General features: G+C 68.1%; 111 protein-coding genes (1 of these 111 running past the window's edge). 50 read left to right on the forward strand and 61 right to left on the reverse strand.

Going from position 1 to position 111,284, the window contains the following annotated elements; translation table 11 throughout:
- The 5 genes from MOX02_RS01645 to MOX02_RS01665 form a co-directional block, all read right to left on the reverse strand.
- On the reverse strand, positions 1-924 hold a 924-nt coding region (locus MOX02_RS01645; protein WP_507762755.1), incomplete at its 3' end, for a type I secretion system permease/ATPase.
- A gap of 270 nt (positions 925-1,194) precedes the next feature.
- Positions 1,195-2,382 (reverse strand): glycosyltransferase, encoded by a 1,188-nt coding sequence (locus MOX02_RS01650; RefSeq protein WP_147023989.1) that lies wholly within the window; start codon positions 2,380-2,382, stop codon positions 1,195-1,197.
- Between the two features lie 9 nt (positions 2,383-2,391).
- Positions 2,392-2,898 carry a class I SAM-dependent methyltransferase gene (locus MOX02_RS01655; protein WP_210250364.1) on the reverse strand — a complete coding sequence of 169 codons (507 nt, stop codon included), beginning with the start codon at positions 2,896-2,898 and terminating at the stop codon, positions 2,392-2,394.
- Between the two features lie 322 nt (positions 2,899-3,220).
- Complete coding sequence (locus tag MOX02_RS01660) at positions 3,221-4,906, reverse strand: DUF4214 domain-containing protein (RefSeq protein ID WP_147023991.1); 1,686 nt, start codon at positions 4,904-4,906, stop codon at positions 3,221-3,223.
- Positions 4,907-4,943: 37 nt separating this feature from the next.
- Entirely contained in the window at positions 4,944-5,810 is an 867-nt protein-coding gene (locus tag MOX02_RS01665; RefSeq protein ID WP_147023992.1) for a hypothetical protein, read from the reverse strand.
- A gap of 344 nt (positions 5,811-6,154) precedes the next feature.
- Here MOX02_RS01665 and MOX02_RS01670 point away from each other — a divergent pair, with 344 nt between their 5' ends.
- Positions 6,155-6,850 carry a SapC family protein gene (locus MOX02_RS01670; protein WP_170267616.1) on the forward strand — a complete coding sequence of 232 codons (696 nt, stop codon included), beginning with the start codon at positions 6,155-6,157 and terminating at the stop codon, positions 6,848-6,850.
- Entirely contained in the window at positions 6,847-7,635 is a 789-nt protein-coding gene (locus MOX02_RS01675; RefSeq protein ID WP_147023994.1) for a SapC family protein, read from the forward strand. Before MOX02_RS01670 ends, MOX02_RS01675 begins: the two co-directional genes overlap by 4 nt.
- Before the next feature lie 704 nt (positions 7,636-8,339).
- Here MOX02_RS01675 and MOX02_RS01680 read toward each other — a convergent pair.
- Positions 8,340-8,594, reverse strand: a complete 255-nt coding sequence (locus MOX02_RS01680; RefSeq protein WP_147023995.1) for a hypothetical protein — start codon at positions 8,592-8,594, stop codon at positions 8,340-8,342.
- 175 nt (positions 8,595-8,769) lie between these two features.
- Here MOX02_RS01680 and MOX02_RS32625 point away from each other — a divergent pair, with 175 nt between their 5' ends.
- Positions 8,770-8,901, forward strand: coding sequence for a hypothetical protein (locus tag MOX02_RS32625; RefSeq protein WP_280525304.1), 132 nt, complete (start codon positions 8,770-8,772; stop codon positions 8,899-8,901).
- 312 nt (positions 8,902-9,213) lie between these two features.
- A complete protein-coding gene (locus MOX02_RS01685) occupies positions 9,214-10,524 on the forward strand; it encodes a polyhydroxyalkanoate depolymerase (protein WP_147023996.1) in 1,311 nt (436 codons plus the stop codon).
- Positions 10,525-10,591: 67 nt separating this feature from the next.
- Here MOX02_RS01685 and MOX02_RS01690 read toward each other — a convergent pair whose 3' ends face one another.
- The 5 genes from MOX02_RS01690 to MOX02_RS01710 all read right to left on the reverse strand — a co-directional run bounded on the left by MOX02_RS01690 (position 10,592) and on the right by MOX02_RS01710 (position 14,120).
- Positions 10,592-11,368, reverse strand: coding sequence for an OmpH/Skp family outer membrane protein (locus tag MOX02_RS01690; RefSeq protein WP_238178969.1), 777 nt, complete (start codon positions 11,366-11,368; stop codon positions 10,592-10,594).
- A 382-nt stretch (positions 11,369-11,750) separates the two neighbouring features.
- Positions 11,751-12,011, reverse strand: coding sequence for a hypothetical protein (locus MOX02_RS01695; protein WP_147023998.1), 261 nt, complete (start codon positions 12,009-12,011; stop codon positions 11,751-11,753).
- Between the two features lie 816 nt (positions 12,012-12,827).
- The gene (locus MOX02_RS01700; protein ID WP_147023999.1) at positions 12,828-13,367 is read right to left on the reverse strand and encodes a hypothetical protein; all 540 of its coding nucleotides are present in this window, start codon (positions 13,365-13,367) and stop codon (positions 12,828-12,830) included.
- 171 nt (positions 13,368-13,538) lie between these two features.
- On the reverse strand, positions 13,539-13,829 hold the full coding sequence (locus MOX02_RS01705; RefSeq protein WP_147024000.1) for a DUF6894 family protein: 291 nt from the start codon (positions 13,827-13,829) through the stop codon (positions 13,539-13,541).
- Between the two features lie 111 nt (positions 13,830-13,940).
- The gene (locus MOX02_RS01710; protein ID WP_238178968.1) at positions 13,941-14,120 is read right to left on the reverse strand and encodes a hypothetical protein; all 180 of its coding nucleotides are present in this window, start codon (positions 14,118-14,120) and stop codon (positions 13,941-13,943) included.
- 206 nt (positions 14,121-14,326) lie between these two features.
- Between MOX02_RS01710 and MOX02_RS01715 the strand changes: the two genes are divergently transcribed.
- The 5 genes from MOX02_RS01715 (at position 14,327) to MOX02_RS32890 (ending at position 18,400) form a co-directional block, all read left to right on the forward strand.
- Positions 14,327-14,506 (forward strand): hypothetical protein, encoded by a 180-nt coding sequence (locus MOX02_RS01715; protein ID WP_147024002.1) that lies wholly within the window; start codon positions 14,327-14,329, stop codon positions 14,504-14,506.
- Between the two features lie 1,338 nt (positions 14,507-15,844).
- Positions 15,845-16,063 (forward strand): hypothetical protein, encoded by a 219-nt coding sequence (locus MOX02_RS01720; protein ID WP_147024003.1) that lies wholly within the window; start codon positions 15,845-15,847, stop codon positions 16,061-16,063.
- Positions 16,064-16,462: 399 nt separating this feature from the next.
- Complete coding sequence (locus tag MOX02_RS30930; protein WP_170267619.1) at positions 16,463-16,621, forward strand: hypothetical protein; 159 nt, start codon at positions 16,463-16,465, stop codon at positions 16,619-16,621.
- A 996-nt stretch (positions 16,622-17,617) separates the two neighbouring features.
- On the forward strand, positions 17,618-17,938 hold the full coding sequence (locus tag MOX02_RS01725) for a DUF4267 domain-containing protein (RefSeq protein ID WP_238178971.1): 321 nt from the start codon (positions 17,618-17,620) through the stop codon (positions 17,936-17,938).
- 225 nt (positions 17,939-18,163) lie between these two features.
- On the forward strand, positions 18,164-18,400 hold the full coding sequence (locus MOX02_RS32890; protein WP_373866704.1) for a DUF6894 family protein: 237 nt from the start codon (positions 18,164-18,166) through the stop codon (positions 18,398-18,400).
- Between the two features lie 112 nt (positions 18,401-18,512).
- Here MOX02_RS32890 and MOX02_RS01730 read toward each other — a convergent pair whose 3' ends face one another.
- The 5 genes from MOX02_RS01730 to MOX02_RS01745 form a co-directional block, all read right to left on the reverse strand.
- The gene (locus MOX02_RS01730; RefSeq protein WP_147024004.1) at positions 18,513-18,734 is read right to left on the reverse strand and encodes a hypothetical protein; all 222 of its coding nucleotides are present in this window, start codon (positions 18,732-18,734) and stop codon (positions 18,513-18,515) included.
- A gap of 470 nt (positions 18,735-19,204) precedes the next feature.
- Positions 19,205-20,203 (reverse strand): alpha/beta fold hydrolase, encoded by a 999-nt coding sequence (locus MOX02_RS01735; RefSeq protein ID WP_147024005.1) that lies wholly within the window; start codon positions 20,201-20,203, stop codon positions 19,205-19,207.
- A 382-nt stretch (positions 20,204-20,585) separates the two neighbouring features.
- Entirely contained in the window at positions 20,586-20,717 is a 132-nt protein-coding gene (locus MOX02_RS32630) for a hypothetical protein (protein ID WP_280525305.1), read from the reverse strand.
- Between the two features lie 113 nt (positions 20,718-20,830).
- Positions 20,831-21,553, reverse strand: coding sequence for an acetoacetate decarboxylase family protein (locus tag MOX02_RS01740; RefSeq protein ID WP_147024006.1), 723 nt, complete (start codon positions 21,551-21,553; stop codon positions 20,831-20,833).
- Between the two features lie 335 nt (positions 21,554-21,888).
- Positions 21,889-22,143: a DUF6489 family protein gene (locus MOX02_RS01745; RefSeq protein ID WP_147024007.1), complete on the reverse strand. Its 255-nt coding sequence runs from the start codon at positions 22,141-22,143 to the stop codon at positions 21,889-21,891.
- 342 nt (positions 22,144-22,485) lie between these two features.
- Here MOX02_RS01745 and MOX02_RS01750 point away from each other — a divergent pair, with 342 nt between their 5' ends.
- From MOX02_RS01750 to MOX02_RS01770, 5 genes are all read left to right on the forward strand, one after another.
- Positions 22,486-22,842, forward strand: a complete 357-nt coding sequence (locus tag MOX02_RS01750) for a PilZ domain-containing protein (protein WP_147024008.1) — start codon at positions 22,486-22,488, stop codon at positions 22,840-22,842.
- A 148-nt stretch (positions 22,843-22,990) separates the two neighbouring features.
- Positions 22,991-23,242, forward strand: a complete 252-nt coding sequence (locus MOX02_RS01755; RefSeq protein WP_147024009.1) for a pilus assembly protein PilZ — start codon at positions 22,991-22,993, stop codon at positions 23,240-23,242.
- A 60-nt stretch (positions 23,243-23,302) separates the two neighbouring features.
- The gene (locus MOX02_RS01760; RefSeq protein ID WP_147024010.1) at positions 23,303-23,551 is read left to right on the forward strand and encodes a PilZ domain-containing protein; all 249 of its coding nucleotides are present in this window, start codon (positions 23,303-23,305) and stop codon (positions 23,549-23,551) included.
- 79 nt (positions 23,552-23,630) lie between these two features.
- The gene (locus tag MOX02_RS01765) at positions 23,631-23,939 is read left to right on the forward strand and encodes a hypothetical protein (protein WP_238178966.1); all 309 of its coding nucleotides are present in this window, start codon (positions 23,631-23,633) and stop codon (positions 23,937-23,939) included.
- A gap of 1,009 nt (positions 23,940-24,948) precedes the next feature.
- The gene (locus MOX02_RS01770; RefSeq protein WP_147024011.1) at positions 24,949-25,197 is read left to right on the forward strand and encodes a hypothetical protein; all 249 of its coding nucleotides are present in this window, start codon (positions 24,949-24,951) and stop codon (positions 25,195-25,197) included.
- Positions 25,198-25,572: 375 nt separating this feature from the next.
- On the opposite strand, the gene MOX02_RS01775 is transcribed toward MOX02_RS01770, so the two are convergent.
- Both MOX02_RS01775 and MOX02_RS01780 read right to left on the reverse strand, forming a co-directional pair.
- Complete coding sequence (locus MOX02_RS01775; protein WP_147024012.1) at positions 25,573-26,949, reverse strand: DUF4214 domain-containing protein; 1,377 nt, start codon at positions 26,947-26,949, stop codon at positions 25,573-25,575.
- Positions 26,950-27,821: 872 nt separating this feature from the next.
- Entirely contained in the window at positions 27,822-28,295 is a 474-nt protein-coding gene (locus MOX02_RS01780; protein ID WP_170267627.1) for a Ros/MucR family transcriptional regulator, read from the reverse strand.
- A gap of 398 nt (positions 28,296-28,693) precedes the next feature.
- On the opposite strand from MOX02_RS01780, the gene MOX02_RS01785 reads away from it, so the two are divergent.
- From MOX02_RS01785 to MOX02_RS01795, 3 genes are read left to right on the forward strand one after another with little or no spacing between them, the layout of a single operon-like run.
- Positions 28,694-29,137: a hypothetical protein gene (locus tag MOX02_RS01785; protein WP_147024013.1), complete on the forward strand. Its 444-nt coding sequence runs from the start codon at positions 28,694-28,696 to the stop codon at positions 29,135-29,137.
- Between the two features lie 8 nt (positions 29,138-29,145).
- A complete protein-coding gene (locus MOX02_RS01790) occupies positions 29,146-29,541 on the forward strand; it encodes a phage holin family protein (protein WP_147024014.1) in 396 nt (131 codons plus the stop codon).
- Entirely contained in the window at positions 29,538-30,911 is a 1,374-nt protein-coding gene (locus MOX02_RS01795; protein ID WP_147024015.1) for a DUF3618 domain-containing protein, read from the forward strand. The genes MOX02_RS01790 and MOX02_RS01795 overlap by 4 nt, the downstream gene beginning before the upstream one ends.
- A 112-nt stretch (positions 30,912-31,023) precedes the next feature.
- Here MOX02_RS01795 and MOX02_RS01800 read toward each other — a convergent pair whose 3' ends face one another.
- Positions 31,024-31,572 (reverse strand): formaldehyde-activating enzyme, encoded by a 549-nt coding sequence (locus MOX02_RS01800; RefSeq protein ID WP_147024016.1) that lies wholly within the window; start codon positions 31,570-31,572, stop codon positions 31,024-31,026.
- A gap of 564 nt (positions 31,573-32,136) precedes the next feature.
- On the opposite strand from MOX02_RS01800, the gene MOX02_RS01805 reads away from it, so the two are divergent.
- Together MOX02_RS01805 and MOX02_RS01810 are read left to right on the forward strand one after the other, a co-directional pair.
- On the forward strand, positions 32,137-33,027 hold the full coding sequence (locus MOX02_RS01805) for a DUF4214 domain-containing protein (RefSeq protein ID WP_147024017.1): 891 nt from the start codon (positions 32,137-32,139) through the stop codon (positions 33,025-33,027).
- Positions 33,028-33,737: 710 nt separating this feature from the next.
- Complete coding sequence (locus MOX02_RS01810) at positions 33,738-34,832, forward strand: calcium-binding protein (RefSeq protein WP_147024018.1); 1,095 nt, start codon at positions 33,738-33,740, stop codon at positions 34,830-34,832.
- Between the two features lie 824 nt (positions 34,833-35,656).
- On the opposite strand, the gene MOX02_RS01815 is transcribed toward MOX02_RS01810, so the two are convergent.
- The 7 genes from MOX02_RS01815 to MOX02_RS01845 form a co-directional block, all read right to left on the reverse strand.
- Positions 35,657-36,079, reverse strand: coding sequence for a YciI family protein (locus MOX02_RS01815; protein WP_147024188.1), 423 nt, complete (start codon positions 36,077-36,079; stop codon positions 35,657-35,659).
- A gap of 506 nt (positions 36,080-36,585) precedes the next feature.
- Positions 36,586-36,933, reverse strand: coding sequence for a GYD domain-containing protein (locus MOX02_RS01820; RefSeq protein ID WP_147024019.1), 348 nt, complete (start codon positions 36,931-36,933; stop codon positions 36,586-36,588).
- Positions 36,934-37,101: 168 nt separating this feature from the next.
- Positions 37,102-37,350 (reverse strand): hypothetical protein, encoded by a 249-nt coding sequence (locus MOX02_RS01825; protein ID WP_147024020.1) that lies wholly within the window; start codon positions 37,348-37,350, stop codon positions 37,102-37,104.
- Positions 37,351-38,017: 667 nt separating this feature from the next.
- Entirely contained in the window at positions 38,018-38,323 is a 306-nt protein-coding gene (locus tag MOX02_RS01830) for a hypothetical protein (RefSeq protein WP_147024021.1), read from the reverse strand.
- A 215-nt stretch (positions 38,324-38,538) separates the two neighbouring features.
- Positions 38,539-38,883 carry a DUF6894 family protein gene (locus MOX02_RS01835; RefSeq protein WP_147024022.1) on the reverse strand — a complete coding sequence of 115 codons (345 nt, stop codon included), beginning with the start codon at positions 38,881-38,883 and terminating at the stop codon, positions 38,539-38,541.
- A 282-nt stretch (positions 38,884-39,165) separates the two neighbouring features.
- Positions 39,166-39,420 (reverse strand): hypothetical protein, encoded by a 255-nt coding sequence (locus MOX02_RS01840; protein ID WP_238178965.1) that lies wholly within the window; start codon positions 39,418-39,420, stop codon positions 39,166-39,168.
- A gap of 355 nt (positions 39,421-39,775) precedes the next feature.
- Entirely contained in the window at positions 39,776-40,144 is a 369-nt protein-coding gene (locus MOX02_RS01845) for an SPW repeat protein (RefSeq protein ID WP_147024024.1), read from the reverse strand.
- 386 nt (positions 40,145-40,530) lie between these two features.
- On the opposite strand from MOX02_RS01845, the gene MOX02_RS01850 reads away from it, so the two are divergent.
- The 3 genes from MOX02_RS01850 to MOX02_RS01860 are packed head-to-tail and all read left to right on the forward strand — an operon-like array spanning position 40,531 to position 44,591.
- Positions 40,531-41,865 (forward strand): cytochrome c, encoded by a 1,335-nt coding sequence (locus tag MOX02_RS01850; protein WP_147024025.1) that lies wholly within the window; start codon positions 40,531-40,533, stop codon positions 41,863-41,865.
- A 9-nt stretch (positions 41,866-41,874) separates the two neighbouring features.
- Positions 41,875-42,360 carry a (2Fe-2S)-binding protein gene (locus MOX02_RS01855; protein ID WP_147024026.1) on the forward strand — a complete coding sequence of 162 codons (486 nt, stop codon included), beginning with the start codon at positions 41,875-41,877 and terminating at the stop codon, positions 42,358-42,360.
- Entirely contained in the window at positions 42,357-44,591 is a 2,235-nt protein-coding gene (locus tag MOX02_RS01860) for a xanthine dehydrogenase family protein molybdopterin-binding subunit (protein WP_147024027.1), read from the forward strand. Before MOX02_RS01855 ends, MOX02_RS01860 begins: the two co-directional genes overlap by 4 nt.
- Before the next feature lie 221 nt (positions 44,592-44,812).
- On the opposite strand, the gene MOX02_RS01865 is transcribed toward MOX02_RS01860, so the two are convergent.
- From MOX02_RS01865 to MOX02_RS01880, 4 genes are all read right to left on the reverse strand, one after another.
- Positions 44,813-46,807, reverse strand: coding sequence for a glycosyltransferase family 2 protein (locus MOX02_RS01865; RefSeq protein WP_147024028.1), 1,995 nt, complete (start codon positions 46,805-46,807; stop codon positions 44,813-44,815).
- A 50-nt stretch (positions 46,808-46,857) separates the two neighbouring features.
- Positions 46,858-48,303, reverse strand: coding sequence for a DUF6212 domain-containing protein (locus MOX02_RS01870; RefSeq protein ID WP_147024029.1), 1,446 nt, complete (start codon positions 48,301-48,303; stop codon positions 46,858-46,860).
- 467 nt (positions 48,304-48,770) lie between these two features.
- Positions 48,771-49,427, reverse strand: coding sequence for a ParA family protein (locus tag MOX02_RS01875; RefSeq protein ID WP_147024030.1), 657 nt, complete (start codon positions 49,425-49,427; stop codon positions 48,771-48,773).
- 244 nt (positions 49,428-49,671) lie between these two features.
- Positions 49,672-50,091, reverse strand: a complete 420-nt coding sequence (locus tag MOX02_RS01880; RefSeq protein WP_147024031.1) for a hypothetical protein — start codon at positions 50,089-50,091, stop codon at positions 49,672-49,674.
- A gap of 400 nt (positions 50,092-50,491) precedes the next feature.
- Between MOX02_RS01880 and MOX02_RS01885 the strand changes: the two genes are divergently transcribed.
- The 3 genes from MOX02_RS01885 (at position 50,492) to MOX02_RS01895 (ending at position 55,158) form a co-directional block, all read left to right on the forward strand.
- The gene (locus MOX02_RS01885) at positions 50,492-53,038 is read left to right on the forward strand and encodes a DUF4214 domain-containing protein (RefSeq protein WP_147024032.1); all 2,547 of its coding nucleotides are present in this window, start codon (positions 50,492-50,494) and stop codon (positions 53,036-53,038) included.
- A gap of 116 nt (positions 53,039-53,154) precedes the next feature.
- Positions 53,155-53,808, forward strand: a complete 654-nt coding sequence (locus MOX02_RS01890; protein WP_147024033.1) for an ABC transporter ATP-binding protein — start codon at positions 53,155-53,157, stop codon at positions 53,806-53,808.
- A 105-nt stretch (positions 53,809-53,913) separates the two neighbouring features.
- Entirely contained in the window at positions 53,914-55,158 is a 1,245-nt protein-coding gene (locus tag MOX02_RS01895; RefSeq protein WP_147024034.1) for a KpsE/RkpR family capsule polysaccharide export protein, read from the forward strand.
- 43 nt (positions 55,159-55,201) lie between these two features.
- Here the strand turns inward: MOX02_RS01895 and MOX02_RS01900 are convergent, their stop codons facing one another.
- Positions 55,202-55,924 (reverse strand): hypothetical protein, encoded by a 723-nt coding sequence (locus MOX02_RS01900; protein WP_238179623.1) that lies wholly within the window; start codon positions 55,922-55,924, stop codon positions 55,202-55,204.
- A gap of 24 nt (positions 55,925-55,948) precedes the next feature.
- Positions 55,949-56,278 carry a hypothetical protein gene (locus tag MOX02_RS01905; RefSeq protein WP_147024035.1) on the reverse strand — a complete coding sequence of 110 codons (330 nt, stop codon included), beginning with the start codon at positions 56,276-56,278 and terminating at the stop codon, positions 55,949-55,951.
- A gap of 167 nt (positions 56,279-56,445) precedes the next feature.
- Between MOX02_RS01905 and flhA the strand changes: the two genes are divergently transcribed.
- On the forward strand, positions 56,446-58,584 hold the full coding sequence (gene flhA / locus MOX02_RS01910) for a flagellar biosynthesis protein FlhA (protein WP_147024036.1): 2,139 nt from the start codon (positions 56,446-56,448) through the stop codon (positions 58,582-58,584).
- 6 nt (positions 58,585-58,590) lie between these two features.
- Here the strand turns inward: flhA and MOX02_RS01915 are convergent, their stop codons facing one another.
- The 5 genes from MOX02_RS01915 to fliI all read right to left on the reverse strand — a co-directional run bounded on the left by MOX02_RS01915 (position 58,591) and on the right by fliI (position 62,653).
- Positions 58,591-59,025, reverse strand: coding sequence for a hypothetical protein (locus MOX02_RS01915; protein ID WP_147024037.1), 435 nt, complete (start codon positions 59,023-59,025; stop codon positions 58,591-58,593).
- Entirely contained in the window at positions 59,022-59,588 is a 567-nt protein-coding gene (locus MOX02_RS01920) for a hypothetical protein (RefSeq protein WP_147024038.1), read from the reverse strand. The genes MOX02_RS01915 and MOX02_RS01920 overlap by 4 nt, the downstream gene beginning before the upstream one ends.
- 16 nt (positions 59,589-59,604) lie before the next feature.
- The gene (locus MOX02_RS01925) at positions 59,605-60,660 is read right to left on the reverse strand and encodes a lysylphosphatidylglycerol synthase domain-containing protein (RefSeq protein ID WP_147024039.1); all 1,056 of its coding nucleotides are present in this window, start codon (positions 60,658-60,660) and stop codon (positions 59,605-59,607) included.
- A gap of 169 nt (positions 60,661-60,829) precedes the next feature.
- A complete protein-coding gene (gene fliJ, locus MOX02_RS01930; RefSeq protein WP_147024040.1) occupies positions 60,830-61,237 on the reverse strand; it encodes a flagellar export protein FliJ in 408 nt (135 codons plus the stop codon).
- A gap of 57 nt (positions 61,238-61,294) precedes the next feature.
- Positions 61,295-62,653 (reverse strand): flagellar protein export ATPase FliI, encoded by a 1,359-nt coding sequence (fliI, locus tag MOX02_RS01935; RefSeq protein WP_238179625.1) that lies wholly within the window; start codon positions 62,651-62,653, stop codon positions 61,295-61,297.
- 420 nt (positions 62,654-63,073) lie between these two features.
- On the opposite strand from fliI, the gene ctrA reads away from it, so the two are divergent.
- Complete coding sequence (gene ctrA, locus MOX02_RS01940; RefSeq protein WP_109896440.1) at positions 63,074-63,775, forward strand: response regulator transcription factor CtrA; 702 nt, start codon at positions 63,074-63,076, stop codon at positions 63,773-63,775.
- Between the two features lie 81 nt (positions 63,776-63,856).
- On the opposite strand, the gene MOX02_RS01945 is transcribed toward ctrA, so the two are convergent.
- The 7 genes from MOX02_RS01945 to chpT form a co-directional block, all read right to left on the reverse strand.
- Complete coding sequence (locus MOX02_RS01945; protein ID WP_147024041.1) at positions 63,857-64,918, reverse strand: SDR family oxidoreductase; 1,062 nt, start codon at positions 64,916-64,918, stop codon at positions 63,857-63,859.
- A gap of 109 nt (positions 64,919-65,027) precedes the next feature.
- On the reverse strand, positions 65,028-65,894 hold the full coding sequence (locus tag MOX02_RS01950) for a CheR family methyltransferase (protein WP_147024042.1): 867 nt from the start codon (positions 65,892-65,894) through the stop codon (positions 65,028-65,030).
- Positions 65,891-67,060: a protein-glutamate methylesterase/protein-glutamine glutaminase gene (locus MOX02_RS01955; RefSeq protein WP_147024043.1), complete on the reverse strand. Its 1,170-nt coding sequence runs from the start codon at positions 67,058-67,060 to the stop codon at positions 65,891-65,893. Before MOX02_RS01955 ends, MOX02_RS01950 begins: the two co-directional genes overlap by 4 nt.
- A 98-nt stretch (positions 67,061-67,158) precedes the next feature.
- Positions 67,159-67,539 (reverse strand): response regulator, encoded by a 381-nt coding sequence (locus MOX02_RS01960; RefSeq protein WP_147024044.1) that lies wholly within the window; start codon positions 67,537-67,539, stop codon positions 67,159-67,161.
- A gap of 26 nt (positions 67,540-67,565) precedes the next feature.
- Positions 67,566-68,051 carry a chemotaxis protein CheW gene (locus MOX02_RS01965; RefSeq protein ID WP_170267629.1) on the reverse strand — a complete coding sequence of 162 codons (486 nt, stop codon included), beginning with the start codon at positions 68,049-68,051 and terminating at the stop codon, positions 67,566-67,568.
- A 25-nt stretch (positions 68,052-68,076) separates the two neighbouring features.
- A complete protein-coding gene (locus MOX02_RS01970; protein ID WP_147024046.1) occupies positions 68,077-70,761 on the reverse strand; it encodes a hybrid sensor histidine kinase/response regulator in 2,685 nt (894 codons plus the stop codon).
- Between the two features lie 356 nt (positions 70,762-71,117).
- Entirely contained in the window at positions 71,118-71,852 is a 735-nt protein-coding gene (gene chpT / locus MOX02_RS01975) for a histidine phosphotransferase ChpT (RefSeq protein ID WP_147024047.1), read from the reverse strand.
- Between the two features lie 160 nt (positions 71,853-72,012).
- On the opposite strand from chpT, the gene MOX02_RS01980 reads away from it, so the two are divergent.
- Positions 72,013-72,876, forward strand: coding sequence for a 3'(2'),5'-bisphosphate nucleotidase CysQ family protein (locus MOX02_RS01980; protein ID WP_147024048.1), 864 nt, complete (start codon positions 72,013-72,015; stop codon positions 72,874-72,876).
- Here MOX02_RS01980 and MOX02_RS01985 read toward each other — a convergent pair.
- Entirely contained in the window at positions 72,854-73,357 is a 504-nt protein-coding gene (locus MOX02_RS01985; RefSeq protein WP_170267621.1) for a YHS domain-containing (seleno)protein, read from the reverse strand. The genes MOX02_RS01980 and MOX02_RS01985 overlap by 23 nt on opposite strands.
- A gap of 233 nt (positions 73,358-73,590) precedes the next feature.
- Here MOX02_RS01985 and MOX02_RS01990 point away from each other — a divergent pair, with 233 nt between their 5' ends.
- The 5 genes from MOX02_RS01990 (at position 73,591) to lysA (ending at position 77,356) form a co-directional block, all read left to right on the forward strand.
- Positions 73,591-74,205, forward strand: coding sequence for a DUF1134 domain-containing protein (locus tag MOX02_RS01990; RefSeq protein WP_147024049.1), 615 nt, complete (start codon positions 73,591-73,593; stop codon positions 74,203-74,205).
- Positions 74,206-74,347: 142 nt separating this feature from the next.
- A complete protein-coding gene (locus MOX02_RS01995) occupies positions 74,348-75,121 on the forward strand; it encodes a hypothetical protein (protein WP_147024050.1) in 774 nt (257 codons plus the stop codon).
- A 136-nt stretch (positions 75,122-75,257) separates the two neighbouring features.
- Positions 75,258-75,539 (forward strand): 3',5'-cyclic-nucleotide phosphodiesterase, encoded by a 282-nt coding sequence (locus MOX02_RS02000; RefSeq protein WP_147024051.1) that lies wholly within the window; start codon positions 75,258-75,260, stop codon positions 75,537-75,539.
- Between the two features lie 118 nt (positions 75,540-75,657).
- The gene (gene lptM / locus MOX02_RS02005; protein WP_147024191.1) at positions 75,658-76,005 is read left to right on the forward strand and encodes an LPS translocon maturation chaperone LptM; all 348 of its coding nucleotides are present in this window, start codon (positions 75,658-75,660) and stop codon (positions 76,003-76,005) included.
- An 82-nt stretch (positions 76,006-76,087) separates the two neighbouring features.
- Positions 76,088-77,356 (forward strand): diaminopimelate decarboxylase, encoded by a 1,269-nt coding sequence (lysA, locus tag MOX02_RS02010; RefSeq protein WP_147024052.1) that lies wholly within the window; start codon positions 76,088-76,090, stop codon positions 77,354-77,356.
- A gap of 147 nt (positions 77,357-77,503) precedes the next feature.
- On the opposite strand, the gene MOX02_RS02015 is transcribed toward lysA, so the two are convergent.
- Together MOX02_RS02015 and MOX02_RS02020 are read right to left on the reverse strand one after the other, a co-directional pair.
- Entirely contained in the window at positions 77,504-78,553 is a 1,050-nt protein-coding gene (locus MOX02_RS02015) for a threonine aldolase family protein (RefSeq protein WP_147024053.1), read from the reverse strand.
- Positions 78,554-78,627: 74 nt separating this feature from the next.
- Positions 78,628-78,879 (reverse strand): hypothetical protein, encoded by a 252-nt coding sequence (locus tag MOX02_RS02020; protein WP_147024054.1) that lies wholly within the window; start codon positions 78,877-78,879, stop codon positions 78,628-78,630.
- A gap of 261 nt (positions 78,880-79,140) precedes the next feature.
- Between MOX02_RS02020 and MOX02_RS02025 the strand changes: the two genes are divergently transcribed.
- The 7 genes from MOX02_RS02025 (at position 79,141) to MOX02_RS02055 (ending at position 86,515) form a co-directional block, all read left to right on the forward strand.
- A complete protein-coding gene (locus MOX02_RS02025) occupies positions 79,141-81,759 on the forward strand; it encodes a TIGR02302 family protein (RefSeq protein ID WP_147024055.1) in 2,619 nt (872 codons plus the stop codon).
- Between the two features lie 78 nt (positions 81,760-81,837).
- On the forward strand, positions 81,838-82,023 hold the full coding sequence (locus MOX02_RS02030) for a twin transmembrane helix small protein (RefSeq protein ID WP_147024056.1): 186 nt from the start codon (positions 81,838-81,840) through the stop codon (positions 82,021-82,023).
- Between the two features lie 154 nt (positions 82,024-82,177).
- Positions 82,178-82,816 (forward strand): acyloxyacyl hydrolase, encoded by a 639-nt coding sequence (locus tag MOX02_RS02035; protein ID WP_147024057.1) that lies wholly within the window; start codon positions 82,178-82,180, stop codon positions 82,814-82,816.
- A 34-nt stretch (positions 82,817-82,850) separates the two neighbouring features.
- Positions 82,851-83,423, forward strand: a complete 573-nt coding sequence (locus MOX02_RS02040) for a cob(I)yrinic acid a,c-diamide adenosyltransferase (protein WP_147024058.1) — start codon at positions 82,851-82,853, stop codon at positions 83,421-83,423.
- Between the two features lie 217 nt (positions 83,424-83,640).
- Positions 83,641-84,390: an electron transfer flavoprotein subunit beta/FixA family protein gene (locus MOX02_RS02045; protein WP_147024059.1), complete on the forward strand. Its 750-nt coding sequence runs from the start codon at positions 83,641-83,643 to the stop codon at positions 84,388-84,390.
- A gap of 99 nt (positions 84,391-84,489) precedes the next feature.
- Positions 84,490-85,437, forward strand: coding sequence for an electron transfer flavoprotein subunit alpha/FixB family protein (locus MOX02_RS02050; protein ID WP_147024060.1), 948 nt, complete (start codon positions 84,490-84,492; stop codon positions 85,435-85,437).
- 196 nt (positions 85,438-85,633) lie between these two features.
- Positions 85,634-86,515 (forward strand): 3-hydroxybutyryl-CoA dehydrogenase, encoded by an 882-nt coding sequence (locus MOX02_RS02055; RefSeq protein ID WP_147024061.1) that lies wholly within the window; start codon positions 85,634-85,636, stop codon positions 86,513-86,515.
- A gap of 30 nt (positions 86,516-86,545) precedes the next feature.
- Here MOX02_RS02055 and MOX02_RS02060 read toward each other — a convergent pair whose 3' ends face one another.
- The 5 genes from MOX02_RS02060 to MOX02_RS02080 all read right to left on the reverse strand — a co-directional run bounded on the left by MOX02_RS02060 (position 86,546) and on the right by MOX02_RS02080 (position 90,092).
- On the reverse strand, positions 86,546-86,848 hold the full coding sequence (locus MOX02_RS02060) for a hypothetical protein (RefSeq protein ID WP_147024062.1): 303 nt from the start codon (positions 86,846-86,848) through the stop codon (positions 86,546-86,548).
- A 132-nt stretch (positions 86,849-86,980) separates the two neighbouring features.
- Positions 86,981-87,997 (reverse strand): NAD(P)H-quinone oxidoreductase, encoded by a 1,017-nt coding sequence (locus MOX02_RS02065; protein ID WP_147024063.1) that lies wholly within the window; start codon positions 87,995-87,997, stop codon positions 86,981-86,983.
- Positions 87,998-88,125: 128 nt separating this feature from the next.
- Positions 88,126-88,767: a uracil phosphoribosyltransferase gene (gene upp, locus MOX02_RS02070; protein ID WP_147024064.1), complete on the reverse strand. Its 642-nt coding sequence runs from the start codon at positions 88,765-88,767 to the stop codon at positions 88,126-88,128.
- Between the two features lie 120 nt (positions 88,768-88,887).
- Positions 88,888-89,352 (reverse strand): DUF2852 domain-containing protein, encoded by a 465-nt coding sequence (locus MOX02_RS02075; protein ID WP_147024065.1) that lies wholly within the window; start codon positions 89,350-89,352, stop codon positions 88,888-88,890.
- 113 nt (positions 89,353-89,465) lie between these two features.
- A complete protein-coding gene (locus MOX02_RS02080) occupies positions 89,466-90,092 on the reverse strand; it encodes a TetR/AcrR family transcriptional regulator (RefSeq protein ID WP_147024066.1) in 627 nt (208 codons plus the stop codon).
- A gap of 251 nt (positions 90,093-90,343) precedes the next feature.
- On the opposite strand from MOX02_RS02080, the gene MOX02_RS02085 reads away from it, so the two are divergent.
- Positions 90,344-90,646 (forward strand): hypothetical protein, encoded by a 303-nt coding sequence (locus MOX02_RS02085; protein WP_147024067.1) that lies wholly within the window; start codon positions 90,344-90,346, stop codon positions 90,644-90,646.
- A 244-nt stretch (positions 90,647-90,890) separates the two neighbouring features.
- On the opposite strand, the gene MOX02_RS02090 is transcribed toward MOX02_RS02085, so the two are convergent.
- On the reverse strand, positions 90,891-92,111 hold the full coding sequence (locus MOX02_RS02090) for a phosphopentomutase (RefSeq protein WP_147024068.1): 1,221 nt from the start codon (positions 92,109-92,111) through the stop codon (positions 90,891-90,893).
- Positions 92,112-92,121: 10 nt separating this feature from the next.
- Complete coding sequence (locus tag MOX02_RS02095) at positions 92,122-93,750, reverse strand: ABC transporter ATP-binding protein (protein ID WP_147024069.1); 1,629 nt, start codon at positions 93,748-93,750, stop codon at positions 92,122-92,124.
- 149 nt (positions 93,751-93,899) lie between these two features.
- On the opposite strand from MOX02_RS02095, the gene MOX02_RS02100 reads away from it, so the two are divergent.
- Both MOX02_RS02100 and MOX02_RS02105 read left to right on the forward strand, forming a co-directional pair.
- Positions 93,900-94,859 (forward strand): lytic transglycosylase domain-containing protein, encoded by a 960-nt coding sequence (locus tag MOX02_RS02100; protein ID WP_147024070.1) that lies wholly within the window; start codon positions 93,900-93,902, stop codon positions 94,857-94,859.
- A gap of 98 nt (positions 94,860-94,957) precedes the next feature.
- The gene (locus tag MOX02_RS02105) at positions 94,958-95,866 is read left to right on the forward strand and encodes an alpha/beta hydrolase (protein ID WP_147024071.1); all 909 of its coding nucleotides are present in this window, start codon (positions 94,958-94,960) and stop codon (positions 95,864-95,866) included.
- Positions 95,867-95,878: 12 nt separating this feature from the next.
- Here MOX02_RS02105 and MOX02_RS02110 read toward each other — a convergent pair whose 3' ends face one another.
- Positions 95,879-96,637 carry a Crp/Fnr family transcriptional regulator gene (locus MOX02_RS02110; protein WP_147024072.1) on the reverse strand — a complete coding sequence of 253 codons (759 nt, stop codon included), beginning with the start codon at positions 96,635-96,637 and terminating at the stop codon, positions 95,879-95,881.
- A 152-nt stretch (positions 96,638-96,789) separates the two neighbouring features.
- Between MOX02_RS02110 and MOX02_RS02115 the strand changes: the two genes are divergently transcribed.
- Together MOX02_RS02115 and MOX02_RS02120 are read left to right on the forward strand one after the other, a co-directional pair.
- The gene (locus MOX02_RS02115; RefSeq protein ID WP_147024073.1) at positions 96,790-97,215 is read left to right on the forward strand and encodes a DUF6894 family protein; all 426 of its coding nucleotides are present in this window, start codon (positions 96,790-96,792) and stop codon (positions 97,213-97,215) included.
- A 137-nt stretch (positions 97,216-97,352) separates the two neighbouring features.
- Positions 97,353-98,678, forward strand: coding sequence for an O-antigen ligase family protein (locus MOX02_RS02120; RefSeq protein WP_238179666.1), 1,326 nt, complete (start codon positions 97,353-97,355; stop codon positions 98,676-98,678).
- A 6-nt stretch (positions 98,679-98,684) separates the two neighbouring features.
- Here MOX02_RS02120 and MOX02_RS02125 read toward each other — a convergent pair whose 3' ends face one another.
- Together MOX02_RS02125 and MOX02_RS02130 are read right to left on the reverse strand one after the other, a co-directional pair.
- Positions 98,685-100,445 carry a pyrroloquinoline quinone-dependent dehydrogenase gene (locus tag MOX02_RS02125; protein WP_373866705.1) on the reverse strand — a complete coding sequence of 587 codons (1,761 nt, stop codon included), beginning with the start codon at positions 100,443-100,445 and terminating at the stop codon, positions 98,685-98,687.
- Positions 100,442-100,969: an ankyrin repeat domain-containing protein gene (locus tag MOX02_RS02130; RefSeq protein ID WP_147024074.1), complete on the reverse strand. Its 528-nt coding sequence runs from the start codon at positions 100,967-100,969 to the stop codon at positions 100,442-100,444. The genes MOX02_RS02125 and MOX02_RS02130 overlap by 4 nt, the downstream gene beginning before the upstream one ends.
- 383 nt (positions 100,970-101,352) lie before the next feature.
- On the opposite strand from MOX02_RS02130, the gene uvrB reads away from it, so the two are divergent.
- The 3 genes from uvrB (at position 101,353) to MOX02_RS02145 (ending at position 105,381) form a co-directional block, all read left to right on the forward strand.
- The gene (gene uvrB / locus MOX02_RS02135; protein WP_147024075.1) at positions 101,353-104,055 is read left to right on the forward strand and encodes an excinuclease ABC subunit UvrB; all 2,703 of its coding nucleotides are present in this window, start codon (positions 101,353-101,355) and stop codon (positions 104,053-104,055) included.
- Between the two features lie 93 nt (positions 104,056-104,148).
- Complete coding sequence (locus tag MOX02_RS02140) at positions 104,149-104,511, forward strand: hypothetical protein (RefSeq protein WP_147024076.1); 363 nt, start codon at positions 104,149-104,151, stop codon at positions 104,509-104,511.
- Between the two features lie 96 nt (positions 104,512-104,607).
- The gene (locus MOX02_RS02145; RefSeq protein ID WP_147024077.1) at positions 104,608-105,381 is read left to right on the forward strand and encodes a YidB family protein; all 774 of its coding nucleotides are present in this window, start codon (positions 104,608-104,610) and stop codon (positions 105,379-105,381) included.
- 63 nt (positions 105,382-105,444) lie between these two features.
- On the opposite strand, the gene fabF is transcribed toward MOX02_RS02145, so the two are convergent.
- The 4 genes from fabF to fabD all read right to left on the reverse strand — a co-directional run bounded on the left by fabF (position 105,445) and on the right by fabD (position 109,037).
- Positions 105,445-106,704, reverse strand: coding sequence for a beta-ketoacyl-ACP synthase II (fabF, locus tag MOX02_RS02150; RefSeq protein ID WP_147024078.1), 1,260 nt, complete (start codon positions 106,702-106,704; stop codon positions 105,445-105,447).
- Positions 106,705-106,783: 79 nt separating this feature from the next.
- Positions 106,784-107,020: an acyl carrier protein gene (locus tag MOX02_RS02155; protein ID WP_018044468.1), complete on the reverse strand. Its 237-nt coding sequence runs from the start codon at positions 107,018-107,020 to the stop codon at positions 106,784-106,786.
- Positions 107,021-107,318: 298 nt separating this feature from the next.
- Entirely contained in the window at positions 107,319-108,059 is a 741-nt protein-coding gene (fabG, locus tag MOX02_RS02160; RefSeq protein ID WP_147024079.1) for a 3-oxoacyl-[acyl-carrier-protein] reductase, read from the reverse strand.
- A gap of 39 nt (positions 108,060-108,098) precedes the next feature.
- Positions 108,099-109,037, reverse strand: a complete 939-nt coding sequence (gene fabD / locus MOX02_RS02165) for an ACP S-malonyltransferase (protein ID WP_147024080.1) — start codon at positions 109,035-109,037, stop codon at positions 108,099-108,101.
- A gap of 188 nt (positions 109,038-109,225) precedes the next feature.
- Here fabD and rpoZ point away from each other — a divergent pair, with 188 nt between their 5' ends.
- Positions 109,226-109,639, forward strand: a complete 414-nt coding sequence (gene rpoZ, locus MOX02_RS02170) for a DNA-directed RNA polymerase subunit omega (RefSeq protein WP_109890881.1) — start codon at positions 109,226-109,228, stop codon at positions 109,637-109,639.
- A 203-nt stretch (positions 109,640-109,842) separates the two neighbouring features.
- Positions 109,843-111,284: the 5' portion of a RelA/SpoT family protein gene (locus tag MOX02_RS02175; RefSeq protein ID WP_147024081.1), read on the forward strand. The gene runs 799 nt beyond the window's last position; the window shows 1,442 of its 2,241 coding nt (coding positions 1-1,442); its start codon is at positions 109,843-109,845; the stop codon falls past the right edge of the window.

Below are 111,284 nucleotides of genomic sequence, written 5' to 3' on the forward strand. Positions count from 1 at the left end.
CCGTGCTCGCAAAAACGAGGGCCACTGGTTCGCGGCGGATTGGACAACCCCGACACATGCCCCACCAATGAACATCACAGCAAACATGGCACCGGGGGAGACGTGGCCGCCAATGGCGAGATAGCAGCCCAGTGCGACCAGACCGAACGAGGTGAACGACTGCCAAAATTTGAGAAGAAGTGAGATGCCTTTGGAAAGATGGGCGGCCGCTAGCTGCCACGCAGCCGCGTGTTGGTGAGTTCCGAGCCAGCGCTCGCGAAATCCCGACACCATCGCCATCACGTGCAAGGTCTCAGCCTCGCGCGTGGCTGTCGCCAGAAGCTTCTGACTCTGCTCCGCGAAGATGCCGGCCTGCTTTAAGTTCGCGCGATTGAAAACCTCGTTCAACGCCGCAAGCAACAGCACGACAACAACAGATGCGAGAAGCGCCAAACCAAGCCAGACATGCATGACAAAGGCGACCAGCACGTAGATGGGGATCCATGGGAGATCGAGGATCTGTGCTAGTCCCTGGCCTGAGAGAAATGTCCGTACGGCTTCGAGATCGCGGAAGGCGCCCATTGTATCATACCGCCTCGTCTGGAGCGTCTCGGAATAGACGAGGTCGTAGAGCGGCGCAGAGACTTCCTCGTTCAGGGCGATCCCCATCTTCCGCAAAACGGACGCGCGCAGAGCAACGAGCGCCGCGGCAAGTACCATCCCGAGCAAGAAGATCGCTGTTAGCCCAATCAGAGTGTTCGCACTCCTTGTCGACAGCACTCGATTGAAAATCTCCATCGAGTAGATCACAGTCGAGAAGCTCAGAAGATTGATCACGAGGCTGAGCACACACAGGTGCATGACACCAGGCCGGATCAGCCGAATGCCGCGGTCGAGCGGAGTCTCCGCGTCGGTGTCGCGCGCCCGTCTCGCCTGCCCCCCCATCGCCCCGACTCTCCTACCCCGCCTTCAACGGGCAGCGATCTCTGCCAACGATGCCGCGCGCGCGGCTGTGCCACCGCTCGGAAGAGCCGACCTAGAGACGACCGGACACGCTCGTCGGTCGCACTCCTGCCGCATCGCAACGCAGTCGGCTAGACCAGTTGTTTGCGGCATCATCAAGGAGCCACCACAGCTCAACGTTAAGCTTACCTCCGCGCGAAGCCCCAGTGTTCGTCCCCAGTACGGCGGAGCAGTCACACACGCCGGCATGCATCATACCGACATCAACAGTCGCTCCCACGCAGCACGTCCATGGTGGCGCGCGAGCTGATGGTCGTGAAAAGCCTCACCGGCGCGTCTCCCAAGGCTTGCTCGTGTTTTAGAGTTCCGAAGCAGGCTTGAAACGCGCGTTGCCAGAGCGCGCGGATCAAAGAAATCTACGACCGCAGCACACTCGTCTGCGAAATAGTCACGCACCGGCGCCGTATCCGATACCACCATCGCTTTACCGGCACCCATAGTCTCAAGAGCCGACCACGACAAAACGAACGGATACGTCAGATACACGTGCACGTCGGAGTGTCGCAGCACGTCGAGGTAGCGTCGGCGGTCAATCGACCCGAGAAACCGCACGCGCGCCTCATCGATCGAACTGTCGAGTTCCTCCAGCAACACGGATTTCCAGGTACGTCCGTCGGAGGGAGGCGCGCCATATCCGCCTCGATCAGAACCAATCACGGAAACTTGGATCGAGGGATCTGCCCGAAGCAAGCGGGGAAGAGCCCGCATGAAGGTGTGGAAGCCACGGTGCGGCTCGAGGTGCCGCGCCACGAAACTAACGGATGGCCCTCCGGACGCAGCGCGGTCGGTTCCCCTGTTTTCAGCGGGCGGGACCTCCACACCCTCATGGAAGACCTCGATCTTCGCATGCAGCATCGCCGGGAAGGTGGACTTCTGCCACGGCGTCGGCGCCACGCACACGTCGGCATCCTCAAGGCTTGCCAGCGTGATGGCATTGCGCGCCCGCATCCGGTGGAGCACCTCCGGAGGCGCTGGCGGGAATTCTGGGTCAAAGTTCACCTCTCCCCCCGAACGCAGGTAATAGTACTCGCAGTAGCAAACGAGCTTCGCGCGCGGGAACAGATCCTTCAGGTAGAGGGCCTCGCCCCAGCCGGGATGCGCCACGATGATGTCGGGCACAAACCCATCATAACTGAGTGCCCGCGCCGCGGCCGCTGCCCCCGCCGCCAGCGTCGCCTTCGAGGCCAGATCATCGATGACAATGTCGCCCGTTTGCGCGACCGGTACAGGCGAATACTGCCTGTAACGCAACCCCTTTCGCGCGTACGCATTCATCCCGATGCCGGCGAGCTCGACGTCATCTCGCCGCTCAAGCGCCTCCAGCACAGCGATCAGCTGCGAGGGAAAGGACTGGTGAACGAGGAGAACCCGCAGAGCCATTCAGCAGCATCACGGCTTGGCTGCAACAGCCTCGCCGAGCAGGGTAGCAGGCGGCTGCGACTCCGGCATCAAGGCGAGCGCCCACAGGTCGAAATGCGATCCCTTCTGCATGACCGCGCGCTCAAACCCCGCTTCGACGAGCAAGCGCCCCAAACGATTCGCTGTGAACGCGGTCTTGTGCGCCATGAAGGCGTTGCCCGCCTTCAGCGATGGGCGATGACCGAACAGCATGTCGACCGCGGTGATCGGTCCCGCGGGCGAAACGTAGGCGACCTCGTCGATCTTTCCCTGCACCACGAGCTCAGCGACCGCCTCGATATCTGGCGTGGTGATAAGGGCAAAGCCCGTCGGCTTCAGCACCCGCCGGAACTCAGCCAGCGCCTTCGGCACCTCATGATCGTACAGGTGCTCGACGTTGTGCGATGACCAGATCGCCTCGACGCTCCCTTCGCGGAACACGGATAGATCGGTGATCGTCCCCACGATGTCGGGCTTTACGCGTGAATCGAGATCCATGCGGAGCTCGCGCCAAGTCCCGTCCCGGAAAACGGGGTGAAGCTTCTCGGACGCGTACACGCCGCAGCCGACGTGGAGCACCGTCCGCACCTGCGTCGATCTCTCGGCCGCGTCTGCCTGCAAGGGGGCGCCCATCGCTCGCTACCGTCTCCACCCCTTCGCATCGCGTTCCGACTTCGAAGGGGCGCTTCGTTCAGGCGGTAGCCGACCTTAATGACGAAATAAGGCCGGCCTCTTCGTCGAGATAACTGCCAAGCCGTAACCGGAATGGAAAAGGCCGGGCTCAAGAGCCCGGCCTCTCCGTCTCGTTCGATAAGCTCGCTTAATGACCCGTGTGGTCGATGAGCTTGATCGAGTCGGCCGTCTTGTCGGCGCCCTCGCCTGACGAGGCGAGCTGGAGCACGAAGTCCTCGCGGGACATGCCGGCGTTGAGCTCCTTGGTCCAGTACACGTGACCGGCCTGATCGGCGTCGCGGCCGAACAGGTTCTGGTAGATCTGGTCGACGAAGGCAGGGTTCTCCAGCTTGCCAGCACCTTGCTGGAACTCGGGGCTCTGCATGAAGGCGTGCGCGATGTCCTCCATGCTCTGGCCGGAGGCATGCTGCTGCCACCAGTACTGAAGGCCGCTGGCATCGGCGTCGCGCGCCATGACCGCCTCGTACATCCGGCCGATGACGGCCTCATCAGCCGTGTGCGCCGTGATGAGAACGCCGTCCGTGAACTTGATGAAGTCCGAGTTCTCGATTGTGGTGGCGGTGCCCGAGTTCGCGTGGAACACCAGCACGCGACCACCGTCGACCACCGTCGAGAAGTCGGCCTTGCTCAGACCGAAGTTCACGGTGTCGAAGGCCGAACCGCCGGCGACCGTCTGCGAGCCGTCGGCCAGATTGATGTCGGCGTAGACGGGGCTGCTCTCGGTGGGAGCGCGCTCCGACACGAGCGTCGTCTGCGCCGTCGCGCCAGCGCCCTCGGCCGTCGAGGTCAGGCCGAGCAGCAGGTCCGCCCGGGACATCCCGCCGGTGGCCAACTCGTTCGACCAGTAGGCCAGACCACCCGCATCGGCCGTGCGACCGAACAGGTTCTGGTACACGGCATTGACGAACTGCTCGTTGGTGACCGTGGAGCCCAGGCCGTGCGAGCCCGCTTCCGGCGCACCCAGGAACTGCTCGCCGATCTGCTCGAGGCTCAGCTTGCCCGAGTTGTACTGGTCCCACCAGTAGTAGAGACCGTTCGCGTCGGCGGTCCGGTCCATCACCGCGACGTACATGCGGCTGATGATGGCCTCGTCGACCGTGGACGCGTTCACGATCGTCGAGCCGTCGGTGAGCTTGATGACGTCGACGTTCGTCAGGGTCGAGGTCTCATTGCCGTTCTTGAGAACGATGTTGCCATCGGCATCACGCGAGACGTTGTAGCCCGAGCTGGTCAGCGTGACGGTGTTGTCACCGCTGCCGAGGTTGAGCTTGTACGAGCCCGCTCCGAGCGTCAGGGTGTCATCGCCGCTGCCGGCATTGACGGTAGCGTGCTGCGTCTGGGTCAGGTCACCGGAAACACCGGCGTTGCCCGCGACGATATTCAGATCGCCCGTGCCAGCGACGATGGTCGAGCCACCGGCGCTCGTCAGCGAGAGATTGGCATCGCCCGAGCCCGCCACGACGGTCGTCGGACCGGCGCCGTTGAAGGTGAGGTTGGCCTGGCCGCTGTCGAGCGACACGAACTGGCTCTCGACCTTGCCGGTGACTGTGCCCGAGCCGGAAATGTTGAGGACCGGGGCCTTACCGGCACCCGTCACGTTGCCGCCCTGGCTGGCGTCGACGTTGGCCACCTCAACCGTGGGGTCGACCGTCGTACCGGGTGTCACGTTCTGGATGTCGATGTTGTTCGGATCGCTCGTATTCGGCCGCGTCTTGAGCAGCTGCTCGAGCGCGTTCTTCAAGCCCTCAGCCTGAGGGTTCTTGATGATGTTCTCTTTGACCTGCTCTACCGGCCGCGAATACGGATCAGCCACCTTAACCCCCTACAATCAATAAGTTATGTTCGTGATTTCAGATGGACGCCGAGGATCGCGGCGCCCGGAAGATACGGGCCGGCTTGCGCGGCGCCGGCTCAGGCCGAGTGCTGGCGCTCACACGCGCCGAAGAGCGCGGCGCCTTGACCTTGACCTCGGAAAGCTGGAGCCGAAGACCGACGAGATGCTCGCGGCCCGTCGGCCCCTTCAGATCAACCGGCGCCAGCGCCGGCCCGAAATGCGACCCGTCGCTGAAGACCGCCTCGACGATCAGCGCGTAGGCATCGGCGTCCTCGCCGATCAGCTTGAAGGTGACGCCGTTGATGGCGCGGGCCTGCATGCGGGTGCCGACGAACTCGCCCGCGACCACGTCCGGGAGGCGTCCGAGCCCGAGAAGCGCGCAGCCGTACGAGAGGTCGACGTTGGCGGGGCGGCGCGGCCACTGCACCGAGAAGCCCTCGATACGCGCCGAGCTGTCCGGGTCACCGAGCCAGTCACCGCCGGAGACGAAGAGATCGCCCTTGCGCTCGACATGCCCCGCGATGCGCAGCGGAATGACCCGATCTCCGGCGTCGGACGCGGCAGAGCCGCCACTCGCCTGAGGAGCCGCCAGAGCAAGCCTCGAATTCGAACGACCAGCACTCGGCGCGCTCTGATCCAGTCGATCGAGCTGCAGCGTCACGGCTTCCGGGTGATCCGCACCCTCACCGATGGTGGTGATCAGAACAGTCGCGTCGCGCTCGACCGAGATGACGCAGAGATCACCGGGCTGACGCAGAACACCGGCCGCAACGCCCGGGTTAGAGAGCATGCGAACATCGTCGGCCCGATCCGGATCGACGGTCAGGACCACACGAGGCGCGACACCACGGATGGCCGTTGCTACATAGCGCAGCGCAAACATGCCGCGAGCGACATCCATCGCTCGCACGGACACTTGCCCGCGCGTCGTGCCGACGCTGTTCACTGGAGGAAACCCCTCACGCCCGGCCGGTTTTTACCGGCACTTAACTGTGCCTTCTTAAGCCATGGCTCGCTGCGGCGCGTCAAGACAATTTGAACCAAATCGTACGCGAAAAGTGCTGAGTCTCCGCCCTACGGAGCGTTAACCTTACGCTGTAACCAGAACGCCACACCTGATTTCGGTCACACTGTGGCAAATGTCTGGCTTAGTATTCTTCCCTCGACACTGAGCAGGAAGCCCGTATGTATCGATCGCTAAGAGCCCTCAAGCAGGGCTCGGACGAGATGATCTTCGATCTTCGAGATTATGAAGGTCTCGAGGAGATCCTTTTTTCACCCACTGTAGCCGTCGAGGCGAAGTCGCTCGCGCGCCACTTCCCGTTGGTCTGGCGCCGCATCGAGGACAAGTTCGAGTTCGTCGCACTTTTGTCGTTGTCGCCTCTCGTTGTGGGCGCCAATCACTTGCTTGCGCCCGGTCTGACGCGCCCACTTCTGATGGAGGCCTACCCCTTCGCCATCAGTGTGGCGGCCGGCGAGGATGGACAGAGCGCCGTCCTGATCGAGGCGGCCGTCCCGAAGCAGGAGCGTCAAGGGACCGCGGTCTTCGAATCAAGTGGCAGCTTCACCGGGCCAGCCGCCCATCGCATGAACGCGCTTCGGGTCTTCGCGAGCGACCGGGACCGAACGGCAGCCTACACGCAGGCGCTCGCCGCCGAGGGCCTCCTTGAGGACTGGCCGCTACGTCTCAAGATCGGCGAGGACGGCATCGAGTTCGGGGGGCTGTGTGTGCTCGCCCGAGCGCCTGCCCAGCGCGAGCGCCTCGCGAAGATCGTCACCCAGCACGGCTTCCCGTTTGCCGAGCTCGTCACCTTCCACGATCTCTCGCTCTTCAATATGCAGCGCCTCGTCGATCAGCACCGGGCGGGCCGTCTGGCCGCCCAAGCGACGGCAGCCCAGACTGCGTCAGGAGAGTCGGCATGAGCTTCGCCCGCGTCGCCCTCTCGCCTGAGCGCCTGCAGAACCTGCACTGGTCGTTCGCCAAGACCTTTCAGTTCGCCCGTGATCGGCTCTACGTCCCGCTCATCCAGACCGAGATCCTGCGCGCGGCCCGCGAGTACCCGATCGCTTTCGTCCGTGAGGGCGAGCAGTGGCTGCCCGTCGCATATCTCGGCGACGCGGCCGGTCAGACGAATCGCTTCGTGGACGACAAGGGCTCCTGGCAGGCCGGCTACGTCCCGTTCTGGCTCCGCGTCTATCCCTTCGTGCACGCGCACGAGGCCTGCGCGGTACTGCTGGATCCGGGCTTCGTCGGCGTCTCCGGCAGCCACGCCTTCACCACGGCGGACCGCAAGCTGACGCAGGAAGCGCGCGGCGTCGCGGACCAGGTCCGGAAGGCGAGCGCCGGCGGCGCTCTCCTGCAGACGGCCGCCTCCCAGATTGTCGAGGAAGGCATCGCGCAGCCTAGGCCTGGGCACTCCGGACGTGATTCGGAGCCGCTCCTCTTCGTTTCGGCGGGCCGCCCCGCCGATGTCCTCGCCGCGAAAGCCGGCGACTGGTACGCGCGTTCAGCGCTGACCGTCGAACTTGCGATCGCCGCGGCCTTCTCCAGCGCATCGATGCCCCGCGCCGAACCGGCCGCTGTGACTCTCGAGCCGCCACCCGAAGTAGCGCCCACACGCCCCGCACCGCTCGCTCCGACCTACGTGCCGCCCGCCGCTCCTGCCGACCTCGACTGGCTCGACATGAGCGAGAAGATCTCGTTCTGAGACCGGCGCGTATCACTTTGGGCATGTGCGGCCCGGCACCGAATTTGCTCCAGCCTTGAGCAAAGGTCGCAACAAGACCAGAACGAAAAGCGGCGGCCCACCAGGGGCCGCCGAGTCAGGGTTTTCCAGTGCCGTGTCGAGACGGCGCTCATCCCTAGCCGGCTTTGCGGTGGCTCGCCATCGCGAGCGGATACGTTATTGCGCGTAATATTCAGATCGTACGGCCGCGTGACCGCGAATCCGCAGACGTTCAAGTTCGAGCGGCGCCTTGCGACGTCGGATCCGGCAGTCTCGCAGAAGCTCTCGCTCGCATCAGCCGTGCCGCGACCAGCCAGCGAGCGCTGCGTTGGCGAGCGCAGCGGAACCGCCGCCCAGCCGGCGGCGTCGCTCAGTCGCCTCTCCCAGCAGTGATCTGATCCCGTGTCGGTGGCCCGTCTTTGAGACGGGGCTGACGAGCCTCATGGATGAGCGCCCTCAAGGCCTCGACGACCGCGAGGACGATGAAGCGGTACCAGATGTAGGCCCGCCGGATCGCGCCTCGGATCCCTCGGGCTTCGGTGTCGCTGGCCAGAGACATAGGCCCGAGGCTCGCATCCGAGCCCTCAGCCGTCCGCAACAAATGCCGGGTGCAGAGCGTACCCGCTCAGCGCCGCATCCCGTTGCGCAAACTGTCCGCCCTCTCACAGAGTGGCGTGGTCAATCCGCTAATGCTCGAATAGTGCCGCGATCTCGAATCCCAGAACGACCGCGCTGATCGCGGTGAAGACCGCGAGCACGGCCGTCGCGGCCAAGATCGCGGGCAAGATCAGGTCGCTGTCCCGGTTCAGCACGGTAGCCGGATCATTCTGGATCATCAGCAGGCCCACTCCACGACTTCGCATCGGCCGCTGCAAGGCGAAAGCCGCGCGAGTCTCACCAGATGAGGACAGATCGCACGGGCGCGCCTTGACGTGGGTCAACGGCGGGATCGCCCAACCGTCCTGATGGTGCTCGGCAGCTTCAAGGGCTGATCTCTGCGACCACCCCGACCGCGGCGGACCGCCAGCGAGACGATCTCGTTCAAGTCGTCCTAATCCGACGCACGGTACTCGCCGGGAGGGGCGGCTTGCGACCCATCGTGGCCACGAGCTTCGCTTGACGATGCTGAAGGCTGGCGTCCCCGACGTGCGGCTGCTGCCGAAGGCTGTCGAGAATTTGGATGAGCGCACGATCCGGCTCGCGAAGGCCATCGTTGAGAGGATGGCTGGTGAAGCAGCGCAGTGGTGACTGGCTGCTCAAAAATGGAAGGAGCCGCAGGCAGATCGCCTGTGGCTCCTCAGCATGCACATCTCATGACGCTGAATTGTTCGAGGTGCTGACGCGGTCCGTCCGTTCGGCGAATTGCTGTTGCGTGCCCGCATCAGTCGCACGGCAAGCGCTCCCCTAACAAAAGGTACAATGGCCAGATCGGAATTATCGTGCTCCATAATGCCGCCGCCGGAGGCAGTTTGTTCGACTTCTCGCCGCGCAACGCATCATAATGCCACGCGTTAGGCATCTCAGGTGCGGCCCGCCTCAGCGGCCAGAGGAACGGTCTGTATGCTCTACCTGATGCGCGATGCTTGTGACCTGATGCTCACCCCAGCACGCATCGCCGCAGGAGCCGCCCGAAACGCCTACGAGCATCCGCTCAGTCCATTCACCTATATGCCCTCCAGCCGTGCCGTCGCTGCCTCATGTGAGCTGTTCGAGCGTGGCACTCGCAGCTACGCGAAGCCCGCCTTCGGCCTGCCCGCCTCCGAGCGGGTGGTGTGGGAGCGCCCCTTCTGCCGCGTCATCGCCTTCGGTGAGCCCTCGACGAAGCCGAGGATGCTGATCGTGGCCCCCATGTCGGGCCACTACGCGACGCTCCTGCGCGGCACGGTGTCGGCCTTCCTCGATACGCATCAGGTCTTCATCACCGATTGGGCGGACGCCAAGCAGGTGCCGCTGGCCGCCGGATGCTTCGACCTCGACGACTACATCGACTACTGCATGGCGATGTTCGAGGCCCTCGGACCGGACCTGCACGTCATGGCAGTCTGCCAGCCCTCCGTGCCGGTGCTCGCTGCGATCGCCCGCATGGAAGCCGAGGATCACCCGCTCGTGCCGGAATCGGCCGTTCTGATCGGCGGCCCCATCGACACACGCCGCTCGCCGACAGCCGTGAACAGGCTGCCTCAGGAGCGTAGCATCGACTGGTTCCGGCAACACTGCACCCATCCCGTGCCGTGGCCGCACGCAGGCTATGGCCGCAAGGTCTACCCCGGCTTCCTGCAACTGGCCGGCTTCATCAGCATGAACCTCAACCGCCACCAGTCGGCGCACTGGGATATGTTCAACCATCTCGTGCGGGGCGACGGTGACTCGGCCGCCAAACATCGGGAGTTCTACGACGAGTATCTGGCGGTGATGGACCTCACTGCGGAGTTCTACCTCCAGACGATCGAGACGGTGTTCATCGAGCATGCGATGGCTCGCGGCGTGATGCGGCACCGGGGCGAGCCCGTGGATCTCAGCGCCATCCGCCGCTGCGCCCTGATGGCGATTGAGGGCGAGAAGGACGACATCACCGGCATCGGTCAGACCCGCGCGGCTCTAGATCTCGCCACGAACCTGTCGGCCGAGAAGAAGGCATACCATCTCCAGATGGGAGCGGGGCACTACGGCATCTTCAACGGCGCGCGCTTCCGGGCCGAGATCGCGCCGAAGATCGCGGCTTTCATGCAGAAGAATGCGGACCTGCTGCCGCGCGAGCTAACGGTGGGACTCGCCGATGTGACCGCGCCCAGCCCAGATGCGGTGCAAGCAGAGCCCTTCGTAGCAGCGGCGCTCATTGCGAGCGAAGCCCTCGCACAGAGGGGCGCTTAAACCGAATTGCGCCGGTCGGCACCCACACAAGGCAGCGCCATTTGCGGTCTAACGCTGGCGAGCGGCGTCAGTGAACGGTGTTACGAGGATCTACGATCCTCCTCGCGTCCGCGCTCCCCTGCTGGGCCTCCGACATGAGCCGCTTGGCCCGCTCCTGTAGCTGGTCGAGCCGCTTGTTCAGCAAGGTGCGCTGTCTCTGCCGCTTGCTCTCAAGCTGTCGGACGATGCGCTGCTTCTCGGCCTCCGGACCGGACCACGCTTCCAGCCGCTCGCAGTCAATCTGAAAGCCGAACTCCACATCAGCCTGCGCAGCCAAGGTTCTCTGGAGGCAGCCCGTGAGATCGTCGAGTCCAAGACCCTCCGGCAGATCTGGGGGCGGCACCTCAGTCCAACGTTCGCTTGCAGGACCCAAGGTCGACGACCCAGCCGGCGAGGTGAGCGGCAGGAGCACGTTGGAGCCGGCCACGATCGCGCCCGAGGCGTCTCGCAGCGGCGTCGGGTGGGGCATGAAGGGGATCAGCGTCCCATCTGGCCGTTCCAGCACAGCCTGCACCCCGCGCACAGCCCGGCCTTCCTTCAGCGCCACCGCCATGGGGCATTGGTCGAGCGGCAGGTGCGCACCTTCGGTCGTGAAGATCCGCCAGGAGCCACACCAGCGTGTCTTGCCGAGTTCAGGCCGGTAACCCCAGAGATCGGCTGCCGCCTCGTTGTAGTAGGTCAACCAACCCTCGGCGTCGGTCGTGTAGGCAGGTGACGTGATCTGCTGGAACAACGCAGCCCGAGACCGCTCGTAGTTCCAGTCTCGGTCCGGCCCGTCGAGTTCATACCCGATATCGTCTGGCACGACCGTCAACTCTCCACGACAGCGAGCCTTAAGGGCTCACAAACCAACCGGCTGCCCCCCTCTGTCGCGAGCTACCTGGGAACCGGATCTGCCCGTGCAACGGCAGCCTCGGCTCGTCGGGGCGCGGGATGCGCCACACTCCAGATCGTCCAACTCTGCGGGATTGTGCCTTGAAGCTTCCGGGGGCGGTTGCTCCACGACGCCACGACCGGCTCACGCCAGCCTGGGCTCTCCCGTAGTGTCTTGTACGGACGCTCCGACCTCGCACAGGCACAGCAGCCATACAACCGCTCTGTGACGGGGCGAATACGCTCATCGGAGTGAGACCAGTGCAGGGAAGCCGGCCAAGTCCCTGCTCAGGCCAAACAGAGATCCAGCCGCGTCACGCAGCCGTAGCCTCGTAAGGTGAAACGGCTCCGCCATCAGGCTTCAGGAGAGCAGAGATCGCCATCTGCTCCTCACGGAAAAACTCGTGCATGGAACTATAGAACCGGTGCATCGAGCAGCATGCCTCGTAGATCGAGTCATCTGCCTCGCCCTGCGCGAGCTTGAGGTAGTCGTCCGCCTTGCGTTCAGAGATCTGAGCGCCAGCGATGCACTCAGCCAGAGCCTTCTGGATCTGAGGCGGGAAATTCTCGTTCACCTGAGTGGTTCCTGGCACGGGGCGCGTCTCCCTGTAAGGCGGCGACGAAGCCGACGCCCTTGAAGCACTATTCGAGACATCCTCATTGTGCGGGATGTCTGCTTGACATGTGATATGGTGAAGCCTCCACAAGCACAGTGGAAGCCGAAGACCCTGGCGAGGCCGCAGACACTCGCGCAGCCTCTGAGGCTGATATACCGAGCGGCGCTTTTGACTATAACCTTTGTTGCAGGCTCGTGACGATTCCTGCTCGCGCCAGCGTCAATGTGCGAGGTCGTGCATTGACGGTGGGAAGAGGTTCGCCGGACCGACTTGAGGCGACCGGTTTCCGCGTCAGGATCGAAGGAGCCGCAGCGGCAGTGCACTGCCAACACGGAGAGGCCCCGGCGTTGTGCAGCGCCGGGGCCTCTCCTTGTCAGCTTGCAGAGCTTCACGGCCCATGTCCATCCAGGCCTGAGCCGGCCGAGCCCGGCCTTGTACGACCCGAACCCAGATCCTGTTGCTGACGCGGCTCACGGGTGTGCCCAGCGCAGGTGCTGGTTGTACCGGCCTCGGTGTCGCTCGGTTCCGGCGAGGGAGCGATGGTCCGCGACCTGCATAAGGTAGCAGGGTCACCCCTCAGCAATGTTCCGGTAATGTTCGCTCCTCTATGACGGCATCTCACCGAGAGGGCCGGCGGCCATGCACACCACGATCGTTCGCGTAGGCTGGCTCTTCGCGTGCTTCTTCCTGGGCATGCCCGCGCTCCCCCACTGACGGATGAAGTCTGCCCCCGTCGTGTTGCGCCGACGGAGCCGGGCTGGAGCTACATCGATCTCAGGCTGCGCTGGGCTCCTTCTCTGACACGCCGAGCCACGCCTTGAGCTTCTGCGAGACGGAGGCGCGCTTACTCGCTGCCGGCGCTGTCTTTGCACGTGCCGCGTCGAGGCGAGCAGCGACATCATCGAGAGCGAGTAGGTCTGCCTGCCGCCCGATGGCCAGGGCACCTTCAAGGACGCGAATGCCATCCGTGAGCGACACGTGAGGCAGGTAGAAGCTGTCCAAGTTGATGCGCGCCCGGATGTAGGCGGCTCGCTCTTCCTCGATCTCGGGCGTGTCCGCACAGGCAAGTCGAGTGACGAAGGGGATCAGGCGCAGGCGCTCGGCGTCGCTGGCCTCATCGTTTAGATGCAGCGCCAGCCGGCAGATCGGGCGCGAGAAGCACAGTGGCATCTCATTGGGTGAACGCACCGATTGGTATGGAAAGCCGCACGCGACGAGGGCAGCTTCGTTGATGCAGGTGCCACCGTCCGGCCCAGGGAAAGGATGCGAGCCCCGCTTCAGCGTCCAGTTCAGGATGTGGTCGAAGTCTGTCATGGTGGCTGATCCTGTAGCCGCCCCCAGGATCAACTCTGCGCCTGCCGCTTATTATCCGGCACCGTCCCATGCTTGGGCGTCGAATCCTCACACAGCAACGAATTCGGCCGGACGAGCACGGCGTACCGGCTTGGCCATTTCGGCGCAGTCTCAGCCTGCCCGAGCCGCAGCTCAGTGGATTGCCGGCAGTCGAATCCGTTCGGGCTGGTCGTGCGGAGGAGCGACTGCAGCACTCCATTCGATAGCGAGATCCATTCGCACCGTGCAGACGCAGGTGTCCCGCTCGGAGCGCACCGTCGCGCTGATTGGGACATTCCGGCCCTCTGCCGTCCGCATCCGCGCAAGGTCGTGCAGCGTCGAGACAGCGAGATCCAGAGCGCTGAGGTCGTCCCGCAGGATCGAGCCCTCCGCGTCATGGTAGACGTGCGTTCCGATGATGGCGTCGATGAAATAGCGAGGCATGACGGCCTCCCACGAGCAGCGCGATCCCCTCGGCTACTCTCAGCCGTGCCGCAATAACCTGCGGCGATTCTCGGCACAAAAGGCCGGTTTCTGACGGCGTTCAGCGTGACCTCATCGGACCGGGCCCAAAAGTCGCTCGATCTCTGCCTCGCCTTTCTTTCGGGCAAGCTCTTCCGACGAGTGGGGCTTGTCTGAGCGTTGCAAGCGTTTGCCTCGCTCGCGGATGATCCAGGTGAAGTGCCCTTCGGGCTTCTCGCAGGGCTTGATCTCAAGGGTGTAGGGGTAGGTCACATCGGTGCTCATTGACCGGGGATGCCACCGCGCAGCCACACCTGCCACCGCAACCGTGACAGGAAGCGTGCGACGAGAAATCTTCTCGGCGCGATCTCATCGACGTGAACGATTTTCCGTTTGCGCGATTAGCATGAGCTAAGAGCAGCATTATTCTGCTCTGTCCCTTAACTGAGCGCTCATCCGGCGCGACCCATCCTTGGATCATGATCAAGAGCGACCCTCATCCGCGCCCTCTCGGCTCGGCCTTTGACGCGGTGCTGCACGGTGTGGCGCAGGGCCTCGGCAGCTTGTTCCCGCCAGTCCAGAGCTCGCATCCGACACAGCTTGACGAGGACCGGCAACAGATTGCTGAAGAACACGAGGTCGAGCCAAGACAGGATTAGCGTGTCCGCGCCCAGCCGCGCAGCACCAGAACCACTCTGCTGGCCGCAGGAACGATCTGTATCGATGCTTGCTCGGCGTACCGTACCCTTTCTGGCCAACTGTCGCCAAAAGGGCGGGGCCAGCCTTCAAAGCGCCCTTACGCAGTACTCGGCCACATTCTCTCCACGTGACGCCGCTCAGTTGCACCTCGGGTTTGGGCAACTCAAGGAGCGCGTAATGTATGCTCTTCACACTGCTTCCGGCGCAGCGGCCTGTTCGAAGGTCGCCGTAGCCGGGCGTCCAGTCGTTGATCTCGACCGCCAAGCTCTCGGATGTGTCGTCAGAGGCATCGCCTCCGGCCTGCGCGATGTGCTCCCGGTGCCAGTGCGTGAGCCGCTACCGGCCAAGTTCGAGCCGCTGATCCAGCGCCTGATGAGCGGTCCACTGAACCGCCTCGCGGTGCCTTCGAGTCGAAGGGCTGCTTGACGTACGCAGGGATCCCTTCAGGGGCGCGCACGAACTTCGTGCGGCTACCTAACCGCATAGTTGGCGCCGAAGCCGATGAGAACCTCACCTCGGTGAGCGAGGTTCTACAGGATCAGTGAGCGCTTGCCCGCGAGGGCAAGCTTCGCCGTCAGGGCGCAGCGCTGTCCGACTAATCGCCGCCGGGGTATCGGGGCTCACCGCATGGCTTGTGAGGGTGTGCGCCCGCCTCCAGCGCCCGCACGCGCCCCTGTGCGATGTAGGCCCGCAACCGTGCGACATGCGTCGTGGCTTCGTGCGTCATCCGGTGCGGCTCCTCAGGGTTCAGCTCGTCCAGGCGGCGCACCTCTTCGAGCTTGGCATCCCTCTGCTGCCGCTCTTGGCTCAGTATCGAACTCACGCGTGTCCCCTGCATTTCGTTCTCAGCATCCGAACTGCCGCCCTCTTTACCCATGCTGACCCGCGGCGCCAGACCGGCTCCCTTTAAGTCGCAGTAGCTTGCCCATCCTGCGTTTGTGAACCACCCGTCCTGAGCGGCTGGCCGCGCGCTGCCTTGCATTTCAGTTGCTGAAGCTGACATCTCTGCTCAGCGACCTTCGTCGCAGCGCCCTGTGGACCACCTTCTTGCCCGTGCATCCAATCTGCGTCGTCCGGCGTTGAGCCGTCACGAAGATGGAGTTGCACCCCATCATCCGAACCTCCGCTCGCTCGTGCCTCGGCGCGACCCTGCGGCTTTCTAGGAACCCACGAACCCCATGCCCGACGACAGTAGTCGATCGACCTTGCCGCCACTGGCTGACTGCGTGATCCGCGCCTGATCGCTTGATCCGGCTCGCCCACGACCAGCCTTGGCGGCTGGTCAGACAAGGTGAGCTATGACCCTCCCAAACATTTTTTCGCGTGCGGAAAAGCCTGCGCGACGTGATCACAGCGCCGCCGCCATTGTCATCATGATGGTGCTGGTCTTTGCGCCCGTTCTCGGCATGCATATCGCTGCCGTGGCCTTCGACACAGACGCGGAATTCGTCACGAAGCTATGGGCCGCCGATGGCGTTGCAACGCGCTTGAGGCTTGGTCCCGGCTCACAGGGCTAACTCGCAGGCTCGGTTCCTGGCCACCGACACAGCTTCATTCGTGACGCCGGCCGCCTGCGGGCGAACGAAGGCCTCGGGATCGTAGGCGCTTCCGTGCATGCGCTGACTTGCATGTTCTGCGCCTGCTCGGTCTCCATGGAAACTCGCACACTCCAGTGCGGTCTCGGGCGACCGAGCTTGATAGGCGATGTGGCCAGCCAGCGTGCTCGCGCTGATGATGGTGCTCAACTGCTTCTCTTGATGGCAAAACGAGGCCAAGCTTGAGATCAAAGGTGGGGTTGGCGAGCTTGAGGAGAGGTTTGAGGAGGCGAGTTCCGGAACGCTGATCCGGGCCAGGAATGCGGCAGCGGGATCAAAGGGGCCGGTGTAGCTGTTGGAGCGAACACGGAGGACGCTCACATGGAACTCTCACCGTTCGCTCACCTTGATCGGGTCCGCCTGCCTGACGGACGTGTAGGCGCGGTCGTCGGTGTCTGGAACCTCGGCGAAGCCTACGACGTGCACGTCGGCGAAGTTCAGGAAACGTGGTCTGCCGACGATCTGACACCGGCTGAGTAGGCGGCTGGTAGGTACCCGCTGCCGTTTCGGACGCTGTTGCGCGAGCGGACCAGAGCAGAGCGGTAGTATTTGCCGCTTCCGCTCAGATCAGAAGCGGCGCCTTTACCGCCCGAGGCGTCGGTTCGTGAGCACCCAAGAGGGTCTCGTCAGGGACGAGCCGTGGTCCGACTTCGTCGTCAATCCTGCTGGCACTCCTCTGAGGCGATGAGCGCAAGCTCAGCCGCAACGTCTACGAGGTAAGCGGCGATGCGCCGACCAGCGGCTGAGTCGCGACACTCGATCTGGACTGCGACTCCGAGGGTACCTCCGTCTAGGTGGCGAAGTGCGGTTTCGGCTGCATCCGCAACTGCCCGTTCGGAGGGGCCACTGAGACGGAGCAGATGCGGACCAGAGTTAATGACGATCACGCGGAACGGATTGCCTATCTTTCGGAACGTCCTAAGCTGTCGCAAGTTCAGCTTGAGTGACCACTATATTGCTTCTGAACGCAGAACAGGCTCGCCCGTTAGCGAGCCTGTCTGACAACCTGAACCAGTGGAACTCTGCAAATTTCCTCAAGTTGACAGAAGGCAGATCCCGTATTGGTGTTCCGGAATTGCAACGCTCTTTGGGCGTTTCCTCCTAAGACTTCGGGCCGTCCCTTGGGGCGGCCTTTTTTCTGGGAGGTTGCTACAGGTTAACACGCGACCATGTGGTTGGTTCGCCCTTCTAGCCATGGTCGTTTGGAGAGAAGACGCCTACGACGTCTCCTTCGGTGATCGTTGCGTGAAGAGGAAGGTCCGGTGGGCGTCCCGGACCAAGAACACACTCACGCAAAGGCATCTTCCCGTGGAGCTAGAAACCGCAGCAACGAGGCGCTCCGATGGATGGGAACTCGCAAACGACCTCGCAGCGCCTCTCGTGGGCAGAGCCGAGCACGTGGTCGGTTAGGGTCTGTCGGTCGTCTTCCTCTGCCTTGGTGGCCTATTTATCGCCCTTCCCACTGCCGGCGCAGCAATTTTCGGCATCCCGGCTCCGAGCGGCGTCTCAGTGGGATATCTGCGTGCGATCGGCTTTCGTGACGTCGCCCTGGCTCTGTACCTGGGCAGCCTAGCCTTGTTCTCGACACGGCGCGCTGTGTGCCTTGTGCTGGGAGCCAGCGTGTTCATCCCCGTGTGTGACGTCATTCTGGTCTGGACTTTGGGCTCCGCAGCCGCATGGCAGATCGCTTTGCACGTCCTGAGCGGAGTCATGCTGGCCCTCATCGCCGCCTGGGTGTCTCGGCGGCCAAGTGGTGCGGAATCTCTACGGCCGGGAGGCCGAAAGCCACATAGTTGAAGGCGTGCGGCATACTGCTTCCCGCAGATGGGCCTGACTTGATGGGGCAGGCTAGGATGAAATAGAAAGACTCCTCGCGGAGAAGTTTCTGCGGACATATTTGGGATAACATTCCAGTATTATTTGTACTACGCATTACAAAAATAAAAATGAGCAGCTCTGCTCGGAACTTTACTCGTCTGATAGAGTCGCCCGTGTGAGTTTAGCTCTACCGCGGTGGGCCACATGCCGCTGTTCTATTTCGACTTCCACGACGGGCAGCGACACTGCTTCGACGATGACGGCCGGGAGTTTCCCGACCTCAACAGGGCACGCGATGAGGTGATTGGTCCACTGAGTGATGTTACCCGCGATACGCGCCCACCTGGGGACCGACGAGACTGCATCGCGCACATCTGCGATGAGAGCGGGAGGATCGTGTTCCGCGCTCGCCTACCGCTAACCCCAGAGTGGATGAGGTAGCGGCGTCCTGTTAGGCCCCTGAACGTGGATCAAGCCGGCCTGCCGGGCTGTCCGGTGGAGCGTTCTAGCGCGACCGGTGACTCAAACCGTGACAGTTCCGCGGTCTCTTGCCTCAGTTCGTCAGATCGCCAATGCTCCCTCCCCTCACCTCCTGGCAGCGGAACCATGCCGAGCCGGTTCTGATCCCTCTCTCCCGCAACTCCTTAAGGGCCTGCTCGACAGCCATCTGGCCAACACGCTCGCAGCGGTCGCGCGTCTCGAAGGCCGCAACGGTCCCCTCGTCCTTCTGTGGCCCGGAGAAGATCGTCAGGACGAGGAGGAAGCCCGTCTTCATTGGCCGCTCCAGCTCAGGCGCCCACGTGCCTTCTGTGTAGCGGCGTAGCGAGAGGCTGGCGCCACCTCACGGGTGTTTGTCCTCACTCTTCTCCAGTGTGCTTCAAGTGCCCAGAGCACTGGCAGCCGCTACCGCGCTTCACCGAAGGCTGACCCAGCCGGTCCGGTTTGCGAGCCGTTGGTGGGGTGAGAGCCCTGCATCTGGTTCGTAGGGTCGCGCCGCGAGCCAACGCTCATGTCGTTGCCCAGCGCCTGTGCCGCTGGCGGAGCCGGCTCCCAGTGATGCCTTTTTTCCCCGGACGGCCGACCGATTGTAGCGAGAAGGGATTTTTCTCATCCCGTCGGCCGCACCTAGCCACCGACCGGTCCGCTCGGGAACGGAAGTCGCTTGTTGAGCGGCGAATGTCGTAAGAGCCGCCCCGCAAGTCGGGGCGGCGAACAGGTTGAACGCCTCACGGCACCGCTCAACCTTCAAGCGGCCTTCGCGCGACCTCGCCCCGAGGCACGATCGATCGCCCTGATGACCTGCTCGGGTGCGAGGTGATGGATCATGTGCCCCTGCCCCGGAACAGCGATGAACTCGCTTCGAGGCAGATCGCGGTGCAGCCGCTCCGACTGGCGCCCCACATCGGCGATCTGGTCGTCAGCTCCGGTGATGATCTCCACCGGCAGCTTCAGCTCGCGGTAGTGCTCCTGAAGCTCCATCGCGGCAGGGGTCATCATGGCCGCGTCCTCGGCCGCAGCGCGCAGCTGAGAGGGACGCAGCATCAGCTCCTTGGGCATCTGCTCGTCGAAGCGCTCCGGCACCTCGGCTGGCGCGAACATGGCCTTGATCAGACCCGGCAGGATTAGCCGTCCCACGAGCGGTGACACGGTGTAGCGCATCACGTCCCCGATGACCGGGATCGCAGGCGGCGAGAACAGGACCACATCGGCCCGCAGCGTCGGGTAGTAGTAGCCGGACGCCAGCACGAGGCTGCGCACGAGCTGCGGCGCCTGCAGTGCGAGAGCAACCGCGACTAGGCTGCCCCAGGAGTGCCCGAGCACCACCGCCTGCGACACGCCCATGCGCTCCAGGGCTGCTTGGAACAGGGTTGCATGTGCTCGCGGCGTCCAGAGCGCCCGCGACCGCTCACTGTAGCCGTAGCCGGGTCGATCGATGATGATGACGCGGTGGCGCTTGGCGAGGTCATCGACGATGCCGCTGACCAGGAAGTCCTGGATCAGGGTGCCGTTGCCGTGGATCAGCACCAGGGGCTCGCCTTTCCCGCGCTCCAGGTAGTGCAGGCGCACGCCATTCACGGTCATGAAGCGGCCGATCGGCGGATGGCGCCGCTCTGCCTCACGGGACTTTGCGATCGTGTAGAGGGCTGAAGCGCCCAGGACTGTGGCTGCCCCGAGCAGGGCGGGAGCGAGCCGGCTGCGGCTGCCGGACTTCTTCTGATGGGCGTGAGTGTGTTTGGGGTCCATGCATCCTCGCTTGGTTCAGTGGTCAAGCTGAGGCTGCCCCGGCATGTTCCGAAGATGGCGCATACGGGCGCTTCGAAACGCCCGATGCCCAGGGGGTGGTCCCGAGGAAGATCGACAGCGCGACGCGGACAACCTCGAGCAAGTTGGCGGTCACTGGCGTGCTCCTCGGGTCGGAGCGGAATGCCTTATCTGACCGCCAGCATCCGTGAGGACGGTCACGCTCGCATCACGGGGAGAAAGGCCCCCGCCAGCTGTCGCAGAGTGAGCCGGCGGGGGCTGTCGCCGTGTGAGGGGTAATGGCACAGCGAGCACCAGCAGGCTCGGCCCGAGCGGTTAAGCAATCGTTACGCACTGGATCGCGCTCGGGCTCTTGGGCTCAGGCTCACTGCAAGCTGGCAGTCGCCGCGGCATATATCGCGATGATGACCACGCCATAGGCGAGGGTCTCAGCCACCAGGATGGCCACCCAGGCGGGAAAGGGGATCTTCGTGTGCCACTCCAGGAAGTGCCTCATGCCCGGCCTCCCTCTGTGCAGCATCAACGCGCGTGCGGAGCCATCCACGTCTCCTGTCTCGCGAACTGCGCGGTGCCTGACAGGCCTCTTCGCGGAAACGTCGGGGCACGCTCTCAACTCTTGTGCCTCTCGGAAGGGAGATGATCACGGCCGCCAATCTTGAGGGTCATCTGCCTCAGCGAGGCGCTCACGAGGGGATTGCGTCCGTGCAGAAAGCCGAGCGGCCCTTGGCGGGCGAAGCTCCACGTTGCATCGCCGAGTGAGACACGAGCCCAGACCTGAGCCGGTGTCCTTTGCACGCCTCGGCCGCTGCTCTTGTCCAAAGTCTCCTGCAGGATGCTCAGGGGTACCGGCCAGCGCCCCGGTATTGAAGTACGGCTCCGGAAGCGAAGAGCTGCGATCAGTTGGCCGTCGCTGCCCGCGGCTCGAGCCTCAAGCTCGACCTGTTGCGCTTCGAAGGCGAGTGGGATTCCAAAGACGCCTTCCTGCTTAGGAATGCTCCAGAGGGTGCGGGCGCCCGCAACAGAAGCCGGATGATCGACCCAGACGAACGGCACGGTGACCGACGGGCGTGTGCCCCCGTGAACCTGCACTGCAGCGAGCACCTCATGGTAGGCCAAGTCGCCGGCAGGTTCGTAGATTGCGAAGGCCGTCCCGACGACCACCCGACCGAAAGCCGATATGGGACGCAGCCGTCCGGGCACAGCATCGAATGGCAGGGCGGAGGCTCGGATCTGCCATAGCGACACGTAGGCGGTGCCGCGAAGGTTCCAGGGGGCTGGCGGGTAGACCACACCAGCCGGACTTGTCAGCCAAGTATCTATCTCTGTACCCACCTTGGCCGCATCCTCACCGACTCGGTCTCTCGATATCATGCCGGCTTAGTCGAATATCAGACCAGCGAGGCGACAAGGCCAGCAATCAATCTTGAAGAACGGCCATGCATGAAACGTGACACCCACTGGCGACAATCGCTGCGGCCAGCCGCCCTCCTTTGTCTTTGATATACTTGAATTTGGTAAAGATGTGGAGGCTCATCTGCAGAATAGAAATGTATGCTGATATAGGTGGAAGTTTGTAATCCTGCCTGCACACCTTTACACCAAAAACCACATCGGGAGGAGGGTGGCGCTGCCCGGCCAGATAGCTGCGCAGAGGCTGACCGCACAAATCACCGGGGCGACTTCGTACCGCCAAAGCCCTGCTGGAACATACGGGTGAAGGCATCCTGGAACTGCTCGGCGCCCTGAGGGGCCAGAGACATCCAGCTCTTCATCAAGGCGTCAGGCGAGAGGCGGTCCATCTCGGCCACCACCCGCCGCTCCATCTCGGCGAGGATCTTCGCCTGCATGGGCTGAACGTCGGGCAGACCGAAGAACCTTCGCGCCTCCTCGGGAGTGCAATCGATCTCGATATTCATCTTCATCGGACGGAGACCCGTGCGCTGATCGAACGAACGAGAGGGCATATATGGCGTCCCCTCGCGGGCGATCACTGCCCCGCACGATATTTCAACGCGGCATTGGTTTGCGGCGAGATCGCCCGACACCGCGAGAAGCGAGGAAGCAATCCTAACGAAGCTTCAGATTTCGACCAATAGCTAGTCTTCGACCATTCCCGGCACACCCGCAGCACGACGCGGTGCCCGGGAACAAGCAGTGGATGAGAAGAGCGCCCACGACCGCGCCTTCCGAGCCAAGCGGATGGCGGCCGCCTTGCTTAACAGAGGCCTAATCACGGCCCCTGTTTCGTTTTGGGAGAGAGCGCCATGCAGGAGCGCCGTAGAACTCCACGTCGTCGCAGCTACATCGGCGCGACCATTGTGTTCAACAATCGCTGCTCGACCATCGATTGTCTCATCCGAGACATATCCGATGACGGCGCAAGGTTGATCTTCAGCGATACGGTCAACGCGCCCGAACAGTTCGACCTTATGATCAACAAGATGGGTGAAACGCGCCGTGTGCGGATGGCCTGGCGTCAGGCGGACCAAGCGGGCGTCGCATTCCTGCGGCACTCGGCGGCTGATCTGACGATGCTGGGGCACGCACGTAGGCTCAGAGAAGCTGAAGCCGAGCGTACAGCGCTGCGCGACAGGGTAGCGGAATTGCTGGGCCGCGAATGACATCGCACCACGGCCGACGCTGCGCCCGGCCGAGGTCGCGCGGCCCCTCTCTCAACAGCGAGGGCTGGTCGCTCCGCACTGTATACTTTCAGACAGACTTAACCTGTGATGGGCTAAACAGGCGGAAGGGGCCACTTGGAGTCGTGCGATGTTCGTCGAGCGCCGGGAAGCATCGCGTCGGAACGCCTTCAAACTTGGGTCGCTGTTCTTCCACGAAGAACCGCATTGCCTGGATTGCCTGATCTGGAATGTCTCGGACTTCGGTGCGCTGATCGAGGTCGAGGCGCACGCCTGCCCGCCGCAACAATTCCGAGTTGTCGCGACCGCCCTGAACCTCGACCGCAATGCCGTGCAAACCTGGCGCGATGGCAGAAAGATCGGCGTCTCATTCGTGCTCTGAGATGCGGGAATCACGACCACACCGAGAGATGCACGAAAGTGAGATGGGAGGAACTAGCTGATGAATGCAGAGCGTCATGAGGAACAACGGGCCGAGTGTTTCAGCTCTGGTGAGCTTCTCTTCGGCGGATCGCGGTACACTCCCTGCCTCGTCTGGAACATGTCGGAGGCAGGAGCACTGATCGAGGTGGAGCCGCCCTGCACCGCGCCCGATGCCTTCGAGCTTGTTGTCCACGCGGACGGCGTCGTTCGCAGCTGCTTCGTGGTGCGGCGAACCGGACAACGGCTCGGTGTGGCTTTCACGATCTGAGAGCACGACGTCGCAAGCAGGGAAGTCGACCGCTCAGGTGAACGTCCACGGCCGCACCTCCCGAGCCGAGCTATTCTCGATGGCCGCCTTCAAGAGGAGCGGCGGCGTGCCTACCTCTCGCACGCACCTCAACAGCTGGGGGACCGCAATGACGCCGGCACAGGCCGAGACGATTGCCGCGACCGACAATGCCACCGTTGCCATCCTGCATGCTCTGATCGCCTTCCTCGAGAAGCAGGGCGTGATGAGCCGGGAAGATTTTGCCGCCTTCCTCCAGGCTGCGATCGAGGGGTGGCGGGCAGAGGGCGCAGACGAGAAGCTGATGCAGATGATCGAGATCAAGGCGAAGGGCATGGCCCTCGGACCGCCGCCCTCGATGAAGAACTGAGCGCCTTCCCTGAAACCTTGGAGCTTAAGCAGGGAAGTCACGACCAGCCTCCCCTGCCAAGCGGACGTTGGTAGGCGCTCGGATTAGTTCTAAAATCCTCAGAAGTATTAGCAACTACCGTGCGGCGCCCGACGCAAACTTTTTACCGGGTAGACGCAGTGTCGCGGGTGCATTAACCATTAAGAATGTATCCGTCTGGCGGGAGTTGGCGCCATGACTTATTGCGTTGAAAATAACGCTGAGGTTGCGAGCGACGTTGGCTTCGTTGTCCTCTGCGAAGCCGTCATCTCCTTGATCATCGCGTGCGAGAGACGCCATCCTGGCTCTGTCTCGCAACTCGCGCCCAGTCTCTTGGCCGGCATCAGGGAAGATTTGAACTCAATCGGAGAGACGTGGCCGGCAGCACAGATTTCCGAGGAGAGCTTGCGCTCCCTCGACGAGTGTCTGTGCTATCTCGTGCAAGCCGCTCTGAATGAGGCGCAGACGACTGCTATGTCGGCACACTGATCGTTTCATAACGCCACACGTCCGAGGCAGGAGCGCTCACGCGGCTGATCGCTGAACGGCTCGATGAGATTGCCAAGGGTGATCCGAGGCTCGCCGGGGCGGGCTTCACGCTTCTGGCCGAGCAGATGACTACGCAGGCCATCGCCTCGGCCGCGCACGAGAAACACAAAGTCACCGCCGCAGCGACGGATGCCTGAGTCGCGTAAGCAGCCGACGCAGCGGAAATTGCCGACCTCATGATCCCCGGGACCGACGTCCGTGTTGTCTACACAGCCAGACAGCGTCTGATGGAAATCCTGTCGGCAAGCGCGGACTGACTTTTCGCCCCTATTCTCAGCACCGTTCTGAGCGGCGTCATGTTGCGGTTCCGGTGAGGCCGGCCCCTGCCACCGCAGGAAATGAGTTTCTCACAGCAAACAGACAATTCGATAGATTTGAGACACCATCCCTGTAGGTTTGCGACGGCATCATTGCGGCCTGCAATGAAAACAGGACAAATATTATGAATACATACGTCACAGGGGCCGCGCAGCCGCCGCCCGTCGAAGCGGAAATATTTCTGAGAAATTGGCCGAGATCGTATGAATGCAAGGCGGTCCTCACGAACAAGGATCGTGCGTTGATCGCGACGAATTTGGCCCGCGATCTGCCGGAATGGTTCAGCCTCGCCATGGAGCCAGACTTCAAACCCCGCCCGTGCACGGTGAGCTGGAGAGGACAGCGCACTCTTGAGGTGATGCTGTTCGAGTGAGCGAGGCCGCTGGAGTCCTGCAGCGGCGTCCTGATCAGGATCCGGCGTACTCGGCCGAGCGATGACCTTCGCTGGCTCGGACCATGCACGGGCACGTATCACTATGGGCATGTGCAGCCCGGCATTGAATATGATCGGGGCTGAGGCAGGCCGGCCTGCTCGGCGCGCGCCCTTGTGGCAGCCAGTGCCTCGGGCGCACGGTCATTGGCGAGCATGCGGCCGATCGGCCCGACTATCTCCGCGAGCGAGGCTGAGATCGCCGCCGCACCCCACAAGCTCGGGTGCCGAGCGAAGGACGGGCGCCGAGGGAGAGATAGGGAGGAGCCCGCCGCGGCGAACCGGGCGGGCGTCAGTGCGCTAGCGAAGCGGCCCGGCTCAGGCGAGGTGCCAGCCGAGTTCGATCTGGCTGAGATGCACGCTGTGGGACTCCGCGCTGTCCGACAGCAGCACGGCGAGATCCGCTCGCGAGGTGCCGCCGTTCAGCAGGTTCGTCCAGTACGCCTTGCCGTCCGCGTCCGCCGGGCGACCGAGCGCGTTGTCGTAGAGCGCGTCCACGTAGGCGGCATTCTGCATGCTGCCGTACTTCGACACGTTCTCCGGTGTGCCGAGAAACGCCTTCGCCAGGTCGCTGATGGAGCCGCCGTTCTCGAGCTGATTAGCCCAGTACTGGAGGCCGCCCGCATCGGGGGCGCGGTCAAGCATGGTGTAGTAGAGGCGCGCCACATCCCCTGCCTGCTTGTCGGCCACGAAGACGCCCGCGTCGAACGCGCTTTGCAAGCTGGAAACGTGCTCGGCCGAGAAGACGAAGCCGTTGGCGACATCGATGCGCTGCGCGCCGCGGTTGTCGAGTTGATCCGTCCAGTAGGCGAGCCCGCCGCCGTCAGCCGGGCGACCGAGTGTGGTCTGATAGAGTTGGTTGACGAACTCGCCGCTGCTGAGGCCTCCGGTCCGCGCCTGACCTTCCGGAGAGGACAGGAGCAATTGGCCGAGGTCGCGTGCCGGCGTGCCGTGCTCGAACTGGTCGGCCCAGTATGCCAAGCCGCCGGCATCGGGGGCGCGCCCGAGCAGGCCCTCGTACAGCGCGTAGACCTGTCCGCCGGCCGAGCCCACTCCCGTGGCAACCTGGCCGAAGGACGAGGCCTGAGGCGCGACGGTCAGTTCAACCGATCCATCCGCGAATGTCGCGACTTCGACGCCGCGGAGCGTGTCGGTTCCGTCGCGCGCTGCGGTCGCGTCGACGACCGTGAACTCGATCTGCCCGTTGGCGCCGACGTGGCTGGAGATCGTGTAATCCGACCGGTTGCCGCTGAACACCGCGGTATCCCGACCCTCGCTGCCGAGAACAGTATCGTTCCCAGCACCTCCCGTGAGGGTATCATCACCACCCCACGCGTCCAGCACATCGTCAAAGGCCGATCCGACAATGGTATCGGTGCCGGCGAAGACGGACTTATTCACCGTGACCGGGTCCTGCGACATGTAGATGGCGGCTTGTTCCATCGTGATGGCGAAGCCGCTCATGACGTAGGCGGCAGAGCCATTCTTGTACAACGTCGCAGACGTCGTCGTTCCTGATACCGGAAAGCCGAACTGATACGTCAGGCCTGCGCCAGTCAGATCGATATAAGTGCTGGCGTCAACAATGGCAGTAAAGCCCGTTGCCGTCTGGTTCGTATAAGCCGCGTTCTTATAATACCCATACAGATCAAGGGTGGGCGCATCGGCTGGCTGAAGGCATATGAAAGTCGTCATCTCTACCCCTCATTCTTTAGCCTCAGGAACAACGGATCAAACTGTTTTCGACCCTCTTTTCCAGAGGTCCATGCGCGCGCAGACCCGTTCGCGCCGCAACAAGAACAGCGTTGGCCACATCTGGAATTTGCCGATCAGCGGTAGCACTGGTTTTGTCGTACGAGAACCCAGGTCATGACTGCCCCACACAAATTGGAGACGCAATCCATCCTCCTGTTGCAGCAAATCATCACTCGGAGGGATCAAGGAATCAGTTCTTAACAATCGCGGGGTAACCTATGTTTTTTACAACTTGAATTTCTGGCAATCAGTCTGCTCGTCGATTTGCGTGGAGTAGGATTGTTCGAGCTGTGGAGCGCAGCTGAGGAACTATACAAGCCAACGCCCGCATCAAAACTCCTTGGCATAGACGAACAGGGCAAAGTGGCGAAAGCGCCTCAGTGCTTCGAACAAGCCGCAGCTTGCAGGATCTTTCTCTTGTCGGCTGAGAGATCGCGCTGCGCTGATCCGTTAGCGGCATGCGGCTGATCCGCTGCTCCGCTCTGCTGCTTGTAACTCGCTCGCCTTTGCTGGCAGCAAGCCTCAAGCCTGCCGGATCAACCCGGCCATGTGGCGCGCTGGCACCGCTGTGCCCGCGGCCGCTACGCCCGCGAGCGGCTCAGCCAGAACAATGCCGCATCCCAGCACAACACTCAGGACGCGGACAAGAAGCGCAGGGGGCAACCGTCCTGGGAGCGCGGACAGCCGAGAAGACAGGGCGGCGTGAGGAGAGAGCACGCTCCGCACGGGCAAGAGGCTGGTCCGCCTCCGCCCCGGCGAAGCCCTCGATTTCGTGGCGTCCCAGCTCGGCGCCGGGACGCCACGGAGATGGGTCAGGCTGCCTTGCGACGTCCGCGGCTCTTCGGAGCTTCCTCAGCCTCAGCGGTACGCGCGCCGGGCCGGCCGAGGCCGATCGCTTTGGCGAGCTCAGAACGCTGCGCCGCGTAGCTCGCCGCCACCATCGGGTAGTCACTCGGCAGGCCGTAGCGCTGGCGGTAGGTATGCGGATCGAGCCCGTGGCCGGCCAGGTGGCGCTTCAGCGTCTTGTAGGGCTTGCCGTCGATGAAGCTAACCAGCGCGTCCGGCGTGATCGACTTGCGGATCTGAGAAGGCGTGGCCTTCTCGGCCACCTCCTCGGCGGTGGCCTGAGGCGCACCAGTCGCGAGGCCGTTGAGCGCCGCGTGGACACTGGCGATCAGAGCCGGCAGTTCAGCGACCGGCAGGGAGTTGTTGGTCACGTAGGCCGAGACGATGTCGGCCGCGAGCTCAACGAAGTCGGGGCTCTGCCCCTGAGCATTTTCTGTCACGTTGTAGATCCGTAGTTCGTGCGCCCTCCAGGCGGCGTAGATCATCATATTGCCTGGCAGATCAAGAGGGCATCGCAGGGAACCAGTAAATAATTGCTTCCACCGGAGATCGCTTGGAGCCGTGATCTGGCCGAGTAATCCTCACCCTCGCCTGCTTCGGGCGATATCCGTCGTCATCGCGTCGGTGAGCGCGCGCTGCAGCTTCGGCGCTTCTTCGGCTGATGCCTCAAGCGGTGGGCGCACCCCATACTCGTTTGTCAGCAGCATTGGCCACGCTTTGGGAGGCACGGGTACCGGTTGGCGTGGTCGCGGGCTGGTCGGGAAACCGGAACTGCGTCTGTCGCATGCCGTTCCCTCTGATGCCCCTCAGCCGTCGGAGCGGGCTTTGAGGAGGCTTGATGGCCGACGTCGCGCAGGAACCCGCACCTGAATCCGCCCACCCGGAGACGGACCAACGGCCTGACTTCGCCGATGTCATCAGGAGCCAGGCAGCCAGCTACGTCACGAAGCGGAAAGAGGATGTGGCCAGAGCCGTCTCGGACGTGGCCGAGGCCATTCGCAACGGCGGCGCAAGGTTCGAGGGCGCGCCGCACCTGAAGGCGTTCTTCGACAGCGGGGCCGAAGGCGTCGAGGAGCTGTCCGCAGACATCAACCGGCGCACTACCAGCGAGCTCTACGACGAGGTCGAGGCGGCTATTCGGCGCCGCCCCACCGTCACCTTCGCGGCAGCGGCGCTCGCCGGATTCGCGCTCTTCCGCTTCCTCAAGGCGTCCAAGATCAGGCCGATCCCACGTTCCCGTTCCGTGGTGCCGGTCGACGTCTTCCCGACCCCGGACATCTAGAATCACCCATGGCCGATCCTCAGTCCCGATCCATTCCGGCCCTCGTCGGCGACGCGATCCGCGAGACGCAGGAGCTCGTGTCCAAGGAGATCGTCCTCTTCCGCACCGAGATGGGCGAGGGAGTGCACAAGCTCGGCCTAGGGCTCAGCCTCTTCATCGCGGCCGGCGTGTTCGCCCTGACCGGGCTTCTGGTGCTGATCCTCGCCCTCGTGAAGGGCCTGGCCGTCCTGCTGCACTCGGAGGCGCTCGCGGCCCTCATCGTCGGAGCAATCTTCGCGGTCATCGCCGTCGGCCTGGCGCTGTGGGGGCGCAGCAAGGCCTCGATCTCAGCCCTGGAACCGACCCGGACCGAGCAGTCGTTGCGTGAGGACACCCGCATCATCACGGAGCGCGTAGGTGAATGAGCAGATCGGCCGACGACTTGGAGCGTGAGGTCGAGGCGAGCCGCGCCCGGCTCGATCAGACCCTCGGCAGCCTGCAATCCCGCCTCAGCGTGTCTGGTCTGTCCGAGGACCTCGTCGGCACGTCTGGGCCGGCACAAGCGGCGAACGACGGCGCGCGGCGCCTGCTCGACATCGCCCGCGAGAACCTCGTCCCGACGCTCCTGATCGGCGCCGGTCTCGGCTACCTGCTCTACGATGCCGTGCGACAGGAGGCCGAGCGGCGCCGGCTCCGCCTCGTCGGACCGGACGGTCTCCCGCGCCACTACGTTCCTTACTCCGACTTCCTGGAGCGGCGCGAGGCGGGCGAGGACGAGATCATCGAGCGCATCATCGCCACGATGCAAGCCGAGGGGCGCATCACGCGCGAGCGCTATGGCAAGGCGGTGCGCACCTCGCACGCCAAGAGCCACGGGGTGGCCGAGGGCGAGCTGCGGGTGCTGGACGGCCTGCCGCCGGAGCTGCGCCAAGGCCTCTTCGCGGCGCCCCGCACCTATCCGGTCCTCGTGCGCCTCTCTCACGTGCCGGGCGAGTACCTGGACGACCGCAACGTCTCCACACCGCGCGGCATGGCCATCAAGATCTTCGACGTGGAGGGTGGGCGTCTCGCCAAACACGACGAGGAGGTCACCCAGGATTTCGTCCTCGACACCGGCAAGGTCTTTCCGTCTCCGAACGCCAAGGCGTTCCTGGCCACGATCACGGCCCTGCAGAAGGCGACGCCCGCGCCTGAGGCCGTCAAGCAGGCCGTGTCGGCTACCTCGCGGGCCACGAACGCGGTTCTGAACGCCGTCGGCCTGAACAGCGCCAATCTCGACTTCTTCGGCCATCCGCCGTTCCACCCGCTGGGGGAGGCCTACTACAGCCAGACGCCCCTGCGGTACGGCGACTACGTGGCCAAGCTTGCGGTCCGACCGGCGACCGACAAGCTGCGTGCGCTGATCGGCCAGATGATCGACGTGAGCGCGGACAAGGACGCCCTGCGCAAGGCCGTCACGGACTACTTTCACACGAACCCGGCCGAGTACGAGGTCGCGGTTCAGCTCTGCACCGATCCCCAGCGGATGCCGATCGAGGACGCGAGCAAGGAGTGGCCCGAGGCGGAGAGTCCGTACCGGCCCGTCGCCCGCCTCGTCCTTCCGGCTCAGGACACCTTTGGGCAAATCGCAAAGGAGGAGGAGCTCTCATTCTGCCCAGCCCACACGCTCGCGGCGCACCGACCGCTCGGATCTATCAACCGAGCTCGGCTGCGCGCCTACGAGGTGATGGGCGCGCTACGCCGGCAGGAGAACGGCCGAGCGACGACTGAGCCACGGACTCCTACCGACCTATGAGGACCGGGCTGCCCCCAGCCCTCGCGGGGAGTCAGTGTCGCGGCTCAGCCAGCGTTCGCACAGCACCGGGCACAACAGCGTCGTCATGACGGCTGCCGAGCCCAAATGACCTTTAGATCTTTCCGTCGATTCCCATCTGGTAATACTTGTGGACAATCTTGTCTTGGTTCTCGAGCAGCCAGTCGATCGACGGCTCGTTGGTCATGGCCTTGCGGATCGCCTCGGTCATACCCTTGCGCTGAATCTCGAACAGCGCCTTGTGGTCGACACTCTCAGCCTGGATCACGCCGGGGCTCAGCCACACCGAGCAAATGATGCCGAGGTCGTTGACCCGGTCTTTCGGCAGGTAGCCCGCTCGCACCGCGTCGAGCACGCCGTTGGCGATGGCGTACTGGACGGTGCCCATCAGGATCGAGGTGTACTTCGACTCGGTGACGCTGACCTTCGAGACGCAGAGCGTCACCGGGCGCACCATGATGTCGGTGTTCAGGAGCGCGAAGACGCGGCTGTGCCCGACGACCTGATCGCCCGTGAGGGTGGCGATCGCCGTGCCGACCGGACCGTCGAGCTCTCCGATGATGACCTCGGGCTCGGAGGCGGTGTTGGGCGGTCCGCCCGCCACGAGGGCCTCGCCGGCGCGTAGGATGATGCGTTCGCTCATGCTGGGTATCCGTCCTGCTCAATCCGCCCGCTGACCGAGAGCCGATCAGCGCGGCCGGGGTGTCTCACAGGTGCCCGAGGCAGGTCCACCCCGCCGCCCAAACGTTCAACTCGGGCCTCGTTCCTCGGTCGAGCCCCTCGTCGCCGAAGCGAGCTTCGACCCAGGCCGAGCACGCCGGCCTCCTAGAACAAGCCACACGCGCACGCGTTCGATCCCGCAGACTCGAGCACCGCCAGCCATCGCACGCCCGCTTGCCGGAGCCCGCATCCCTACCAGAAGGCGCCGCGCGAAGGCCGCGTGGCAGCGCACCTGCGCGAGCCCTGGCATCAACCCAGATATGGACAAGCTAAATTGGCCAAATGCTCGCAGAGCCAACAATAGCCAAGGTTTCACGCGCGGAAAGTTCTGAAGCGTACATAACATCTGACACTATAAATTAGTGGGCGCACAGCATCACGACTGACGCCAGCTTTGACGCGATTGCCGGCTCAGCCGACCAGCCACATAGAGGCGTAGCAATCCAAAAGCGTGAAGCGGGGGCGGCAATCCAGATGGATAGACGCCATGACATACCAGTTCACGGACTTCTCAATCGGCCGTGGTGGGTCACCCGGAACACCGATCGACCCCGATGTCACCAACGAGGAGGGGCCGTCTGGCAACGGGCCGCCCGATCCCGGCTCGGAGAACTACACGTGGTTCGGCTACTACACCCATTACGTCAGCAGTCCCGGCGGCGAAGTCTACGCTCTGTACAACGGCTTGCTGGAGCGAGACCCTGATCCATCGAGCGACTACTGGCTCAAGCTTCTCGACCAAGGGGCATCTCTCGAGGGCGTGACTCAGAGCATCCTCGGTTCGCCCGAAGGGCAGTCAAACTTCAACGCGCCCGACAACGCGGGCTATGTCGAACAACTCTACCAGACGGTACTGGGCCGCCCGAGCGACGCGGCAGGCGCCGCGTACTGGACCGCAGCCCTGAACAACGGCCTGTCGCGCGCAGCTGTGGCGGACGGCTTCGTGTTCTCGGCCGAGCACATCGATCAATTGCAATTCGCCTTCGACGCGGGCATCTTCGTGCCCGACCCGACGGCCTCGGACATATCACGCCTCTACTACGGTGTGTTCGACCGCTCGCCCGATCCCGGCGGCCTCCAATGGTGGCATACGGAGGTCGATTTCGGCACCTCGTTGTCGTCCGTGGCGCAGGCCTTCCTGCTCTCCCAGGAATATTCGGCGCTGTACCCGACCTCGCCGACGGACGCAGAGTATGTGAACGCGCTCTACGCGGGCGCCCTGGGCCGAGCCCCGGACGCCGGAGGCGCGCAGTACTGGGAGGGCGCCCTGGCTTCCAGCAGCCTGACGCGGGCGGACGTGGCCGTCGGTATATCCGAAAGCGCCGAGGCTCATGAGTATCTCAGCACCTTCATCGAGGAGGGCTGGCTTCTCACTTAGGCACCCGCGCGGGCCGCCGCCGCATCATCGAGGGCAAGCCCCCGCGAGCATGACGGGCGCGGGGGCTGATCGGGGCTGGCCAAGCTCAGCCGGCGCCGGCCGAGGCGAGGGTCATTGCAAGCCGAAGAGGGTCAGCCCCGGCAGCCCGAACAAGGCTGATGTTCGCAAGCGTATCAAGATTATGCAGAGGATCGGGCTGTCGAGGCGGAGTTGCCGCATCATCTCACACCGCATGGTACGGGAAGCCGCCTTGCCGTGTTCTCGCTCAGCATGCCAACGCTTCGGATCCGCCGGCTCTGCAATCACGCTCGTCGCATCATACACTGACGCGCACTCCTCACGTCCATCTTGAACGGAGTTATAATCGCGGAAAGGATTGTCTTGCTGACCGCGACCGGCGCTGCAGCCAGAGCATCCAAGCAGCCGCAGCGAAGCACATGCAATGCGGGAGAGTTTTTGTCCGCAGACTGCCAATATGGCCAAGATCACAGCAACTCGGTCACTGGGCTCTCGCAGATGCGAACTCGGTTGCGTCAGGTTGTCGCGTTTCAAAACCTCAATCCGCTTCCACAAGGCTGCCCGTGCAGACGCATCTTGGCCATAAGCTCTACAAAAGCACGACGATTAATCTGCGTTATGGATCCACGAACCTCGGTATCCGGTTGCACTCTCGGCTGAATGCGTGATGCACAGCATAGGGAGACGCTCAGATGGCGACGATCTCTGGCACCAACGGACCTGACAACCTCACCGGCACGAACGACGACGACATCATCCTCGGTCTTCTGGGCAACGACACCATCACCGATCCCGGTGGCTTCAATCGCATCGACGGCCAGGATGGCAATGACACGATCACGGGCGGTGCCGACTTCGATTACATCGCGGCAGGGCCCGGCGACGATACGATCTTCGGTCGCGGCGGCAACGACCAGATCATCGGCGAGGCCGGCAACGACCGCATCTTCACAGAAGACGGTGATGACTACGCCGCGGGCAACCCGGGCGACGACTTTCTCGCCGGTGGCATTGGTCGGGATTTCCTCGTCGGTGAGGCGGGACGCGATCAGGTCTACGGCGAACAGGGCGACGATTTCGTAGCCGGCGGCGACGACGACGATTTCCTCGATGGAGGACCGGGAGACGACTTGGTCGACGGCGATCTCGGGAACGATCTGCTGGATGGCCAAGCGGGCAACGACGTCCTCTTCGGTGACGCCGGCGACGATGTCATGAACGGACGGGCCGGCAGCGACATCTTGGACGGTGGGCTGGGCCGCGACACGGCGATCTTCGCCTTCAACTTCTTGCAAGCTGACATCGATGCCACCGGCTCTCTCGTGACTGTCGGGGGCGCGGGCAACAACGGCACAGACACCGTTAAGAATACGGAAGTGTTCCAGTTCGGGGATCGGACGATTGTCCAGGGCGATGGCAACGTTCTCGTTGATGACCTATTCTACCTCAGCCAGAACCCGGACGTGTTCAACTCGGGTCTCGACGCGGAAGCACATTACAACTCCTTCGGCTGGCGCGAAGGACGCGATCCGAACGCGTTCTTCGACACGTCAGGTTACCTCGCTGCCTATGCGGATGTCCGCGCAGCCGGCGTCAACCCGCTGGAGCACTATCTCAACTTCGGTTGGAAGGAGGGCCGCGATCCCTCTGCAAACTTCGACACGAGCGCGTATCTTGCGGCCAACCCCGACGTCGCGGCCGCCGGCCTCAACCCGCTGCAGCACTACCTGGAGTTTGGTGCGGTCGAGGGACGGCAGACCTTCGCTGACGGCACCTTCCTCGCCTGAGCGCGGGTAAGCACCACCTGAGGTCCAGCCTCGCACAGAGCCTCGAGCCCCGCAGCCGCTGAGCTGCGGGGCTCTTTGCTGAAACGCGCAGAGGAGCGATCAAGTCGGCGAATGGCTCACGCGGATTACGCAGCCTTGGGTCAAATGCGCGTGGGCGTGTCAGCGCCGGTGAGGGAGCACATCAGGATCGTTCAGCGAGGGACACCGCCCAGGGCAAGGCGCACCATCCATTCTCTGAGAAGATCAGAAACACCCTGCCGCTGCGCCGATACGCTCTGCGCGAGCTGCCGGCCGATGCCGTCAGTCAGACCGCCCACGCTTTAGACGCGCCGGTCTCGGGTGTAGAAAGCTCTCGATGCGGAGGACCGCACAGGAAAAATAAGTGGCCCTGTCAATCCAGCTTAGGAGACTTTCTTGAAGCAGGGCCACACCGATAACTCAAGAAAGCATCTTGACCGCTCGGCAGCCCCAAGCTGCAGCTTGAACGCGCTTCGCGAAAATACCTAAGTTAATTTCGTTGCGGAAGGTAGCACGATCTTTCGGCGAGCCGTCCTGACCGCTGAGCGAGCCACGAGGTCTCGCCGCGACTTCAACCACTCCGTTCAACTGTGCACGCCGAGCTGTGATGCCCGCGGTCCGGTTAGGTCGATCTGCACGACGTGCACTTCGCAGGGGTCTCCCCGGGCAAGATGCATCAGCGTAGGGCCCCTTGTCGTTCAAGCCCGCCCTCGGCAGTCTCGCCGATAGCGGAGCTTGAATGGCAACGGCCTCTCGATCTCTACACAGGATGAGAAACGCGGAGGCAATTTCTGAGCATCTGCCGCTCAGGTGCGAGCCATCTTCTCGCGAAGCCGATCCTCCTGCGCGGCAACTTCCGGCGTCATCGCGTCGCCGAAGTCGGCCGCCTCGAACACCGGCCGAATCTCGATCTCGCTCGGGCCCGGCATCGGATTGGGGCAGCGCTTCACCCACTCGAGGGCCTCGTCCATGTCGCGGACTTGCCAGAGCCAGAAACCAGCGACGAGTTCACCCGTTTCGGCGAACGGCCCATCGATGACGGTGCGACTTGGACCGTCGAAGGCCACCCGCTTGCCTGTCGCGGACGGATGGAGCCCCTCGCCGGCCAGCATGATGCCGGCGTCGACGAGGTCCTCGTTGAACCGGCCCATGGCTTCGAGGAGTTCGCGCGAGGGCGTCATGCCCGCTTCGCTGTCCTTCGTCGCCTTCACGAGAACCATCACGCGCATTGGCGTCTCCCTCAAGGATCGCGCCCGGATCGACGGCGCTCGTCCACCGGCAGCCACAATCCTTCCGCGAGAACCGCGAAGCACCGTAAGCGACTCTTGCGGAGGGATCTAAGCTTCAGCCTTCAGCCACCTGGGCTTCTCTCAGAGACGACTGATCATGCCAGCATCAGCCGGAAAATGAGCCAAATCCCTCGAATGCGTTCGTGGGCGTTTGCGCCGGCAGACTGCAGTCGTTTGACGAGGCAGGTTCGAGGCTCGGTTGAGCCGCGGGAACGGGTTCAGGAGCCGTCGAGTGGTTCTGATCGGAGATTGAGGCGAGCTGCGAAACAGGGCGGTCAGGCTGCGCGTCAAAGGTCATCCAAACTCCTCGGGTGTGTCGCCGTTACGGCCGAGCTTGGAATAATGCATGCCGACGGGAATGCAAACTGGCTGGAAATCGTGCGCGCTATCGAGGTCGTCTCGCCGGCAGCCCGAGGCTCTCCGGCGAGACGTCGATCGTTCGGTGATCAGAGGGCGGAACCGCGCGGAGCCCCGGCCGGCTTGAAGCGCTCAGTCACCTTGCTTGCTGCGCTGAAAGCGTCCTGCATCTCATGGGCCGACATCGCGAGCGAAGTTCTCAGGTCCGTGACCGCGCCCGTGGCCGCTCCGACGATGAGGCCGCTCGCCATCCCCTCGACCGACCCTTCGGAGATGGTCAGGAAGTCGTACTCGCCGAACGTGAAGTAGTAGCCGCGGAGTGTACCGCCCGAGGCCTCGATCAGCTCGCGCAGAGCCTCCTCGCGGTTCTCCGGAGTGGCCATCATCCCCCTGACGGCCTGCGTCGTGAAGCGTCCCTGTGTGATGAACAGCGGCATGGCTTCCTCCCAAGTTCGGCCCGTGACGCGACGCCGAGCCTCTCGGATTCTAGCTCAACGCTCACACACCCGGCCGGTCCGTACGCTTGCGCAACGAGATCGCGATCGGCGGGACCTCACGGCAGCGAAGCGACGCAGCACGACGCGACGTGCCGCAGATGCTGTTCCTCAGCCCACCGCCACGCTCGTCAGCACCTCAGCGGCCCGGCGCACTTCATCGACGATGAGTTCCTCGCTCGGTGTGCCCCCCGCCATGTCGGCCAGCAGAACCGAGACGTCCCGCTTCACATCCTCTCGGACCTCAGGATTCTCCTCCGACAGTCGCCCGATCAGGACGCCCAGTACGATCTCCATCGCCATCAGTTTCGCGTGCAGGCGCGACATGTCATCGAGCGTGTCCGGGTCATTCGTGTTCATGCGCTGCTCCATGGGTGAGGCTGCCAGCCAACCATCGGTCGAGCGGATCTGGCCGCATCATCCCAACGTCTTGATTGCCTGAGCCTGCCGCAGCAAGCATGGCCGAGCCATCGTCTCAGGAGCCACAAGCCGTGTTCCGACGGGCTTTGCACCGAGGCTGCCCGGTTCACGGCCTGTCACCAACCTGGACGCATCCGGCTCGTTCATCCGTCGTCAGCGCGGCGGCTGAGTGGCCGAGCGTCAGCCAGCCGACGGCCCGCTCCCTCATAGGCGCTCTACCCACCCGCTCGGGAGGCGCCGGCGCAATCTGCAACACGCGCTGCAAATTCAACCACAGTGCTGACATGATTTGCGGTGTTAACTAATCGTTAACCAGAGGCTCTGACGATGTAGTTCTTGGTAGGAGGCAGCGATGACGCGGTCTCAGAAACTACGTGTGAAGCGCTGGATCATGCGCGAGCTCGATCGCAGCCTATCGAAGCTGCCGAGCAGCCAGGATCTTACCTGCCCGGTCGCCACGCCCAGCGGTTCGCCCACGAAGCCGACGTAATTCCTGTCGCGCGGCGCTCTCGCACAAGCGGCCGAGTTTGCGTGAGGCAGCGTCGCTCGCCGCACGACTGGAAAAATCCGCGGCCGCCCGGCTCCTCTTGCCCCTTCAGGCGAAGGATCAATGCCCACCGCACAGGGCGTTGAGGCGCCCCTGCCACCACGCGTGGTGCGCCTTGAAGTCCCCCGCCCCGTCGCGGTAGGTCGAGCCCACTCGCACGCGAAGGGCCGCGCAGGTCTGCGGCGGCATGCTGTTGAAATCGGTGAGCAGGGCTTGGCTCACATGGTCCAACGCGAGCAGCAGGCTCTTCGAGCTCGCGCCCGAGACCTCCTCTTCCGACGGGTAGGCCACGAGTGCCCGAAAGGCGCGCTCGATCTCGTTGAGGTCGCCGCTGGCGACCATGCCCTGAACGTCCTTGATGTGCACGGCCGTGTCTCCTGAGACGCCCGAGCGTCGGCCATTTGGCGGCCGACTGACACATCAACTCAAAAGCCGGCGCTGCGTGGCACACGGTCAGAAAGATTGCGGGCGGCGCGCTGCCGATCGGCCGTGGGGCCGCTGGCGCGGCCGACCAATCGCACCGGGAGCACACGGGTGCGAGAGAATACGCCGTGACCCGCCGCTCACCTGCAGGGTGAGGATCAAGCCGCCTTCGTGGCCGCACCCTCGCTGTGCCACGCGACGGTCAGGCCGAGGGACGCGGTCAGTACCACAGCTTCGTCCTCATCCCTGACGATGATCCGCAGCTTCTGATCGAGATACCGAGCGGGATTGTCGGCCGCGATCTCGCAGAGCGCGCGAAGCACCTCCTCTGAGACGTCCGACGCCTCGGGGCAATCCACGCCCTCGTCGTCGATGATCGATGTATGGGTCTCGTGAACGTCGAAAAAATAGCGGGCCATCAAACAACTCTGGCAGGGCGACTTGCGTTCGGGGAAGAACTGATCGGGGAAGATTGCGGCAGCGACGCACGCCGCGGCTGCCATACGAGAGATTTTACAAGCCTTCAATTGATAAACACCGATGCATTACGTATAAAACTGTACGCTAGGCGGCGCAGAACTCCGATCATTACAATCAATAAATCGCAAAATCTCTTTCAGACACAATGGTTTAGATATGAACCATCTCGGTGTGCGCATCGTGGGCCGACAGGCGCGGCGTGCGGCATCGCACCGTTGCCCGATGCGATCGGAGCGCCAGACAACTCTGTCTGCAGGAATGGGGTTCCGGCCTCCCATTCCTGCCTCTGACCGCGCGACGCGGATTCAGTAGTTCCGGTAGGTCCGGCGGTAATAGGAACGGCGGGGCGCGTGGTAGACGCGGCGGTAGGTCGGCCGAATCCCGAGTGCACCGTTCACGCCGCCGATGCCGGCACCGAGCGCTCCGCCGATGATGCCGCCGATCGGTCCTGCGGCTCGCTCGCCGCGGGCCGCACCGATCTCGGCGCCTCGGAAGATGCCCTGTGCCTGCGCAGCAGTTCCCAGAACGAGCGTCGCCGCTCCGAGACCGAAAGCAAACATGACATGCCTCATCGACACCTCCTCCTTGGCTGCAGGACCGAGACGCGGCCTTAGCAGCTTTGGTGAGAAAACGAGGCTAATCACAGAAGGTTCTCTAAGGATCCCAGGCCCTGGACCAGTGTACTTTCGCAAGCATTGACCCAACCGCCTCAGCCGTTCTTCTCCGCTTCCGGGCCCGGGACACTCGCGCATGCTGCGCTTCCTTTCGACGCGATCGAACCATCCGGATCGAGAGGAAGCCGCAGAGCTTCGTGGGTGCGTGCCGTCGCAGGACGCACCCGTCGCAGCAGCTGAGCGGCTGGCGGAGGCCGGTTGCACCGGCCTCCGCCTCAGCGACTTCGATGCGCTCTGCCGCTCAGACCGAACGCGCCTCCGGAGCGTGGTAGAGCCTCCAAAGTTCGGCGCCGGCCATGGCGGCGACGAGGAGACCGACAGCGAGGTGGGTCCACATCGCGTTCTGAACATGGGCGAAGCCGAGCACCCAGGGAGCCGCGGCCGTCCAGAGGCCGAGCGCGAGCGTGACGCCTTCCTCCCAATCGTAGGTCTGATTGATCGCCAGCATCGCCACGATGGCGATGGCGGCGCCACAGATCCAGGCGTTCATGGCCGCGTAGTTGCCCGAGCCGAATTCGGCCACCCAAGGGGCCAGGAAGAGGATGGCGCCGAGCACGATGTTGGCCGTGTTGAGCGCCGCATCCTCGGATTTGTTCGCGATCGTTCTCATCTGCGCCTCCGCGAGATCAACCAACCTGGGGCACAGTTGGCCTCCGACGCGCTTCTCCGCAGGGCTATCGCGTTACCTTGTCCAGTCTTCGGCCAACGGGTCCGCCCGCAAGTTCTCAGGCGTGATAGCCTTAGGGACATTATAAAACTGACTGCATCGTGGATCAACGATCGGGCCCGGGTCGGTGCGTGAGCGGCAGGACCCCACGGAGCGAGGTACCGGAGCCGCACGGCATCGCGGCTGACCGGGCACTGCGCCGCGTCCCTCGCTTACCCGCTGCCTCGAACGGCGACAGCGGACCTCACGGCCGGGACGATGCGGTCGGTCGGGCGCACTGCGGCACGATCGCACCGGAACACCGCCGGCACGGGTGAACTTACCCGCCTATGTGGAGGCGGCTGGCCAGCAGGCGAGAGCGCAATCCCGGTCGCCGGAGCCCGTGGTGGAGGCGCCTGATCGTCGGCTTCGGTCTCCTCGCAGTCGCCGGTGGCGCAGCCTTCTTCCTCGCGTGGCAGCCGGCCATCGAGCCCGTTTCGACGCCCGACCGCGCGAGCTTTCAGCCGGACCAGATCCGCAAAGGTGCCGCCCTCGCATCGGCCGGGTTCTGCAGCACCTGCCACACGACGGATGAGACGAAGCCCTTCGCCGGCGGCTACCCGCTGAAAACGCCGTTCGGCACGATCTACGGCACCAACATCACGCCCGACCGCGACACCGGCATCGGCACGTGGTCGCTCGCCGCCTTCCGCCGCTCGATGCGGGAGGGGATCGACCGGGCGGGCAGCCACCTCTACCCGGCCTTTCCCTATACCCACTTCACGCAACTCACGGACGGGGACATCGAGGCGCTCTACGCCTACCTGATGACGCGCGACGCGGTGCGCGCCGAGGCGCCGGAGCCGGATCTGCCGTTTCCCTACAGCATCCGCCCGCTCCTCGCCGGCTGGAACCTGCTGTTCCTGCGGGTCGGCCCGCTCCCGGCAGGTGACAGCGGCGACCCGGTGCTGGAGCGCGGGCGATACCTTTCCGAGGCGCTGAGCCATTGCAGCGCCTGCCACGCGCCCCGCAACGCGCTCCGGGCCGAGCGCGCGGAGCTCCACTTCGCGGGCGGCATGGCGGAGGGCTGGTGGTCTCCGCCCCTCGACCGTTCATCGCCGGCTCCCGTCCCGTGGACGCGGGAGACCCTGTTCAACTACCTGCACTCCTGGGATTCCGCCCATGGCGGGGCGGCCGGGCCGATGAAGCCGGTGGTGGCGGGGCTCGGCCGACTGCCGGAGGCGGATGTGCGAGCGATCGCGCGGTACGTCGCGGCGACAATGGGCCTGCCGGCGCCGGACCGACCGGCGCCGGCCGAGAAGCCGACGGACATCGCGCCGGCGCGGGCGGACGAGATTCACCGGCGCGGCGCCGGCATCTATCGCGGGGCCTGCGCCTCCTGTCACGAGAGCGGCGGCCGCGTGCCCTTCACCGTCGCATCGCTCGGCCAGCACACGACGCTCGCGGGGCCCCTGCCGGACAACGTGATCCGCGTGATCCTCGAGGGCGTCCACCCGCCCGAGGGCGAGGTCGGCGCCATCATGCCGGGCTACGCCGGCGTTCTGGATGCGGATCAGATCGCGGATCTCCTCGCGTACCTGCGTGTCCGCTTCACCAATGCACCGGCTTGGCCCGCGCTCAAGGACGACGTTCGGCGCATCGGGGCCGAAGAACCGAAGGGCTGAGGAGCGGCGATGCTGAGGCTCACCGTGAACGGGCGTGACCACGACCTCGACGTCGATCCGGACACGCCCCTCCTGTACGTGCTGCGCGACGACCTCGCGCTGAACGGCGCCAGGTACGGCTGCGGGCTCGGCCAGTGCGGCGCCTGCACGGTCGCGGTGGAGGGCCGGCCGGTCCTGTCCTGCGTCACCCCCGTGTCGGTGCTGGCCGGCCGCTCGATCCTCACCCTCGAAGGCCTCGGCACGCCGGAGCAGCCGGGGACGATCCAGCGGGCCTTCGTCGCCGAGCAGGCGGCCCAGTGCGGCTACTGCATCCCGGGCATGATCGTGAGGGCGCACGCGCTCCTCGTGCAGAACCCGGACCCGTCCGACGCCGAGATCCGGCGCAGCCTGAACCTCAACCTGTGCCGGTGCGGCACGCACCTGCGCATACTCGCGGCCGTGCACCGGGCGGCGCGCGAGACACGCGGGGCGGCCTCTGAGGACGACCGCTCGTGAGCGAACCGATCGCCCCGACACGCCGGACATTCCTCACCGGCACGGGCTCTCTTATCGTGGCGTTCTCGCTGCGGCCGGCCCTCGCGCAGCAGGAGGCGCTCGACGGCCAGCCGCCTCCGCCAGCCCCGCACCTTCCGGGCAGCCTCAAGCGGAGCCCCTGGCTCGATAGCTGGATCCGTGTCGACGCGGACGGGTCCGTCACCGTGAGGACCGGCAAGGCCGAGCTCGGCCAGGGCATCCGCACGGCCGTGCTGCAGGTGGCGGCCGAGGAGCTGCGGCTCGAACCCGCCCGGGTTCGGGTCGTCACCGCCGACACGGAGGAGACAGCCAACGAGGGCTACACGGCCGGCAGCCACTCCATGCAGGACTCGGCCACCGCGATCCGCCACGCCGCCGCTCAGGTGCGCACGCTCCTGGCCGACCTCGCCGCCGCACGACTCGGCACCGAGGCCGCGGTCCTCACCGTGGCGGACGGGGTCGTGCGGGCGCTCGATGGCCGGCAAGTGACGTGGGGCGAACTGGTGGCGGGCGATGTGCTCCACGTCGAGGCGCAGCCTGCCTCGAGCTTCGTGCCAACTGATGAGCGGCGGGTGATCGGCACCTCGCTGCCCCGCCTCGACATTCCGGCCAAGGTGACGGGTGCGTCCGCCTACGTCCAGGACCTGCGGCCGCCGGGCATGGTCCACGCCCGGGTGGTGCGCCCGCCGAGCCCCGGCGCGCGTCTGCGGGCACTCGACGCCGCCGCGGTCGAGCGCAGACCGAGCGTCATCAAGGTCGTGCGCGACGGCAGCTTCCTCGCGGTCGTCGCCGAGAAGGAGTGGGCGGCGATCACCGCCATGGAGGCGCTCGCCGCCCATGCCACCTGGACGGAGGGTGCAGCCCTTCCGGAGGCGGACCGGATCTTCGAGACCCTGGCGGGGCTGCCCGTGGAGGAGCATGTCGTCCATGACAGCCGCGCGGCGGCCGGCTCCCCCGCGCGGACGCTCGAGGCCACCTATCGCCGCCGCTACCAGCTCCACGGCTCCATCGGACCCTCCTGCGCCCTCGCGCTGTTCGCGGACGAGACCCTGACGGTCTGGAGCCACGCGCAGGGGATGTTCCCCTTGCGCGCCGCCCTCGCCGAGATGCTGCGGATGAGACCTGAGCAGGTCCGCTGCGTTCACGTGGAGGGGTCCGGCTGCTACGGCCACAACGCCGCCGACGACGCCGCCGCGGACGCGGCCCTCATCGCCCGCGCCGTGCCCGGCCGACCGGTGCGACTTCAGCTGATGCGTGAGCAGGAGCACCTGACTGAGCCCTGCGGCCCGGCCATGATGACCCGCGTCAGGGCTTCCCTCGACGCGGCGGGCACGATCGTCGATTGGGACTACGCCGTCCGCTCGAACACGCACCTGACGCGGCCGCCGGGCGCGGGCAACCTGCTGCCGGCCCAGCTCCTGGCCGAGCCCTTCGCGCCGCCCCGGCCGAAGCCCCTGCTCCAGCCGGAGGGCGGCGGCGACCGCAACGCCATCCCGCTCTACCGCCTGCCGAACGCACGGGTGCTGCATCAGTTCGTGCCGGAGATGCCCCTGCGCGTCTCCGCCCTGCGGGCCCTCGGCGCCTACGTCAACGTCTTCTCGATCGAGAGCTTCATGGACGAGCTCGCGGCAGCGGTCGGCCAGGATCCGGTCGCGTTCCGGCTGCAACACCTAGAGGATGCCCGTGCGCAGGCGGTGATCCGGACGGCGGCGGAGCGAGCCGGCTGGTCCGATCGGCAACGGGCGCGCAACCGCGGCCACGGCTTCGCCTTCGCCCGGTACAAGAACCTCGGGGCCTACCTGGCGCTCGCGGTCGAGGTCGAGATCGCCCGCGAGACGGGCCGGATCCGGCTTCGGCGGGCGGTGGCGGCGATCGACGCGGGTGAGGCGGTGAACCCGGACGGGATCCGGAATCAGGTCGAGGGCGGCATCATCCAGTCCACGAGCTGGACGCTCTACGAACAGGTAACCGTCGACCGGAGCCGCATCACGAGCCGGGATTGGAGCACCTACCCGATCCTGCGCATGCAGGCGGCCCCGGAGCGGATCGAGATCCATATCCTGGACCGACCCGGCGAGCCGTTCCTCGGGACCGGCGAGGCCGCGCAGGGCCCTACCGCCGCCGCGCTCGGCAACGCGGTGGCGGACGCAGTCGGCGTGCGGCTGCGCGAGATCCCGCTTCGCCGAGATGTCCTGAGAGAGGCTCTGACCTGACCCGACCGCGCCGTGCGGCCGCCAGGATGGCCGACGTGACGTCGCGCGCTGTCGATTGGGCAATCTGCTTCGCTGCGGACAGCCTCGAGGTACCCTCGTCTGGCCTCCGGTATCAAAGCGTCCGAACGGGACCGGGTCGCTCCCGTCCGATTGATGATGGCATCGTCGCCGATCCTCCCAGTGCCGGTGACACACCGCGAACAGTCCGGCGACGCGCCTCTTCAAGTTCCTGTCGAGGCTCGACCGAGATGATCCGTCATGTCCGAGCCCTGCTCGGCCCTCATCTGCGGGAACAGGAGGGCGATGTCGCCCTGTCGCGGAACCGCGATCTTCGACCGCGGGAACCCATGCGCCGCGAAGTGCGTCGCGGTCTCCTCGGACTCCACGATGAGGGCATCGGTCGCGTGCTCGAAGGCGAGGAGGATGCGCGTGTCGTGGTCGGGCCACCCGACCTCCGGCCGATAGATGATCGTGCGCGCTCCCTTCGAACGACACTCCGCGAGCAGCGGGAAGAGCCGCGGCACACCGATCAGGATCGTGTCGAAGCCCGCGAGCGCACCGCGGATCTCGCGCCATGCCGGATCATCCGGCTCCGGCAAGTCGAAGGGCTGTCCTTGGAACTGGAACGGACGCTTGCCTGGCTTCGGCAGCGCCAGTTCGTCGAGGCTGTCCACTCCCGACAGATCGGCCCCGTCCGGAAGCTCTGCGAGAGATCCGCAATGCAGGAGGTGCAACCGCACCGTATCGCTCCCTCGCGAGCCGCACAGTCCGCGCACAGCTTCGAGCCCGGCCAAAGCGTGCCCATCGAGCACCAGACCGAGAAGACGCCGCCGGGCTTCGCGCGTGAGGTTCGAGAGCGGTGCGCCGCCGATCTCGGTGCGCAGCGTCTCGACGAGGTCGGCGCCGTCGAAGAGCGTGCGCGTCTGCCAGTGCCAGCGTCGCGGCGCCTCGGATCGGTCGGCGGCCGTCCGGCAGATCTGCAGCGACCGACGCAGCCGCGCGATCGCCCCCGGGCGCAGAGCCGCGGCATCGGCCGATTCGCGCGGCAGAACCGGTCCGACCCGCGCCATCGCGCTCAACGCCTCGGCGAGCTGCGTCTCGGCGTCCGGAGCGCCCGATACGAGATCGGCGAAGCGATCCGTCGCCACGAGGATCATCGCGCTCTCACCGCCCGGCGCCCCGACCGACGGTTCGAAGCCGTGTTCGATGGTGAGCGCTAGTCCCACCCAGCCCGAGCCGCGGGCGCAGGCGCCTTCGAGGCGTCGCAGCGTGCTCTGGATCAGGCGGGCGCGGGCAAGCGCCGCGACAGTCTCCGGATCCGCGAAGAGGAGGAACGGTGGCAGGGCACCACCCTCGGGCTCTGCCCGCGAGCGCGCGAGCGCATCCGCAAAATCTTCCGTCGCCACGCCCTCGCTTCGAACTGCCCAGTCTGTGAACCGAGCCAGACCCGTCTCGCCGACCAAGCCGTAGCGGGGGTGATGCGCCTGCTCGAGGCCGAGCAGGGTGCGGGCCGCGAAGAGCGATGGGTGTCGCTGGCGAAGCGCGTTCAGGAGGATCGGACGCTGCCGGGCGGCGTTCCGGACCATGCTCTCCGGACGGTAGCGGTAGTCGAGCCCCATGGCCGGCTCGCAGATCCCCCGGAAGCCGGCCGCGAATGCCTGGATCCAGAACTCCCAGTCCTCGTAGCCCGCCCGCATGGACTCGTCGTAGCGCAGGCCCGCCGCGAAGACGCGCGACCGGATCAGGGAGCTCGCCTCCATGAAGCTGCCGGCGAGCAGCGTGTGGAGGGGCGAGACCGGCACGTCGACATGGCCCGCCCAGCCCATTCCGAACTTGCTGAGCTGCGGATAGACCCAGTCGGCCTCCGGGTGCTTCGAGAGGGCGGCGAGACCGATCTCGAGGCTGCGGGGCGTGAGCCTGTTGTCGGCGTCGAGCATGTAGAGGGCCCCGACATCCGGCCAGCGGGACAGGGCGTAGGCGATCCCGGCGTTGCGAGCGGCGCTCAGGCCCCGGTTCGACGTGCGGATCACGTGAACGCCCCGATCCGCGAGCGCGAAGGCGAGCCCGAGCGCCCGTGTCTCGGGGAGCGGACAGCCATCGTCGACAACGACGATCCGGTAGGGCACCGAGAGGCTCTGCCGCCGCGCCGAAGCCACGGACTCGCACAGGAAATGCGGCTGCCGGTACACCGGGATCACGACGGCGACAGCCGGCACCTCCTGCGCTGCTGACGGTCCGGACGCTCGGTCGGAGGCGGAGGAGCGTCTCACTGGTAGATCCGCAGACGGCTGAACACGGCCCAGGCGGGCGCGCCATCCTCGACCTGCACCGCGTCCACCTCAAAGCGCAGGTCGGCCGGCGCCGCGAGGGGCGCAGGCAGCATCAACGAGAGCGTCTGGGCGTTCGAGCCGCCGATCGTCAGCGTCTCACCGCCCAGGATCCGTGCACCGCTCCGTACCCCCGACCCGGCGACACGCAGACGGACCGTCAACGCGCGCGCCACGTCCGCATGGATTGAGAGTTCGAGAGCGAGCCCGCGCGCTCCGGCCGGCAGCGCCCCCGGCACCTGCCCACCGAAGCCGGGGCGACACAATATCGCTCCGGCTTCGGGAATGAACAGGGCGGGAGGGCCATCTGCCTCCCGCGCCTCGTCACTCGCACCGTCCGGCGCGAGGCGCGCCAGGGTCTCGTGCGGCACCGCCTTCAGCGCGAACGGCGCCCGACGCAGCGGCTCGGCCGCGACTGGCAGCAGCGTCGCCTCCGTGTGAGGCGGCGTGGTGCCGGGCAATGCGGCGTAGGCGCGGAAGGCGAGTGAGTGGGGCGCGATGCTCTCGCCTGTCTCGGCATCGGCAAGTTGCGCCGCTGCAAGCGGCTGGTGCCCGCCGAGAGCGAGGTTGGCGCAAGGCGTCCGGGCGGAAGCCGGCTCCACGGTGAGCACGAGCGTGCGCGTCAGGCCCGCGCCCGCACGCGGCAAGCCGAGGCGCACCCAGCCGTCCTGCACCGGCGGCGGAACCTGCCACTCGGCGAGGATCTCGGCTTCCTCCAAGCTCGTCAGGCGCACGATCAGATTCGAGCGGCGCTTCGGAGCGGCCGCGCAGGCGAGATCGATCGCGGCGAAGCCCGCGCTCGGGATCGGCAGCAGCTGGCGTAGAGGACTGCCCGGCGTCAACTCGATCTGCGTCTCGTAATCGGGCTCGCGCGTGCCGAACACGCAGGGCATCTGGGCGAGACCGGTCTCTCCCAGGAAGCGGTCGACATCCGCGCGCGCGGCCGCCATCGCCTCGACCTCGACGCGCAGGCTCGCGACCTGCTGCGCGTGCTCGGCAGCCGAGCGCGCCAGGGCAAGGGACAGCGCGAGGAGCCGCTCCAGCATCGCCCGCGCGGCGTGCGCCGGCCCGTCCGCCCCGTCGGTCAGGACGGGATCCGGCGCCGGATCACCACCGCGCTCGAGCATCCAGTCACGCACGTTCTCCAGCAACGGTCGCGAGGCGCGGTCGCCGAACAGGCCGAGACAGGCTGTCGGAGGAAACTGGAAGGATCGGATCTGCCCGGAGCCTTCCCGGCAGAGAAGACCGTCCGGCCCGACATCGACCACTTCGAGCGTCGTGACGGAGTGGGGAAGCGCTTGGCAGAACGCTGCGTCCGCGGCGGCAATCAGTACGCAGAAGCCCTGCATGGCCTCGGACCGGTTCGAGATTCCTCCACGCGACATACAGCCGGTCGAATAAAGGTTTCGCTACCGCTGGTCGAGGTTGTGCTTCCCACTCCTCCGCCAGGGGCGCACACCGTCCCATTTTCGGCTCCAACGCCTGTTCGCACGCTCAGTCGCGTCCTCGCATGTCCTCGAGAGCACCCTCGAGGTCGGAGACCGACCATGCGGGCGCGATCGGCGCCGGAGGGCTCGGCGCAGGGCACCGCGCGCGCTCCTCGCGCGGGCCGAGAGCGTCGCCAGCAGCGTGAGGCTCGCGAGCCCGACGGCGACGAGTTCCAGGATCAGGTGAGAGCGGTTCGCGCTCCGAAGTTCGTCAGGTGCCATGAAACCAGAATGCGGACCGCCACCGAGCCGGCAATGCGCGACTTCTGAACGCTGCCTTCGCCTCGGGAGAAGTCTTCGCGGGTTCGCGCGCGAGCCGGCCTTGCACGATCGGCCGCTCGGGCGCAGGTGCCGTCTCGGCCCCGCTAGGACGGCATGCGCGGCCGTTGAAGCATCTCCATGATCCGGCGCCAGAGCGCGCGACACTCCGTGTTGGTCAGGCCCGACCAATCGGTCTCGCTCGGTACGCGGCCCTGGGCCAAGTCGTAGCTGATCGCGCGGCGATCGGTGATCTGGCCCTCCCACAGGGTGTCTCCGAGATCCGCCATGTCGCGGCGCAGGCGCCGCAGGTCGAGCGCTTCCATCCCGAGACGCTTGGCCGGAACTTCGGTCGGCACGACAAGGTAGGGCTTTTCCAGAGCGACGATGTCATCCACGGTCGCGTGAAGTGCCCAGCGGTCGGTGACGTCGCACTTCGTCGGCACGATCACGATGTCGGACGCCGCGAGCGCCGCATCCGTGACAGGCGTTTGGCCGGCCGGCGTGTCGATCAGACAGAAGTCGAGTTCCCGCTCGCGGGCGTGTCCGATCAGCAGCGCGAGCTCGTCCGGATTGGCCGCGGCCACGACCAGCGGCCAGCCAAGGTCGCGCTGGCCCGACCACGCGCAGGCGGTGTGCTGGCCGGCGTCGGCGTCGATCAGCACGGTCTTCAGATTGGCGCGCGCGAACAGGGCGGCGAGCAGGATGCTGAGCGTGCTCTTGCCGGCTCCCCCCTTGCGCGCGGCCATCGTCACCACCCGCATGCGGGCTGCCCTTCCTGCAGGCGCGCGGCCCCGCGATCGAGCGGCGACACGCTCACGCGTCCCCTGCTCCCACGGCTGTGACGATGTTCAACAGGGTGCCCCGGCCCAACATGATCGGGCTGGCGTAGCCTGAAACGCGTCCGTTCTCCAATCGGTTATCGGCGAAAGAAAAGAACCGTACGCAACGCCGTCACTCCGTCCCGCCTGGATCTCGCCCTGCCGCCCGGCAGAGGAAGCGGCATTCTCAGGGACTGGCGACCCCTGCCGACGCCCGGCGTGCCTCGATGCGGCGCTGGAGCGAGGCCTTCGCGTTCTCGGAGATCTCGATGTCGCTCGAGCTCAGGCGACCGCAGGTGGCGCGGGCCTGCTCCTGGTCCTCCGGCTGGTTTCCTCCCGTCTCCAGGGTGATCTTGCGCCACGCGCAACCGATGATCTCGGCGCGCGGCAGCGGCGGGCAGCCATTCACGTAGCAGGCGGCGAGCTTTCGCTGACTCTCGATGTCGCCGGAGATCGCGTTCGAGACCAGCGCGGAGGCGTCATCCTCGTCGCGGCGGGCCTGAAAGGCGTGATTGATGATGTAGCCCGTACCGACGACCGAGATCAGCGCGGCGCAGATCGCCAGACCGTTGATGAGAATGTCGGTGAAACGGTCGTCTCGAAGCATGCCGTCACCCGATCGAGGCCGACGAGCGCGCGGTCCCTGATCGAGCCCCCGGCGCGGCCGACCACCCGTGGTCCGCGGCCGACCTTCTGCCCTGTCGATACGGGTTCCGCAAGCGAGGTCAGGAACCCTGCGCGCTCTGAGATCGGCGCCGCGTTGAGATTTCGGACACCTTGCATCGAGGCATTCCCTTAAGCACGCCCCGAAAGGAAGTCGTAAGTAAATAAAACCTGCAATATTGCGAGCATTAATGAGAGATTATCTTACTATTCCTTAGAGTTAATCGACCTGTAACTTCGGCATTTGTTTTCCATTTCGCTGGTTCATTTCGCTTAACTACGCTTCTAAACCTGATTTACTCTGGGGATCGGCAATCTGTTCCTACGAATTTCGGAGCAGATCGATGTCCACCCTGCCGCTCGGCAAGCTTGCCCGCCAGCTTTCTCTTGAGACCGCACCCACCGTTGCTGCCGCCTCCTCGGCCCTCTGGCACCTGCAGAACGGCGGCTCGGCGCCCGGGATCGACGCGGTGGACGCCTGGGCCTACGCCACCGGCAAGGGCGTCTCGGTCGGCATCTTCGACGACGGCAGCAAGCACGCGACCGCGGTCACGGGCATCATCGCCGCCAAGCCCTCGGCGGCGGCCCCGCTCGGCGTGGCCTACGGCGCGACGACCACGAATTTCCAAGTCATCGGCATCGCGAATGCCAGCATCGCCGCCGTGCTGGCCAATTCCGCCCAGTTCGACGTCACCAACAACTCCTGGGGTTGGGACGCGATGCTCTACGTGAACCGTCTCTCCAGCACCTGGAAGCCCTTTGCAGCGGCGATCGAGACCGCGGCCGAGACCGGCCGCGGCGGGCTCGGCACGACGCAGGTCGTCGCCGCCGGCAACAGCCGGGCGGCCGGCAACGACGCGAACCTGTCGAACTTCGCCAACGATCGTCACGTCATCGCCGTCGGCGCCGTGACCTCGGAGGGTCAGGTCGCCTACTACTCCAATCCCGGCGCAGCGCTCCTCGTCTCGGCGCCCTCCAGCGGCGGCATCCGCGGCATCACCACGACCGACCTCGCGGGCAGCGCGGGCTACTCGTCCACCGACGTGACGGACCAGTTCGGCGGCACCTCGGCCGCGACCCCGCAGGTCACCGGCGTCGTCGCCCTCATGCTCGACGCCAATCCTCTCCTCGGCTGGCGCGACGTCCGAACAATCCTCGCCATGACGGCCGAGCAGCCCGGCGGGATCGGTACCGTGACGAATGCCGGCACGCACTGGAACGGCGGCGGCATGCGGTTCTCGAACGACACCGGCTACGGCGTCGTCGATGCCCGCGCCGCGGTGCGGCTCGCCGAGACCTGGACGGCACAGAGCACCTCGGCGAACGAGGTCAACATCAACGTCGCCGCCGCCGGCACGCAGACGCTGTCGGCCTCGCGCAGCATCAGCTACACCTTCAACGTGGCGCAGGCGATCGCGCTGGAGAGCGCCGAGATCACCCTCACGGGCAGCCACGGCCGCGTCGGCGACCTCAAGATCCAGCTGATCTCGCCGAACGGCACGGTGAGCACGCTCCTCAACCAGAAGGGCGGCAGCACTGCCTTCTCGGGCTTCACCTTCTCCTCGAACGCCTTCCTGGGCGAGGGCGGCACCGGCCAGTGGACCCTGAAGGTCAGCGAGGGCGCGGGCGCCGCCACCGGCACCTTCACGGGCGCCGCCCTCTCGCTTCACGGTTCGGACGCGATCGACGACACCTTCGTGTTCACCGACGCTTACGCAGGGCTCGCGGGCCGCAACGTCCTGAAGAGCACCTCCGGCCACGGCGCGATCAACGCGGCGGCCAGCACCGGCAACGACGTCATCGATCTGCATGCCGGGGCGTGGTCGACCATCGCCGGCAAGGCGATGCAGATCAGCGGCGACAGCCTGTTCAAGACCGCGATCGCCGGCGACGGCACGGTCAAGCTGATCGGCAACGACGCGGCGAACCTGCTCGTGGCGGGTCACGGCAACGGCAGCTTCTACGGCTACGGCGGCAACGACATCGTCGTGAGCGGCTCGGGCAGCAACTACATCGACGGCGGCACCGGCATCAACACGCTGGTCGAGAGCGGCGCGATGGGCCAGTGGCACCTCGCGCGGGCGACCAGCGGGTCGTGGACGCTCACAGGCGCGAACGGCAAGGTCGACACCTTCGTGGATGTCCAGCGCATCCACTTCGACGACCACGTCCTCGCCCTCGACATCGACGCCAATGCCGGCGGCGCCTTCCGCCTCTACGGCGCGGCCCTCGATCGCGCGCCCGACGTTCAGGGCCTGAGCTACTGGGTCAACCAGCTCGACCAAGGCCAGTCACTCAAATCCGTGGCCGAAAGCTTCATGGGCTCCTCCGAATTCACCGGCCGTTTCGGCGCCAACCTCGACAGCAACAGCTTCGTGGCAAACCTCTACGAGTATGCGCTGAACCGGACGGCCGATGCCGGCGGCCTGCAGTACTGGAGCCAGGCGCTCGACGCCCACGCCGTGGACCGGGCGGACCTCCTGATCCAGTTCAGCAACAGTGCCGAGAACACGAGCCGGCTCGATGCCAGCGCCGACGCGGCCTCCCGCCTCTACGCGGCCGCCTTCGACCGTGCGCCGGACGCCAACGGCCTCTACTACTGGATGAACCAGATCCACCAGGGCAAGGCGCTCGACACAGTGGCCGAGATTTTCATGCAGTCCGCCGAGTTCAAGGGTCTGTACGGCGAGAATTTGAGCAACGGGGCTTTCGTCTCGGAACTCTACCACAACGTGATGCACCGCGACGCGGACACCTGCGGTCTCGCGTACTGGACGGGCGCTCTCGACGGACACGCGATGGACCGTGCCGACGTCCTCGTCCAGTTCAGCAACAGCGCGGAGTACCTCACGCGCCACGTCGACACCTCCTACGGCCTGATCCTCGCCTGAGGCGGGCCCCGAGCCATCCCAAAACCGCCGCTTTCGGAGGCCATGGCGCGTGAAGCGAGTGGGCCGCGGCCGGGTTCGTCCCGGCCACGGCCCAGCCCCGTGAGTGCCGCGCAGCCGTGATCCGCTTCGACAACGTCACCAAGATCTACCGGACGGACGGCCACCGCCGCACGATCCTGGAACGGGTCTCCTTCACGCTGAAGCCCGGGATCAGCTACGGCATCCTCGGCATCAACGGGGCCGGCAAGTCGACGACGATGCGGCTCATCGGCGGCACCGAGGAGCCGACCTCCGGGCGGATCAACCGGGGCCTGCGGGTCTCCTGGCCGCTCGGATTCGGTGGCGGCTTCCACCCGCAGATGACGGGGCGCGACAACGTCATCTTCGTCGCCCGCATCTACGGCGAGGATCCGAAGCGCGTCCTCGACTTCGTGGAGGATTTCTCCGAACTCGGCAGCTACCTCGACGTGCCGATCCGGACCTACTCGTCGGGCATGGGCGCGCGCCTCGCCTTCGGCATGAGCATGGCGATCCCCTTCGACTGCTACCTCATCGACGAGGTCACCTCGGTCGGGGACGCGCGCTTCCAGAAGCGTTGCGAGGCCGTATTCTCGGAGCGGCGCAAGAACGCCGACGTGATCATGGTCTCCCACAGCATGGACGTGATCCGCTCCTGGTGCACGCAGGGGCTGGTGCTGCTGAACGGCCGCGCGATCATCTACGAGGACGTCAACGACGCGATCGAGCTCTATCACCGCCTCAACGCGTGATCGGTCGCGGTTTTGGACACGCTTTCGCCGCGGGCGGGTGCCAGAAGGGCGTGATGGGCGCGCTGCCTCCCGGCGCGCTGCCAGGCAACGGACACGTCAGGGCCGATGAGCGTCGAGATCCGCAACCCGCAGGGCCAGCCGCTCACGCCGGCGGACCGCTCGCAGGCCGTCGCCGAATCCCTCAAGCAGCTCGCCCGGGTCTCGCGCTTCGCCGACCGCAAGAAGGGCATCCGGTCCTACCAGAGCCACGTCAAGAGCGATCCCTGGGTCCCGGTGCTGTTCGCGCTCTGCTTCGCGCTCCCGACCCTGATTGGCGCCCTCTATTACGGCCTGATCGCCACGGACCGCTACGTGACGGAGGCGCGCTTCGCCATCCGCCCCGCCATCGGCAGCGTCGACAAGGCCAGCCCGGACGCGGTCGGCACGACGAGCGGCTCGCAGATGCACCAGATGGTCGCCCAGGATTCGCTGATCACCTACGCCTACATCCACAGCCGGCCGATGGTGGAGGCCGTCGAGAAGCAGGTCCCGCTGCGCGAGATCTTCTCGCGCGACAGCATCGATTACATCTCGCGTTTCGATCCTGAGAAGCCGATCGAGAAGTTCCTCAAGTACTGGAAGCACCGCGTCGAGGTGGAGATCGAGCAGACCTCCGGCATCATGACGCTCACGGTCAACGCCTTCGACGCGGCCGAGTCGCTCGCTATCACGAAGGCGATCCTGGCGGAGAGCGAGCGCATGGTGAACCAGCTCAGCGTCGAGGCGCGCAACGACGCGCTCGCCGAGAGCACCCGCGAGATGAAGCTGGCCGAGGAGCGCATCACGCGCCTGCGTCTCGCCGTGCGCGATCTGCGCAACCAGGACGGCGTGCTCGATGCCCAGAAGACCAATGAGACGAACCTGAAGGTTCTGGCGGAGCTGCGCACGGCCCGCATCAACTTCGCGGTGCAGCTCGGCCTCAGCCAACGCGATCTCGCCCCGGAATCGCGGCGCATCATCGATCTGAAGACGCAGATCAAGGATCTCGACGACAACATCGCGCGGATCGAGCGGCAGTCGGCGAGCCAGGATCCGGAGCAGAAGCGGCTCCTGTCCGACGCGCTGACCCGGTTCGAGGCGCTCGACAACGAGCGCAAGGATGCCGAGAAGTACTACGCGAAGGTGATCGCCGCACATGAGCGGGCGCGCATCATCGCGGCACGCCAGATCGAGTTCTTCAACCTCGTGGTGCAGCCCGTGCTGGCCGAATCGGCGCAGCAGCCCCGGCGGATCCTGATGATTAGCCTGATCGCGGCGGGCTCGGCGGTTCTGTTCGCCGCCGCCCTCTTCGCCCGCAAGCAGATGACCTGAGGGGATGGGCGGCGCGATCCCGCCGCCCGCTGGCCCTCTCGACTCAGCGCACCGAACCGGGAGTCTGTCGCGGTACGGGCGGCGCCTCACCGGGACGATCCTCCGGGTAGAGGGTGTGCCCGCTCTCGGTGTCGAGGCCGGTCGTGGTCGAGGCTGCGGCCCCGACCGCCGTCGAGCCGATCTCCTCGGTCGCGGAGCGTAGGCCGCCCGCCGTCCAGCCCTGCGCCTGCCAGTCCTGCGCCCGCTCGTCCACGTCGATCGAGCCGTGCCGGTCGAGGATCGCGGTGACGCGGTCGGCCTGAGCCTCCTCGGCCCGCACGGTCACGAGCGTGCCGCCCCGGCGCACGCCCTCGGCGTAGGTCTCGGCCTCGTGCTCGCTCAGGCCCGCTCCCGTGAGGGCGCCGAGGAGCCCGCCGGTCGCCGCCCCGACGCCGGCCCCCGTCACCGTGGCGACGAGCCAGCCCGCCGCCACGACGGGGCCGACGCCCGGGATCGCCAGAAGCCCGAGGCCCGCGAGCAGGCCCGCGCCGCCGCCGAGCACGGTGCCGAGCGTCGCGCCGGTGCCGGCCCCGTCCGCGGCGTCGCTCTCCTCGGCGTCGCTCCGGCGCGCCGGCTCAGCCGACAGACGGCCGGCGTGCCGGTCGTCCGCGTTGCTCGCCACGATGCTGATGGCACCGTGCGGGATGCCTTCCGCCTCCAGCTTGTCCACGGCCCGCGCCGCGTCGTCGTAGTCGTCGAACAGGGCTGTGATGGCTCGTGTCGCCATGGCTGACTCCTTCCGTGTCCGGGATCACTGCGCGGCGACGTTGCCTTTGTAGTCCATGCCGATGGAGACCTCCTTGCCGGCATGCACCGCCTTGCCGTGCCAGATCCCCTGATCGTCCTTCTTCAGGTCCTTGACCTCGCCGAAGCCCATCTTGGCGAAGCGCTCCTTCACCTGCCCCTCGGTGAAGCTGTTGGCCCCGGGCTCCAGCTTCTCGCCCACCGCGCCGTGCGCGGCGGTGCCCGTCGTGGCGGGCTGGTCGGGTGCGGGCTTGCCCGGTGCAGGTGCGGTCTGCGCCTCCGCCAGACCGGCCCCGCCGAGCGACAGGAGGGCGGCGATGAGTAGGGACGTGCGCATGGGCGAACCTCGCGGGCAGCGTTGCCGATCGTGTCCGTTCAAGCGATCGGCCCCGCCTTGGTTCCACCTCGGGCAAGACCGGACACCGCAGGTTAACGCGGCGCTAACCATCTGCCCGGCAATTCTTGCCGGGTCGGCGAGACGGTTCGGGTTCGAGGCTTCCGGTCATGAGCGAGACGGTACCGGCCGCGAGCACCGGGGGCGGCTTCCCGGGGCTCGGCGGCCTGCAGCTTCCCGACCGAGCGAGCCTCCAGGCGCTGACGAAGCGCACCGACCTGTTCTTCGCAACCGCGGTGATGGGCATCCTCGTGGTGCTCATCTTCCCCCTGCCCGCGATCCTGCTCGACCTGCTGCTCGCCGTCTCGATCATCCTGTCCGTTCTGATCATGATGACGGGCCTGTTCATCGACAACCCGCTCGAATTCACGGTCTTCCCCACCCTGTTGCTGATGGCGACCATGCTGCGGCTGGCGCTCAACCTCGCCTCGACGCGGCTCATCCTCGGACACGGCCACGAGGGCACGGCGGCGGCCGGCCACGTCATCGAGGCGTTCGGCAACTTCGTGATGGGCGGCAACTTCGTGATCGGGATCATCGTCTTCGCGATCCTGATCATCGTGAACTTCGTGGTGATCACGAAAGGATCGGGTCGCATCGCGGAAGTCGCCGCCCGCTTCACCCTCGACGCGATGCCCGGCAAGCAGATGGCGATCGACGCCGACCTCTCCGCCGGCCTCATCGACGAGAAGACCGCCAAGGCGCGCCGCTCGGCGCTGGAGGAGGAATCCTCGTTCTTCGGCGCGATGGACGGCGCCTCGAAGTTCGTGCGCGGCGACGCGGTGGCGGCGCTGCTGATCACCTTTATCAACGTGGTCGGCGGCATCATCATCGGCGTCGCCCAGCAGGGCCTCGACTTCGGGGCGGCCGCCAAGACCTACACCCTGCTGACCATCGGCGACGGATTGGCGAGCCAAGTGCCGGCGCTCATCGTCTCGACGGCCGCCGGCATCCTCGTCTCGAAGGCGGGTGTGAAGGGCTCGGCCGACAAGGCGCTGGGCAAGCAGCTCGCGAACTACCCGAAGGCGCTCGGCATGTCGGCCGGCGTCATGGTGCTGATCGCGCTCCTGCCCGGCATGCCGATGCTGCCCTTCCTGCTGCTCGCGGGCGGCGCGGGCTACGCCGCCTGGAAGATCGCCAAGACCGCGCGAGAGGCTCCTCCGCTCGCGGCGGACGGCACGCCCGCCGATCCCTCCGGCGCGGCGGCCCAGCCGGAGGAGACGGTCACCGATCTCCTGAAGCTCGACGACCTGAAGCTCGAGATGGGCTACGCGCTCCTCGCCCTCGTCAACGGCGAGGGTCAGGACCGTTTGACCGACCAGATCAAGGCGCTCCGCCGCCAGCTCGCAGCCGAGCTCGGCTTCGTCATGCCCTCGGTTCGGATTCTCGACAACGTCCAGCTCGACGCCAACGCCTACGTGATCCGGGTCAAGGAGATCGAGGCGGGCACCGGCCAGATCTTCCCCGGCCAGTTCATGGCGATGGATCCGATGGGCGGCCAGGTGCAGCTTCCCGGCCAGCACATGCTGGAGCCCACCTTCGGGCTGCCGGCGACCTGGATCGACGCCTCCTTGCGCGATCAGGCGCAGCTCAAGGGCTACACGGTGGTCGACGCCGCGACGGTCGTCTCGACCCACCTCACCGAGATTATCAAGGCCCACGTCTCCGAGCTCCTGAACCACGTCGAGGTGCAGAAGCTCCTGCGGGAACTGCCGAAGGAGCACACCGAACTCCTCAAGGAGGTGGTGCCGGCTCAGATCTCCACGACCGGGATCCAGCGCGTGCTCCAGTTCCTGCTCTCGGAGCGGGTCTCGATCCGCGATCTCGGCACCATCGTCGAGGGCGTCGCGGAGGTGGCGGGCTCGGTCAAGAACCCGCGCGACATCGTCGAGCACGTGCGCGCACGCCTCGGCCGCCAGATCTGCGCGCAGTACCAGGGCCCGGACGGGATGCTGCCGATCATCACCCTGTCCCCGGCCTGGGAGCAGGCTTTCCTCGACGCCATCGTCGGCGAGCGCGAGGAGCGCTACCTCGCGATGCAACCCTCGAAGCTGTCGGAGTTCGTCACCACCGTTCGCGACCGGTTCGAGACGGCGGCCCGAATGGGCGAGATGCCGGTCCTCGTCACCTCGGTGCAGGCGCGGCCCTTCGTGCGCTCGATCATCGAGCGGTTCCGCCGCGAGACCCCGGTGATGAGCCAGGCCGAGATCCACCCGCGGGCGCGCCTGCGCACCGTCGGCTCCGTGTGAGGGCGCTCAACGCCGCGGCGGATACTCCATCGGCCACGTGACGACGCCGCGGTGATAGGGGAAGCGGGCGCGCTGGAGCGGATCCGGACCGGTGAAGATCAGCCGGGTACGGAACGCCACGGGGCTCACACAGATGAGATATCCGCGCAGGTTCCTCTCGTTCGGGATGAACAGGGCCTTCGTGAGGTAGCGTCCCTCGTGGCGGACCCAGGCCGGGATGGGAAGGCCCCAGCGCCGCGCGAGATGCTCGCCGACGCCGCCGATATAGGCGTCGACCGGCTCCCGGCCGAGAAGATCGGGCTCCGCGCGGATCATCTCGGCCTGCCGCCCGGTCTCGCCGTCCGCCGCGTAGAAGGTATCGAGGAACTCGCGGGTATGGTGGTCCCAGTCACCGTCGAGGCGGGTGCGCGCGACGACCTCGCTGAGGGTCTGGGGTCTCACGGTTGGGATCCGGCGAGGACGGAACGGAACCGGCTCCGCGCTTCGACCGGAGGTTCCTCGTCGTAGATCGAGACGTAGAGCTGTTCGAGCTGCGCCACGTCGCTGAGGCCGAGATGCCTCGCGAGCGCGCGCGCATCGTCGATGTCCCGCTGGCCGCGATCGAGGTTCTGGAGGGCCTGCAGCTTCATCGCCAGAAGATAGTGCGGCTTGGCGAGGAAGGTCCGCAATCCGGGCGACCCAGCCGCCGGATACGTCCCGGAGAGTGCGAACAGCGTGTCCGGCTCATCGAGCGGCGTGAACATGCCGACCGCGTTGTTCAGCCAGTCGCGGCCGAGCCCGATGCGCTCGCCGACACGTTCCACCGACGGCGCGAGCAGGGCTTCATCGAACCCCTCGCGGACCACGGCATCGACATCCTCCGTCGAGCGCCGCCAAGCGAATTGCAGCATGATGGCGCCGCCGCCGTACACGGCGAGCTCGACGAAGGCGCCGCGCGCGGCGAGATCGGCTCCCAGAAGCTCGAAAGCTTCCCGCAATCGGTCTGCGTCGAGCGTCCCGCCCATGCGTGGCTCCCCGTGGTCAGACCGCCTTCTTCTCCAGCCGGTGCTCGATCTTGTGCGAGTCGAGGCCGGGCGCCACGAGGGGCGGCTCGGGCGGCGGCGGGGCCGCGGTCTGGGTTCGGCTCTTGAAAGCTTCGGCGAGCCGCGAGCGCTCGTAGAGGATCACGACGATGACCGAGAGGAGGAAGGGCAGCCAGAAATAGAAGATGCGGAACACCAGCAGGGCCGCGATCACCTGCGGCCGGGCCACCTCCGGCATGGCCAGCACGAAGATCAGCTCGAACACGCCGAGGCCGCCCGGCGCGTGCGAGACGAGGGCCGCCGAGAAGGAGGCGAGGAACACGGCGAGCACCACGAGGAAGCCCGGGTTACCGGCCTCGGGCAGCGCGAAGTAGATGATGCCGGCCGCGCCCAGAAGCTCCAGCGGCGCCGCGACGAGCTGACGGCCCATGATGTTCGGGCGCGGATACTCGAGCTTGAACGAGCGGATGTGGAGGGGCTTCAGGTGCAGGAGCGAGCCGACCACGTAGAGGCCGACGGCGCCGAGCAGGGCCAGCCCGAGCAGGAAGGCGGTGGTCGGGTTCGTGAGCACGCTCGGCAGGTGCCCTTCGAGCCGTGCCAGAAGATCGGGCTTCAGGGTCAGGACGGCGCCGCCGAGGAGCAGCGTGCCGAGGCCGAAGGTGAAGGAGCAGAGCGCCACGAGCACGGCCACCTGCGCGGCCGACAGCCCCTTGGCCGTATAGGCCCGGTAGCGGACCACGGCGCCCGAGAAGACCGAGGCGCCGATGTTGTGCGAGAGCGCGTAGGTCGTGAACGAGCAGACCGAGACGAAGAACCACGAGATGTGGCGCACGCCGAGGTGCAGCAGCGCGATGCGGTCATACCAGGCGAGCGCGGCGTAGGCGACGAGGGTGGAGACGGCCGCGAGCAGGATCCGGTGCGCGGGGATCGCCCTGAGGCTCTCCTCGACATCCGCGAGGGAGAGGCCCTGAAGTTCGCGATAGAGAAGGTATCCGGAGACGACGAGGGCGGCGATGCCGATGATCGGCCAGATGAATTCGCTGATCTTCTTCATGGAGCCCGGACACACCCTCGCGAGGACGGCTCCTGATGCGCCAGGAACGCGCGCATCGCAAGCGGGCCGCCACGGCCTGAGCGGCCGTGATGTCACCGGATCATGACGGTTTCGTGCCGGACGAGCCCCTCGTCTAGGCTCGGGCGCGGGCGCGCGAGAGAGAGTAGGCTCAGGCGCGGGCGCGCGAGAGCCCGATGCCGTCCATGGCCGCCTGGTCGCGCAGAGCCTCGGCGGCGCGCTCGGCGCTGCGCTCGCGGTCCTCGAGGATCTCGACCTTCTTCAGGTCCTCGAAGGCCTCGCCGAGCTCGGCCTTCGCCTCGGCGAGTTGGCCCTCGAGGGCGGCGGCCGACTGGCGCATGTTGTCCCGGCGACCCGCGGCGGCGCGGGCGTAGGTCGGGTAGGCGAAGTGGGCGGGGTCCGAGATGCCGGCTCGGGATTCTTCCTGGGCGACTTCCCGGTCGAGCTCGGTCGCCATGCGCAGGAAATCGGCCATCATCATCTCGATCTGCGTCACGCGGCGACGCTTCTCGTCGACCTGGAACCGACGCAGCCGGATCAGCGTGTCACGCGATTTCATGGGGACGCTCACTCCACGCAACGCTCATGCTCCGCCTGAGCGCGCGCGCCGACGGAGTCACTCTGGGCTTCCCACGATCTGTGCGAGCCGTGCGTAACCCTCGCCGATGGAGGTTGCTTCTTCCTTACCCTGCCCCAGAAAAGCCTCAAGATCGGGCATGAGCGCCACCGCCTCGTCGACCTCCTGCGAGGAGCCGGCCCGGTAGGCGCCCAGCCGGATCAACTCCTCCATGTCGGCGTAGGTGGATAGAACCCGGCGGGCGCGCCGCACCACCGGCAGGTAGGCCGGGTCGCAAGCCCGCGGCATGGTGCGCGAGACCGAGCGCAGCACGTTGATCGCCGGGTAGCGGCCGCGCTCGGCGATGCCGCGCTCCATCACGATGTGGCCGTCGAGGATGCCGCGCACGGCGTCCGCCACCGGCTCGTTGTGGTCGTCGCCCTCGACCAGCACCGTGAAGAGGGCCGAGATGGTCCCCTCTCCCACTCCCGGCCCGGCCCGTTCGAGGAGGCGGGGCAACTCGCTGAAGACGGTCGGGGTGTAGCCCTTGGCGGTGGGCGGCTCGCCGGCGGCGAGCCCGATGTCGCGCTGGGCCATGGCGAAGCGGGTGATCGAGTCGATCATGCAGAGCACCTTGGCGCCCTGGTCGCGGAAGTGCTCGGCAACGCCGAGCGTCACGTAGGCCGCGTTCCGGCGCATGAGGGCGGGCTCGTCGGAGGTCGCCACCACCACCACCGAGCGGGCGAGGCCCGCCTGCCCGAGATCGTCCTGCAGGAACTCCTGCACCTCGCGGCCGCGCTCGCCCACGAGGCCGATCACCGCGACGTCGGCCGCGGTGTAGCGGGCGAGCATCGAGAGCAGCACCGACTTCCCGACGCCGGAGCCCGCAAAGATGCCCATGCGCTGGCCGGCACACATGGTGAGGAAGGTGTTGATGCAGCGCACCCCGAGATCGAGGGGCGGGCCGACGCGGCGGCGGGCGTGGGCGGGCGGCGGGTCGGCCCGCAGCGGGTAGATCGCGGGGCCGGCCGGGAGCGGGCCGAGACCGTCGACCGGCCGGCCGAGCGCGTCGATCACCCGGCCGAGCCAGGCGGCGGAGGGACGGATCGCGCCCGCGGCCTCGTCGCGGACATAGGCCGGGCAGCCGCGGCGCACGCCCTCCAGGGTGCCGAACGGCATGGCGAGCGCCCGGTCCCCCTGGAATCCGATGATCTCGCAGGGCACGAGGCCGGCGCGGCCCGCCCCCTCGACGTCGAGGCGCCCACCGAGTCGCATGGCCGCGACCGGGCCGGCGACCTCGACCAGGAGGCCGCGAATCGCCACGACACGACCGTAAGTTTCAAGAGATTCAACACGTTCAAGCGCTGCGCGCGCCGAGCCGAGGGGCACCCGCATCGGGCGGTGGAGATCGTCCGCCATCGGGCCTCTCTCAACGTTTCATTTACCTCCCTCCTTAACACTGGCCCCATCGCGCTGACAGCGGGTCCAGGCATGCGCCGGACGGATCATTTTCTTGAACCGTTCCGACAAGTGCGGCGGGCGTGGCAGACGAGCCACAGGCCGCCAGGACTCTTGTCGGAACAGGCACTTGGCGAGGATCGTGTAGGCGGCGCGTGAGGTATCGGACGGTATGAATGAGAACAGACCGTCAACGGCCTCGCGCTCTCGGAATCGCGACCATTCAACGAGTGCTTGCAAGCTAGAATCAGGGTTTGTTAACGATTAACGCATAGCGTTTCACGTCAATGACGAGGGAGCGTCCGTCCACAGGCCGGTGGCGGGCGTTTGGCGGGGACGCGTCCGGACGCTGAGACGGCCGTGCTGGGCTGGGGACCGACGATGCGGGTACTTCTGATCGAGGACGACAGCGCCACGGCGCAGAGCATCGAACTGATGCTCAAGTCCGAGAACTTCAACACCTACACCACCGACCTCGGTGAGGAGGGCGTCGATCTCGGCAAGCTCTACGATTACGACATCATCCTCCTCGACCTGAACCTGCCCGACATGTCGGGCTACGAGGTGCTCCGCTCCCTTCGCGTCGCGAAGGTGAAGACCCCGATCCTGATTCTGTCCGGCATGGCCGGCATCGAGGACAAGGTGAAGGGCCTCGGCTTCGGCGCCGACGACTACCTGACCAAGCCCTTCCACAAGGACGAGCTCGTCGCCCGCATCCACGCCATCGTGCGCCGCTCGAAGGGCCACGCCCAGTCGGTGATCACGACGGGCGACCTCATCGTCAACCTCGACCAGAAGACCGTCGAGGTCTCCGGCTCGCGGGTGCACCTCACCGGCAAGGAGTACCAGATGCTGGAACTCCTCTCGCTCCGGAAGGGCACGACCCTGACGAAGGAGATGTTCCTCAACCACCTCTACGGCGGCATGGACGAGCCCGAGCTGAAGATCATCGACGTCTTCATCTGCAAGCTGCGCAAGAAGCTCGCCAACGCCAGCCAGGGCAAGAACTACATCGAGACGGTCTGGGGTCGCGGCTACGTGCTGCGCGAGCCCGTCGACGGCGAGGAGCGGATCGCCGTCTGATCCGGCGCGTCGCTCCCCTCCCCTCGCGAACGGCCCCGCCTCGGCGGGGCTTTTTCGTTGGCCCTCGCCTGAGCGTCCGACTCAGGGAATCAGGCGGTCGGCCCTGAGCCGGGCGAACAGGTCGGAGAAGGCCTCGTCGGTCGCCTGGTAGTCGAGGAAGCCGAGGCGGCGGCTCCTGGACATGTCGGTGACGACCTCGATCGGGCGGCCGAGATCCGCGTCCGTGTGCCAGGCCGAGGCGAGGCGGGCGAGGTCCGGCTCCGCGAGCCCGTGCCGGGCCGCGATCTCCGCCCAGACCGTAGCATCGCCCGCCATCTGCTCCTCCAGCGGCCGCACCGTGCCGTCGAAGGGGGCGGGCTCAAGGCCGAACCACGCGGCGATCCGGCCCCACATCCAGCTCCAGCGAAACACGTCGCCGTTCACGACGTTGAAGGCCGTGTCGGCCGCCTGCGGGCTCGTCGCTGCCCAGAGGATGTGGCGGGCGAGGAGGCGCGCGTCGGTCATGTCGGTGAGCCCGTTCCACTGGGCCGCCGAGCCCGGGAAGCGGAAGGGGCGGCCGGTCTCCCGGCAGATCGTGGCGTAGACGGCGAGCGTGGTGCCCATGTTCATGGCGTTGCCGACCGCCTTGCCGATGATCGTGTGCGGGCGGTGGACGCTCCAGCGGAATCCGTCGCGGGCGGCGGCCTCGAAAATGGCGTCCTCCTGCGCATAGTAGAAGTTCGGCACCTCGAGACGGCCCTGCTCCTCGCGGAACGGGGTCTCTGGCAGGCGGCCCTGCCCGTAGGCCTCGAAGGGGCCGAGATAGTGCTTGAGCCCGGTGACGAGGGCGACGTGCCGCAGCGAGCCCGCGGGCTCGAGCGCCGCGATCACGTTCCGAACCATCGCGCCGTTGACCGCGATCATCTCGGCCTCCGTCGCCCGGCGCGACCAGGTCGCCAGGACGAGATGGGTCGGGCTCAGTTCGGAGAGGGCCGCACGCAGGGCCTCCGGTTCCTGGAGGTCCGCCGCCACCGGCCTGACGCCGGTGCGCTGCAGAGGATTGCGGGCAAGGCCGGCGACCCGCCATCCCTGCGCCACGAGCAGGTCGGCGACCGCGTTGCCGACGATCCCGCTCGCGCCCACGATCAGTGCGCTGCCCGCCATGTCCGATCCCTTCCTCCGGTGCCTCGTTCGAGGCGCCAGTTAGGGAGGAACGGCCGGTGCCGCCAGCGGCAGCGCGGCGATGAGCGGGCTGCGCCGCCCTCCCCTGCCCTCAGCGCAGGGCGGCGAAGCGCAGGGGGCGGGCGGCGGGTTCGGCGGCCCGGGCGCCCGGCGGGTGGCCGTAGAGGCCCCGGTGCTCCGGGTTCGGCGCGAGGCGGTCGGTCAGGCCGATCACGGTCTCGGCGGCGCCGAGCAGCAGCGCCCCGTCCGGCGCGAGGCTCGCCGCGAGCCGGGCGAGCACGTCGGCCTTCGTCGGCGCGTCGAAGTAGATCAGCACGTTGCGGCAGTAGATGATGTCGAACTGTCCGAGCGCGTCGAACGGATGCAGCAGGTTGAGCTGCCGGTAATCGACCATGCTGCGGATCGCAGGCGCGATGTGCCACTGCTCGCCGACCTGGGTAAAGTACTTGAGCAGCATCTGAACCGGCAGGCCGCGTTGCACCTCGAAGTGGCTGTAGAGCCCGAGCTTCGCCTTCTCGATCACCTCGGTGGAGAGGTCGGTGGCCACGATCTCGACCTGCCAGCCCTGGAGGCGGGGAGCCGCCTCCTGGAGCAGGATCGCCAGTGAGTAGGGTTCCTGGCCGGTCGACGAGGCCGCGCACCAGATCCGCAGGCGACGCTGCGCCGCCCGGCGGGTGAGCGCCTGCGGCAGCAGGGTCTCCCGGAACAGGTCGAAGGGCACGCGGTCGCGGAAGAAGAAGGTCTCGTTCGTGGTCATGGCCTCGACCACCGCGCGCTCGATGGCCGAGTCGCGGGAGACCTTCAGGGCGCCGACGAGATCGCCGAGCGAGGCGAGCCCGAAGCGGCGGCAGACCGGCCCGAGGCGGCTCTCGACGAGGTAGCGCTTCTCCGCGGTGAGCGCGAGGCCGGAGCGCTGCTTGAGGTAGCCGCGCAGGAAGTCGAACTCGAGTTCGGTCATGCGGGCTGTCCCGAGATGAGGGCGCGGAGCGCCGGCCCGAGCTCGCCGAGCGGCAGGATGGCCTGGGCGAGCCCGGCCTTGGCGACGCTGCCCGGCATGCCCCAGACGGTGCTCGTCGCCTCGTCCTGGGCAAGAACCGGCCCGCCGGCCTCCACCAGGGCGCGGGCTCCGTTGGTCCCGTCCGATCCCATGCCGGTGAGGATCACCGAGACGGTGGCGGCCCCGAACAGGGCGGCCGCATCCTGGAACAGGACGTCGACGGCCGGACGGCAGAAGTTCACGGGCGGTCCGTCGTCGAGGCGGATCGTCGTCTCGCGGCCAGCGCCGCCCTGGAGGCGCATGTGGCGCCCGCCCGGCGCCACGTAGATGCGGCCTGGAAGGAGCGGCTCGTCGGCCTTGCCCTCGGCCGCCGGCAGGCCCGTACGGGCCCCGAGATGCTCGGCGAAGACCGCCGTGAAGACGGGGGGCATGTGCTGCACGATGAGCGTCGGCAGGCGGCGCAGGGTCGCGGCGCCGATCTTCTCCAGCACCTCGCCGACGGCGCGGGGACCGCCCGTCGAGGAGCCGATCAGGAACGCCTTCGGCGGCACGGCGCTGCGCGCCTTCGGGCGCAGGGCGATCGGCGCCGGGGCGCGCGCCGGCAGGGGCGCCGGCGCCGGGGCGGCCGCAGCGCCGGCATGCGGGGTCGGAGCCACGCCCCTGCGGCGGGCGCGCGACCCGCCGAACAGGCGCACGCGCTCGATCAGCTCGACGCGGAACGCGTCCGACGTGGTGACGCCGCGGTTGCTCTCGGGCTTGGCGAGATAATCGACGGCGCCGAGGGCTAGGCATTTGAGGGAGATGTCGGCGTTGCGCGTCGTCAGCGTCGACATCATCACGACCTGGAGGCCGGGCGAGCGGGCGAGCAGCAGGGGCAGCGCCTGCGTGCCGTCGAGCTCGGGCATGTCGATGTCGAGGAGCACCACGTCGGGGTCGTGGCGGGCCATCATCTCGAGCGCGATGCGCCCATTCGCGGCGGTGCCGACCACGGCGAAGCCCGCCTCGCCGATCCAGCGCGCGACGAGGCCGCGGACCACCGCCGAATCGTCCGCGATCAGCACCCGGATCTGGCCCGGCGCGGCGTTGCCCCCCGGTGCGGGCGGGTGGAGAGCGGTGGCTGCCAGCATGGGGGGTACGCCTCGGATACGCGTCGCGGAGTCGGTGCGGCGGTCTCGGTGCCGCGGGGCTCGAACCACCGCGGCGTCGGCACGGCCGGGACTGGAGCTCAGGCCGCCTTCGCCTCCGCGAGGCCGACCTGCTCCAGCTTCGCCGTCAGGATGTCCCGGTCGAAGGGTTTCATGATGTACTCGTCGGCGCCCGCGTGCAGGGCGCGGGCGATGGCGCCGACGTCGTTCTCGGTGGTGCAGAACAGCACCTTCGGCACCGTGCCGCCCGGTGCCTGCCGCAGGGCCCGGAGGAAGGCGTAGCCGTCCATGTTCGGCATGTTCCAGTCGAGAATGATCGCGTCCGGCATCGCCTCGGTGCAGCGGTCGAGGGCCTTTGCGCCGTCCTCGGCCTCGATCACCCGGAGGCCGAGCGTCTCGACGATGCGGCGGGCGACCTTCCGGATCACGGCGGAATCGTCGACGACGAGGCAGGTCTTCATGGTGCTCCTCACCCTAGCGCGTGCGATCAGGCGGCGACCGAGCCGCGCCGCTCACCCCCGAAGGCGAGGAGCGCGTCGACGTCGAGGATGACGAGCAGGCGCCCGTCCAGGCGGTGCACGCCGAGCGCGAGGTCGCGCCAGCGGGCGTCGAGATTGATCGGGACGGCCTCGTGCGTGTCGACGCCGAGCTTCAGCACCTCGCCGACGCCGTCGACCACGAGGGCGAAGGTCTCGCCGCCCTGCTCCAGGCCGATGGCCATCTTGTTGCCCTCGGTGTCGGAAGGCGGCAGCCCGAGGCGGCGGCGCAGGCAGACGGCGGTGACGACGCGACCGCGCAGGTTGAGGAGGCCGACGATCTCCGGCGGCGAGAGCGGTACCGGCGTGACGCCCGCCGGGATGAAGACGTCGTGCACGCGGTTGATCGCGAGCCCGAACATGGTCTCGCCGACGAAGACGGTGACGAACTCGGCGGTCGCGCCGGCCTCGGCGGCGTTGGTGTTGGCGGCCTGCATCATGGTCAAACTCCGGAATCCGAGCTCAGGCGGCGTGCGCGAGGGTGACGGCGTCGACCTCGGCGAGCGCCGAGATCAGGCCGGAGCGGTCGAACTTGGCGACGAGGTCGCTGATGGCGAGCGAGCGGGCGCGCTCCACCGCGTCGGCGGCGACGGATCCCGTCAGCGCAATCACGGGCAGGCCCGCGAGGCGCGGGTCGGCCCCGCGCATGGCGGCGACGAGGTCGAAGCCGCTGCGGCCCGGCATCTCGAGGTCGGTCACCACGATGTCGATGCGGGTATTGGCCTGCAGGGCGGCGAGCGCCTGCTCGGCGCTCTCGGCCGAGACCACCGCGTAGCCAGCCGCCTTGAGGACGGGGGTGAGCATGTCGCGGAAGAAGGCGGAATCGTCCACGAGGAGCAGGGTCGAGCCGCGCTTCTCGCTCTTCTTCGGCCCCCGCGCCCAGTCGTCGTAGGCGAGCGGCAGGAAGTGGGCGATGTTGATGATGTCGGTCGCCCGGCCGCGCAGGACCGCGGAGCCGATCAGGTCCGAGCGCTCGGCGGTGATCTCGATGTCGAGGCGCTCCTCGACGATGTCGACGATCTCGTCGACCACGAGGCCCATCGCCCGCTCGCCGTCCGAGAACACGACGAGCGCCTGGGTGCCCTCCTGTCGAATCGAGATCGCCTCGTCGGCCGGGACCAGCGGCATCAGGCGGCCGCGATACTGGATGAGCGGGCGCCCGCCGAGCCACTCGACCTTGGACGCATCGATCTCTTCGAGCCGCGTGACGAGGGAGAGCGGCACAGCCTTGAAGGTGCCCCCGCCGCCCTTGAAGACGAGGAGCGTCGCCTTGGCGTCGCCGGCCTCGGTCTCCTCGACCTCGGCGTCGACCGGGATCGAGCCGGCCTGCGCGCTCTGGCTCACCTGACGCGCGACGCCGTTCGGGTCGACGATCAGGACCACGGCGCCGTCGCCGAGGATCGTATTGCCGGCAAACAGCGGGATGTGGCGCAGCTTCGAGGACATCGGCTTCACGACGATCTCCTCCGTGTGGAAGACCTCGTCGACGAGGATGCCGAAGCGCTGGCGGCCGACCTGCGCCACCACCACGAAGCCGCTGTCGATGTCGGCTCCGTCGTCCTGGCCGAGCAGGCCCGTGAGCGTCACGATGGGCAGCAGGCGCTCGCGCAGGCGCAGCACCGGCGAGCCGTTGATGCGCTCGATGCGCTGACCGGAGGTCTTGTCGACGCGCACCAGTTCCAGCACCGCGACCTGGGGCACCGCGAAGCGGTTCTCGCCGGCCTTGACGATGAGCGCCGCGACGATGGCCAGCGTCAGCGGGATCTTGATCGTGAAGGTGGTGCCGCGGCCGAGCTGCGTGTTGATGTCGATGACGCCGCCGATCGTCTCGATGTTCGTCTTGACGACGTCCATGCCCACGCCCCGGCCCGAGACCGAGGTGACGGCCTTGGCGGTCGAGAAGCCGGCGTGGAAGATGAACTTCGCGACCTGCGCGTCCGTCATCTTCTCGATGTCGGCCTGGGAGGCGACGCCGCGCTCCACCGCCTTGCGGCGGATGGCGGCGAGGTCGAGGCCCTTGCCGTCGTCCGAGATCTCGATCGTGATGGTGCCGCCCTCGTGGTAGGCGGCGAGCCGGATGGTGCCGCGGGCGGGCTTGCCGGCGGCCTTGCGCTCGGCCGTCGACTCGATGCCGTGGTCAGCCGAGTTGCGCACCATGTGGGTGAGCGGGTCCTTGATGACCTCGAGCACCTGACGGTCGAGCTCCGTCTCGGCGCCCTGCATCACGAGCTCGATCTGCTTGCCGAGCTCGGCCGAGAGGTCGCGCACCACCCGCGGCAGCTTCTGCCAAGCGTTGCCGATCGGCTGCATGCGCGTCTTCATGACGCCTTCCTGCAGCTCGGCCGTCACGTGGCTGAGGCGCTGCAGCGGCACCTTGTAGCTGGTGTCGTCGTGGCGGCGGGCGATCTCGAGGAGCTGGTTGCGGGTCAGCACCAGCTCGGAGACCATCGTCATCAGGTGCTCGAGCGTGTCGACGTTCACGCGGATCGTCTGCACCTTGCTGACGCCGGCCTCGCCCTCGGCCGAGGCGGCTTCTGGCACGGCGGATTTCGGAGCCGGTGCCGGGGTCGGCTCGGCCGGAGCCTCGGCCATCGCGGGGACGGCGGCGGGCTCGGGCAGGGCCGGCTCGTGCGCGAAATCATCGGGGCCAGGGGCTGCCAGGAAGGCCGCCTCAAGGTCGTCGAGGGAGACCTCGCCGGGCTTCAGCTCGCGGACGACGGGATCCGGCAAGGCAGGCGGGGGTGCGGGCACCGCCGCAGGCGCCGGCTCGGCCTCGCCCTCGGACATCTTCTCCAGCGCGCCAATCAGGTCCTCGTCGGAGCCCGCCGGCTCGGCGCCGGTGGCCTCGAGGTCGGCGAGGATCGCCTTGAGGCGGTCGAGGGTCGACAGGATGAGCGTGACGGACGCCTGGGTGGCCGGCAGGCCGTCGCGGAATCGGCCCATCAGCGTCTCGGCAGCGTGCGCCAGTGCCTCCAGGCGGGGCAGGCCGAGGAAGCCGCAGGTACCCTTGATGGTGTGGACGAGGCGGAAGATGTTGCGCAGGATCTGCTGATTGTTCGGGTCCTGCTCGAACCGCACCAGCTCGGTGTCGACAGTGTCGAGATGCTCACTGCTCTCGGTCAGAAACTCACGCAGCAAGTCGTCCATCGGAGGCGCTCGGTTCGAGTCCGCACGGTATTCGTACTTCACCGAATGTGACCGGGATGGGTTAGGGAACCGTTGCTGCGGGACTGCGCCGAGCCACAATCGAGACGGCCACAATGAGCGATTTCGTCTTGTTCACAGGGTGTGGACCAGGTTCCGAGACCGGTCTGATGCCCGAAAGCGCGCAGCGGAACGGCGAGCGCGGACCCGCCGCCGGGCCGGCAGCGGCATGAGCCGGAAGCGTCCAAGGCGCCGCCCGTCACCGACGCGCGGCCGTCGCGCGACCTGACGCCGGCCGGGAGGCGCGAGCGCTGGGTTTGATGGATCGGGCGAGGCGTCGGAGCGCCCCGCCGGGGCGGTCACGCCAGCTGCGTGTCCGAGGGCTCGCTGTCGGTCGGGCGCGCGTCCTCCGGCGTCCCGGCCGGCGACGGAGCGGCCGGCTCGGCCGCGGCGGCGACCGGCTCGGCGAGGATCGTCACCTCGTCGCCCTCGATCGAGAAGCGCACGCCCATCGCCGCGGCGCGGGCGACGAGGCCCGCGTAGTACGGCAGGATGCCGTGGGCATCGACAGTGCCGCTCTCGGGCCGGCCCGCGAGCAGTTCCTCCACGTGAGGCGGGATGCGCGCGTGTGAGCCCTTGGCCTTGAGGAGGAGCGTCGGCGCGTCGCCGTCACCCGAGACCTTCACGTCGATCAGGCCGCCGCGCGGGATCGCGCTCGTGGCGATCATCACGAGGTTGAGGAGGAGCTTGACCTTGTTCTTCGGGAACAGGGCCTGCGGCGCGCTCCAGGCGAGCTGCGTCTTCTCGTCCGCGAACATCCCGCGCGAGACCTTCTCGGCGTCGGCGAGGTCGATCGCGGCTCCGGCCGAGCCGGCGGCGCCGAAGGCGATGCGGGCGAATTGCAGGCGGGCGGAGGCTTGGCGAGCGCTCTTGCGGATCAGGTCGAGGGCGAAGTCGCGCATGGACGCGTCGTTGTCGTCCTCCAGCACCTCGAGTCCGTTCACGATCGCGCCGACCGGGCTGATCACGTCGTGGCAGACGCGGGAGCAGAGCAGGGCCGAGAGATCGAGGGAATCGAGGTTCACGGTGGTCATGGCGCGCTCCGCGCGAGGTTCATCGGGGTCGGCTCGGCCGGGCCGTGCTCGCGCGAAGGCCCGCGTCGCACGGATAGACGGCGCGTCCGGCTTTGAAAAGCGCCGGCCTCGCCGACGGCTTCGGGTCGACAAGCGCCGGAGCCTCGGGCATGACGGCCGAATGACGCTCACGGAGCCGCAGCGCGACCGCATCGCCGCGACCCTCGCCGGGATCGCCTGCGACGCCGGGGAGATCCTGCGCGCGCACCACGGCGGGGACTGCCCGCACGTGCTGAAGCCGGACGGGTCGCCTTCCAGCGTCGCGGACCTGGAGGCGGAGCAGCGGATCCTGCAGGCGCTGTCCCAGGCATTCCCCGAGATCCCGGTCGTCGCGGAGGAGACCTCCCACGACGCGCCGCCGGCCGACCTGTTCTTCCTCGTCGATCCCCTCGATGGGACGCGGGACTTCCTCGCGGGCAACCCGGAATACTCGGTCAATATCGGCCTGATCGAGGGCAACCGGCCGGTCGCGGCCGCCCTCGCGGCGCCGGGCCTCGGCCGGATCTGGTATGCCGGCGCGCGGGCGCACGAGGCGCCGATCCGCCGAGGGCGCCCGGAGGATCCGAGCCCGATCCGGGTGCGGACGGCGCCGCCGGGCGGCCTCGTCGCCCTGGTCAGCCGGCGCCACGGCGACGTCGAGACCGAGGCCTGCCTCGCGGCATTGCCGATCGAATCCCGCCGGGGCGCCGCCTCGGCCCTGAAATTCTGCCTGATCGCCTCCGGCGAGGCCGACATCTACGTGCGCTGCGGGCCGACCATGGAGTGGGACACCGCCGCCGGCGACCACGTCCTGACCGCGGCGGGCGGCTGCACGCTGACGCCGACGGGGCGGCCGATGATCTACGGGCGTCACGCCCTCTCCTATCGCAACGGGCCCTTCGCCGCGCTCGGCGACCCAGCCTATGCGTGCCGCGTCGGCCTGCCGGATCGCGGGCCGCTGATCCGGCCGCAGGAAGACGGGCTCAGCGCGGCGGCGCATCCATGAGCGCGCGCAGCGCGGGCCAGCGCGCCTCTGCCCGCCGCGCGAGGTCCGGATCCGCCAGCGCCAGAGCCCGCCGCTCCGCGTTCCGGAAAAGGTAGAGGGCGTCGTCGAGGATCGCGAAGACGAGCGGGTCCGCATCGACCAGCCGTCCCTCCGCGACGCCCACCGGGTCGTAGCCTCCGAGGCGCGGCGTATAGGCACCCGGGTCCCGCTCGAACGCCGCGCGGTTCGCCGCGCGCGCGAAGCGCCAGGTGCGGCCGTCCCAGCCGATCTCGTGGGCCGGATCGCCGGCGACAGGACCGCCGGGCAGGAAGTAGCTCAGCGGGTCGAAGCCGCGCAGGGCCAGCGGCGGGACGGACGGAAGCCTGCGCAGGCGCTCCGCCGCGTCGGCGCTATCGGGCGCGCTGGCGGGACCTGCCGCGGAGGAGCGCGCCCCGACGAGGAGCGCGGCGAGCGCGAAGCATTGACGGCGCGTTAACCACATCTTGCAAAGGTCGCTGACGGACTCGCCGAATCAGGCCGCGCCCGGTCGGCCCGCCATCGAGCGCACCGCGCGGGTGAAAGCAATCCCGGCCGCCCCGCGACGCCGCGATCGGCCCGCGCCCCGGCATTTCGCCACAATGGGCCGGGCGGAATGAAGGCTGACGGAACGCGCGGGCGGCACGGCGCCGCGGCCCGGAACGGCTCGGGACGCTTCAGGGCGAGCGAGGAGGAACGATGTCGAAGCCAGACTTTCACCACGACGCCGCCCGGCGGCGCATCCTCGCGGGGGCCGTCGCCACGGGCGCCCTCCTCGCACTGAGCCCCGTCGCGCCGCAGGCGCGCCCGGCCGACGACCCGGGCAACCCGGACGCTTTCCGGCCCGCCGAGATCGTCGATTCCGGACACCGCTTCTTCGGCTCCGTCTCGCGCGGCCTCGCACTCACCGTGCAGGAGGCGACCCGCCGCTGGGGTGCGCCGAACGGCTACATCCTCGGCCAGGAGGCGTCCGGCGCGATCGTCGGCGGCCTGCGCTACGGCGAGGGCACGCTCTACACCCGGAACGCGGGCCAGCGGCGGATCTACTGGCAGGGCCCGACCCTGGGCTTCGACGTCGGCGGCGACGGCGCACGCACCATGATGCTCGTCTACAACCTCTCCTCGGTCGAGGATCTGTACCGCCGCTTCGGCGGCGTCGACGGCTCGGCCTACCTCGTCGGCGGCTTCGGCATGACGGCGGCGACCTCGGACGGCATCGTCGTGGTGCCGATCCGCAGCGGCGTCGGCGCCCGGCTCGGGATCAATGTCGGCTATCTCAAATTCACGAGCCGCCCAACCTGGAATCCCTTCTGACGATGGCGGCCGGCCGCACCGGCGCGGACGGGGGACTTGCCCGCGGCGCCCGAAGATGGGCTAAAGACGGGATTCGGCCGGGACCGGTCCCGCATCGGGGGGCCGGGCGGCCGATGCGCGTCCGATCGATGAGCATGCCCGCGTGATCGAAACCCTGATGATCTTCGCGCTCGGCGTCCTGGCGGCGAGCCTGTGCATCCTGCTGGTCCTGCCGGCCGTCAACGCGCGCGCCGCCCGCCTCGCGCGCCGCCGGGTCGAGGCGATGTTCCCGCTCTCCGCGAGCGAGATCTCGGCGGAGAAGGATTTTCTGCGCGCCCAGTTCGCCGTGCAGCAGCGCCGCCTGGAACGGAGGGCCGAGTCCGCCCTCGCCCGGCGCCACGCGGACATGGCCGAGATCGGCGCCCGCAGCATGGAGGTCGCGAAGCTGTCGCGTGATGTCGAGACCCGCGACCGCACGCTCGTCGAGCGCGACGGGGAGATCGCGACGGCCCGCACCGACATCGCTCGGCTCACTGGGGATCTCGACACCGCCCGCAGTGAGGGTGCGACGGGGCTCGCCACCCTCCACGCCCTGGAGGAAGCGCATTGCGAGCTCCTCGACAACCTCATCGCCACCCGCCACGAGCGCGACGCGGCCAGGGCCGCCGCGGAGGCGCCCACAACCCCCGCGAGCGACGACCTTCGCCGCCGCTACGACGAGCTCCTGGCGGAGCGCGAGGCGCTGCGCGCGAGCCTCGCGGCGGCCGAGGACGCGCTGGCGCAGGCGCTCGGCGAGCGCGGCGCGGGCGCCGGCCAGGAAAGCATCGCCCAGGAAAACGCCGAGCTGCGCCGGCGCATCACGGAAGTCGCGGACGCGCTGACCCAGCGGGAACGGCTGCCCAGCGTCAGCGCCTTCCCCGCCGCGGCGCGCACATGACCACACCCTGAGCGTGCGGCCCCGCACCCGGGGACTGGCGCTCTTCACGCCATCATCGTCCCGTGCCTTGTTTCGACCACGCCGAGACAGCATCGGGGCACCATCCCACTCCATGACCGACCAGGAACGCAGATTCATGGCCTCGAAGCTCACGTCCCTCGCCCTCGCGCTCGGCTTCGCCGCCGCGCTCGCCGCCCCGGCCCTCGCCGACCCGGCCCCGCAGACGAAGCGCGGCAACGAGACCCTGAAGAAGTACTGCACCGGCGACTACCTGACCTATTGCGGGAACCTCGCCCCCGAGGACCCGGCCACGGACGCCTGCTTCGAGACGAACTGGAAGAAGCTCTCGGAGAATTGCCGCCGGGCGATCGACGCCTACCAGCGCAGCCAGCCCGGCGCCGGCAACAAGAAGGGCTGAGCCCCGCGGGCGTGTTCGGCCGGGCTGTTGCGCGCCCGCGCTCGCCTCGGCTATCGCCAACGGCTAAGGTGGAGCGCCCACGATGGGCGTTCCCGCCAAGCGTGCCGGACCCGCGTCGATGCTGCCTTCCCGCTCCCTGAAGCTCCTCGCCGCGGCCGGCGCGATCACGCTCGCGGTCTCGGCCTGCGGACGGCGCGGCGCCCTCGAGCCGCCGGTCGGTGCCGCCCGCCCCGAACCGGCGGCCGTGGGCACGCAGGCGCCCGCGAGCGCCCGCACCCTGCCGACGAGCATCGGGCTCGGCGGAGGCGCCGCCGCCCCGGACGCGGCCGCCGTGCAGGCCGGCGACGAACTGCCCCTCTCGGCGATCCCGCCCGCCGGGACCGAGGCGCCGCAGACCACAACGCGGGGCGCGAAGCGCGGCTACACGATCCCGAGGCAGCCCTTCATCCTCGACCCGCTGCTCTGAAGCGCGGGCTCGCCTCTGGCCGCGCCAGCCCTTACATCCCCGACACCTCAGACGGACCAGATCCGACGCGCCGGCCGCTGCCATGCATCATTTCCACTACCGTGACGGCCGCCTCCACGCGGAGGACGTCGATCTGACCCGCCTCGCCGACGAGGTCGGCACCCCCTTCTACTGCTACTCCACCGCCACGCTGGAGCGGCACTTCCGCGTCTTCGCCGACGCCTTCGCGGGCGATGAGGCGCTGGTCTGCTTCGCCATGAAGGCGAACTCGAACCAAGCGGTGCTGCGGACGCTCGCCCGCCAGGGCGCGGGCATGGACATCGTCTCGGAGGGAGAGCTGCGCCGGGCCCTCGCCGCGGGCGTCGACCCGCAGCGGATCGTGTTCTCGGGCGTCGGCAAGACCCGCGACGAGATGGAAGCCGCGCTGCGGGCCGGCATCTTCTGCTTCAACGTGGAGAGCGAGCCGGAGCTCGCCGCCCTCTCGGACGTGGCGACGAGCCTCGGGCTGACCGCGCCGGTCTCGATCCGGGTGAACCCGGACGTCGACGCGGGCACGCACGCCAAGATCTCGACGGGCAAGTACGAGAACAAGTTCGGCATCCCGATCACCCGGGCGCCCGCCGTCTACGCCGAGGCGGCGCGGCTGCCGGGACTCAAGGTGTCCGGCGTCGACATGCACATCGGCAGCCAGATCACGGATCTGGCGCCCTTCGACAGCGCCGCGCGGCTCCTGGCGGGCCTCGCCCGCGACCTGATCGCGGCGGGGCACGAGTTGCACCACATCGATTTCGGCGGCGGCCTCGGCATCCCCTACCGCGACGACAACGCGCCCCCGCCGGACCCGGCCGCCCTCGCCGCGGTGCTGCGCCCGCATTTCCGGCCGCTCGGGCTGCGCCCCGTCTTCGAGATCGGGCGGATGATCGCGGGCAACGCCGGCATCCTCGTGGCGCGCGTGATCTTCGTGAAGCACTCGGAAGGGCGCACCTTCGTGATCGTGGACGGGGCGATGAACGACCTCATCCGCCCGACCCTCTACGAGGCGTTCCACGCGCTCCGCCCGGTGCGCGAGCCGGGAGTCGACACGCCCCGCATCGTCGCCGACGTGGTCGGTCCGGTCTGCGAGACGGGCGACTACCTCGCCCTCAACCGCGAGATGCCGGAAGTCGCCCCCAGCGACCTCATCGCGGTGATGACGGCTGGCGCCTACGGTGCGGTTCAGGCCGGCACCTACAACACCCGGCGCCTCGTGCCGGAGGTTCTGGTCCGCGGGGAAAAGGCGGCCGTCGTGCGGCCGCGCCAGACCTACGACGAGCTGATCGGCCTCGACCGTGTGCCGGACTGGCTCGGCTGAGCACCGGGTCTCGCGCGCAGCGACGTCCGGGACCGCGCCGCGGAGCCGGGAATCCGGGAGCGCCGGCGACGCGGGCTTCGCACCGTGGTGATCGTGGATCCCGGACGCGCCGGCAGCGCCCGGGCATGATGGCTCACGGACGGAACCTCACGCCGCGCGGTCGAGCGCCACGGCCTCGAGATCCCGCGCCAGCGCGTCGACCCGAGCGGGGTCCGCGTCCCAGGCGAACATGAAGCGGGCTCCGCCGCCGATGAAGGTGTAGAAGCGCCAGCCCCGCGCCCGCAGCGCTTCCATCCGGTCGGGCGGCATCCGCAGGAAGATCGCGTTCGCCTCGACCGGGAACATCAGCTCGATTCCGGGCAGCCCCGCGACGGCCTGCGCGAGGCGGGCGGCGCAGGCGTTGCCGTGGCGGGCGTTGGCGAGCCAGGCGCCGCTCTCCAGCATGCCGACCCAGGGCGCGGCGAGGAAGCGCATCTTCGAGGCGAGCTGGCCCGCCTGCTTGCAGCGGAACCCGAAATCCTCCGCGAAGTCCGGGTCGAAGAACAGCACCGCCTCGCCCGCGTGCATGCCGTTCTTGGTGCCGCCGAAGCAGAGCACGTCGATGCCGGCCTGCCAGGTCATCTCGGCGGGGCTGCAGCCGAGGCTGGCGCAGGCGTTGGCGAAGCGCGCTCCGTCCATGTGCAGGCTCAGCGCCAGCTCCCGGCAAGTGGCCGAGATCGCCCGCAACTCGTCGAGCGTGTAGACTTGGCCCGTCTCGGTCGGCTGCGTGATCGTGACGACGCGCGGCTTCGGGAAATGGATGTCGCTGCGGTTCGTGGCGAGCGCCCGGATCGCCTCGGGCGTCAGCTTGCCGCTCGTGGTGCGCGCGGTGAGGAGCTTCGAGCCGTTGGAGAAGAACTCCGGTGCGCCGCACTCGTCGGTCTCCACGTGGGCCGAGTCGGCGCAGATCACGCTGTGATAGGACTGGCAGAGGGAGGCGAGCGCCAGCGAGTTCGCCGCCGTGCCGTTGAAGGCGAAGAACACTTGGCAGGGCGTCTCGAACAGGGCGCGGAACCCGTCCGCAGCCCGCGCCGTCCAGACATCTTCGCCGTAGGCCGGGGCGTGACCCCGGTTCGCCGCCTCCATCGCCGCCCATGCCTCGGGGCAGATGCCGGAGTAGTTGTCGCTCGCGAATTGCTGGGCGTCGTCGGTTGGCATGCTGTGAGCCCTCGCCGCGTCACGTCCGACGCCAACGCCCACCGCGCGAAGTGGTCTCCGCGCGAAGTGGTCTCTCAGACCGCGACCGCGCTCGTATCGTCCATACGCAGGGTCCAGGCGACGTGCCCCTCCGGATCGACGATCCAGGCGAGGTTGGTGCCCGTGGCCAGCAGCTGCTGGGGACGGGCCAGGGCTACGGCGATGGCGTCCCGCAGGTTCGACGCCTCGATACTCTCGTCGCTGATCGGCGCGCGGACGATGCCGTTCCGCTCCCGCCACGCGACGCGAAGACGGTATATCGGCATGGCCTCTGCTCCGGTCGTCATCAGCTTAGGTCCTGCGGTTGCGGTTGCAACGGGTTTCCTTAGGCCTGCGCCCGAGCTTTGAACAGCGGCGGCGATCGCGCGGCTTGGGCTGCGGGCCTGGGCGGATTTGACCGAATGCACCTGCATCCGCCAGCATGCTAGCTTCGAGCCGCGAACGCGGGCGGAAGACCCGCACGGCACCGGTCCTGGACGGGCTGGTTTCGACGGACCTGAGACGGAACTGACTTGAGGCGGGGCGGCGGGACGACGGCGCACGTGAACATGGATTCTCCGAGATCGGCCGAGACCAGCGTGCGGACGCGCCTCGACAGCCTCGTCGCGCGCTCTCGCGCGGCGGGTCTCTGGGAGCGGGCTTGGCCGATTCTCTGGCGCGGACTCGGCGTCGTCCTTGCCTTCCTCGCCGCGTCCTGGCTGGGGCTCTGGCTCGACCTCTCCCCGCCCTGGCGGATGGCCGGGCTCGCCGCCTTCGGCCTCGCCCTCGCCGCGGTGCTGCTGCCTCTGCTGCGCACCGCCTGGCCGGACCGGCGCGAGGCCCTCGCCCGGATCGACCGGGACGCCTCGGCCCGCGACGGCGCGCTCGCCCACGGGCCGGCCTCCGCGATCGAGGACACGCTCGCGGTGGGTGCGCAGGATCCCGCGACCCGCGCCCTCTGGGCGCTGCACCAGCGGCGCGCTGCGGAGGTCGTGGCCCGGCTGCGGGTTTGCCTGCCCCGTCCGATGATGGTGCGGCACGACCCCTACGCCCTGCGCGCGGCCCTCGCCGTGACGGCGGTCGCGAGCCTGTTCGTCGCCGGCACCGAGTGGCGGGACCGCGTCGCCGCGGCGTTCGACTGGCGCGAGCCGCCCGCCGCCGGTCCGAACTTCCGCGTCGACGGCTGGATCGATCCACCGCTCTACACGCGCATGCCGCCGCTCATCGTCACGATGAACGGCGCCGAGCAGCGCCTCCGGGCGCCCGTGAACTCGCAGCTCGTGGTGCGCATCGCCGGCGAGGGCCAGGCGGCGCTGACGCCGAACCCCGGCCTGAAACCGCTGCCCGGAAAGGAAGCCCGCGCCGATCTGCGGGAGGATCGTTTCCAGATCCTCGGGCCGCTGGCGGAGCTCGCCATCGCGGCGGGCGGCCAGAACCAGCGCCTCTTGGTCGAGACGATCCCCGATCATCCGCCGGAGGTGCGCAGCGTCGGCGGCCCGGAGGTGAACGGGCGCGGAACCTTCAACCTGACCTATCGCGCCAAGGACGATTACGGGATCAGCTCGGCGGAAGGGCTCGTCGAGCCGCTCAAGGCCGGTCGCTCCCTGGTGCCGCCGCCGAAGATCGCCCTGGCGCTGCCTTCGGACGCCAACGGCGAGACGGACACCAAGACCCTCGTGGACCTCACCGACCATCCCTGGTCGGGCGCGCGCGTCCGCTTCACAATCGTCGTGAAGGACGAGGCCGGGCAGGAGGGCCGCACCGCGCCCGTCGAGATGACGCTGCCGGCGCGCCCCTTCAAGGATCCGCTCGCCCGCTCGCTGGCCGAGGAGCGGCGCCGCCTCGTGACCGAGCCGGACGCGGCCCGGATCCGGGTGCAGACCGCGCTCGACGCCCTGCTGATCGCGCCCGAGCAGTTCACGCCGCAGCCCAGCATCTTCCTCGGCCTCAAGACCGCGACCCGCCGCCTGCGGCAGGCGCGCACCGACGAGGCGCTGACGGAGGTGGCCGACCTTCTCTGGGAGATGGCCCTCAAGATCGAGGACGGCGACCTCTCGGACGCCGAGAAGCAGCTTCGCCAAGCCCAGGACCGCCTGAAGGAGGCGATCGAGCGGAACGCCCCGGACGACGAGATCAAGCGCCTGACGGACGACCTGAAGCAGGCGCTCTCCAAGTTCATGAAGGAGTTCGCCGACAAGCAGCGTCGTGAGCCGCGCGACCCCGGCGAGCGGCAGGCCCAGGGGCAGCAGCAGTCGAAGACCGTGACGCCCGACGATCTCGACAAGATGCTGAACGACCTCGCCGAGGCCATGAAGCGGGGCGACACGGCCGAGGCGCAGCGCCTGATGGAGCAGCTGCGCAACATCCTGGAAAACCTGCAGAGCGCCGAGCAGGGCGGCAAGTCCGATCAGGCCTCCCGCGAGATGCGCAAGCAGATGCGCGACCTCGACCAGATGGCCCGCGAGCAGCAGGATCTGCGCGACGAGACCTTCCGCGACGGCCAGCAGAAGCGCGGCGCCGAGCAGGGCCAGCGCGGTGGCCAGCGCCCGCAGCAGCGAGGACAGCAGCAGGGCCAGCGCGGCCAGGGCCAGAGCAAGGATCCCGGCCAGGGTTCCCAGCAGGGCCAGGGCGAGGAGCAGCAGGGGCAGCGCGGCCAGGGCAGCCAGGGCGGAGGCGGCGCGGGCGGCGGCAGCGTCGGCGAGCGCCAGCAGGCCCTGCGCCAGCGCCTGGAGGACCTGCAGCGCCGCATGAAGGAGAACGGCATGCGCGGCGAGGAGGGCCTCTCCGACGCCGAGGACGCCATGCGGCAGGCCGAGAACGCGCTCCGTCAGGGAAAGGAGGGCGAGGCGGTGGACGCTCAGGGCCGCGCCCTCGACGGCCTCAAGCGCGGCGCCGAAGGCATGCAGCAGCAGATGCAGGAGATGGCCGAGGGCGAGGGCGAGGGTCAGCAGGAGGGCGGTCAGCAGCCCGGGCAGCAGGGCCAGGCCGGCAGCCGCGACGACGACCCCCTCGGGCGCCCGACCCGCGGCCGCGACATGTCGGACGGCCGGGTGCGCGTGCCGACCGCCGACGAGTCGGCGGTGCAGCGGGCCCGCCGCATCATGGAGGAGCTGCGGCGCAAGCTCGGCGATCCGTCCCGTCCGCGCGAGGAGCTCGACTATTTCGAGCGGCTCCTGCGGCGCAATTGAGCACGGCGGGCCCCTGCCGCTCGGGCGCGGCCGGGACTATGATGAGGATCTCAAGGCCCGTCTCCAACCGCCCGGATCATGTCCTCGAACACCCTCGTCCTCATCGCCTGCCTCGCCGTGGCGCTGGTCCTGTTCCTCGGCCTCGCCAACATGATGCGGGGCGGCAGCGCCAACCTCTCGCAGCGCCTGATGCGCCTGCGCGTGCTGCTCCAGTTCGTGGCGATCCTCGTCATCATGGGCGTGGTCTGGTGGCGCTCGGCCTGAGATCCGCGGCCTCGGGATGCACTGTGGCGTGAACGCCGCACCGGCCCTCGATCGCGTCCGGCCGGGATGAATTCGGACCGCCGAGGCGGAGCGCCGACTGCCGGCTGCTCGGGCCGCGTGCTAGGCACATGCGGTACAACCGGATTCTGCCCGCATGATCGCTCGGTCCCCCCGTTCCCTCGTCGGCGCGCTCGCCCTCTCGGCGGCCACCCTCGCCGGCACTCCCGGGAGCGCGGCGGATCTCGGGCGGGCGTTGCCGCCCGCGCCCACCGCCTACTACGCGGCTCCGGTCCGCCCCATGAGCATCGTCTCCGAGGTGCGCATCGGCGGGTCCGTGCAGGATCCGGGCAGCGCGGAACGCAACACCTCGAACATCAACGGCGAGATCCTGTTCGCGAAGCCGCTGGTGAGCGTCGACCCGTTCTGGCAGGCCTTCGTGCCGCGCCCGACCGCGGGCGGCAGCTACAATTTCGGTGGCCGCACCAGCTACGGCTATCTCGGCGCCACCTGGACGGTGGACCTGTTCCCGCAGACCCTGAACAACATCGTGTTCCTCGAGGGCTTCTTCGGCGTCGGCTTCCACAACGGCGTCACCGGCCCGAAGGGCCTCGTGCCGCCGGGCTTCAACGCGCTCGGCTGCAACCCGCTGTTCCGCGAGGCGGCGGCGCTCGGCTTCCGCATCACCGAGCATTGGAGCATCATGGCGACCGTCGAGCACATGTCGAATGCCGGTCTGTGCGTCGAGAACCGCGGCCTGACCAATTTCGGCGGCAAGATCGGCTACACCTTCTGAGCAGAGGCTCGTCCTCAGGGAGCGTCTGGGCGCCGTGGTCACGCTGAACCGCATCTACACCCGCACGGGCGACAAGGGCACGACCGCGCTGGCGAACGGCGAGCGCCGCTCGAAGGCCGACCTCCGGGTCGAGACGTACGGCACCGTCGATGAGACCAACGCCTGCATCGGGCTCGCCCGCCTCCACGCCGAGCCGCGCATCGACGCGATGCTCGCCGCGATCCAGAACGACCTGTTCGACCTCGGGGCGGACCTCGCCACGCCCGAGGGGCCCGAGCCGCCGGCCTACGAGCCGCTGCGCATCGTCGCGGCCCAGGTGAAGCGCCTCGAGGCCGACATCGACGCGCTGAACGCCGATCTCGCACCCCTGAAATCCTTCGTCCTGCCCGGCGGCACGCCTGCCGCCGCCGCGCTCCATCTCGCCCGCACCGTCTGCCGGCGCGCCGAGCGCCTCGCGGTCGAGCTCTCCGCGATCGAGGCCGAGCGCATCTCTCCGGAAGCCTTGCAGTACCTCAACCGGCTGTCCGACTTCCTGTTCGTGGCGAGCCGTGCCGCCAACGCGAACGGAGCCCAGGACGTCCTCTGGGTTCCAGGCAAGAACCGCTAGCCGGTCGCCGTACCGCGTTTTCAAAACGTGCCCGCACATCGCGTTTGCCGCATCGCGGCGCCGCGCCTTTCGCGCATGCGTTGACAAGGCGGAAATGTGGCCGTTACGGTCCGCCGCCCTGCACAAGCGGGGTTCGATCCCTTGAGATCGCAATGAGGCCGCGCGGAAGCATGCGCCGGCCCGTCCACGATGTCCCGCGCGGAGGATTGAGACCGCCATGAAGGTTCTGGTGCCCGTCAAGCGGGTCGTCGACTACAACGTCAAGATCCGCGTCAAGGCGGACGGCTCGGGCGTCGAGCTGTCGAACGTCAAGATGTCGATGAACCCCTTCGACGAGATCGCCGTCGAGGAGGCGATCCGCCTGAAGGAGAAAGGCAAGGTCACCGAGATCGTGGCCGTCTCGATCGGCCCGCAGGCTGCCCAGGAGACGCTGCGCACGGCGCTGGCCATGGGCGCCGACCGGGCGATCCTGGTCAAGACCGACGTCAACTGCGAGCCGCTCGCCGTCGCCAAGCTCCTCAAGGCCGTGGTCGAGAAGGAGAGCCCCGAGCTCGTCATCCTCGGCAAGCAGGCGATCGACGACGATTCGAACCAGACCGGCCAGATGCTCGCCGCGCTGCTCGGCTGGCCGCAGGGCACCTTCGCCTTCAAGGTCGAGTTCGGCGAGGGCAGCATCGACGTGACCCGCGAGGTCGACGGCGGCCTGCAGACCGTCGCCCTCAAGCTGCCGGCGGTCGTCACCACGGATCTGCGCCTCAACGAGCCGCGCTACGCGAGCCTGCCCAACATCATGAAGGCGAAGAAGAAGCCGCTGGAGGAGATGGCGCCCGACGCCCTCGGCGTCGACGTCACCCCGCGCCTGACCGTGCTCAAGACCGAGGAGCCGCCGGGCCGCAAGGCCGGCGTGAAGGTCGCCTCGGCGGCCGAGCTCGTCCAGAAGCTCAAGGTCGAGGCCGGCGTCCTCTGACCGGCGGGGCGGCCCGGTCGCCCCGTCCCGTTCCCGTCACTCTCGCCCGTGCGCGGTCCCTCGGGATCCCGGGCCGACCATCCGAGGTCCGAACAAGCCATGGCCAACCTCCTTCTGATCGAGCACGAGAACGGCGCCGTGCGTGATGCGAGCCTCAAGGCTCTCACCGCCGCCGGCCAACTCGGGCAGCCTGTCCACGCCCTGGTGCTGGGCTCCGGCTCCAAGCCGGCAGCCGAGGCCGCGGCCAAGCTGGAAGGCGTCGAGAAGGTCCTCAACAGCGAGGATGCGACCTACGACCACCTCCTCGCCGAGCCGACCGCGGCGCTGATCGCCGCGATCGCCGAGCCCTACGAGGCGATCGTGGCGGCGGCCTCGACCACGGGCAAGAACGTGCTGCCGCGGGTGGCGGCGCTCCTCGACGTCGCGCAGGTCTCCGACATCATCAAGGTCGTCTCGCCCGACACGTTCGAGCGGCCGATCTACGCCGGCAACGCGATCCAGACCGTGCAGGCGCCTGCCGGCAAGAAGGTCATCACCGTGCGCACCGCCGCCTTCAAGGCCGCGGGCGAGGGCGGCTCGGCCACGGTCGAGGCCATCTCGGCGGCGGCGCCGGCGGCCGGCGGCTCGTCCTTCAAGGGCGAGGAGATCGCCAAGTCCGACCGGCCCGAGCTCGCGGCGGCCCGCATCATCGTCTCCGGCGGGCGCTCCCTCGGCTCGGCCGAGAAATTCAAGGAGCTGATCGAGCCCCTGGCCGATTCGCTCGGCGCGGCCGTGGGCGCTTCCCGCGCGGCAGTGGACGCGGGCTACGCGCCGAACGACTGGCAGGTGGGCCAGACCGGCAAGGTCGTGGCGCCCGACCTCTACGTGGCGGTGGGCATCTCGGGCGCGATCCAGCACCTCGCCGGCATGAAGGACTCCAAGGTGATCGTCGCGATCAACAAGGACGAAGACGCGCCGATCTTCCAGGTGGCGGATTACGGCCTGGTCGGCGACCTGTTCCAGATCGTGCCCGAACTTCAGGCCGAGATCGGCAAGGCCAAGGGCTGAGCCTGCACTCCGATCATTCGGGCGGGTGCTTCTCTCCGCATCCGCCCGCTTCCCCTACGCGAATGGGCTCCACCACGGCGCGGGAATGTTCTAAGAATCTGATGCGACGCGTATTTGGCATACCTCGGTGGCCTTCGGCGTCGTCCGGTACATTGGCACGGCCCGCCGGGCCGGGCGGCGGGGGCGCAGGGCTGACATGAGTATCGACATCAACAGGATCGGCATCGTCGGCGCGGGACAGATGGGCAGCGGCATCGCCCAGGTCTGCGCGGTGGCCGGTCTCGATGTCCTGCTGAACGATCGCGACGCGGACCGGATCACGGCCGGGCTGGCGACGATCGACGGGCACCTCGCGCGCGCCGTCTCCAAGGGGCAGATCACCGAGGAGCAGCGCCGGGCCGCGCGCGAGCGCATCGTTCCTGCCGAGAGCTTCGCGGATCTCGCCCCGAGCGACCTCGTGATCGAAGCGGCAACCGAGGACGAGGCGACGAAGCGCCAGATCTTCTCGGCGCTCTGCGCGCAGCTGAAGCCCGACGCGCTGGTGGCGACGAACACCTCCTCCATCTCGATCACACGGCTCGCCGCCGCGACGGACCGGCCGGAGCGGTTCATCGGCATCCATTTCATGAATCCGGTGCCGGTGATGCAGCTCGTCGAGCTGATCCGGGGCATCGCCACCGAGGATTCGACCTACGAATCCGCGAAGGCTTTCATCGGCAAGCTCGGAAAGACCTCGACGATGTCGGAGGATTTCCCAGCCTTCATCGTCAACCGCATCCTGCTGCCGATGATCAACGAGGCGATCTACACGCTCTACGAGGGTGTCGGCTCCGTCGAGGCGATCGACACGGCGATGAAGCTCGGCGCGAACCACCCGATGGGCCCGCTGCAGCTCGCCGATTTCATCGGCCTCGATACCTGCCTGTCGGTGATGCAGGTACTCTACGAGGGGCTGGCGGACTCGAAGTACCGGCCCTGCCCGCTCCTCGTGAAGTACGTCGAGGCGGGCTGGCTCGGCCGCAAGACGAAGCGCGGCTTCTACGATTACCGCGGCGAGCATCCGGTGCCGACCCGCTGAGCGGGCCGGCACGCTTTCTCTATTCCAGGATCAGCGGGCGTTGCCACTGGCGTTCGGCTGAGCCGGCTGCGGGTAGGCCGGGTTCTCGGTCGGAACGCCGCCGCTGTTCGAGGAGGCGGGCGCGTTGGACTTGCCGGTGACAGAGCCCGTCACCTCCTTGCGGGAGGCGTCCTGGCTCTGGCTCGCGTAGTCCTTCGGTGAATTCGCGCTGTTCCAGGTCAGCAGGCCCACTGTCGCGATCGCGAGCAGCACGAGGCTCGCGAGCAGGACGTAGAGGACGGGCTTGCCCCGGGATCCTTGGCGCGCATTCTCGTCGGGAAGCCGTTCAGCCATCTGAAACCTCGTCTTTCCGCCCTCAAAGGCGGGTGAATCTTCGGGATCGACACGCGATCGTGACGGCCGAAAACGCGGGGTTGCAGGGGCAAGTTCCTCCTTCAGGTCTTACGGCTGGGGATGGCGGGCGCCTCAGCGCCCCGTCACCAGCATGATCTTGCCGAGATGCGCGCTCGACTCCATCAGCGCGTGCGCCTTGGCCGCCTCCTCCAGGGGGAAGGTCGCGTGGATCACCGGCCGGATTGTTCCGGCGTCGAGGTCCGGCCAGACGTCCCGCCGCAGCCCCTGCGCGATCTCAGCCTTCTCGCCCTTCGGGCGGGCCCTGAGCGTCGAGCCCGTGAAGGTCAGCCGCTTCAGCATGACCGGCGTGATGTTGAGGCCCTCGACCTTGTAGCCGCCCATCAGGGCGATCATCACGAGGCGGCCCTCGACGGCGAGCGACGAGAGGTTCTTCTGAAGGTAGCTCGCGCCGATCATGTCGAGGATCACGTCGACGCCCCTGCCCTCGGTGAGGCGCTTCACCTCTTCCACGAAGTCTGCCTCGCGGTAGTTGATCGCGGCCTCCGCCCCGAGCTCCTCGCAGAAGCGGCACTTCTCGTCCGAGCCAGCCGTGACGAGAACGCGGGCACCGTGGCGCTTGGCCATCTGGATCGCCGTGGAGCCGATGCCGCTCGACCCGCCGTGGACGAGGAAGGTCTCCCCCGCCTTGAGCCGGCCGCGCTGGATCACGTTCGAGTAGACCGTGAAGAAGGTCTCGGGCACGCCCGCCGCCTCGACCAGCGACAGAGGCTTCGGCTTCGGCAGGCACTGGCCGGCCTCGGCCACCGCGAACTCGGCGTAGCCGCCGCTGATCGTGAGCGCGCAGACCTCGTCGCCCACCGCGAGCCCGGAGACGCCCTCGCCGAGCGCCGCGATCCGCCCGGCCACCTCGAGCCCCGGAATCTCGGTGGCGCCCTTCGGCGGCGGGTAATTGCCGAGCCGCTGCATCACGTCGGGCCGATTCACGCCGGCGGCCGCCACCTCGATCAGCACCTGCCCCGTCGCGGGCGCCGGCACGGGGGCCGTCTCTACGGCGATCACCTCCGGGCCGCCGGCTCCGGCGAAGCGGATCTGGCGCATGGTCTCGGGCAGGCTGCCGGTGGCTGGCATCGAGAGATTCTCCTGGTGTCGGGGCCCGGGTGGAGCGGGGTTCTCGTCGCGCCCTTAGTTGCGGCCCACCGCCCCCTTGGCAAGGGCAGGGACCGCCCGGTGCACGCCTTCGGCATGCCAGGGCCCGCTCAGCGGGTGCCGTACATGCGGTCGCCCGCGTCGCCGAGGCCCGGCACGATGTAGCCGTGTTCGTTGAGGTGGCTGTCGATCGCCGCGGTCCAGATCGGCACGTCGGGATGGGCCGCCTGCAGCCGAGCGATTCCCTCGGGCGCGGCGAGCAGGCAGACGAAGCGCAGGTCCTGCGCGCCGCGCTGCTTCAGCCGCTCCAGGGCGGCGACCGCGGAATTGGCTGTGGCGAGCATCGGGTCGAGCACCAGCACGGTGCGGTCGGCGAGGTCGGACGGCGCCTTGAAGTAGTACTCCACGGCCTCCAGCGTCTCGGGATCTCGGTAGAGGCCCACATGCGCCACGCGGGCCGAGGGCAGCAGCGACAGCATCCCGTCGAGGAAGCCGACGCCCGCTCGCAGGATCGGCGCGAGGACGAGCTTCTTGCCCTGGATCTGGCGCCCCTCCATCGCCTGGAGCGGCGTCTCGATAGTCACGGGCTCCAGCGGCAGGTCGCGCGTCACCTCGTAGGCGAGCAGCATGCCGATCTCGTTGAGGAGGCGCCGGAATCCCTGCGTGGAGCGCTGCCTATCGCGCATCAGGGTCAGCTTGTGCTGCACCAGGGGGTGGTCGACCACCGTGACTGTCGCTGGCTGCGCTTGCATGCCGATCCTCTCCCGCCGTGACGCGCCCCGGACACGAAAGGCGCAACGCCGCCCACATGCAAGACGGGCTCCCCGCCGCGAGGCGGGAAGCCCGGATTTTCGGCGTCGATGCGGGTTCGATCAGACGTTCGCGGTACCGCCCGGCCCCTGCGCGCGGCGCTTGGCCATGAAGGCGTCGAACTGCTCGCGGTCCTTGGCGCGCTTCAGCTCCTCGACGAACTCGGCGAAGGCCCGGCTCTCCTCCTGGAGCGCGCGGCGCTGCGCGTCGAGGCGATCGAGCTCGGCCTTGCGGTACTCGTCGAAGGCCCAGTTGCCGGAAGCGCCGTTCGCCGCCTCGAAGGCGCGGGCGAAGCGGGAGGCGGGGCGTGGCCCGCCGTTCCAAGAGGACACGCCGCGGCTGGCGAGGTCGCGCATCTCGGCGAGCGCCGGGTAGCCCGCGAGCTTCCAGGCGATGTAGGCGACCGCGAGGGGCCACCAGTAGATGAAGCTCACGACGATCGCGCCGATCTCGATGGAGCGGCGCGGGAAGGGGCCGCTGCGGCACACCTTGCCGCTCGACCAAGAGGAAGTGGAGGAGAAGCTCACGGTTCACGGCTCCGATGTTAATGTGAACCACATTCACATGCGGGTGCCGGATCGGTGTTTCAAGGGCACCCGCACGGCGATTTCGCGGAGCGGCACAGTTGCCGCACCTTCGCTCAGTTGGTTCGCGCAGCCTGCGCCCCGTGGACCAGCGCGAGGACTCCCGCCCGCAGCAGCTCGTACTTGTCGGGCACGCCCGGCCCCTTCGGCAGCTGGCCTGCCGCCGAGAGGGTCGCGAGCCCGTGCGAGAGGGCCCAGACCTCGAGGGCTATGAACCGCGGAGCGACGCCGCCGAACCCTTCCGGAAAGGTCGATTGCAGCGCCTCGACGAGCAGGTCGAACGGGCTCGGCCGGCCCGGGATCTCGGGTCCGGGCTGGACGCTGCGCGTCTCGAAGATCGCCGCGTAATAGCCGGGCTCCTCCTCGGCAAAGGCGAGGTAGGCCTCGCCCATGCGCGTGAAGCGCTCGAGCGGCGTGCCGCGGGAGGTGAGCGCCCGGGCGAGCCGCTCGGCGAGGTCGGCGAAGCCGCGGCCCGCCACCTCCTCCAGTAGCGCCTCGCGCCCGCGGAAATGGCGGTAGAGTGCGGCCGGCGTAACGCCGACGAGGCGGGCCGCATCGACCAGCGTGAACCCGCCGACGCCCCGCTCGGCGATGAAGCGCCTGGCTGCCTCGATAAGGGCTTCCTTCAGGTTCCCGTGATGGTAGCTGCGCCGGTCGCCCGGTCCGTCGCGCCAGGGTCGCACAGGGTTCTCCTCACACGCCTTCGCCCATCGGCATACGAACGAGCGGCCGCATGGTTTCAGCCTCGACCTCTCCCCTAGCACGGCAGACGTCGTTTTCGACCCGCATTGTGCAACAGTAGACAGGAGAGATCGGCGCCGATGCGTCTTGAGGCAGACTAGGGGCGCCTGTAACGGTGTCGTGATGCAGCTCCGTGACACCGCCTCGACTGTGACCGCTCTTCCCACCCGCGGCCGGCCCGCGCGCTGAGCCGATGGCCTTCGTCAGCCTGAAAGCCTGGAAGGCCCGCTCGGCGGAGCAGGCCGCGCTCGCGGGCCGCCTGAAGGCCGAGATCGCGACGGCGCTCGCGCTCGGCCCCGCGGACGCGCTCACGCTCAACGCCATCGCCTGCCCGGATCCCGGCTGCCCGGACATCGAGACCGTGGTCCTGGTCATGCGGGACCGCGAGCCGACCCGGGCCTTCCGCATCCGGCGTCCGATGGAGTCGATCGAGGCCGCCGATATCGCGGCGGTGGCGGAGGAGGAAAGCCAGCGACGCGCGGTCGGGACGGTGTGATCCCGGCCCGGACCGGCGCCCTGATAGGGCGCGACCTGCCCCCCTCCCGCTCGGGAGAGGGTTGGGGTGAGGGGTGCGCGTTGTCCGGAGAGGTCGCACCCCGCACCCGGTCGGCTCACGCCGCCTCAGACCTCCCGAACGGGAGAGGTGGGCGCCGGCTCCGCCGGTGCTGCCCTGAAATGATAGGTCCCGGGTTCCCTCTACCGTGCGGGAGAGGGCGAGGACCTGGTTCCGTCAGCGTCCGTCAGAGCCAGGACGTTCCGTGCTCGGGCGCCCGCACGCCGAGATGCGCGGCGACCGAGGCGCCGATATCGGCGAAGCTCTCCCGCCTCCCGAGATCGCGGACCGCGATGCCCGGACCGAAGGCGAGGACCGGCACCTGCTCGCGGGTGTGCTCGGTGCCGGTCCAAGTCGGGTCGTTGCCGTGGTCGGCCGTGACGATGCAGAGGTCGCCCGGCCGGAGCACCGCGTCGATCTCCGGCACGCGCGCATCGAACGCCTCGAGCTCGGCGGCGTAGCCCGGGAGGTCGCGGCGGTGGCCGAACTCGGTGTCGAAATCCACGAGGTTCACGAAGACGAGGCCGCCGTCCGGCAGGTCGAGGAAGGCTGCGAGCGCCGCGGTCAGGCAGGCGTCGTTGCCGCCCGGCTTGATCTCACGGCCGGTCGCCCGGTGGGCGAAGATGTCGCCGATCTTGCCCACGCTCACCACCGCGCGCCCGGCTTCCGCGAGGATGTCGAGCAGGGTCGGCGCGGGCGGCGTGACGGCGAAGTCCTTGCGGTTGCCGGTGCGCCGGAACCCCGTCGCCTCCGAGCCGACGAAGGGCCGTGCGATGACACGCCCGACACGGTAGGCGTCGCAGAGATCGCGGGCGACCCGGCAGAGCTCGTAGAGACGCTCCAGCCCGAAGCTCTCCTCGTGGGCGGCGATCTGGAAGACGCTGTCGGCGGAGGTGTAGCAGATCGGCCGGCCCGTGCGGACGTGCTCGGCTCCGAGCGCGTCGATGATCGCGATGCCCGAGGCGTGGCGGTCGCCGAGGATGCCGGGAAGGCCGCCCGCCTCGATCAGCGCCCGGGTCAGCTCCGGCGGGAATGCCGGCTGCGCGTCGGGAAAGTGCCCCCAATCCTCGAGCATCGGCAGGCCGACGATCTCCCAGTGACCGGAGGGCGTGTCCTTGCCCGCCGCCGTCTCGACGGCGTGCCCGTAGGCGCCGCGCGGGAGTGCGCCCGGCTCGAGGCCCGGTGGCACCCGGCCCGTCGCGCCGCGGGCGGCAAGGCCCAGACCCCGCTCCGTCAGGTGCGGAAGGCGCAAGGGACCGGCACGCAGCGGTGCCCGGTCGCCGCGCCCGGCCGCGCAGCCCTCCGCGATGTGGCCGACCGTGTCCGAGCCCGCGTCGCCGTAGCGCGCGCCGTCCGGCGCCCCGCCGATGCCGACGGAATCGAGCACGATGAGCAGGGCGCGTGGCATCGGCCTTCCCTCAGGCGATCTCGGTATCGGCGAGCTCGCGGCTCTCCAGGGCGAAGGCCGCGGAGAACAGGGTGCGGGTGTACTCGGTCTGCGGGCGGGCGAAGATCTGGTCCGCCGGTCCCTCCTCCACCACCTGCCCGTGCTGCATGACGAGGACGTAGTTGGCGAGCGCCCGCACCACCTTGAGGTCGTGGCTGATGAACAGATAGGCGAGCTTGCGCTCCCGCTGCAGGTCGCGCAGCAGGGTCACGATCTGCGCCTGCACCGAGCGGTCGAGGGCCGAAGTCGGCTCGTCGAGGACGACGAAGCGGGGCTTCAGCACCATCGCCCGGGCGATGGCGATGCGCTGGCGCTGGCCGCCGGAGAACTCGTGCGGGTAGCGGTCCATCGTGGCCGGGTCGAGACCGACGTCGGCGAGCGCCTGCGCCACCACCGCCCGGCGCTCCGCCGAGGAACGGATCTGCCCCTGCACGACGAGGCCCTCGGCCACGATGTCGGCCACCGACATGCGGGGGGAGAGCGAGCCGTAGGGGTCCTGGAAGACCACCTGCATGTCCCGGCGCAGCGGCCGCATCTCGGCGACGCCGTAGCGGCTGATCTTCTGCCCGAGGAAGACGATCGGCCCTTCCGATCCGGTCAGCCGCAGGAGGGCGAGGCCGAGCGTCGTCTTGCCCGAACCCGACTCGCCGACGACGCCCACCGTCTCTCCCTCACGCACGAGGAGCTTCACCCCGTCGACCGCCTTCACGTGGCCGGTGGTGCGGCGGAAGATGCCCTCCTTCAGCGGGAACCAGACCTTGAGCGGGCCGGCCTCCACGAGGAAGGGTGCGTCCGAGGGCACCGGATTGGCGTATCCCCGCGGCTCGGAGGCGATCAGGCGCTGCGTGTACTCGTGGCGCGGGCGCGCGAACACCTCGGCCACCGGCCCCGCCTCGACGATGCGCCCGCGCAGCATCACGCAGACGCGGGCGGCGACCCGCTGCACGATGCCGAGATCGTGGGTGATGAACAGCATCGCCATGCCGAGGCGCTTCTGCAGGTCGGCGAGCAGCGAGAGGATCTGGGCCTGCACCGTCACGTCGAGGGCGGTGGTGGGCTCGTCGGCCACGAGGAGATCCGGCTCGCAGGCGAGCGCCATCGCGATCATCACGCGCTGGCGCTGGCCACCCGAGAGCTCGTGCGGGTAGGCGCCCATGCGGCGCTCCGCGTCGCGCAGGCCGACGAGTTCGAGCAGCTCGAGGATGCGGGCCCGGGCCTTCCGCCCGGTCAGGCCGCGGTGGAGGGCCAGCACCTCGCCGATCTGCCGCTGGATCGTGTGCAGCGGGTTGAGCGAGGTCATCGGCTCCTGGAACACCATGGTGATGTCGGCACCGCGCACGGCGCGCATCTCGCGCTCGCGCAGGCTCAGGAGGTCGCGTCCCTTGAAGACGATGCGCCCGCCCGGGTGGTGGGCCGCCCCGTCGAGGAGGCGCAGGATCGAGAGGGCGGTGACGGACTTGCCGGAGCCGGACTCGCCGACGAGCGCCACGGTCTCGCCGGGTTCGATCGTGAAGCTGACGCCGTCGACCGCGCGAACCTCCCCCTCGCGGGTGCGGAAGGCCACCGACAGGTCTTCGACGGAGAGGAGGGGTTCGGACATCGACATCCCGGGCGGACACGGCTGTGCCGTTGCTTATAGCGCGGGCGGGCCCGAGGGCGAACGCGGAGCGGGGCGGCCGAATGACCGATGCGCGGATTGATCGGGCGGCTCACGGCGCTATTAACCGCCCCGTGATCTTAGCAGCCAAGATGTTCGGGCCCGCGCTCGCCGCCGCTCTTCTCCTCCCGATGCCCGCGCACGCGGTGCCCTCGGAGGGCGCGACCGAGACCGTCGAGCAGGCGCTCTGCCGGCTGATCGAAGGGTCCGCGCGCACGCACGGGCTGCCCGTCCCGTTCCTGACGCGGCTGATCTGGCGGGAGAGCAGCTTCCGCGTCGGCGTCGTCAGCCCGGCGGGCGCGCAGGGCGTGGCGCAGTTCATGCCGGGCACCGCCCGCGAGCGCGGTCTCCTCGACCCGTTCGACCCGGAGCAGGCCATCCCGCACGCGGCGCACCTCCTGTCCGATCACAGGCGCCAGTTCGGCAATCTCGGCCTCGCGGCGGCCGCCTACAACGGCGGCCCGACCCGCGTCGCCAACTGGCTTGCCGGCTCCGGCGGCCTGCCCGCGGAGACGCGCTCCTACGTCTACGCGATCACGGGGCGACCGGCGGAGGATTGGCGTCCCGGCTCCGCCACGGTCGAGCTGGGGCCGCCGGAGGGCAGGCCGGCGCAGTCCGCCAAGGACAAGCCCGCCGACAGGCCAGAGGCCGCCGGGAAGGCGGGCGAGAAGCCGGAGGAGAAGACGGCGAAGGCCGAGGCATCTGCGGACGCGCCGCAGACCTGCCTGCAGGTGACGGCGGCGTTGCGCGTGCCATCGCGCGGAGACCGGTTCGCGCTCGGCCTCAACGAAGGGCCGGCCGCGCCCTGGGGCATCCAGCTCGCGGGCAACTTCTCGAAGGCGCTGGCGCTCCAGAGCTTCTCGCGGGCGCGCAACCTCTACGCAAGCGTGATCGGCGAGGTCCGCCCGATGATCATCGGCACCCGCCTGCGCAACCGCGGCACCCGCGCCTTCTACCGCATCCGCATCCCGGCCCAGAGCCGTCAGGCGGCCGACGGCTTGTGCGGCAAGATCCGCACCGTGGGCGGGGCCTGCATCGTCCTGAAGACCTGACCCGCGCCGGGCCGCTGTCCGTCCGAAACCATACCTTGGCCATGAATCCGCCCCGACCGGCGTGCGATCACGCGACTCGGCGCGAAACAGAGAGATGCATGCTCAGAGCCTTCACCGCGATCGCCAGCCTCGTCTGCCTCGCCCTCGCGGCGCTCGGGATGGGCGGCTGCTCGCCGCTCGCGCTGTTCGACGCGCTGGGACCGCGGGACAACGGCGGCCGCCAAGCCCTGCGCAACCAGCCCTTCGGCGAGAACCCGCGTCGCCGCCTCGACGTGTTCGTGCCCGTGGATGCGCCCGAGCACGCGCCGGTGCTGGTGTTCTTCTACGGCGGCTCCTGGCAGAGCGGAGCCAAGGAGGATTACGCCTTCGTGGGCCACGCCCTCGCGGCGCAGGGCTTCGTGACCGTGCTGCCCGACTATCGGCTCTACCCGGAAGCGGCCTTCCCGGGCTTCCTGGAGGACGGGGCGGCGGCGATCGCCTGGGTGCGGGACAACATCGCGGAGTATGGCGGCGATCCGCGCCGGATCGTGCTCGCCGGGCACTCGGCGGGCGCCTACAACGCGGTGATGCTCGGCCTCGATCCGCGCTACCTGCGGGCGGAGGGCGTCGACCCCAAGGTGATCCGGGCCGTGGCGGGGCTCTCAGGCCCCTACGACTTCCACCCCTTCGACCACGACACCTCGAAACGGGTCTTCGGGCAGGCGCCCGATCCGGCCCGAACCCAGCCCGTGACCTTCGCCGGGCCGCACTCGCCGCCCGCCTTCCTGGCGACCGGCGAGGCCGACACGGTCGTCCGCCCGCGCAACACACGGAGCCTCGCGGCGAAGCTCCGTGCCGCCCGCGTGCCGGTGCAGGAGCGGATCTATCCGGGGCTCGACCACACCGACACACTGCTCGCGCTGTCCGTGACCTTCCGCTCGAAGGCGCCCGAACTCGCCGAGATGGCCGCCTTCCTCAAGGCGCAGGCCATGCCGCGACAGCAGATGACGGTGGGCGTCCGGTACTGACGTGCCGAGGGGTCAGGCGCTGACGCGCTCGGATTCGTTCGCGTCGAGGTGGCGGCCCTCGCGGTCGAGGTGCAGGTAGTTCACGTTGAACTGTGCGACGGCCTGGAGCGCGCGCAGGTCCGGGATCGACAGGCGCTTGCCACGCAGCACGATCAGGCCGCTCGCGCGCAACTCCTGCAGCACCCGGTTGACGTGCACGTTCGACAGGCCCGTCGCATCGCCGAGCTCCACCTGGGTGACCGGCAGCAGGCAGCTGTCGCCCTCCGTCAGCCCGACCCCGCGCAGCCGGATGAACAGCTCGCACAGGAGGTGCCCGATCCGCTCCAGGCCGGTGCGCTGGCCGAGGTTGACCGTCCACTCCCGCTGGATCGCCGCCGTCACCAGTGTCTCCCACCAGAGCGCCTGCGTGATGCGCGGGTGCTCGTCGGTCAGACGGAGCATCTGGTCGCGGTGGATCTCGGCCAGCCGCACGGGCGTGATGGTGCCGATCGCGTGGTCCATCTCGCGCAGGACGAAGACGTGCGGGTCGCACAGGTCGCCGGGCAGGAAGAACGAGATGATCTGCCGGCGCCCGTCCTCCAGCTGCTTGTAGCGGTAGGCCCAGCCCTCCAGGATCAGGTTGACGTGCTCGGGCGCGTCGCCCTCGCTGATGATGTCCTGATGGGCGCCGAGGAACCGGACCTTCTGCGTCGCGGTATTCACAACAGCCTGCCGGTTCGACGCGGACAGGCGCGTAAACTGTTCGAGCTTGCGGATGAGGTGCTGCGGCATGCCCACCACTGCGACGCGGAAGCGCAACCACACTAGCACGACCTCGGACCCAAAAACTTACGTATGTGAACTTTGAAACTTGGGCGGTGGGCCTGCGTATTGATTCATCACGGATCGTTCGATCCGCTCCACGAACGTGGCTGGGCCACCGAATGCCCCACTATTACTTTCATCTGCGTACCCCGCACGGGCTCCAGTGGGACACGGAGGGCGTCCCGTTCACGGGTCTCGACGAGGCCTATCTCGACGTCTGCCGGGCGATCGCGGAGATGGCTGTCGACCTGATCCAGGCCGGGATGCCGCGGGTTGAGCTCCTGCGCTACGATTTTGAGATCGCGGATCGCGAGGGACGCCTCCTGATGGACGTCCCGTTCGCGGAAGTCCTCGACCGGAACTCCGTCCCGGCGCGGCACCGGGGCGGACGGGGCGCAGGCGCCGAGATCGAGCGGACCCGGCACCTGATCGCGCTGCTGCACCAGCAGCGGGAGGCCCTATGCGCCAACCTGTCCCGGACCCGGGAACTCCTCGACCGTCTCCGATCCAGGGACCGCGACCCGCGAACGATGCACCGGGCCTGAGCTTCGCCCGATCCATCAACCTTACGATCCGAAAGCCGGGCACAGCGGCGACATGACCCGCGGAGACCGTCGCGCCCCGCGCTAGAATACGGCTTCGCCGGGCCGCGCCCGCCAACCAGCCCGTGAGGCCGCGTCCCGTGTCATCGGCTGCAGAGATCGACGCCGGCAGGATCGCCGAGAGCCGCGCCGCTCCGGCCACCCGGGACATCCCGGACTGGATGCGGGTCGCGCTGAACGGCACGGTCATCGTCGTGTTCTGGAACCATCTCTGGTTCTCGGACCTCAGCGACCGCTCGCTGCTGGAGGCGGCCGAGTCCGGCAGCTTCCTGACGCAGGCCACCTTCATCGGGCTCGGGCTCGCCATGGCAGCCGCCCTCTGGCACCTCGGCCTCGAGCGCCTGCGGCCGCTCCTCAGCTGGCCGATCCTCCTGTGCGCCGGCTGGCTCGCACTCACCATCCTGACCTCCGTCGAGCCGCTGCTCTCGATCCGGCGCTCGATCCTGCTCCTCATCGCCGCGATGCTCGCAGCGGGCGTCCTGGTCGTGGCGCGCTCGGCGCGCCAGTTCGCGCTGACGCTCGCGGGAAGCGCGCTCATCATCGTCGTCTCCTCCTTCCTGGCGGTCGCCCTCGTCCCGCACCTCGCGGTCCACTCGGCCTTCGACGTGCAGGCGGAGCCGGACCACGCGGGCCTCTGGCGCGGGATCTTCCCGCACAAGAACGAGGCCGGCTCGGTGATGGTGATCCTGATCCTCGTCGGTCTCTACGTCGCGGCGACGGCGAGCCGGTTCTACGGCTGGACGATCGTGGTGCTCTCCGCGATCTTCCTCGTCGGCGCGGGCTCGAAGACCGCGATGGCGACGCTGCCGGTCATCCTCGTCGTCACCAGCCTGTGCCAGGTGGTCCGCGGCCGCGTGCTGCGCGTCCTCCTCCTCGTCGCGCCGATCCTCGCCTTCTCGGTGATCTCGATCGGGTCGGTCTTCATTCCGCCGGTGAAGGAGGTGCTTGAAGCCCTCCTCAAGGACGCGACCTTCACGGGTCGCAGCGAGATCTGGCAATTCGCCGTCGAGAACATCCTCAACCGGCCGCTGCAGGGCTGGGGCTACGGTGCCTTCTGGCTCACCGAGCGCACGATGTACGGCAGCGCCACGATCTCGACCTGGGTGAACTCGGCGCGCCACGCGCACAACGCATTCCTGGACTCGGCCCTGACCACGGGCTTCCCCGGCCTCGTCCTCGCGCTGCTCGCCTACGTCTACGGCCCCTTGCGCGACCTGAACCGGATCGCGGCCGACCGGCCCCTCGACCCGACCACGATGCTGTTCCTGCGCCTGTGGTTCTTCGCGATGATCTCGGCCTCGTTCGAATCGGTGCTGTTCAACGGCAACAATCCGACCTGCTGCATGGTGATGCTCGCGATCTTCGGGCTGCGCATGCGCACGCAGCACGCGCTGGTCCGAGGCTGAGGCGGCTCACTCCGGCAGGGCGAACACCACTAGGGCGTCGCCGGTGCCGAAGCCCGAGGCCTTGGTGAAGGACGAGCCGCCGGCCGCGACCGCCACGTATTGCCGCCCGTCGACCGTGTAGGTCACCGGCGGCCCGCTGATCCCGGCCCCGCACTGAAAGCGCCACAGGATGCGCCCGTCGCGCGCATCGTGCGCGTCGAGGTGCCCGTCCTCCTCGCCCGAGAAGACGAGGCCGCCGGAGGTCGAGAGTGTGCCCCCGGACAGCCGGCTCCCCGCCTTCACCGACCATGCGATCCGCCCGCCCGCCCCGAGATCGACCGCGGTGAGCGTGCTGAAGGCCGGCTCGCCGCGCGCCTCGCTCGTCTCGGTGTAGCGGATCTCCGGGCGACCGCTCGCCGCGGGCACGGTCTTGACCGTGTAGGTGGCCGCCCCGTGCCGGACCTGGGCGAAGGCGCGGGCCGCGACCGGGTCGTAGGCGACCGGATGCCAGGAAATCGCCCCGAGGGGGCCGGGGCTCACCACCGTGCCCTCAGGCGTCGGCGGGGCGTAGAGGTTCTTGTGCGCTATCACCGGCTCGGAGCGGGCGAGCAGGCGGCCGGTCGCGCGATCGTGCACGTAGATCCAGCCCGTCTTGCTCGCCTGCGCCACCGCCTTGACCGGCCCCTCGGCCGTCGCGTGGTCGAGGAGGAAGGGCGGGCTCGCCACGTCGTAGCCCCACTCCTCATGGGGAACCTGCTGGAAGTGCCAGCGCAACGCGCCCGTGCGCACGTCGAGGGCGACGAGGCTCATCGTGTAGAGGTTGTCGCCCGGGCGCGTCAGGCCGAAATTCTGCGGCGCCGGGTTGCCGGTGCCGAGATAGATTAGGCCGAGATCCGGGTCGAAGGCCGGCGTCATCCAGAGGGAGCCCCCGCCGACCCGCCATGCCTCGGCGTATTGGGGTGCCGCCGCCTTCTCAGCGGCGATGTCGCGGTGGAGCGGCACGCCGTCCGGCGTCGTCGTGCGGTAATCGCCCTCCCAGCCGTCGGCCTTCGTGACGTACCAGCGCCAGCGCTCCTCGCCGGTTCGGGCGTCGTAGGCGGCGAGCCAGCCGCGGCGGCCGTAACCGCCCTCGATGCCGACGACGGATCCGCCGTCGAGGCCGCCCCCGGCGTCCTCCACGTGCAGCCCGTAGCCCGCCCCCGTCACGCCGACGATGACGAGGCCTTCCGCCACGAGGGGCGGCATCTTGAAGCCGAGGCGGCTCGAGCCCTGCACCGGCTTGTCGCCGAGCTGCGCGGCCAGCACCGAGGCGGTCTCGGTCTCGCCCTCCTCCGGGCGCACTGCCTCCCGGTCCCAGACGAGGCGGCCGGTCTTCGCGTCGAGGGCGATCACGCGCCCGTCCATCGTCGCCTCGTAGACGAGGCCGTCGGAGACCGCGACGCCCCGATTCGAGGGCGGACCGAAGATCTTCTCCGTCCGCACCCTGTGCGTGTAGGTCCAGATCACCCGGCCGGTCTTCGCGTCGAGGGCGGCCACGTGGTTGCCGGTCGCCGAGACGTACATCACGCCCTCGACGATGACGGGCTCGGCCTGGAAGTAGCCGGTGATTCCGGTCTGGAAGATCCAGGCCGGGCGCAGCCGGGCCACGTTGCCGCGGTCGATCTGCGCGAGATCCGCGTGGTGCCGGTTTGAGGCGTCGCCCCCGAACATCGGCCAGTCCGCGCTCCAAGCGGCGCAGGGGACGAGGGCGGCCAGTGCCAGGGCCGCCGCGGCGAGGCGCCGGCTCACGACCGCGCCGCCCGGGCGAGCTGACCCGGCGTGTCCGGGGCGCCCATCGCCTGCGCCACCTCGGCCGCGGTCTGGCCGCCGGCATCGCGCCGGCTGGGATCGGCGCCGTGAGCGAGGAGGAGATCGACCAGCTCGGTCCGGTTGAACATCGCGGCGACCATCAGAGCCGTGCGGCTGCCGTCGCCGAGACCGTCGACCGCGGCGCCGTGGTCGAGCAGGAGCCTCGCGATGGCAGTCTCCCCCTTGAAGGCGGCGCCCGCGAGCGGCGTCTGGCCGCGATCGTTGGCGAGCTCGGGGTCGCCGCCGGCTTCCAGGATCGTGCGGGCCGCTGCCTCCTGCCCGTTATAGGCCGCGAGCATCAGCAGGGTGTCCCCCTTGTCGTTGCGCAGGTTCGCGGGCAGACCCTGGTCGAACAGGGTGGCCAGTTCGTCGGCGTGCCCCATCCGGGCCATCTGGAAGACCCGGCCGGCGAAGGCGATGGTCTCGTCGTCGAGGGCGGGCGGCGTGTTCGGATCGGAGGACATCGGCATCTCGGGATCGGCAGGGTCCGGTCCTGCCGCATCTGGAGCCGAGCGCCCCGGCTGTCCAGCGGCGCGGACAGTCCGCGGGTCAGCGACAGGTTGGAGCAGGCGGGTGAGGGGAGCCACCTGCGAGCGGCGCGAGCCCTCTCGGCTGCTCGATGCACGATCTCGCGGCGGCGTGCGGCGTGTCCTTCTCCACGGCTCGATGCCCGGACGAGAATTCAGAGGCTGCAGCTGCCCATTCGTGACACGCGGCCATCGCCGCGCCGCGGATGACCGGAATCCTCTCGCTTCCCGACGGCGACGTGATCGCCGTGGCGTGGAGCTGAGCTGAGGCCGGGGGCACCGCCCTTTCCGGCGAGGGCCCGAGTCGCCATATTCTGAACATGCCGAGTTCCAGAAAGCCCCGCCACGCCTCGGGCAAGGCCGAGAAGCCCGAGCTGAAGCCGCTCGACCCGTTCCTGGCCGAGTTGCTGAACCCGGCGCTGAACCGGAACCGCCTGCCCGAGCCATCCCGTGCCGAGGCCGCCGAGCCGAAGCGCAAGGGCCGCGGGGGCAAGCCTGGTCCGGCCGCCGGAACGGGCTTTACCGAGGTGCCGCAGGCGAGCTTCGCGCACGGCAATGCCGCCGACGTCGATCCGCGGCTCGCCCAGGCGCTCGGCCTTCGCGACGGCGAGGACGGGCCGGCCCCCGAGGGCGCGGTCGAGGACGGGCAGACGTCGCTCGCTGCCGACGGCGTCTCCGCCACGGTCGACGCGCTCCAGAGGCTCCTGACCGAGGGCAACCCGCTCTTCAAGGACGGCCAGACCTGGGTGCCGCACCGGCCGGAGCGCCCGCAGAAATCGGAGGGCGGCGTCGCCTTCCGGCTCAAGTCCGATTTCACTCCGGCGGGCGACCAGCCGACCGCCATCGCCGAACTCGTCGCGGGCGTGAAGGGGGCCGAGCGCGACCAGGTGCTGCTCGGCGTCACGGGCTCGGGCAAGACCTTCACCATGGCCAAGGTGATCGAGGAGACGCAGCGCCCGGCGCTGATCCTCGCGCCGAACAAGACGCTGGCCGCGCAGCTCTACGGCGAGTTCAAGAGCTTCTTTCCCGACAACGCGGTCGAGTACTTCGTCTCCTACTACGACTACTACCAGCCGGAGGCCTACGTCCCGCGATCGGACACGTTCATCGAGAAGGAGAGCTCGATCAACGAGCAGATTGACCGCATGCGCCACGCGGCGACCCGCGCCCTCCTGGAGCGGGACGACGTGATCATCGTCGCCTCGGTCTCGTGCATCTATGGCATCGGCTCGGTCGAGACCTACACGGCGATGTCCTTCACCGTGAGCCTCGGCGAGAAGATCGAGCAGCGCCAGCTCATCGCCGACCTCGTGGCGCTGCAGTACAAGCGCATCCAGTCGGACTTCGCCCGCGGCACCTTCCGGGTGCGCGGCGACGTGATCGAGCTGTGGCCCGCCCACCTGGAGGATCGCGGCTGGCGGATCGGGCTGTTCGGCGACGAGATCGAATCGATCGTCGAGTTCGACCCGCTCACGGGCAAGAAGATCAACGAGCTGAAGTTCGTGAAGGTCTACGCCAACAGCCACTACGTGACGCCGCGCCCGACGCTGCAGCAGGCGATCAAGGGGATCAAGACGGAGCTGAAGAGCCGCGTCGAGGAGCTGACCCGGATGGGCCGCCTGATCGAGGCGCAGCGCATCGAGCAGCGCTGCACCTTCGACATCGAGATGATCGAGGCGACGGGCTCCTGCAACGGCATCGAGAACTATTCCCGCTACCTCACGGGCCGCAAGCCCGGCGAGCCGCCGCCGACGCTGTTCGAGTACCTGCCCGACAACGCTATCGTCTTCACGGACGAGAGCCACGTCACGGTGCCGCAGATCGGCGGCATGTACCGGGGCGACTTCCGCCGCAAGGCGACGCTCGCCGAGTACGGCTTCCGCCTGCCCTCCTGCCTCGACAACCGCCCCCTGCGCTTCGAGGAATGGGACGCGATGCGCCCGCAATCGGTCCACGTCTCGGCGACGCCGGGCAAGTGGGAGATGGAGCGCACGGCGGGCGTGTTCGCCGAGCAGGTGATCCGCCCGACTGGCCTCGTCGATCCGGTGATCGAGGTGCGCCCGGCCCGGAGCCAGGTCGACGACCTCCTCGGCGAGGTCCGCGAGGTCGCCCAGGCCGGCTACCGCACGCTCGTGACCACCCTGACGAAGCGCATGGCCGAGGACCTCACCGAGTACCTGCACGAGAACGGGGTGCGGGTGCGCTACATGCACTCGGACATCGACACGCTGGAGCGCATCGAGATCATCCGCGACCTGCGGCTCGGCGCCTTCGACGTGCTCATCGGCATCAACCTGCTGCGCGAGGGCCTCGACATCCCCGAATGCGCCCTCGTCGCCATCCTCGACGCGGACAAGGAGGGCTTCCTCCGCTCCGAGACCTCGCTGGTGCAGACGATCGGACGCGCGGCCCGCAACGCCGAGGCCCGCTGCATCCTCTATGCCGATCAGGTCACCGGCTCGATGGAGCGGGCGATGGCCGAGACCGAGCGGCGGCGCCAGAAGCAGCTCGCCTACAACGCCGAGCACGGCATCACCCCGCAATCGGTCAAGCGCGGCATCGCCGACATCCTCGACAGCGTGTTCGAGCGCGACCATGTCCAGGTCGACACGGGCCTCGCCAAGGACGCGGTCACGGTCGGCCACAATTTGAAGGCCGTGCTGGCCGACCTCGAGAAGCGGATGCGGGCGGCCGCGGCCGATCTCGACTTCGAGGAGGCGGCGCGGCTGCGCGACGAGCTCAAGCGGCTCCAGGCCACCGAGCTTCTCGTCGCTGACGACCCGATGGCTCGGCAGGCGGACGTCGAGCGCGAAGCCGGCCGCTTCGGCGAGCGCGGGCGCAAGGGGGCGCCCTCCGGCGGCAGCCGGATCGCCAAGCCCAGCCTCGACGACATGGGCCCGGGCACCGACCGCGAGTTACCGGTCGGCGGCCCCGCACCCCAGTGGCAGGAGCGGCCGAAGGCGCGCTCGACGCAAGGGGTCGGCGGCCAGCGCCCGAAATACAAGGGCCGTCGCGGCCGCTGAGGGCGGGCTGGAACCGGGAGGAGGCTCGCGCTTTCCTTAGGCACGACGCCGCAGCCCCTTGCGGCCCACCTTGCCTGCCCCGGAGCGCCCGCCGTGACCTCCTCCCGCCGCAGCCTTCGTCGCAGCCTTCGTCCCCGCGCCGGTGGCGCGGCCACGGGGCTGTTCCTCGGCGGCCTCCTCGTCGCCGCCACCGCCGCCATCGCCGTGCCGGCCAAGGCGCAGAGCGTCGACAGCCGGCGCGACCAGCCGACCGCCTCGACCCTGCCCTCCGACTTCCCGACCCTGAAGGGCGGCGAGAGCGCGGCCGATACCCGCGGCCCCGGCGGCGTGGCGCCGCCGAGCGCGATGCGCCCCAGCACTACGGTGATGTCCTCCTCGGAGGGCGGCAAGGGCTCCGTGACGAACCCCCTCGACCACCTGCCGAAGAGCGACCGCGCGCGCGGTCGCCGCGAGTAGCCCGGACGGCTCCGATCTCGCCCTGAGATCCGCCCGCGCGGCAACCGCGCCCGCACCTTCGCCGTTGAGTGGCAGGTGCCAGCGAGGGAGCGCGAGATGGGTCTGCTGGATTCGGTGATCGGCGGGGTTCTGGGCCAGGTGCTCGGCGGCGGGCGCGGCGGCCATTCCGGCCAGGATTCCTCCGCCGGCATGTCGCCGCTGGTGAAGGCGCTGCTGATGCTGCTGATGGCCAAGGGCGCGAGCGGCGGCTTCGGCGACATCTTCGGGCGCGGGGGCCCGCGCCACGAGCCCGACTACGAGCCGGGGCCGGAGGACGACCGCTCCGGCGGCGCCGGGCCCTACGGCCGCGACGACCGCGACCCCTCGGGCGACATCGGCGGGTTCAACCAGGGCGGCTACGACCCGAGCGGCGCCCGCCGCGACGGCCCTCCGCGCGAGGGCGATTTCAGCGACCTCGCCGGCATGCTTGACGGCCCGGGCGATTCCGGCCCCGGCCCCTCGCAAGGGTACGGCCGCGATCCCGGCGCCGGCCCCTACGCCCATCTCGACCGAGAGCCGGACGACGCGTTCGGGCATGGCGGCCCGGGCGGCCCCGACCTCGGGGGCCTCGACGGCCTGATCGACCGCTTCCAGCGCGGCGGCCTCGGCGACGTCATCGGCTCCTGGATCGGCCACGGCCAGAACCGGCCGGTCCAGCCGAACCAGCTCGCCGATGCGCTCGGCCCTGACACGCTCGACACGCTGGAGCGCCAGACGGGGATGGACCGGAGCGCGCTCCTGTCTCAGCTCGCGCAGGTGCTGCCGGAGGTGATCAACGGACTGACGCCGCAGGGGCGGGTTCCGAGCGGGGAGGAGCGGAGGGGTTGGTGAGTACCAGTAACCATCGAAAGCAGCGGAGTTGAGCCACCTATACTCAACTCTAAAGCCGGCTATTTAGACGCGCCGCATTACCAGCGACGCATTCGTCCCGCCAAACCCGAACGAATTCGACAGCACCACGTCGACCCGCTTGCGCTTCGCCTCGTGCGGCACGAGGTCGATCGCGGTCTCGACGCTCGGGTTGTCGAGGTTGAGAGTCGGGGGCAGCACGCCATCGCGGATTGCGAGGACCGAGAAGATCGCCTCGACGGAGCCCGCGGCGCCCAGAAGGTGCCCGATGGCGGACTTCGTGGAGGACATCGAGGCCTTGGAGGCGGCCGGGCCGAGCAGGCGCTCGACGGCCTTCAGCTCCAGTTCATCGCCCATCGGCGTCGAGGTGCCGTGCGCGTTGATGTAGTCGATCTCGGACGGATCGATGCCGGCGCGCTTCACGGCGGCCGTCATGCAGCGGAAGGCGCCGTCCCCGTCCGGCGAGGGCGAGGTGATGTGGTAGGCGTCGCCCGAGAGGCCGTAGCCGACGATCTCGGCGTAGATTTTGGCGCCGCGCGCCTTCGCGTGCTCGTACTCCTCCAGCACCACGATGCCGGCGCCCTCGCCCATGACGAAGCCGTCGCGGTCCTTGTCGTAGGGGCGCGAGGCGCGGGTCGGCTCCTCGTTGAAGCCCGTGGAGAGGGCGCGACAGGCGGCGAAGCCCGCGAGCGAGAGCCGGTTGACCGGCGATTCGGCGCCGCCCGCCACCATGACGTCGGCGTCCCCCAGCGCGATCAGGCGGGCGGCGTCGCCCACCGCGTGCGCGCCCGTGGAGCAGGCGGTGACGACCGCGTGGTTCGGGCCCTTCAGCCCGTGCGCGATCGAGACCTGGCCCGAGGCGAGGTTGATGATGCGGCCCGGGATGAAGAAGGGGGAGACGCGCCGCGGCCCCTTTTCGTGCAGCGTGATCGAGGCGTCGTAGATGCCGCCGATGCCGCCGATGCCGGAGCCGATCAGCACGCCGGTGGCGTACTGGTCGGCGTCCGCCTTCGGGTGCCAGCCGGCGTCGTCGAGCGCCTCGTTCGCCGCCGCCATCGCGTAGACGATGAAGGGGTCGACCTTGCGCTGCTCCTTCACCTCCATCACCCGGTCGGGGTTGAAGGTGCCGTCCGTGCCGTCCCCGAGCGGGATCGAGCAGGCGATCTTGCAGGCGAGATCGTCGGTGGCGAAGGCCGTGACCTTCGCCGCCCCGCTGTCGCCCGCGATCAGGCGGCTCCAGGTGTGCTCGACCCCGCTGCCCAGCGGCGTGACCATGCCCAGACCCGTGACGACCACCCGACGCATCGCGCTATCCCGAACCGTTCCGTCTCAAGAGAACGGCGGGCGGGGCGTTTCGGCCCCGGCCGCGCCGCTCGAAAAATTTTTACGCCGAGTTCTTCTCGAGGAACTTCACCGCATCGCCGACCGTCTGGATGGTCTCGGCGGCATCGTCCGGGATCTCGACGTTGAACTCCTCCTCGAACGCCATCACGAGCTCGACGGTGTCGAGGCTGTCGGCGCCGAGATCGTCGATGAAGTTCGCGCCCTCGACCACCTTCTCGGGCTCCACGCCCAGGTGCTCGACGACGATCTTCTTCACGCGCTCAGCGATATCGCTCATTGTTGGTCCTCGTGTATCCGTCGTGATGGTGAAGGCGCCGTGGCCGCTCTCCCGTCGCCGGGCGTTTGCCTGGAGCGGCCGGTGTCCGATCGCGTGTCGTCTTGGACTTGCAACCCGCTGAACCGTCAACCCCCCTTGCACGGCTGCCGGGGTGTTAACACAGGGTTCCCGCGCTGGCGAGAGCCGGTTCACGAACCGTTCATCGGTGTGGTTTTCCGAACGATTTCCTCGGGTTGCGCCCCGGCCGGATCGCTGCGCCGCGGCATGGCCAACGCGCCCGCGCGTGGCAATCCACGGTTCAGTACATGGCCATGCCGCCATTCACGTGCAGGGTGTGGCCGGTGACGTAGGCGGCCTCGTCCGAGGCGAGATAGACGGTGGCCGCCGCCACCTCGGCGCCGTTGCCGAGCCGGCCCATCGGCACTCGCGAAAGGATGCCCTCGCGCTGCTTCTCGTTGAGCTCGTCCGTCATCGGCGAGGCGATGAAGCCCGGGGCGATGCAATTCACGGTGATGTTGCGGGAGGCGACCTCGGCGGCGAGCGCCTTGGTGAGCCCGACGAGGCCGGCCTTGGCCGCCGCGTAGTTGCCCTGGCCCGGGTTGCCGGTGGAGCCCACCACCGAGCCGATGTTGACGATGCGGCCGGAGCGGCGGCGCATCATGCCCTTCACGGCCGCCCGCGACAGGCGGAAGGCGGCGGTGAGGTTCACCGCCAGCACGTGCTCCCACTCCTCGTCCTTCATGCGCAGGAACAGGTTGTCCCGGGTGATGCCCGCGTTGTTCACGAGGATGTCGAGGCCGCCGAGGGCCGATTCGGCCGCCGGCACCAGGGCCTCCACCGCCTGCGTATCGGCGAGGTTGCAGGGCGTGACGTGGGCCCGCTCGCCCCCGAGCTCCGAGGCCAGCGCGTCGAGCGCCTCCTGCCGTGTGCCCGAGAGCGCCACCGACGCCCCTTGCGCGTGCAGCGCCCGGGCGATGGCCCCGCCGAGGCCGCCGGTGGCGCCGGTGACGAGTGCCTTGCGGCCGGTGAGATCGAACATGGGGCGGTCCTTCTGCAAGTCGTCCTGCGCGTCGCCGGCTCAGAGGGTCGGGAAGGCCGCGACGTCGTCGGGGGTGCCGACCGGGCTCGCCGCGGCGTCCGGCGCGATCCGCCGGACGAGGCCGGTCAGCACCTTGCCGGCGCCGAGTTCGTGGAACGTGTCGACGCCGGCCGCGGCCATTGCCGTGACGCACTCGCGCCAGCGCACGGTGCCGGTCACCTGCTCGACGAGCGCGGCGCGGATCGCCTCCGGCGTCGTCACGGGCGCGGCCAGCACGTTGGCGTAGACGGGGATGACGGGGGCGGCGACGCGCACCGTCTCCAGCGCCTCCCGCATCGCCTCGGCGGCGGGGGCCATCAGGCTGCAGTGGAAGGGGGCGGAGACGTTGAGGAGCACCGCCCGCTTGATGCCGCGCCCCTGGGCGAGCGCCACCGCCCGCTCCACCGCCGCGCGGTGGCCGGAGAGAACGACCTGCCCGGCCCCGTTGTCGTTCGCCACGTCGCAGACGCCGTCCCCGGCGGCCTCCGCCGCGATGGTGCGGGCATCCTCCAGCTCCGCGCCGATCAGCGCCGCCATGGCGCCCTCGCCCGGCGCCACCGCCCGCTGCATGGCCTCCCCGCGGGTGCGCAGGAGGCGCGCCGCATCCGCCACCGAGAAGGTGCCGGCCGCCGCGAGCGCCGCGTACTCGCCGAGCGAGTGGCCGGCGACGCAGGCGACGTCGCGGGCGAGGTCGAGGCCGCGCTCCGCCTCGAGCACGCGCAGCACCGCGAGGCTCGCGGCCATCAGGGCGGGCTGGGCGTTCGCCGTGAGGGTCAGCTCGTCCGCCAGCCCCTCGAACATGATCCGCGACAGGTTCTGCGAGAGCGCCGCGTCGACCTCGGCGAAGACGTCGCGCGCGGCCGGGTGCGCCTCGGCCAGCGCCTTGCCCATGCCGACGGCCTGGCTGCCCTGGCCTGGAAAGATGAGTGCTCGCGTCATGGACCGCCGCCTCGCCGTCGATCGGGCTCTGAGAAGCGCGGCGCAGTCGCATCAGAGCCCACGGGTGTCAACAATGCAGCGCACAATTCCACGGCACCGCTCAGCTTGTTGCAGGGCGCCATCCGGTGTAAGACGCCCGATCATCACCGAAAATCCCAGCGCCTACGTCCAGGAAGGAGCCGCCGCCCATGGCTCGCGTCACCGTTGAAGACTGCATCGACAAGGTCGAGAACCGCTTCGAGCTGGTCCTGCTCGCCAGCCACCGCGCCCGCCTCCTGGCCGCCGGCGCACCGCTGACCGTCGACCGCGACCGCGACAAGAACCCGGTCGTGGCCCTGCGCGAGATCGGCGACGAGACCATCACGGCGGACGATCTCAAGGAGCAGCTGATCCACTCGATGCAGAAGTACGTCGAGGTGGACGAGCCGGAGGCCGAGACGGTGCCGCTGCTCTCCTCCTCGCCCGCCGCCGCGGCGGTGGCCCCGCAGGCCGCCTCCAGCGACGACAGCGCGGTGCAGTTCGACCGGATGAGCGAGGAGGATCTCCTGCGCGGCCTGGAGAACCTCGCCCCGCCGGTCGAGACGGACGACGAGGGCGACTGAGCCTCGAGGCGTCGCAATCGCCCTGCGAGAACCCGGCCGCGAGGCCGGGTTCTCTCGTTTCGGGCCGAGATTCATGCGCCTGCGACCCCTTGGGGCTGGCGCGCGCCTGTGCGATGCGGGAGACTTTCGCCCGATCGCGCGGGGAGCGCGTGCCGCCGGGGTCTCGCGGCGAGGCGAGCAGCAGGGGAAGGGTCCGTCGGCGGATGATGCGCCAGTATGAACTCGTGGAGCGGGTGAAACGCTACAATCCCGCCGCGAACGAGGGCCTGCTCAACCGCGCCTACGTCTACGCCATGCGCGCCCACGGCACGCAGAAGCGCGCCTCCGGCGACCCGTTCTTCGCCCATCCCCTCGAGGTCGCGGCGATCCTGACGGATCTGCGCCTCGACGACGCCACCATCGTCGCCGCGGTCCTGCACGACACGGTGGAGGACACTGCCGCCACCCTCGACGAGATCCGCGAGCTGTTCAGCCCCGAGATCGGCGCCCTCGTCGACGGGCTGACGAAGCTGAAGCGGCTCGATCTCGTCTCGAAGCGGGCGGCGCAGGGCGAGAACTTCCGCAAGCTGCTGCTGGCGGTCGCGGCGGACGTGCGCGTGCTCCTCGTGAAGCTCGCCGACCGCCTGCACAACATGCGCACCCTCCACCACATGCCGCCCGAGAAACGGGTGCGCATCGCGGAGGAGACCCTCGACATCTACGCGCCGCTCGCCGGCCGCATGGGCATGCAGGAGCTGCGCGACGAGCTGGAAGACCTCGCCTTCCATAACCTGAAGCCCGAGATCTACGCCACCATCACGCAGCGCCTCACCGATCTCTCGGCGAAGTCCGAGCGTCTCGTCGACAGCATCGAGCAGGACCTGACCGCGAAGCTCGCCGCCCGCGGCATCCGGGCCGAGGTCTCGGGCCGCCAGAAGCGGCCCTACTCGATCTGGTCCAAGATGGAGCGGAAATCCGTCGCCTTCGAGCAGCTCTCCGACATCTTCGGCTTCCGCGTCGTCGTCGAGACGGTGGCCGACTGCTACGGGGCGCTCGGCGTCGTCCACACGAGCTGGCCGATGGTGCCCGGCCGCTACAAGGACTACATCTCGACCCCCAAGCAGAACGACTACCGCTCGATCCACACCACCGTGATCGGCCCGAAGAGCCAGCGCGTCGAGCTGCAGATCCGCACGGCGGAGATGGACGAGATCGCCGAGTACGGCATCGCCGCCCACGCCCACTACAAGGAGGCCAACAAGGAGGGCGACGGCTCGATCCACCCGAAGCTCGCCACCGAGAGCGGCGCCTACCAGTGGCTGCGCCGCACGATCGAGCTGCTGGCCGAGGGCGACAGCCCGGAGGAGTTCCTGGAGCACACCAAGCTCGAGCTGTTCCAGGACCAGGTCTTCTGCTTCACGCCGAAGGGCCGGCTGATCGCGCTGCCCCGGGGGGCGACGCCGATCGACTTCGCCTACGCGGTCCACACCGACATCGGCAACACCGCGGTCGGCGCCAAGATCAACGGGCGGATGGCGCCCCTCCTGCACGAGCTCGCCAATGGCGACGAGGTCGAGATCGCCCGCTCCGACGGGCAGACGCCGCCGGCCGCCTGGGAATCCCTCGTCGTCACCGGCAAGGCGCGCGCCGCGATCCGGCGGGCGAC

This window comes from Methylobacterium oxalidis (genome assembly GCF_007992195.1).
Lineage (GTDB): Bacteria > Pseudomonadota > Alphaproteobacteria > Rhizobiales > Beijerinckiaceae > Methylobacterium > Methylobacterium oxalidis.

Bases quoted from the DNA above. Each gene is read 5' to 3' on its own strand.
- MOX02_RS02020 (WP_147024054.1), bottom strand. From the start codon at position 78,879: ATGACGACCGGAGCAGAGGCCATGCCGATATACCGTCTTCGCGTCGCG.
- chpT (WP_147024047.1), bottom strand. From the start codon at position 71,852: ATGACCACCGTGAACCTCGATTCCCTCGATCTCTCGGCCCTGCTCTGC.
- MOX02_RS01775 (WP_147024012.1), bottom strand. From the start codon at position 26,949: ATGACGACTTTCATATGCCTTCAGCCAGCCGATGCGCCCACCCTTGAT.
- MOX02_RS30930 (WP_170267619.1), top strand. From the start codon at position 16,463: ATGGAACTCTCACCGTTCGCTCACCTTGATCGGGTCCGCCTGCCTGAC.
- MOX02_RS32890 (WP_373866704.1), top strand. From the start codon at position 18,164: ATGCCGCTGTTCTATTTCGACTTCCACGACGGGCAGCGACACTGCTTC.
- MOX02_RS01805 (WP_147024017.1), top strand. From the start codon at position 32,137: ATGACATACCAGTTCACGGACTTCTCAATCGGCCGTGGTGGGTCACCC.
- MOX02_RS02015 (WP_147024053.1), bottom strand. From the start codon at position 78,553: ATGCCAACCGACGACGCCCAGCAATTCGCGAGCGACAACTACTCCGGC.
- MOX02_RS01905 (WP_147024035.1), bottom strand. From the start codon at position 56,278: ATGCGCACGTCCCTACTCATCGCCGCCCTCCTGTCGCTCGGCGGGGCC.
- MOX02_RS02155 (WP_018044468.1), bottom strand. From the start codon at position 107,020: ATGAGCGATATCGCTGAGCGCGTGAAGAAGATCGTCGTCGAGCACCTG.
- MOX02_RS01810 (WP_147024018.1), top strand. From the start codon at position 33,738: ATGGCGACGATCTCTGGCACCAACGGACCTGACAACCTCACCGGCACG.
- MOX02_RS01925 (WP_147024039.1), bottom strand. From the start codon at position 60,660: ATGAAGAAGATCAGCGAATTCATCTGGCCGATCATCGGCATCGCCGCC.
- MOX02_RS02090 (WP_147024068.1), bottom strand. From the start codon at position 92,111: ATGCCACGCGCCCTGCTCATCGTGCTCGATTCCGTCGGCATCGGCGGG.
- MOX02_RS01715 (WP_147024002.1), top strand. From the start codon at position 14,327: ATGATCAAGAGCGACCCTCATCCGCGCCCTCTCGGCTCGGCCTTTGAC.
- fabG (WP_147024079.1), bottom strand. From the start codon at position 108,059: ATGTTCGATCTCACCGGCCGCAAGGCACTCGTCACCGGCGCCACCGGC.
- MOX02_RS02035 (WP_147024057.1), top strand. From the start codon at position 82,178: ATGATCGCTCGGTCCCCCCGTTCCCTCGTCGGCGCGCTCGCCCTCTCG.
- MOX02_RS01675 (WP_147023994.1), top strand. From the start codon at position 6,847: ATGAGCTTCGCCCGCGTCGCCCTCTCGCCTGAGCGCCTGCAGAACCTG.
- MOX02_RS01965 (WP_170267629.1), bottom strand. From the start codon at position 68,051: ATGCAGGCCGCCAACACCAACGCCGCCGAGGCCGGCGCGACCGCCGAG.
- fliJ (WP_147024040.1), bottom strand. From the start codon at position 61,237: ATGAAATCGCGTGACACGCTGATCCGGCTGCGTCGGTTCCAGGTCGAC.
- MOX02_RS01955 (WP_147024043.1), bottom strand. From the start codon at position 67,060: ATGCTGGCAGCCACCGCTCTCCACCCGCCCGCACCGGGGGGCAACGCC.
- fabF (WP_147024078.1), bottom strand. From the start codon at position 106,704: ATGCGTCGGGTGGTCGTCACGGGTCTGGGCATGGTCACGCCGCTGGGC.
- MOX02_RS01705 (WP_147024000.1), bottom strand. From the start codon at position 13,829: ATGCCTCGCTATTTCATCGACGCCATCATCGGAACGCACGTCTACCAT.
- MOX02_RS01900 (WP_238179623.1), bottom strand. From the start codon at position 55,924: ATGGCGACACGAGCCATCACAGCCCTGTTCGACGACTACGACGACGCG.
- MOX02_RS01765 (WP_238178966.1), top strand. From the start codon at position 23,631: ATGGCCGCCTTCAAGAGGAGCGGCGGCGTGCCTACCTCTCGCACGCAC.
- MOX02_RS01670 (WP_170267616.1), top strand. From the start codon at position 6,155: ATGATCTTCGATCTTCGAGATTATGAAGGTCTCGAGGAGATCCTTTTT.
- MOX02_RS01820 (WP_147024019.1), bottom strand. From the start codon at position 36,933: ATGCCGCTGTTCATCACACAGGGACGCTTCACGACGCAGGCCGTCAGG.
- MOX02_RS02065 (WP_147024063.1), bottom strand. From the start codon at position 87,997: ATGCCAGCCACCGGCAGCCTGCCCGAGACCATGCGCCAGATCCGCTTC.
- MOX02_RS01980 (WP_147024048.1), top strand. From the start codon at position 72,013: ATGACGCTCACGGAGCCGCAGCGCGACCGCATCGCCGCGACCCTCGCC.
- MOX02_RS01870 (WP_147024029.1), bottom strand. From the start codon at position 48,303: ATGTCGCGTGGAGGAATCTCGAACCGGTCCGAGGCCATGCAGGGCTTC.
- MOX02_RS01815 (WP_147024188.1), bottom strand. From the start codon at position 36,079: ATGCGCGTGATGGTTCTCGTGAAGGCGACGAAGGACAGCGAAGCGGGC.
- MOX02_RS01875 (WP_147024030.1), bottom strand. From the start codon at position 49,427: ATGCGGGTGGTGACGATGGCCGCGCGCAAGGGGGGAGCCGGCAAGAGC.
- MOX02_RS02055 (WP_147024061.1), top strand. From the start codon at position 85,634: ATGAGTATCGACATCAACAGGATCGGCATCGTCGGCGCGGGACAGATG.
- MOX02_RS01850 (WP_147024025.1), top strand. From the start codon at position 40,531: ATGTGGAGGCGGCTGGCCAGCAGGCGAGAGCGCAATCCCGGTCGCCGG.
- MOX02_RS02145 (WP_147024077.1), top strand. From the start codon at position 104,608: ATGGGTCTGCTGGATTCGGTGATCGGCGGGGTTCTGGGCCAGGTGCTC.
- MOX02_RS01750 (WP_147024008.1), top strand. From the start codon at position 22,486: ATGCAGGAGCGCCGTAGAACTCCACGTCGTCGCAGCTACATCGGCGCG.
- upp (WP_147024064.1), bottom strand. From the start codon at position 88,767: ATGCAAGCGCAGCCAGCGACAGTCACGGTGGTCGACCACCCCCTGGTG.
- MOX02_RS02105 (WP_147024071.1), top strand. From the start codon at position 94,958: ATGCTCAGAGCCTTCACCGCGATCGCCAGCCTCGTCTGCCTCGCCCTC.
- MOX02_RS02050 (WP_147024060.1), top strand. From the start codon at position 84,490: ATGGCCAACCTCCTTCTGATCGAGCACGAGAACGGCGCCGTGCGTGAT.
- MOX02_RS01655 (WP_210250364.1), bottom strand. From the start codon at position 2,898: ATGGATCTCGATTCACGCGTAAAGCCCGACATCGTGGGGACGATCACC.
- flhA (WP_147024036.1), top strand. From the start codon at position 56,446: ATGAGCGAGACGGTACCGGCCGCGAGCACCGGGGGCGGCTTCCCGGGG.
- MOX02_RS02085 (WP_147024067.1), top strand. From the start codon at position 90,344: ATGGCCTTCGTCAGCCTGAAAGCCTGGAAGGCCCGCTCGGCGGAGCAG.
- MOX02_RS01685 (WP_147023996.1), top strand. From the start codon at position 9,214: ATGCTCTACCTGATGCGCGATGCTTGTGACCTGATGCTCACCCCAGCA.
- MOX02_RS01720 (WP_147024003.1), top strand. From the start codon at position 15,845: ATGACCCTCCCAAACATTTTTTCGCGTGCGGAAAAGCCTGCGCGACGT.
- MOX02_RS01985 (WP_170267621.1), bottom strand. From the start codon at position 73,357: ATGTGGTTAACGCGCCGTCAATGCTTCGCGCTCGCCGCGCTCCTCGTC.
- MOX02_RS01960 (WP_147024044.1), bottom strand. From the start codon at position 67,539: ATGAAGACCTGCCTCGTCGTCGACGATTCCGCCGTGATCCGGAAGGTC.
- MOX02_RS01970 (WP_147024046.1), bottom strand. From the start codon at position 70,761: ATGGACGACTTGCTGCGTGAGTTTCTGACCGAGAGCAGTGAGCATCTC.
- lptM (WP_147024191.1), top strand. From the start codon at position 75,658: ATGCTGCCTTCCCGCTCCCTGAAGCTCCTCGCCGCGGCCGGCGCGATC.
- lysA (WP_147024052.1), top strand. From the start codon at position 76,088: ATGCATCATTTCCACTACCGTGACGGCCGCCTCCACGCGGAGGACGTC.
- MOX02_RS02130 (WP_147024074.1), bottom strand. From the start codon at position 100,969: ATGTCCTCCGATCCGAACACGCCGCCCGCCCTCGACGACGAGACCATC.
- MOX02_RS01840 (WP_238178965.1), bottom strand. From the start codon at position 39,420: ATGTTTGCTTTCGGTCTCGGAGCGGCGACGCTCGTTCTGGGAACTGCT.
- rpoZ (WP_109890881.1), top strand. From the start codon at position 109,226: ATGGCTCGCGTCACCGTTGAAGACTGCATCGACAAGGTCGAGAACCGC.
- MOX02_RS02100 (WP_147024070.1), top strand. From the start codon at position 93,900: ATGTTCGGGCCCGCGCTCGCCGCCGCTCTTCTCCTCCCGATGCCCGCG.
- MOX02_RS01745 (WP_147024007.1), bottom strand. From the start codon at position 22,143: ATGAAGATGAATATCGAGATCGATTGCACTCCCGAGGAGGCGCGAAGG.
- MOX02_RS32630 (WP_280525305.1), bottom strand. From the start codon at position 20,717: ATGAGGCACTTCCTGGAGTGGCACACGAAGATCCCCTTTCCCGCCTGG.
- MOX02_RS02000 (WP_147024051.1), top strand. From the start codon at position 75,258: ATGGCCTCGAAGCTCACGTCCCTCGCCCTCGCGCTCGGCTTCGCCGCC.
- MOX02_RS01880 (WP_147024031.1), bottom strand. From the start codon at position 50,091: ATGCTTCGAGACGACCGTTTCACCGACATTCTCATCAACGGTCTGGCG.
- MOX02_RS01825 (WP_147024020.1), bottom strand. From the start codon at position 37,350: ATGAACACGAATGACCCGGACACGCTCGATGACATGTCGCGCCTGCAC.
- MOX02_RS01990 (WP_147024049.1), top strand. From the start codon at position 73,591: ATGTCGAAGCCAGACTTTCACCACGACGCCGCCCGGCGGCGCATCCTC.
- MOX02_RS01735 (WP_147024005.1), bottom strand. From the start codon at position 20,203: ATGGACCCCAAACACACTCACGCCCATCAGAAGAAGTCCGGCAGCCGC.
- MOX02_RS01945 (WP_147024041.1), bottom strand. From the start codon at position 64,918: ATGGCGGGCAGCGCACTGATCGTGGGCGCGAGCGGGATCGTCGGCAAC.
- MOX02_RS01700 (WP_147023999.1), bottom strand. From the start codon at position 13,367: ATGACAGACTTCGACCACATCCTGAACTGGACGCTGAAGCGGGGCTCG.
- MOX02_RS01795 (WP_147024015.1), top strand. From the start codon at position 29,538: ATGAGCAGATCGGCCGACGACTTGGAGCGTGAGGTCGAGGCGAGCCGC.
- MOX02_RS01650 (WP_147023989.1), bottom strand. From the start codon at position 2,382: ATGGCTCTGCGGGTTCTCCTCGTTCACCAGTCCTTTCCCTCGCAGCTG.
- MOX02_RS01785 (WP_147024013.1), top strand. From the start codon at position 28,694: ATGGCCGACGTCGCGCAGGAACCCGCACCTGAATCCGCCCACCCGGAG.
- MOX02_RS01770 (WP_147024011.1), top strand. From the start codon at position 24,949: ATGAATACATACGTCACAGGGGCCGCGCAGCCGCCGCCCGTCGAAGCG.
- MOX02_RS01755 (WP_147024009.1), top strand. From the start codon at position 22,991: ATGTTCGTCGAGCGCCGGGAAGCATCGCGTCGGAACGCCTTCAAACTT.
- MOX02_RS01895 (WP_147024034.1), top strand. From the start codon at position 53,914: ATGAGCGTCGAGATCCGCAACCCGCAGGGCCAGCCGCTCACGCCGGCG.
- MOX02_RS01885 (WP_147024032.1), top strand. From the start codon at position 50,492: ATGTCCACCCTGCCGCTCGGCAAGCTTGCCCGCCAGCTTTCTCTTGAG.
- MOX02_RS01790 (WP_147024014.1), top strand. From the start codon at position 29,146: ATGGCCGATCCTCAGTCCCGATCCATTCCGGCCCTCGTCGGCGACGCG.
- MOX02_RS02095 (WP_147024069.1), bottom strand. From the start codon at position 93,750: ATGTCCGAACCCCTCCTCTCCGTCGAAGACCTGTCGGTGGCCTTCCGC.
- MOX02_RS01760 (WP_147024010.1), top strand. From the start codon at position 23,303: ATGAATGCAGAGCGTCATGAGGAACAACGGGCCGAGTGTTTCAGCTCT.
- MOX02_RS02045 (WP_147024059.1), top strand. From the start codon at position 83,641: ATGAAGGTTCTGGTGCCCGTCAAGCGGGTCGTCGACTACAACGTCAAG.
- uvrB (WP_147024075.1), top strand. From the start codon at position 101,353: ATGCCGAGTTCCAGAAAGCCCCGCCACGCCTCGGGCAAGGCCGAGAAG.
- MOX02_RS02025 (WP_147024055.1), top strand. From the start codon at position 79,141: ATGGATTCTCCGAGATCGGCCGAGACCAGCGTGCGGACGCGCCTCGAC.
- MOX02_RS01855 (WP_147024026.1), top strand. From the start codon at position 41,875: ATGCTGAGGCTCACCGTGAACGGGCGTGACCACGACCTCGACGTCGAT.
- fliI (WP_238179625.1), bottom strand. From the start codon at position 62,653: ATGGCGGACGATCTCCACCGCCCGATGCGGGTGCCCCTCGGCTCGGCG.
- MOX02_RS01835 (WP_147024022.1), bottom strand. From the start codon at position 38,883: ATGGCAGCCGCGGCGTGCGTCGCTGCCGCAATCTTCCCCGATCAGTTC.
- MOX02_RS01845 (WP_147024024.1), bottom strand. From the start codon at position 40,144: ATGAGAACGATCGCGAACAAATCCGAGGATGCGGCGCTCAACACGGCC.
- MOX02_RS02030 (WP_147024056.1), top strand. From the start codon at position 81,838: ATGTCCTCGAACACCCTCGTCCTCATCGCCTGCCTCGCCGTGGCGCTG.
- MOX02_RS01950 (WP_147024042.1), bottom strand. From the start codon at position 65,894: ATGACCGAACTCGAGTTCGACTTCCTGCGCGGCTACCTCAAGCAGCGC.
- MOX02_RS01665 (WP_147023992.1), bottom strand. From the start codon at position 5,810: ATGTTTGCGCTGCGCTATGTAGCAACGGCCATCCGTGGTGTCGCGCCT.
- ctrA (WP_109896440.1), top strand. From the start codon at position 63,074: ATGCGGGTACTTCTGATCGAGGACGACAGCGCCACGGCGCAGAGCATC.
- MOX02_RS01800 (WP_147024016.1), bottom strand. From the start codon at position 31,572: ATGAGCGAACGCATCATCCTACGCGCCGGCGAGGCCCTCGTGGCGGGC.
- MOX02_RS01920 (WP_147024038.1), bottom strand. From the start codon at position 59,588: ATGGGCGGGACGCTCGACGCAGACCGATTGCGGGAAGCTTTCGAGCTT.
- MOX02_RS02110 (WP_147024072.1), bottom strand. From the start codon at position 96,637: ATGCCGCAGCACCTCATCCGCAAGCTCGAACAGTTTACGCGCCTGTCC.
- fabD (WP_147024080.1), bottom strand. From the start codon at position 109,037: ATGACGCGAGCACTCATCTTTCCAGGCCAGGGCAGCCAGGCCGTCGGC.
- MOX02_RS02115 (WP_147024073.1), top strand. From the start codon at position 96,790: ATGCCCCACTATTACTTTCATCTGCGTACCCCGCACGGGCTCCAGTGG.
- MOX02_RS02060 (WP_147024062.1), bottom strand. From the start codon at position 86,848: ATGGCTGAACGGCTTCCCGACGAGAATGCGCGCCAAGGATCCCGGGGC.
- MOX02_RS01730 (WP_147024004.1), bottom strand. From the start codon at position 18,734: ATGAAGACGGGCTTCCTCCTCGTCCTGACGATCTTCTCCGGGCCACAG.